The 103,002-nt window shown below is 57.8% G+C and carries 99 protein-coding genes and 13 pseudogenes; 43 read left to right on the top strand and 69 right to left on the bottom strand.

Annotation, left to right across the window (positions count from 1 at the left end):
• Window positions 1-338: 338 nt before the first annotated feature.
• The 4 genes and pseudogenes from GA0061101_RS28460 to GA0061101_RS38895 all read right to left on the bottom strand — a co-directional run.
• Window positions 339-1,127, bottom strand: a pseudogene (locus tag GA0061101_RS28460) (transposase); the annotation flags it as partial.
• A gap of 47 nt (window positions 1,128-1,174) precedes the next feature.
• Window positions 1,175-1,525, bottom strand: a complete 351-nt coding sequence (gene tnpB / locus GA0061101_RS28455; RefSeq protein WP_037201726.1) for an IS66 family insertion sequence element accessory protein TnpB — start codon at window positions 1,523-1,525, stop codon at window positions 1,175-1,177.
• Window positions 1,522-1,920 carry an IS66-like element accessory protein TnpA gene (gene tnpA / locus GA0061101_RS28450; protein ID WP_092576221.1) on the bottom strand — a complete coding sequence of 133 codons (399 nt, stop codon included), beginning with the start codon at window positions 1,918-1,920 and terminating at the stop codon, window positions 1,522-1,524. The genes tnpB and tnpA overlap by 4 nt, the downstream gene beginning before the upstream one ends.
• Window positions 1,921-2,313: 393 nt before the next feature.
• Window positions 2,314-2,486 (bottom strand): annotated as a pseudogene (locus GA0061101_RS38895) (Lrp/AsnC ligand binding domain-containing protein); the annotation flags it as partial.
• Between the two features lie 82 nt (window positions 2,487-2,568).
• Here GA0061101_RS38895 and GA0061101_RS28440 point away from each other — a divergent pair.
• Window positions 2,569-2,864 (top strand): annotated as a pseudogene (locus GA0061101_RS28440) (type II toxin-antitoxin system HigB family toxin).
• Window positions 2,864-3,250: a helix-turn-helix domain-containing protein gene (locus GA0061101_RS28435; protein WP_092576218.1), complete on the top strand. Its 387-nt coding sequence runs from the start codon at window positions 2,864-2,866 to the stop codon at window positions 3,248-3,250. The pseudogene GA0061101_RS28440 and the gene GA0061101_RS28435 overlap by 1 nt, the downstream one beginning before the upstream one ends.
• Window positions 3,251-3,635: 385 nt before the next feature.
• On the opposite strand, the gene GA0061101_RS28430 is transcribed toward GA0061101_RS28435, so the two are convergent.
• Window positions 3,636-4,463 (bottom strand): transglutaminase-like domain-containing protein, encoded by an 828-nt coding sequence (locus GA0061101_RS28430; RefSeq protein WP_092576216.1) that lies wholly within the window; start codon window positions 4,461-4,463, stop codon window positions 3,636-3,638.
• A 447-nt stretch (window positions 4,464-4,910) separates the two neighbouring features.
• Between GA0061101_RS28430 and GA0061101_RS28425 the strand changes: the two genes are divergently transcribed.
• From GA0061101_RS28425 to GA0061101_RS28405, 6 genes are all read left to right on the top strand, one after another.
• Window positions 4,911-5,216 (top strand): hypothetical protein, encoded by a 306-nt coding sequence (locus GA0061101_RS28425; protein WP_037190746.1) that lies wholly within the window; start codon window positions 4,911-4,913, stop codon window positions 5,214-5,216.
• 588 nt (window positions 5,217-5,804) lie between these two features.
• Window positions 5,805-7,532 (top strand): protease modulator HflK, encoded by a 1,728-nt coding sequence (hflK, locus tag GA0061101_RS28420; protein WP_245297594.1) that lies wholly within the window; start codon window positions 5,805-5,807, stop codon window positions 7,530-7,532.
• The gene (gene hflC, locus GA0061101_RS28415; RefSeq protein WP_092576211.1) at window positions 7,529-8,539 is read left to right on the top strand and encodes a protease modulator HflC; all 1,011 of its coding nucleotides are present in this window, start codon (window positions 7,529-7,531) and stop codon (window positions 8,537-8,539) included. The genes hflK and hflC overlap by 4 nt, the downstream gene beginning before the upstream one ends.
• Window positions 8,540-8,541: 2 nt before the next feature.
• Window positions 8,542-9,138, top strand: coding sequence for an SPFH domain-containing protein (locus GA0061101_RS40360; protein WP_245297593.1), 597 nt, complete (start codon window positions 8,542-8,544; stop codon window positions 9,136-9,138).
• Window positions 9,135-9,581 (top strand): SPFH domain-containing protein, encoded by a 447-nt coding sequence (locus GA0061101_RS40355; protein WP_245297592.1) that lies wholly within the window; start codon window positions 9,135-9,137, stop codon window positions 9,579-9,581. The genes GA0061101_RS40360 and GA0061101_RS40355 overlap by 4 nt, the downstream gene beginning before the upstream one ends.
• Window positions 9,578-11,521, top strand: a complete 1,944-nt coding sequence (locus GA0061101_RS28405; protein WP_092576209.1) for a heavy metal translocating P-type ATPase — start codon at window positions 9,578-9,580, stop codon at window positions 11,519-11,521. Before GA0061101_RS40355 ends, GA0061101_RS28405 begins: the two co-directional genes overlap by 4 nt.
• A gap of 56 nt (window positions 11,522-11,577) precedes the next feature.
• Here the strand turns inward: GA0061101_RS28405 and GA0061101_RS28400 are convergent, their stop codons facing one another.
• On the bottom strand, window positions 11,578-12,489 hold the full coding sequence (locus GA0061101_RS28400) for a LysR family transcriptional regulator (RefSeq protein ID WP_092576206.1): 912 nt from the start codon (window positions 12,487-12,489) through the stop codon (window positions 11,578-11,580).
• Window positions 12,490-12,581: 92 nt separating this feature from the next.
• Between GA0061101_RS28400 and GA0061101_RS28395 the strand changes: the two genes are divergently transcribed.
• Entirely contained in the window at window positions 12,582-13,562 is a 981-nt protein-coding gene (locus tag GA0061101_RS28395; RefSeq protein WP_092576203.1) for a zinc-binding dehydrogenase, read from the top strand.
• Between the two features lie 240 nt (window positions 13,563-13,802).
• Here GA0061101_RS28395 and GA0061101_RS28390 read toward each other — a convergent pair whose 3' ends face one another.
• The gene (locus GA0061101_RS28390; RefSeq protein WP_092576200.1) at window positions 13,803-14,156 is read right to left on the bottom strand and encodes a type II toxin-antitoxin system PemK/MazF family toxin; all 354 of its coding nucleotides are present in this window, start codon (window positions 14,154-14,156) and stop codon (window positions 13,803-13,805) included.
• The gene (locus GA0061101_RS28385; RefSeq protein WP_245297591.1) at window positions 14,153-14,377 is read right to left on the bottom strand and encodes an antitoxin MazE family protein; all 225 of its coding nucleotides are present in this window, start codon (window positions 14,375-14,377) and stop codon (window positions 14,153-14,155) included. The genes GA0061101_RS28390 and GA0061101_RS28385 overlap by 4 nt, the downstream gene beginning before the upstream one ends.
• A gap of 297 nt (window positions 14,378-14,674) precedes the next feature.
• Between GA0061101_RS28385 and GA0061101_RS28380 the strand changes: the two are divergent.
• The 7 genes and pseudogenes from GA0061101_RS28380 to GA0061101_RS28345 all read left to right on the top strand — a co-directional run bounded on the left by GA0061101_RS28380 (window position 14,675) and on the right by GA0061101_RS28345 (window position 19,537).
• A pseudogene (locus GA0061101_RS28380) lies at window positions 14,675-15,915 on the top strand (ISAzo13 family transposase).
• A complete protein-coding gene (locus tag GA0061101_RS28375) occupies window positions 15,905-16,246 on the top strand; it encodes a hypothetical protein (protein ID WP_092576196.1) in 342 nt (113 codons plus the stop codon). Before GA0061101_RS28380 ends, GA0061101_RS28375 begins: the two are co-directional and overlap by 11 nt.
• A 588-nt stretch (window positions 16,247-16,834) precedes the next feature.
• A complete protein-coding gene (locus GA0061101_RS28370; RefSeq protein WP_092576194.1) occupies window positions 16,835-17,725 on the top strand; it encodes a transglutaminase family protein in 891 nt (296 codons plus the stop codon).
• A 362-nt stretch (window positions 17,726-18,087) separates the two neighbouring features.
• Complete coding sequence (locus GA0061101_RS28360; RefSeq protein WP_092576188.1) at window positions 18,088-18,303, top strand: hypothetical protein; 216 nt, start codon at window positions 18,088-18,090, stop codon at window positions 18,301-18,303.
• A gap of 72 nt (window positions 18,304-18,375) precedes the next feature.
• Entirely contained in the window at window positions 18,376-18,570 is a 195-nt protein-coding gene (locus GA0061101_RS28355) for a hypothetical protein (protein ID WP_092576185.1), read from the top strand.
• A gap of 120 nt (window positions 18,571-18,690) precedes the next feature.
• Complete coding sequence (locus tag GA0061101_RS28350) at window positions 18,691-18,954, top strand: hypothetical protein (protein ID WP_092576182.1); 264 nt, start codon at window positions 18,691-18,693, stop codon at window positions 18,952-18,954.
• A 202-nt stretch (window positions 18,955-19,156) separates the two neighbouring features.
• The gene (locus tag GA0061101_RS28345; protein ID WP_208865039.1) at window positions 19,157-19,537 is read left to right on the top strand and encodes a hypothetical protein; all 381 of its coding nucleotides are present in this window, start codon (window positions 19,157-19,159) and stop codon (window positions 19,535-19,537) included.
• 579 nt (window positions 19,538-20,116) lie between these two features.
• On the opposite strand, the gene GA0061101_RS28340 is transcribed toward GA0061101_RS28345, so the two are convergent.
• From GA0061101_RS28340 to GA0061101_RS28320, 5 genes are all read right to left on the bottom strand, one after another.
• Window positions 20,117-21,037 carry an SMP-30/gluconolactonase/LRE family protein gene (locus GA0061101_RS28340; RefSeq protein WP_092576179.1) on the bottom strand — a complete coding sequence of 307 codons (921 nt, stop codon included), beginning with the start codon at window positions 21,035-21,037 and terminating at the stop codon, window positions 20,117-20,119.
• Between the two features lie 34 nt (window positions 21,038-21,071).
• The gene (locus GA0061101_RS28335) at window positions 21,072-22,022 is read right to left on the bottom strand and encodes an ABC transporter permease (protein WP_037190793.1); all 951 of its coding nucleotides are present in this window, start codon (window positions 22,020-22,022) and stop codon (window positions 21,072-21,074) included.
• Window positions 22,019-22,963 carry an ABC transporter permease gene (locus GA0061101_RS28330; protein ID WP_092576175.1) on the bottom strand — a complete coding sequence of 315 codons (945 nt, stop codon included), beginning with the start codon at window positions 22,961-22,963 and terminating at the stop codon, window positions 22,019-22,021. The genes GA0061101_RS28335 and GA0061101_RS28330 overlap by 4 nt, the downstream gene beginning before the upstream one ends.
• Window positions 22,960-24,423 carry an ATP-binding cassette domain-containing protein gene (locus GA0061101_RS28325; RefSeq protein WP_425350031.1) on the bottom strand — a complete coding sequence of 488 codons (1,464 nt, stop codon included), beginning with the start codon at window positions 24,421-24,423 and terminating at the stop codon, window positions 22,960-22,962. Before GA0061101_RS28325 ends, GA0061101_RS28330 begins: the two co-directional genes overlap by 4 nt.
• Window positions 24,424-24,533: 110 nt before the next feature.
• Window positions 24,534-25,550, bottom strand: coding sequence for an ABC transporter substrate-binding protein (locus tag GA0061101_RS28320; protein WP_037190798.1), 1,017 nt, complete (start codon window positions 25,548-25,550; stop codon window positions 24,534-24,536).
• A gap of 299 nt (window positions 25,551-25,849) precedes the next feature.
• On the opposite strand from GA0061101_RS28320, the gene GA0061101_RS28315 reads away from it, so the two are divergent.
• From GA0061101_RS28315 to GA0061101_RS28305, 3 genes are all read left to right on the top strand, one after another.
• On the top strand, window positions 25,850-27,088 hold the full coding sequence (locus tag GA0061101_RS28315; RefSeq protein WP_092576169.1) for a GAF domain-containing sensor histidine kinase: 1,239 nt from the start codon (window positions 25,850-25,852) through the stop codon (window positions 27,086-27,088).
• On the top strand, window positions 27,085-27,816 hold the full coding sequence (locus tag GA0061101_RS28310) for a response regulator transcription factor (protein ID WP_092576166.1): 732 nt from the start codon (window positions 27,085-27,087) through the stop codon (window positions 27,814-27,816). Before GA0061101_RS28315 ends, GA0061101_RS28310 begins: the two co-directional genes overlap by 4 nt.
• A 103-nt stretch (window positions 27,817-27,919) precedes the next feature.
• The gene (locus GA0061101_RS28305) at window positions 27,920-29,449 is read left to right on the top strand and encodes a UxaA family hydrolase (RefSeq protein WP_092576163.1); all 1,530 of its coding nucleotides are present in this window, start codon (window positions 27,920-27,922) and stop codon (window positions 29,447-29,449) included.
• 15 nt (window positions 29,450-29,464) lie between these two features.
• Here GA0061101_RS28305 and GA0061101_RS28300 read toward each other — a convergent pair whose 3' ends face one another.
• The 3 genes from GA0061101_RS28300 to GA0061101_RS28290 form a co-directional block, all read right to left on the bottom strand.
• A complete protein-coding gene (locus GA0061101_RS28300) occupies window positions 29,465-30,460 on the bottom strand; it encodes a GntR family transcriptional regulator (RefSeq protein WP_092576240.1) in 996 nt (331 codons plus the stop codon).
• 336 nt (window positions 30,461-30,796) lie between these two features.
• Complete coding sequence (locus tag GA0061101_RS28295) at window positions 30,797-32,479, bottom strand: FAD-dependent oxidoreductase (protein ID WP_092576160.1); 1,683 nt, start codon at window positions 32,477-32,479, stop codon at window positions 30,797-30,799.
• Window positions 32,480-33,106: 627 nt separating this feature from the next.
• The gene (locus GA0061101_RS28290; protein ID WP_092576158.1) at window positions 33,107-34,063 is read right to left on the bottom strand and encodes a GlxA family transcriptional regulator; all 957 of its coding nucleotides are present in this window, start codon (window positions 34,061-34,063) and stop codon (window positions 33,107-33,109) included.
• Window positions 34,064-34,460: 397 nt separating this feature from the next.
• Between GA0061101_RS28290 and GA0061101_RS28285 the strand changes: the two genes are divergently transcribed.
• The 4 genes from GA0061101_RS28285 to GA0061101_RS28270 are packed head-to-tail and all read left to right on the top strand — an operon-like array spanning window position 34,461 to window position 36,497.
• Window positions 34,461-35,333: an alpha/beta fold hydrolase gene (locus GA0061101_RS28285; protein WP_092576155.1), complete on the top strand. Its 873-nt coding sequence runs from the start codon at window positions 34,461-34,463 to the stop codon at window positions 35,331-35,333.
• A complete protein-coding gene (locus GA0061101_RS28280; protein WP_245297590.1) occupies window positions 35,330-35,782 on the top strand; it encodes a hypothetical protein in 453 nt (150 codons plus the stop codon). The genes GA0061101_RS28285 and GA0061101_RS28280 overlap by 4 nt, the downstream gene beginning before the upstream one ends.
• A gap of 42 nt (window positions 35,783-35,824) precedes the next feature.
• Window positions 35,825-36,196, top strand: a complete 372-nt coding sequence (locus tag GA0061101_RS28275; RefSeq protein ID WP_092576152.1) for a hypothetical protein — start codon at window positions 35,825-35,827, stop codon at window positions 36,194-36,196.
• A complete protein-coding gene (locus GA0061101_RS28270; RefSeq protein ID WP_141694127.1) occupies window positions 36,177-36,497 on the top strand; it encodes a hypothetical protein in 321 nt (106 codons plus the stop codon). Before GA0061101_RS28275 ends, GA0061101_RS28270 begins: the two co-directional genes overlap by 20 nt.
• 709 nt (window positions 36,498-37,206) lie before the next feature.
• Here the strand turns inward: GA0061101_RS28270 and GA0061101_RS28265 are convergent.
• The gene (locus tag GA0061101_RS28265; RefSeq protein WP_092576146.1) at window positions 37,207-38,124 is read right to left on the bottom strand and encodes a nucleotidyl transferase AbiEii/AbiGii toxin family protein; all 918 of its coding nucleotides are present in this window, start codon (window positions 38,122-38,124) and stop codon (window positions 37,207-37,209) included.
• Window positions 38,111-38,965: a type IV toxin-antitoxin system AbiEi family antitoxin domain-containing protein gene (locus GA0061101_RS28260; protein WP_092576143.1), complete on the bottom strand. Its 855-nt coding sequence runs from the start codon at window positions 38,963-38,965 to the stop codon at window positions 38,111-38,113. Before GA0061101_RS28260 ends, GA0061101_RS28265 begins: the two co-directional genes overlap by 14 nt.
• 412 nt (window positions 38,966-39,377) lie before the next feature.
• Here GA0061101_RS28260 and GA0061101_RS28250 point away from each other — a divergent pair.
• From GA0061101_RS28250 to traG, 4 genes and pseudogenes are all read left to right on the top strand, one after another.
• A pseudogene (locus GA0061101_RS28250) lies at window positions 39,378-39,734 on the top strand (site-specific integrase); the annotation flags it as partial.
• Between the two features lie 266 nt (window positions 39,735-40,000).
• Window positions 40,001-40,285 (top strand): TraC family protein, encoded by a 285-nt coding sequence (locus GA0061101_RS28245; RefSeq protein WP_092576137.1) that lies wholly within the window; start codon window positions 40,001-40,003, stop codon window positions 40,283-40,285.
• Window positions 40,278-40,496: a conjugal transfer protein TraD gene (locus GA0061101_RS28240; RefSeq protein WP_051963176.1), complete on the top strand. Its 219-nt coding sequence runs from the start codon at window positions 40,278-40,280 to the stop codon at window positions 40,494-40,496. Before GA0061101_RS28245 ends, GA0061101_RS28240 begins: the two co-directional genes overlap by 8 nt.
• Complete coding sequence (gene traG, locus GA0061101_RS28235) at window positions 40,496-42,409, top strand: Ti-type conjugative transfer system protein TraG (protein ID WP_092576135.1); 1,914 nt, start codon at window positions 40,496-40,498, stop codon at window positions 42,407-42,409. The genes GA0061101_RS28240 and traG overlap by 1 nt, the downstream gene beginning before the upstream one ends.
• A gap of 144 nt (window positions 42,410-42,553) precedes the next feature.
• On the opposite strand, the gene virB11 is transcribed toward traG, so the two are convergent.
• The 13 genes from virB11 to GA0061101_RS28170 are packed head-to-tail and all read right to left on the bottom strand — an operon-like array spanning window position 42,554 to window position 52,655.
• The gene (gene virB11, locus GA0061101_RS28230) at window positions 42,554-43,567 is read right to left on the bottom strand and encodes a P-type DNA transfer ATPase VirB11 (protein WP_092576132.1); all 1,014 of its coding nucleotides are present in this window, start codon (window positions 43,565-43,567) and stop codon (window positions 42,554-42,556) included.
• A 7-nt stretch (window positions 43,568-43,574) separates the two neighbouring features.
• A complete protein-coding gene (gene virB10 / locus GA0061101_RS28225) occupies window positions 43,575-44,747 on the bottom strand; it encodes a type IV secretion system protein VirB10 (protein ID WP_092576129.1) in 1,173 nt (390 codons plus the stop codon).
• Window positions 44,748-44,757: 10 nt separating this feature from the next.
• Window positions 44,758-45,618, bottom strand: a complete 861-nt coding sequence (gene virB9 / locus GA0061101_RS28220; RefSeq protein WP_092576126.1) for a P-type conjugative transfer protein VirB9 — start codon at window positions 45,616-45,618, stop codon at window positions 44,758-44,760.
• A complete protein-coding gene (locus tag GA0061101_RS28215) occupies window positions 45,615-46,286 on the bottom strand; it encodes a VirB8 family type IV secretion system protein (protein WP_092576236.1) in 672 nt (223 codons plus the stop codon). Before GA0061101_RS28215 ends, virB9 begins: the two co-directional genes overlap by 4 nt.
• A 5-nt stretch (window positions 46,287-46,291) precedes the next feature.
• A complete protein-coding gene (locus GA0061101_RS40350) occupies window positions 46,292-46,573 on the bottom strand; it encodes a hypothetical protein (RefSeq protein ID WP_092576234.1) in 282 nt (93 codons plus the stop codon).
• A 32-nt stretch (window positions 46,574-46,605) separates the two neighbouring features.
• Window positions 46,606-47,511 carry a TrbL/VirB6 family protein gene (locus GA0061101_RS28205; RefSeq protein WP_092576124.1) on the bottom strand — a complete coding sequence of 302 codons (906 nt, stop codon included), beginning with the start codon at window positions 47,509-47,511 and terminating at the stop codon, window positions 46,606-46,608.
• 3 nt (window positions 47,512-47,514) lie between these two features.
• Window positions 47,515-47,748 carry an EexN family lipoprotein gene (locus tag GA0061101_RS28200; protein WP_092576121.1) on the bottom strand — a complete coding sequence of 78 codons (234 nt, stop codon included), beginning with the start codon at window positions 47,746-47,748 and terminating at the stop codon, window positions 47,515-47,517.
• Complete coding sequence (gene virB5, locus GA0061101_RS28195) at window positions 47,745-48,443, bottom strand: P-type DNA transfer protein VirB5 (protein ID WP_092576119.1); 699 nt, start codon at window positions 48,441-48,443, stop codon at window positions 47,745-47,747. The genes GA0061101_RS28200 and virB5 overlap by 4 nt, the downstream gene beginning before the upstream one ends.
• Entirely contained in the window at window positions 48,443-50,809 is a 2,367-nt protein-coding gene (locus tag GA0061101_RS28190; protein ID WP_092576116.1) for a VirB4 family type IV secretion/conjugal transfer ATPase, read from the bottom strand. The genes virB5 and GA0061101_RS28190 overlap by 1 nt, the downstream gene beginning before the upstream one ends.
• Complete coding sequence (locus GA0061101_RS28185) at window positions 50,802-51,140, bottom strand: VirB3 family type IV secretion system protein (protein ID WP_092576114.1); 339 nt, start codon at window positions 51,138-51,140, stop codon at window positions 50,802-50,804. Before GA0061101_RS28185 ends, GA0061101_RS28190 begins: the two co-directional genes overlap by 8 nt.
• Window positions 51,141-51,144: 4 nt before the next feature.
• On the bottom strand, window positions 51,145-51,447 hold the full coding sequence (locus GA0061101_RS28180) for a TrbC/VirB2 family type IV secretion system protein (RefSeq protein WP_037190870.1): 303 nt from the start codon (window positions 51,445-51,447) through the stop codon (window positions 51,145-51,147).
• Window positions 51,444-52,112, bottom strand: a complete 669-nt coding sequence (locus GA0061101_RS28175; RefSeq protein ID WP_092576110.1) for a lytic transglycosylase domain-containing protein — start codon at window positions 52,110-52,112, stop codon at window positions 51,444-51,446. The genes GA0061101_RS28180 and GA0061101_RS28175 overlap by 4 nt, the downstream gene beginning before the upstream one ends.
• A gap of 3 nt (window positions 52,113-52,115) precedes the next feature.
• Window positions 52,116-52,655: a hypothetical protein gene (locus GA0061101_RS28170; protein ID WP_092576107.1), complete on the bottom strand. Its 540-nt coding sequence runs from the start codon at window positions 52,653-52,655 to the stop codon at window positions 52,116-52,118.
• A gap of 99 nt (window positions 52,656-52,754) precedes the next feature.
• On the opposite strand from GA0061101_RS28170, the gene GA0061101_RS28165 reads away from it, so the two are divergent.
• On the top strand, window positions 52,755-53,111 hold the full coding sequence (locus tag GA0061101_RS28165; protein WP_037190881.1) for a transcriptional regulator: 357 nt from the start codon (window positions 52,755-52,757) through the stop codon (window positions 53,109-53,111).
• Between the two features lie 365 nt (window positions 53,112-53,476).
• On the opposite strand, the gene GA0061101_RS28160 is transcribed toward GA0061101_RS28165, so the two are convergent.
• On the bottom strand, window positions 53,477-54,730 hold the full coding sequence (locus GA0061101_RS28160) for an 8-amino-7-oxononanoate synthase family protein (RefSeq protein ID WP_037190884.1): 1,254 nt from the start codon (window positions 54,728-54,730) through the stop codon (window positions 53,477-53,479).
• A 147-nt stretch (window positions 54,731-54,877) separates the two neighbouring features.
• Complete coding sequence (locus tag GA0061101_RS28155) at window positions 54,878-55,576, bottom strand: winged helix-turn-helix transcriptional regulator (RefSeq protein ID WP_037190887.1); 699 nt, start codon at window positions 55,574-55,576, stop codon at window positions 54,878-54,880.
• A gap of 272 nt (window positions 55,577-55,848) precedes the next feature.
• Here GA0061101_RS28155 and GA0061101_RS28150 point away from each other — a divergent pair, with 272 nt between their 5' ends.
• Window positions 55,849-56,787, top strand: coding sequence for a nucleotidyltransferase and HEPN domain-containing protein (locus GA0061101_RS28150; RefSeq protein WP_092576232.1), 939 nt, complete (start codon window positions 55,849-55,851; stop codon window positions 56,785-56,787).
• 947 nt (window positions 56,788-57,734) lie between these two features.
• Window positions 57,735-58,085 (top strand): DUF2934 domain-containing protein, encoded by a 351-nt coding sequence (locus GA0061101_RS28145; RefSeq protein ID WP_092576105.1) that lies wholly within the window; start codon window positions 57,735-57,737, stop codon window positions 58,083-58,085.
• Between the two features lie 340 nt (window positions 58,086-58,425).
• On the opposite strand, the pseudogene GA0061101_RS28140 reads toward GA0061101_RS28145, so the two are convergent.
• From GA0061101_RS28140 to GA0061101_RS28120, 5 genes and pseudogenes are all read right to left on the bottom strand, one after another.
• Window positions 58,426-58,855, bottom strand: a pseudogene (locus tag GA0061101_RS28140) (L,D-transpeptidase); the annotation flags it as partial.
• A gap of 11 nt (window positions 58,856-58,866) precedes the next feature.
• A pseudogene (locus tag GA0061101_RS28135) lies at window positions 58,867-59,392 on the bottom strand (VOC family protein).
• Between the two features lie 103 nt (window positions 59,393-59,495).
• Window positions 59,496-60,344 carry an alpha/beta fold hydrolase gene (locus GA0061101_RS28130; RefSeq protein ID WP_092576102.1) on the bottom strand — a complete coding sequence of 283 codons (849 nt, stop codon included), beginning with the start codon at window positions 60,342-60,344 and terminating at the stop codon, window positions 59,496-59,498.
• Window positions 60,345-60,395: 51 nt separating this feature from the next.
• A pseudogene (locus tag GA0061101_RS28125) lies at window positions 60,396-60,941 on the bottom strand (SDR family NAD(P)-dependent oxidoreductase); the annotation flags it as partial.
• Between the two features lie 653 nt (window positions 60,942-61,594).
• A complete protein-coding gene (locus GA0061101_RS28120) occupies window positions 61,595-61,915 on the bottom strand; it encodes a nuclear transport factor 2 family protein (protein ID WP_162732593.1) in 321 nt (106 codons plus the stop codon).
• Window positions 61,916-62,165: 250 nt separating this feature from the next.
• Here GA0061101_RS28120 and GA0061101_RS28115 point away from each other — a divergent pair.
• Window positions 62,166-62,874: pseudogene (locus tag GA0061101_RS28115) on the top strand (IS6 family transposase).
• Window positions 62,875-63,050: 176 nt separating this feature from the next.
• Here GA0061101_RS28115 and GA0061101_RS40345 read toward each other — a convergent pair.
• The 10 genes and pseudogenes from GA0061101_RS40345 to melA all read right to left on the bottom strand — a co-directional run.
• Window positions 63,051-63,191, bottom strand: a pseudogene (locus GA0061101_RS40345) (sugar kinase); the annotation flags it as partial.
• A gap of 32 nt (window positions 63,192-63,223) precedes the next feature.
• Entirely contained in the window at window positions 63,224-64,282 is a 1,059-nt protein-coding gene (locus GA0061101_RS28105; RefSeq protein ID WP_092576090.1) for an ABC transporter ATP-binding protein, read from the bottom strand.
• Window positions 64,283-64,323: 41 nt separating this feature from the next.
• Complete coding sequence (locus GA0061101_RS28100) at window positions 64,324-65,637, bottom strand: D-tagatose-bisphosphate aldolase, class II, non-catalytic subunit (protein ID WP_092576087.1); 1,314 nt, start codon at window positions 65,635-65,637, stop codon at window positions 64,324-64,326.
• A complete protein-coding gene (locus GA0061101_RS28095) occupies window positions 65,634-66,587 on the bottom strand; it encodes an SIS domain-containing protein (RefSeq protein ID WP_092576084.1) in 954 nt (317 codons plus the stop codon). Before GA0061101_RS28095 ends, GA0061101_RS28100 begins: the two co-directional genes overlap by 4 nt.
• Before the next feature lie 11 nt (window positions 66,588-66,598).
• A complete protein-coding gene (locus GA0061101_RS28090) occupies window positions 66,599-67,456 on the bottom strand; it encodes a carbohydrate ABC transporter permease (protein WP_092576081.1) in 858 nt (285 codons plus the stop codon).
• The gene (locus GA0061101_RS28085; RefSeq protein ID WP_037190900.1) at window positions 67,456-68,373 is read right to left on the bottom strand and encodes a carbohydrate ABC transporter permease; all 918 of its coding nucleotides are present in this window, start codon (window positions 68,371-68,373) and stop codon (window positions 67,456-67,458) included. Before GA0061101_RS28085 ends, GA0061101_RS28090 begins: the two co-directional genes overlap by 1 nt.
• Entirely contained in the window at window positions 68,370-69,623 is a 1,254-nt protein-coding gene (locus GA0061101_RS28080) for an ABC transporter substrate-binding protein (protein WP_092576079.1), read from the bottom strand. Before GA0061101_RS28080 ends, GA0061101_RS28085 begins: the two co-directional genes overlap by 4 nt.
• A 36-nt stretch (window positions 69,624-69,659) precedes the next feature.
• Complete coding sequence (locus GA0061101_RS28075; RefSeq protein ID WP_092576076.1) at window positions 69,660-70,610, bottom strand: N-acetylglucosamine kinase; 951 nt, start codon at window positions 70,608-70,610, stop codon at window positions 69,660-69,662.
• Window positions 70,607-71,401: a DeoR/GlpR family DNA-binding transcription regulator gene (locus GA0061101_RS28070; RefSeq protein WP_037190907.1), complete on the bottom strand. Its 795-nt coding sequence runs from the start codon at window positions 71,399-71,401 to the stop codon at window positions 70,607-70,609. Before GA0061101_RS28070 ends, GA0061101_RS28075 begins: the two co-directional genes overlap by 4 nt.
• A 147-nt stretch (window positions 71,402-71,548) precedes the next feature.
• Window positions 71,549-72,865 (bottom strand): alpha-glucosidase/alpha-galactosidase, encoded by a 1,317-nt coding sequence (gene melA / locus GA0061101_RS28065; RefSeq protein ID WP_092576074.1) that lies wholly within the window; start codon window positions 72,863-72,865, stop codon window positions 71,549-71,551.
• 97 nt (window positions 72,866-72,962) lie between these two features.
• Between melA and GA0061101_RS28060 the strand changes: the two genes are divergently transcribed.
• Complete coding sequence (locus GA0061101_RS28060) at window positions 72,963-73,814, top strand: helix-turn-helix domain-containing protein (protein ID WP_245297589.1); 852 nt, start codon at window positions 72,963-72,965, stop codon at window positions 73,812-73,814.
• A gap of 1,068 nt (window positions 73,815-74,882) precedes the next feature.
• A complete protein-coding gene (locus GA0061101_RS28055) occupies window positions 74,883-75,152 on the top strand; it encodes a hypothetical protein (protein WP_092576071.1) in 270 nt (89 codons plus the stop codon).
• A 327-nt stretch (window positions 75,153-75,479) separates the two neighbouring features.
• On the opposite strand, the pseudogene GA0061101_RS28050 reads toward GA0061101_RS28055, so the two are convergent.
• The 8 genes and pseudogenes from GA0061101_RS28050 to GA0061101_RS28015 form a co-directional block, all read right to left on the bottom strand.
• Window positions 75,480-75,836, bottom strand: a pseudogene (locus tag GA0061101_RS28050) (elongation factor G); the annotation flags it as partial.
• A 36-nt stretch (window positions 75,837-75,872) separates the two neighbouring features.
• A complete protein-coding gene (locus GA0061101_RS28045) occupies window positions 75,873-76,601 on the bottom strand; it encodes a creatininase family protein (protein WP_047555775.1) in 729 nt (242 codons plus the stop codon).
• 6 nt (window positions 76,602-76,607) lie between these two features.
• Entirely contained in the window at window positions 76,608-77,564 is a 957-nt protein-coding gene (locus GA0061101_RS28040; RefSeq protein WP_092576069.1) for an ABC transporter permease, read from the bottom strand.
• Window positions 77,561-78,643, bottom strand: a complete 1,083-nt coding sequence (locus GA0061101_RS28035; protein WP_092576066.1) for an ABC transporter permease — start codon at window positions 78,641-78,643, stop codon at window positions 77,561-77,563. Before GA0061101_RS28035 ends, GA0061101_RS28040 begins: the two co-directional genes overlap by 4 nt.
• Window positions 78,640-80,244, bottom strand: coding sequence for an ABC transporter ATP-binding protein (locus tag GA0061101_RS28030; RefSeq protein WP_167669608.1), 1,605 nt, complete (start codon window positions 80,242-80,244; stop codon window positions 78,640-78,642). Before GA0061101_RS28030 ends, GA0061101_RS28035 begins: the two co-directional genes overlap by 4 nt.
• Window positions 80,234-81,223, bottom strand: a complete 990-nt coding sequence (locus tag GA0061101_RS28025; RefSeq protein ID WP_092576063.1) for a BMP family protein — start codon at window positions 81,221-81,223, stop codon at window positions 80,234-80,236. Before GA0061101_RS28025 ends, GA0061101_RS28030 begins: the two co-directional genes overlap by 11 nt.
• Before the next feature lie 580 nt (window positions 81,224-81,803).
• Window positions 81,804-81,998 carry a hypothetical protein gene (locus tag GA0061101_RS40930; protein WP_342587929.1) on the bottom strand — a complete coding sequence of 65 codons (195 nt, stop codon included), beginning with the start codon at window positions 81,996-81,998 and terminating at the stop codon, window positions 81,804-81,806.
• Between the two features lie 618 nt (window positions 81,999-82,616).
• Window positions 82,617-83,636 carry an IclR family transcriptional regulator gene (locus GA0061101_RS28015; protein ID WP_245297588.1) on the bottom strand — a complete coding sequence of 340 codons (1,020 nt, stop codon included), beginning with the start codon at window positions 83,634-83,636 and terminating at the stop codon, window positions 82,617-82,619.
• Between the two features lie 89 nt (window positions 83,637-83,725).
• On the opposite strand from GA0061101_RS28015, the gene GA0061101_RS28010 reads away from it, so the two are divergent.
• Window positions 83,726-84,160: a VOC family protein gene (locus GA0061101_RS28010; RefSeq protein ID WP_037190926.1), complete on the top strand. Its 435-nt coding sequence runs from the start codon at window positions 83,726-83,728 to the stop codon at window positions 84,158-84,160.
• Between the two features lie 3 nt (window positions 84,161-84,163).
• Window positions 84,164-84,619, top strand: a complete 456-nt coding sequence (locus GA0061101_RS28005) for a VOC family protein (protein WP_092576059.1) — start codon at window positions 84,164-84,166, stop codon at window positions 84,617-84,619.
• A gap of 58 nt (window positions 84,620-84,677) precedes the next feature.
• On the opposite strand, the gene GA0061101_RS28000 is transcribed toward GA0061101_RS28005, so the two are convergent.
• From GA0061101_RS28000 to GA0061101_RS27980, 5 genes and pseudogenes are all read right to left on the bottom strand, one after another.
• A complete protein-coding gene (locus GA0061101_RS28000) occupies window positions 84,678-85,925 on the bottom strand; it encodes an ABC transporter substrate-binding protein (protein ID WP_047555771.1) in 1,248 nt (415 codons plus the stop codon).
• A gap of 42 nt (window positions 85,926-85,967) precedes the next feature.
• Entirely contained in the window at window positions 85,968-87,071 is a 1,104-nt protein-coding gene (locus GA0061101_RS27995; protein WP_047555769.1) for an ABC transporter ATP-binding protein, read from the bottom strand.
• 4 nt (window positions 87,072-87,075) lie between these two features.
• Window positions 87,076-87,984, bottom strand: a complete 909-nt coding sequence (locus tag GA0061101_RS27990; RefSeq protein ID WP_092576056.1) for a carbohydrate ABC transporter permease — start codon at window positions 87,982-87,984, stop codon at window positions 87,076-87,078.
• Entirely contained in the window at window positions 87,981-88,856 is an 876-nt protein-coding gene (locus GA0061101_RS27985; protein WP_037190935.1) for a carbohydrate ABC transporter permease, read from the bottom strand. Before GA0061101_RS27985 ends, GA0061101_RS27990 begins: the two co-directional genes overlap by 4 nt.
• A 184-nt stretch (window positions 88,857-89,040) precedes the next feature.
• Window positions 89,041-89,289 (bottom strand): annotated as a pseudogene (locus tag GA0061101_RS27980) (mandelate racemase/muconate lactonizing enzyme family protein); the annotation flags it as partial.
• A gap of 40 nt (window positions 89,290-89,329) precedes the next feature.
• Here GA0061101_RS27980 and GA0061101_RS40340 point away from each other — a divergent pair.
• A complete protein-coding gene (locus GA0061101_RS40340; RefSeq protein WP_245297587.1) occupies window positions 89,330-89,530 on the top strand; it encodes a hypothetical protein in 201 nt (66 codons plus the stop codon).
• Between the two features lie 182 nt (window positions 89,531-89,712).
• Here GA0061101_RS40340 and GA0061101_RS27975 read toward each other — a convergent pair.
• The 3 genes and pseudogenes from GA0061101_RS27975 to GA0061101_RS27965 form a co-directional block, all read right to left on the bottom strand.
• Window positions 89,713-90,111, bottom strand: a pseudogene (locus GA0061101_RS27975) (hypothetical protein); the annotation flags it as partial.
• A gap of 56 nt (window positions 90,112-90,167) precedes the next feature.
• Entirely contained in the window at window positions 90,168-92,816 is a 2,649-nt protein-coding gene (gene ligD / locus GA0061101_RS27970) for a DNA ligase D (RefSeq protein ID WP_092576054.1), read from the bottom strand.
• 68 nt (window positions 92,817-92,884) lie between these two features.
• The gene (locus tag GA0061101_RS27965) at window positions 92,885-93,193 is read right to left on the bottom strand and encodes a hypothetical protein (protein WP_092576051.1); all 309 of its coding nucleotides are present in this window, start codon (window positions 93,191-93,193) and stop codon (window positions 92,885-92,887) included.
• 385 nt (window positions 93,194-93,578) lie between these two features.
• Between GA0061101_RS27965 and GA0061101_RS27960 the strand changes: the two genes are divergently transcribed.
• Window positions 93,579-94,394, top strand: a complete 816-nt coding sequence (locus GA0061101_RS27960; protein ID WP_092576226.1) for a transglutaminase-like domain-containing protein — start codon at window positions 93,579-93,581, stop codon at window positions 94,392-94,394.
• A 475-nt stretch (window positions 94,395-94,869) separates the two neighbouring features.
• Window positions 94,870-95,577: a DUF72 domain-containing protein gene (locus GA0061101_RS27950; protein ID WP_092576045.1), complete on the top strand. Its 708-nt coding sequence runs from the start codon at window positions 94,870-94,872 to the stop codon at window positions 95,575-95,577.
• A gap of 257 nt (window positions 95,578-95,834) precedes the next feature.
• On the opposite strand, the gene GA0061101_RS27945 is transcribed toward GA0061101_RS27950, so the two are convergent.
• Together GA0061101_RS27945 and GA0061101_RS27940 are read right to left on the bottom strand one after the other, a co-directional pair.
• Window positions 95,835-96,098 (bottom strand): hypothetical protein, encoded by a 264-nt coding sequence (locus tag GA0061101_RS27945; protein ID WP_092576042.1) that lies wholly within the window; start codon window positions 96,096-96,098, stop codon window positions 95,835-95,837.
• 108 nt (window positions 96,099-96,206) lie between these two features.
• Window positions 96,207-96,503 carry a PRC-barrel domain-containing protein gene (locus GA0061101_RS27940; protein ID WP_092576039.1) on the bottom strand — a complete coding sequence of 99 codons (297 nt, stop codon included), beginning with the start codon at window positions 96,501-96,503 and terminating at the stop codon, window positions 96,207-96,209.
• Between the two features lie 302 nt (window positions 96,504-96,805).
• Between GA0061101_RS27940 and GA0061101_RS27935 the strand changes: the two genes are divergently transcribed.
• Window positions 96,806-97,981 (top strand): DUF2252 family protein, encoded by a 1,176-nt coding sequence (locus GA0061101_RS27935; RefSeq protein WP_092576036.1) that lies wholly within the window; start codon window positions 96,806-96,808, stop codon window positions 97,979-97,981.
• A gap of 642 nt (window positions 97,982-98,623) precedes the next feature.
• Here the strand turns inward: GA0061101_RS27935 and GA0061101_RS27930 are convergent.
• The 3 genes from GA0061101_RS27930 to GA0061101_RS27920 form a co-directional block, all read right to left on the bottom strand.
• The gene (locus GA0061101_RS27930) at window positions 98,624-98,923 is read right to left on the bottom strand and encodes a DUF982 domain-containing protein (RefSeq protein ID WP_092576224.1); all 300 of its coding nucleotides are present in this window, start codon (window positions 98,921-98,923) and stop codon (window positions 98,624-98,626) included.
• Window positions 98,924-98,994: 71 nt separating this feature from the next.
• Window positions 98,995-99,468, bottom strand: coding sequence for an Hsp20 family protein (locus tag GA0061101_RS27925; protein WP_092576033.1), 474 nt, complete (start codon window positions 99,466-99,468; stop codon window positions 98,995-98,997).
• Window positions 99,469-99,688: 220 nt separating this feature from the next.
• On the bottom strand, window positions 99,689-99,961 hold the full coding sequence (locus tag GA0061101_RS27920) for an usg protein (RefSeq protein WP_092576030.1): 273 nt from the start codon (window positions 99,959-99,961) through the stop codon (window positions 99,689-99,691).
• A gap of 280 nt (window positions 99,962-100,241) precedes the next feature.
• Between GA0061101_RS27920 and GA0061101_RS27915 the strand changes: the two genes are divergently transcribed.
• The 4 genes from GA0061101_RS27915 to GA0061101_RS27900 all read left to right on the top strand — a co-directional run.
• Window positions 100,242-100,556 (top strand): co-chaperone GroES, encoded by a 315-nt coding sequence (locus GA0061101_RS27915; protein ID WP_092576027.1) that lies wholly within the window; start codon window positions 100,242-100,244, stop codon window positions 100,554-100,556.
• Between the two features lie 51 nt (window positions 100,557-100,607).
• The gene (gene groL, locus GA0061101_RS27910) at window positions 100,608-102,236 is read left to right on the top strand and encodes a chaperonin GroEL (RefSeq protein WP_092576024.1); all 1,629 of its coding nucleotides are present in this window, start codon (window positions 100,608-100,610) and stop codon (window positions 102,234-102,236) included.
• 54 nt (window positions 102,237-102,290) lie between these two features.
• Window positions 102,291-102,551 carry a hypothetical protein gene (locus GA0061101_RS27905; protein WP_092576020.1) on the top strand — a complete coding sequence of 87 codons (261 nt, stop codon included), beginning with the start codon at window positions 102,291-102,293 and terminating at the stop codon, window positions 102,549-102,551.
• Window positions 102,552-102,756: 205 nt separating this feature from the next.
• Window positions 102,757-103,002, top strand: a 246-nt coding sequence (locus tag GA0061101_RS27900; protein ID WP_141694126.1) for a transposase, incomplete at its 3' end; no start/stop codon positions are given.

The raw sequence follows: 103,002 nt of genomic DNA, 5'->3' as shown, positions 1-103,002 counted from the left end.
TTCACGCCCCCTCAACGCCGGTCGCCGCTTGCCCGGTCACCAGGCATCTGACAAGCTGATCCCAGAGAGACGACACACCTCTGGTTTTGACGACAGGTTCCACGTTACGACGCTTCATCGGAAGGTTCATTTTCATTCGTCTCTCGGATGCGTACCGGCCCAGGGTTTGCCCTGGACTTGCCTCCAACGCTCACGACCACGTCTCTTAAACGCAGCCGCTTGGAGTGGTTTGAGCCCAGCTCCTGAAAGCCGAGCCCGAGGGGCCAACCCTCATCATTATCGCAGCTTCAAGCACACAGATTGTCAGGCCATATAGACCATCCTTTCCGAGTGCTCTGCAGCACACTATCGTCGCCATGAAGGCGCTCAGCCGTAAAAACATGATCTTCAATCAGGTCGAAGAGCGGCTTCAGCGCGGAGGTCCCAAACCCGACCTGATCAGCCAACGTCGAAGTCGACAAATCAATCCCTTCGCATTTGAACCGCGTGCTCTGCCGGTTGAGCGGGCTGTGCATGCCGAACTTGTCGAACAGGATCGTCGCCATAAGTTGCGGGCCGATAAAGCCGCGCGGCGTCACATGGAACGGTGCGGGTGCCTGGCTGATCGCCTCGCAATCTCGGCAGGTAAACTTCTCCCGCACCGTCTCGATCAACTTGGAGCGACGCGGGATCTCCTCAAGCGTTTTGGTGACATCCTCTCCCAGCTTTGACAGGCGCGAGCCACCGCAGCAACCACACGTCGTTGGAGGATCAATGACCACCCGCTCGCAGGCAATATCGTCCGGCCACGGCTTTCGCACCGGCCGCTTGCGCACGAATGGCCGAACCGACGAGGTTCTGGCTGCCGACGCCTGCGCTGCAATCTCGTCTTCCGTCGCAGCCGCAACGAGTTCCTCAAGCTGCAATTCCATCTGGTCGATCAGGCGCGCCGTGCGCTCGCTGCTCTGCCCGTGCAATTCGCGCTTCAGCTTCTCGATCCTGAGCTCGAGACTGATAATCAGCGCATCGCGGTCGGACAGAAGCGCCTGAGCCCTGGCGGCTTGCGCAACCGCAATGTCGCGTTCAGCAAGCAGCGCCATATAGGCGCCGGCAAGATCCGCAGGCAGATGTTCAGGCTTCAAAGACATGAAGCCATTTAACGAATTTCTCCTGTATTTTCAATCGAATATTGCTATCACACCCGCGTCGGACGCCAGGTTTCCTGAGGGGCTCGCCAGTCAATTCCGGAAAGCAGATAACTCAATTGAGCTGCCGAGATCGCAACCGCCCCACCTTCGGCAGAAGGCCAGATAAACTTTCCACGTTCCAATTTTTTCGTAAAAAGGCAGGCCCCCTGGCCATCGTGCCAAATCAATTTTATCAGGTCTCCGCGGCGACCCCTGAAGCAAAACAGATGACCGCCGAGCGGCTCGTGCTTCAACACTTCCTGCACCCGAAGCGCCAGAGAGGGGAAGCCACAGCGCATATCCGTATACCCCGTCGCCAGCCAGACCTTAACGCCTGACCCCATCGGCAGCACATTCATCGAAGCGTCTCCAGGCCCCGGATTATCCGCACGAGTGCCTCGATATCGACCTCCCGGTCCACAATCACCCGTCGTCCATTCGCGCTCACAACCTCCATGCGACCATCTGACGGCGGCCCGCTCACAGGCCCTGTCGTGATGATCGCCGGGATAAACCCTTCGAAGCTATCGCTCGCCTCTGCCTCGCCAAGCTTGCCCGCGCGTGCCAGCCGGCGCCATTCATAAAGTTGCGAACGAGATATGCCATGACGCCGCGCCGTCACCGAACAAAGTCCCGGCTCCAGAAGGCTTTCAGCGACAATACGACGTTTAACCTCGTTGCTGAACCGACGACGTCGGCCACTGTCAACGATTTCTAGCCGACCGGCAGACTGACGGTGAGTATAGATGTCCATACCAACAGTCAGCTACTTTTCCGCACACTTCTCAAGGCGGCCCTGGCCGGATGCGTACCCTTCGTCGATGGCTGATACATGCTGTCATCAGAAAAATGCAGAAGATGTATCGATAAATGATGTCCGTGAAGTGTCGGGCGAACAAGAACGACGGCGGGCCAGTGATCTCTAGGCCCAGCCGACATGCTCCCGCTTTATCAGTTTGAGAAACAGATCAAACTAAAAATGGTATTCGCGGTTACCATGATCACCCCACGTCTCAAGCGTACAATAGGCGACAGATGTGATTCCATCTTCGCCATGCCGGTCGATTGCCATCTCGATCGCTTCGGCTTCGGTCACGGTGAACCAATCTTCGTTGGTGAAGTAATCCATATGGGGTTCACAACATAGTTTCAACGTTCCCATCGAAACTTCTGCCTTGAGGTTCGACACGTTCGGGATCCATGTCGGTGGTCGGCCCGAAATCGCCGATAGCTATCAAGATCGGCTGTGACGATGCGAAGGACAGCATCGCGTTCTCCCGTCGTCAGATAGCATTCCATGACTTTAGGGAACCGTCTGACATCGCGACTGCCGACACGGCCAGCGTTCCCAATTTGGGAAATCTTTCTTGTTCCCAAGATGGGAATATGTTACACAATGCCTATGCAGATCATCGCCAAGTCGACATTGAGGAAGTTCTGGAAAATCCATCCCCAGCCAAAACCCCATTGAAGACTTGGTATGCGATTGTCGGTAAAGCGGCCCGGAGCAGCCCTGCCGATGTCAAAAAGATGTTTGGAGCGAACGTCGATTTCGTCAGCGATAATCGCATCATCTTCGATTTCTCAGGCAACAAGTATCGCCTGATCGTCCACATCGCCTATCCATATCAACGGGTGCTGGTCAAATTCGTCTGTACCCATAAGGAATATAACGATATCAACCCGGAGACAGTGTAATGGACAACATCCGCGCCATCAGGAACGATGAAGACCTTGCTTGGGCTACTGGCGAGGTTGAGCGGTATTTCGATAACCCTCCCGCCTTCGGTACGCCGGATGCAGATCGCTTCGATATCCTTTCCGCTCTTATCGAGGCCTACGAGAATCGTCACTATTCGATCGAAGCCCCGGAGCCCGTCGAGCTGATCAAGGCCCACATGGAGATGAGCGGGCGAAAGCAATCCGATCTAGCTAAACTCTTCGGCTCCAAGTCGCGCGCTTCCGAGATTTTGAACCGGAAGCGTGCCCTCACTGTGGATATGATCCACAAGCTGAACAAGGAATGGGGCATCCCTTCCGATTACCTCGTCCAGCCTTACCATCTTATATCTGAGGCGGCGTAGTCAGCACAAATCCGAACAGCCCACTGCCAGATTCAACGTTTCGAACATCCTCTGCTCGCACCCGACGCGATTTCAGAGTTGCCGGCAAAACGTGCGCCGTTAAAGTCTGAAACTCGCTCTTGCATTTAGACTCCATCAGCATGCCTGCCTTGTTTGACGTCGCCGACGATAGAACCGCTTTCACCCGCTGGGTAACCAGCGGATCCGAATAGCCGGCGCGGAAAGCTCCCTGCTGCTCCGGCGTCAGGATAGAAGCCGCCGATGCTGTCAGCGGTGCGTGCCCGACCCGGCGGCGCAGCAGTATTCGCTATAACGGGACCAAACTTTACACAATGCACAAAACGGCGAGCTCTCGGAACCGGGCTGCCGTCGCGCCCAGCCATTGCTACTGGGTGGCCGGAGGTTGTGCATCGGTGACGTCATAGGTCCAGACCCGGAAAGACTTCAAGACGTGCGGACCGAAGGAAACTATAAGCGGGACGTCAGCTGCGTCCCGACCGCGGGCGACCACGATGCGGCCGATGCGCGGAACTTTATTGCGCGGATCGAACGTCATCCATCGACCGCCAAGAAAAACTTCGATCCAGGCGCTAAAATCCATTGGGTCGAGGATCGGCACGCCGATATCGCCCAAGTGACCGTTGATATAGCGTGCCGGAATATTCATGCAGCGGCAGAAAGCAATGGCCAGATGGGCATAATCGCGGCAGACGCCGATCCGCTCTTCATAGGCTTCGAGCGCCGTCCGCGTCGAGCGAGCGTTCTGATAGCCGAAGATGATGTGTTGGTGAACGAAATCGCATATCGCCTGCACCCTGCCCCATCCCGGCGCGACGTTGCCGAACCTGTCCCATGCGATCTGGCTCAAACGGTCGGTCTCGCAATAACGGCTTCCCATCAGGTAGATGAGGCAATCGTCCGGCAGCTCACCAACTGCGATCTCCTGCGCATCCCAAAAGGCCGGATCATGGGTACCGCTGTCTTCAAGGGTTCCGTCCCCCCATATCTGCAGGTCACCCATCGGCGCGATAAAGCGGCGGCAGACATTGCCGAACAAATCCAGGTAGGTGGTGGTTGCTGTCTCAGGGCTTGTCACAACAACATCCGGCGATCGAACATCAGCCGAGCGCTCGGGTCGCGGCGTCAGCATGGTCAGTATCGGTATCGGTTGTGCGCAAGTTACGGTAATATCGTACCCATAGCGGATGAGCATGAGATCATATCCCTGACGCTCGCTATGGCGGATTGAACGGGGCGTCGCCGTCAACCGTGGCGGAATGTCCGCATTTCTATCATCATACTAGAACACGGTGGTCGGAACGACAAACGCCAAATAGCTGAAAGGCGAAACGATGTCTGGCGGGTCGCAACGATGTGAGAAGGAACCTCCGCGCGAGGGGCGACACGGTCTATGTGACGGTCGGAGCGCCGCGGACGGCGGTTGCCTTTTGGCGGCACCGTGTTCGAAACGCCCGCCCCGGCTAGCCCTGTTGGAGGCCGGCGGACGAAGCAATGCGTCCGGGTTCGGCATGCTTCTTGCGTTCCTGCAACTGTTCTAAACGAAGTACGACCAATAGAGGATGGGTTGTGGAAAGTTTGGGTTGACCGCTTTCGATGGTGAGGCGACACTTCAACCCGCAGCAAGGCAGGAGGAAAAATGATGGACGAGCCAGACCGCTGGCGCCACATGGCAAGCGCGCCGAAAGACGGCAGTCGGATCCTCGTCACGGTCCGCCCGTCCGAACAGGGGCCGGCAGAAGTCGACCTCGCCTACTGGTCGAATGGCGATCAGTTCGGCGTAGAAGGCTGGCGCGCCTCTGATTCCTCGCCCGGCCGCGTCATCGAATATGCCGAGCCGGAGCTGAAGTGCTGGATGCCGATGCCCTCGGCTAATCTCAATCGCACCTCGATGCCCTCACCCTGGGAAGGCGACGACACCCAGCAGCTCGACGGGTCAGGGATTTAAGAACCCGCGCCGCCGCGTTGCGAAGATCCGATACCCGGCGCGTGGCATAAGGTCAGCTCTGTCCAGACAACGGGCGCCGTCGGCCAAGCCCGTCGTAGGCGAAACTATGTTTGTTTCCGGGGGGCTACACGGCGCAAGTGATGCCGATCAGCCGACTTTCCTTTTTCAAGGCGAAGCCTTGCAGATAAGGGTACGATACGTAATAACGTATCCCTACACCCAAATGACTGCGGTGCTGGCGAAATAGATAGAAAACCTTTCTTCGATGCGGCGTGGAAGAGCGCATAAAGTATGGGAATGCCGAAAACTAGTTCCGACGACGCGCAGCAGCTTCCTGAGATCAAAAACCGAGCAGACTTCCAACTTGCCGCGGTTCAAGCGCATGATATTGCAAACCATGGTTTCAGCGTTTCAATCTTTGCGGCCCTGCTTTTGCTCTGTGCTCTGATTGCAAATACGTTCAGCCTTAACCCAATTTGGGTGGCTTTCTTTTGCAATAACGCCGCTGCACTTATCCTGTTTGGCACCGGGCTTCGATCTGCCTACGACGTTGCAGAGTGGCGTCGAAAGAAAGCCGGTCTCGCCGGTATGCGGCTCGGGAAACCCGCGCAATGGCTCATTGCTTTCGTGACGTCGCCGTGGTCGCAGCGGGAGACGGAAGGGCCCGATCTGATCGAGCGATGGACGGGAAGCGCTTTCTTCGCGGGGCGATCACTCCTGTTGCGGATCGGAGCCAACCCGCTCCGGGTCGCCGGTCTATCCATGTTCGCATGCTTGATCGTCTACACCGGCTGGACATTGAAGGCGGATAGCGCTGCGATCGGAACGCCGTTCCTCGTCGTCATTGCGGCCTGTCTGGCTTTCGCCTTTCTTCTGCTTGTGACGGAAAGACGACTCGCCGCGACCGATGCAGCGGAGTGGCCCGAGGCAAGAGCAATTTCGCAATTGGCGCGCGTGCCCATTTTCGTGCTCGTCCTGTCTTGCTTCTGCCTGTTCCTGAGCGCGCGCGGATCTGGACTGCCCATCAAACTCCTGGCGGCGTTGGGAGGCTTTGTCGCACTCGTCGGGCTTGAGTTCCTGTTCCGCGCGATCGCCTCCATGTTCCGCCCGCAAAACGACAGCCGCGAGCCGACATTGATCGCCACCAGCCTTGTCGCCGGCACGCTTCAGTGGCCACCTCAGCTTTTGGTCGGCATCCAATCTGAATTGCGGACCAAACACGGCATCGACCTTCGGCAGATTTGGGCTTTCTCGTTCATTCGAAAGACCGCTCCGGCCATCATTCTTGGAACACTCCTTCTGGGTTGGCTGTTGAGCGGCGTGCGCGAAATTCCGATGACCGGCCGTGGCGTTTATGAGCGGTTCGGCAAGGCTGAGGGCATTCTGCATTCCGGCCTTCACATCGGTCTTCCGTGGCCGTTCGGCCGTGTCATTGCCATCGAGAACGGCAGCGTGCACGAGCTGGCAACCTCCATCAGCACGAACGGCAATGGCGAGCCGCTGGCCGATGCCGAAGGACTGGCGCCGGAAAGTGCGAACCGGCTATGGGATGCCTCGCACATCAGCGAGAAATCGCAGGTCATCGCCAGCGGCACCGGTGGCGAGCAAAGCTTTCAGATCGTCAACATGGACGTCCGCTTCGTCTACCGTATCGGTCTTTCGGACCAGGCGGCAATGAAGGCCGCCTATCGGGTCGCCGATCTGCCGGCCTTGATCGAAAGCACAGCGAACCGGGTATTGGTGCATGATTTTGCCAGAAGAACGCTCAACGATGTCTTGAGCGAGGGCCGGTTGTCACTGGCAGGCGATATTGCCTCAACAGTTCAGAAGAGCATGGATGAGTTGAACAGCGGTGTCGAAATCCTGGCGGTGGTCATCGAGGCCATCCACCCACCCGCCGGCGCAGCCAATGCATTTCACGGTGTCCAGGCGGCAGAGATCAGCGCCGAGACACTGGTTGCGCGCGAGCGGGGAGCCGCAGCCGAACAGACGAACGAGGCGCAATTGAATGCCAGCCTCCGACAGGACGATGCGATCGCGAAGGCAAGGGAAGGCATCGCGGCTTCGGAGGTCGCAAAGCTGCGCTTCCAGGCCGAGCAATCGGCCTTCCACGAGGCGGGACAGGCGTTTCTCACAGAGGAATACTTCAATCAACTAGCGATGGGATTATCCCATTCAAAGGCTCTTGTCATCGATCACCGCATCGGCGGGAGCATCACTCCGACCCTCGATCTCCGGAGCATGATGCTACCGGTCGATCCCAACACAAATGCCGAGCCTAACACTCCATACCAAAGCGAAGAAACCGGCCGATGACTGACGCGCACGCCCATCCGGACTCGGACCATCACGGTCACGATCATCATCATTCTCACGGCGATGATCACAACGAGACGATGCCCTTTCGGTGGTCCCGCCTGATCGTCGCGATGATCGTCGTCGCCATCATTCTGGTTGCCGCCTGCCTCGTCCAGGTGAGATCGGGAGCCGCGACCGTCATCACCAGGTTTGGCAATCCCGCTCGCGTTCTGATCGATCCGGGTCTCGCCTTCCGGCTTCCCATTCCCCTGGAAAAGACCATCGACGTCGATCTGCGCTCCAAATCAACGTCCAGCGGCCTGCAGGATGTCGGGACCAAGGATGGGCTGCGGATCATCGCGCAGGCCTATGCGATCTGGCAGGTTCCCTCCGATCCGGATGCCATCAAGCGCTTCGTGCGGTCGGTTCAGAACCAGCCGGATCAGGCGGCAGTGCAAATCCGCACTTTCCTCGGGTCATCGCTTGAAACCGCAGCCAGCAATTTCGACCTGTCGTCGCTGATCAATCCCGATCCGAACAAGCTTCGGATCGATGCGTTGGAAGCACAGCTCAAGGCCCAGATCGTGCAGCAATTGTTCGACACTTATGGCTTGCGGGTTGTCGATGTCGGTATCGAGCGCCTGACGTTACCGTCGGTCACGCTAAACGCCACCGTCGACCGCATGCGGGCCGAGCGTGAGACCATCGCCACCGAGCGAGCGGCGGTCGGCAAGCGTCAGGCCGCGGAAATTCGCTCCGCAGCCGAACGCGACGCGAGAGTCCTGCGGGCGGACGCGACCGTGAAGGCTGCCGATATAGAAGCCAAATCCCGCGTCGAAGCGGCGCAGATTTATGGAACTGCCTATAAGAGCGCGCCGGAGCTTTACGAACTGCTTCGCTCGCTCGACACGCTCGGCACGATCGTCAATTCCAACACGCGCCTTGTCCTACGCACCGATGCTGCGCCGTTCCGGGCTTTGATCGATGGTCCAGCCAGCGCCGCGTTGGCAGGCGGAGCACGTTAGAGATGAATGCGGTCGGGGATAGGAATTCGGCGGCGCAACATCAGGCTGTTCGTCTGGTTTCCGTGCTGCTGTCCACCATCGTGGTGCTGGCGGCCGTTGGCTGGGCGACATCCAATATCAGGGAGATCGCACCGCAAAGCCGGGCCGTTGTCCTGCGCCTGGGCGCCTTGGATAGGGTACAGGAATCTGGCCTGCTATGGGCCTTGCCCGCGCCTTTCGAAAAGGTTTTGCTTCTGCCCAACGCCGCAGCGGTCTTGGAACGCCGGATCAACGGATTGCTTCGCTCGCCTCCGGCTCAGAGCGGCGAGGCCGACGCTTCAATGGAAAGCGATACCCTGGCGGGATCGGGATACTTGCTGACCGCCGACGCGAGTGTCGTTCAGCTCGACATCCGCGTCTTCTATCGGGTGACCGACCCCTTCACCTACGTCCTGCAAGAGGAGCACGTCCTTCCGGCACTGGACCGCCTCGTGACCCGAAGCGCCGTTGTGATCTGCGCCTCACGCGATCTGGACAGCGTTCTGGTCGCACGCCCGGGCTGGTCTCCGCCGACAGCGATATCGCCGAGCGTCGCGAGCGTTTGCGCGCCGACCTGGTGAACAGCATCAATAGCAGTCTAAACTCCCTGAAAGCGAAGGGCACAGGTCTCGGGATCGAGATCGACCGCGCCGATGTTCAATCCGCGCTCCCGACGCCGGCCGTTAGCGCATTCGACGGGGTGCTGACGGCAAGCCAGCAGGCGGAGCAGGCCATTGCGTCAGCGCAAAACGACGCGGAAAAGGACAAGCAGGCCGCCGATCAGGAAGCCGACCGGATCGTGCAGGTGGCGGAAGCGCAATCCAGCGAACGGCTGTCAAAGGCGCGTGCCGACACGGCCACCGTCACCGGCTTTGCTAACGCGCAAGGGTCCGATAGCGACCCCGGTCTTCTCTGGCGCCTCTATCGGGATCGCGTTGGCAAAATCCTGTCGCAGGCAGGCTCGGTGGTCACGGTCGATCCCCGGGACGACGCACGGCTCATTCTGCAGGGAGCCGACAAATGAGTGTCGCGACCGATCATTCGCACGGCTCCCACGGCCACGCGCACCATCATGGCCATATGCTCAGCGCCGGCCTGCTGACCGCCAACGAAAAGCAGGCGGCGGCCGTTCAGCTCACACTCGCCATGATCGCCTTGAGCTTGCTCGCGCTCGGCATCGGCTGGCTTTGGCTTGCGCCTGACGAAGAGGGCGTCAGCCAGCTTCTGCTGGCGGCTGCCTCGCTGATCGTCGCAGTTCCGGTCGTACGGTCCGGTTGGCATGGTCTGCGCCATCCAAGCCTGCACGGCATCACCGATCAGTTGATCGCCCTGGCGATGCTGGCTGCCTGGGCGACGGGCGATCTGCTGACCGCCGCACTTCTGCCGATCATCATGATATTCGGCCATGTGCTGGAGGAGCGCAGCGTCATCGGATCAAAAGAAGCGATGGAGGCGCTGGCACGTCTGACCCGCAGCCACGCGCGGCTGATCACACCGGACGGCCGGACGCGTGAAGTCGACAATGTATCTCTAAAGCCCGGCGATTTGGTGGAGGTAAGAGCGGGAGACCGCATTCCCGCCGATGGTCGCGTCAGGGAGGGACAGGCAAGCCTCGACACCGCGCCAATCACCGGCGAATCCGTGCCTCTCGAAGTCTCCGCCGGGATGGACGTCTTCGGTGGCGCGATCAACCTGGACGGTCGTCTTGAGATCGAGGTGACCCGAGCAGGTGAGGATTCGACGCTTGGAAAAGTCATCGCGCTGATGCAGCGCGCGGAAAGTTCAAAGCCGCCTATTACCCGGCTCTTGGAGCGTTACGCCCAGCAATATCTGGCATTCGTGTTGACGATAGCGGCCATCGCCTGGTTCCTCACCTACAATGACCAGATCATGCTTGCGATCCTGGTTGCTGCCTGCCCTTGCGCCCTGGTCCTGTCCGCGCCGGCAACGGCGATTGCCGGTATCGCAGTCGCCGCGCGCCACGGCATCCTCATCCGTAGCTCGGCATTTCTCGTAGAGTTGGCAGACCTGACCTCCTTGGTCATCGACAAGACCGGCACCCTCACCTTCGGCCGGCTTCGGCTGAAGGACATCAGGCTTACCGCCAATACGGATCGAGAGATCGTTCGGGCCTTGGCCGCCTCTCTGGGCGCTGCCAGCAGTCATCCGGTGAGCCGAGCGCTGGCCTCGCTCGTCGCCCATGATGCTTATCACCCCCTGACGAGCGTTCGGGAATTTCAAGGTTTGGGCGTCGTTGCGAGCACGGCAATGGGTGAAGTGGCCCTCGGACGTCCCCAATTGTTTGAACGCCTGTCCGTCGTCGTTCCCCCGGTTCCCGTGCATGACGGTCCGCTCGCGGGCATGTCGATCGGCGGAAATTTTGTCGCCTGGCTTCTCCTGTCGGACACGATCAAGCCCGAAGCAGCGGCTGCGATGACGGAGTTGCGGGCGCTCGGGCTCCATCGACAGCTTCTACTCACCGGCGACCGCCAATCGGTCGCACATACCCTCGCGCGCGAGATCGGCATAACCGACATCGCGGCTGAGGCCTTGCCCGCAGACAAGCTGAAGCGCGTGCTAAGCGAGACGAAAAGCGGCTTCAAACCTCTTGTCGTCGGCGACGGGATCAACGACTCGCTCGCCCTCAAGGCCGGTGCCGTCGGGATTGCCTTAGGCGCGGGCGGCGCCGATATTGCGCTTGCCTCCTCGGACATCATCCTGATCGGCAGCGATCTGCGACGGCTCGGCACATGCATCCGGCTCAGCAGGCTCTGTCGCCGGACGCTGAAAACCAACGTTATCACTGGCCTCGGCTGGACAGTTGCGATCGTCGTATTGGCGGGCTTCGGTTTTCTCGGAGCGGCGGGGGCCGTTGTCGCCGCCCTCCTGCATAATTTCAGCACACTGTTGGTGCTGGCGAACGCCGGGCGGCTGATGCGATATGACGAACCACTGGCGGCATGAGGCAAGATCTGCTGACATCATCTGCTATGCTATACACCAGCTAATGTCGATCAGTACTATCGTCTCGGTTTGCCACTTAACGTCGACGCAGCGCTCGCTTGCAGCAGACGCCAGAGCGCCGACGCTGCTGGCCCATGTGCCCGACCGGACCGCCGGGCGGCGACCAGCTCAATCACGCCGCCGCCGAAATAGCCGTTGGCCAGAGAAATCAAACGGCCTTCCCGCAATTCGGCATCGACAAGAAAATCCGGCATGTGGCCCCAGCCAAGGCTTTGCAGGATCACTTCCTTCTTCATCAGCTGATCACTGACCGTGCAGGTCCGCGCACCTTCGATGACATAGTAGCTTCTCTCGGGCAAATTTTGCGCGCTGTCCCGAATGACACATTGAACCAGGTCCCGCATTCGTTCCGGCGACGCCTCCTCTGTCGAAAAGGGCAGAAAGTTCGGGGCAGCGACTGGAATCAGGCGAACAGGACGAAGGCTGATCGTTTCAAAGCGCGGATCACTCTGATCGACGTGATGCAGAATGAGGTCTGTACGATCCTCCAACAGCAATTCCCATGGCCCGGAAATCGCCGCGAACTGAAGATGCAATCGAGTGGCCGGCCGACCATCGAAGAAACCACGCAGGAGCTGGAGCATTTCGGGAAGCGGCGATAGATCACCGATCACGACTCGCAACTCGCTTTCCTCGCCGGCGGCGAGCTGCGCCGCATAGACCTGAAGGTCCGCCATTTCGGTGAGCACGCGTCTGGCACGCGCCAGGAACGCCTCTCCGGCGGGCGTAAGGACCATGCGATACCCAGTTCGATCGAACAGGGGGAAGCCGATCTGGCGTTCGACGTTGATGATGGCCGTATGCAGAGTTGGGTGCGTGCGGCCGAGCCGCAGCGCGGCAGCTTGCAGCGATCCCTCGGTGACGACGGCATCGATCGAGCGGAGTTGGGCGAGCGTGAGACCATTCATGGCGATAAGTCTACAATGTTTGGAGAAACTTTGTAAAATACATCTTTGCCGGGCGCTTGTATGTCTTCTGAGAGGAAAAAAGGAGCAAACACATGCGCGCCATTATCATAAGCCGCCCCGGCGGCGCCGAAGTTCTTAGTCTCTCCGAACGCCCGAGACCCGATCCACGATCAGGCGAAATTCTGATCGCGGTCAAGGCCTTTGGCTTGAACCGAGCGGAGCTTCACTTTCGAAGCGGTGCCTGGGGTAAGGTGGCGGAGATCAGCGGCATCGAGTGTGCCGGCAGCGTCGAGGCCGATCTCGAGGGAGGCTTTGCGCCGGGGCAGAAGGTCATTGCGCTTATGGGCGGGATGGGCCGCACCCGCAACGGCTCCTACGCGGAGTTCGTGAGTGTGCCTCGGGAAAACGTTGTCGCCATCGACACCGACCTGCCTTGGGAAGAGCTTGCGGCTCTTCCTGAATCCTACGCTACTGCTTGGACGTGCCTGGTTGGAAATCTCCAACTGGCTCCCGGCCAGACGCTGGTGATCCGAGGGGCGACTTCTGCGCTTGGACAGGCGGCCTTGAACATCGCAAGAGGTTTGGGAGTGAGAACGGTCGCCACCACGCGCCGAAGGGATCGCGCTGATATGCTGTACCGGCTCGGCTCGGCGCATGTCATAATTGGCGGCAACGAATTGGCGGCGAAGTTGCATGATATCGCGCCGACTGGCGTCGATGCGGTGCTGGACTTGATCGGCACCACGACCGTACTCGATTCTCTGGCGGCGGTTCGGCGGGGCGGTCGTGTTTGCCTGGCAGGGTTTCTTGGCGGCGGCGCGCCGTTGCCCCAGTTTGATCCTGTCTTCCAAATGCCGAGCGGCGCCCACCTCAGCGCATTCGCCAGCGCGCTCGTCTTCGGCACCCAGGATTATCCATTCAGCGAGATTCCGTTCCAGCAAATCGCCGACAACGCGGCCCGAGGGTCCTATCAGGCAAAGCCTACCCGCGTGTTTCGTTTCGAAGATATCCAGGCAGCGCACAGGCTGATGGAGACGGACGAGGCCGGTGGAAAGGTGGTCGTGCATATATGAAGACAGAGGATAGTTCGTTCGACGATGCCCCCAGCTCACCCTTTGCCCAGTGACGCGTTCGTTCTGAGGACACGCATTCGCATAACGAAGAATGGGAAGACAGTTTTTGCCCTTGTTGGGGAAAAAGGCAGAGCCATCTTTCCTCACTGGAGGAAGTGCACTTCCAGATCCTTAGCAAATGCCTCTGTATATGGGCTCTCTCGACGGGGTCATCTTTGCACTTTTTTCACACTCTGACGCTCAAACTTCTCCTTTTGTTCTTGGCGACACTGCCATCCCGAGAAAGACCAGCATCGCCTGATTGAGGCGCACGACGTCCTCATCGTCAAGCCGTCCGACCTGCCCGCCGATCTTCGATTTCGGAACGGTTGTGATCTTATCCACCATCAGCCGGGATGCCGAGCGCAGACCGTTGCGGTCATTCGGCTTGACAACAAGCCGGAACAACGGCGCCTCCGTCTCGTCTGATGTGAAGGCGCAAATAGTGATCGAATCCGTGGCGTCGAAACTGTCGTCCTGCACGATCACGACGGGGCGCGGCTTGCCCGCATAATCTTTGCCACCCGCGACCGTCCAGATATCGCCGCGCCTCACCCATCACCCCAATCAGACACAGCATCGACAAATGCCTGATCCTCGTCGGCATGCACGCTTGCCACAACGGCAAGCGACTGGCGGTGGGCCTCGGCCTTGAACGATGGTGCACGCACGTCCGGAACCCAGATCTGGATCGGACGCAAACCTTGGGCACGCAAGCGGGCGCGATGCTCTCCGACCTTCACGCGCGAGGGAATGCGCTTTGATATAAGGGCCACGTATTTCTCCATCACTTTTGGTTACATGTAACTTATCAGAAGCCTACAAGCTTGCCAACATCCTTTCTAGAAGCGACCCTCCCCGGCATCGGCGCTGCGCCGAGCCGGTGTCCGCCATTTCAAATTCCATCGCCTACGAGAACCTGATGGTCCAAGCTAAGGGCCTGAGACGGAACAAACGATTCGTGACGAGCTTTGTAGGATACTCGGGAGGTGTGAGCCGGCGAGATCTGACCGAAATGCTGGACGGGTCGGGATCTTTCTGATTCAGTGGCCGGATGGATTTGAGCGACCTGGATGATTGATATCGTCGCGATCAAGGCGCGCTTCGAGACGCTTGCGCCCTATCTCGATGAGCGGGCACGGCGTCTGTTGGCCGCAACCGAGGCTCGCGCGGCAGGCCGAGGTGGAGTGGCGGCGGTTTCGGCGGCGACAGGCGTTGCGCGCAGTACGATCGGGCGCGGTCTTACGGAGTTGCGGACCGCTGATGCGCACCTGGAACGTCGGATTCGGCGGCCGGGCGGCGGCCGCAGGCCAAAGACCGAGACTGAGCCGGGCCTCCTGGCCGCGTTGGAAGAGCTGGTGCAATCGGCGACCCGTGGCGATCCCGAAGCGGCATTGCTGTGGGTGAGGAGAAGCCAGCGCCACCTTGCCTGCGCATTGGCACAACGCGGTTTTACGGCCAGTCAGAGATTGGTTGGTCGGCTGCTGCGCAAGCTTGGCTTCAGCCTCCAAGCCAACAGGAAGACCTTGGAAGGGGCGTCGCATCCTGACCGCGACGCCCAATTCGAGCACATCAACCAGAAGATCAAACAGTTCCAGGCTGCCGGCCAGCCCGCCATCTCGGTCGATACCAAGAAGAAGGAGCTGGTTGGCGACTTCAAGAATGGCGGGCGTGAGCTGCGGCCCAAAGGCGACCCCGAACCCGTGCGCGTTCACGACTTCAAGATACCCGAATTCGGCAAAGTTGCGCCTTAAGGCGTCTACGACATCACCGACAACTCGGGTTGGGTGAATGTTGGCATCGATCATGACACCGCCGCCTTTGCCGTGGAGAGCATTCGACGCTGGTGGAATGCTTTGGGAAAGAGCCGCTATCCTGGTTCTACCAGCCTGCTCATCACCGCCGATTGCGGTGGCAGCAATGGGGCTCGTGTGCGACTGTGGAAGCGCGAGCTTCAGCCAATGAAACCGGTTTAGTTATCACGGTCGCCCACCACCCGCCGGGGACCAGCAAATGGAACCGCATCGAGCACCGCCTATTTGCGTTCATCACACAGAATTGGCGCGGCAAGCCCCCCGTCAGTCATGAGGTCATCGTTCAACTGATCGGCGCCACCACGACGGCCAACGGGCTCGACGTTCAATGTTGCCTCGACGAAAACGACTATCCCAAGGCCATCAAGATCTCCGACGCTGAAATGAATGCAATCAATATCGACCGTGATCCCTTCCACGGTGTGTGGAACTACCCGATCTTGCCCACGTCCGCTGAGTCCGATAACGCCATCGCCAAGAGTATCGCCGATGATCGATGATCCTGAGAAAACCGATCGCCTTGTTCGTGAACTAGAGGCGTCACTTCCCCTCGAAACGACACTGTCTCAGACGCTCAAACAGACTCTGACCAAGCAATCTCCGGATCTCGAGATCCCCGATAGCTGCCACATGACACGCATTTTCTACATGGGAGAGGAAGGCGGCATCGTGTGCGGGCTGGACATCGGCGGACCGGAAGCCAAAACCCCCTACATCGTCTCCATCACGCATCTCACCTTTAACAAACGGATGCCGCTGTTCCGACAAATCGACGCCTATCAACGCCACCGTATCAAGAAGCTCAAACAACAAAACCGTCGCAACTACTGACCTTCAACACGGACGAAAGCCAAACACCCGCTTATGACGAATTGGTCGCAACAATGATTGCCTCCCTGACCCATCGCGACAGCCCGGCAATTCTCCAACGTATCGTGCCGTTTGAGACGATAACTCCAGAGAGCGTGTGAGCCTGCAATGCGAGATATCGGGCAGCAGTCTCAGTATCGAAGAACTGATTTGACCGGCGTCGACGACAATTGAGCCTGGTGGCGGCGGTGGGGATAATGATAAGCAAGGCGACGTGCTTCGACTACCCATCCCAATTTACATGTCGAGGCGAATACGCTTAGACTCCGCTGTTGCCTGCCCGGCGGCGATGTCAGTGGTTCGCATATGGACCCGCGCGGAGCGCGATGGTGCACTCTTTCCTTGAGAAACCCAATATAAAATTGCCAAACTTCCGATCGAAGCTCCGAAAGCCCGACGAAGCAGATGCATATCGGCGGCTGCCGGCGTTTATGCCTGTGATCGCCAAGCGGCGTCTGCTATGGCATTGGCTCTCGCATCGCCTCCAAGCAAAAAAGAGATGCAGGATTTATAGGTAACACTGCCCTCGCAACTATCATCGGTGATTGGATGACCACATTCTCCGTCCGGCATATCACCTCCTATCGCTACACAAGACCTGTGGAGTTTGGCGAGCACCGCCTGATGTTCAGGCCAAGGGACAGTTTCGACCAGAGGCTGTTGAGCTCCCACCTGCAGGTCGATCCGCAGCCGGAATACGTCCGATGGATCCATGACGTGTTCGGCAATTGTGTCGCCCTGGTTGGTTTTGCGGAAGCCTCGCGTGAACTTCGCTTCGAAACAACCATTCGCCTCGACCATACGCCGCACATTGCCATCGACCTTCAGATCGACGAGGCGGCCCTGACCTATCCTTTTGCATACGATCCGGAGGAAGCGCTTGATCTGGAGCGGACCATTCATCGCCATTACCCAGATCCGGGGGATGCGGTCGGCAAATGGGCGCGGCAATTCGTGCGGATCGGCCAGCCTACCGAAACCGGGCGCTTGCTGATGACCTTATGTTACGCGATCCACGAGAGCTTCATCTACGCCCGGCGGTTGGCGCATGGCACGCAGACTCCACTGGAAACCCTGCAGCTTCGGCGTGGAACCTGTCGCGATTTTGCATTGCTAATGATGGAGGCGGCGAGATCGCTTGGGCTCGCTGCCCGCTTCATCACCGGCTATATCTATGTTCCCGACCGTGACGGCTCGTTGACGCTCGGGGGCGGATCGACCCATGCCTGGTGCCAGATCTACCTTCCGGGCGCCGGCTGGGTTGAGTTCGATCCCACCAACGGTATCGTCGGCAACCGCGACCTGATCCGCGTCGGCGTCGCCCGCGACCCGAAACAGGCGATACCCCTGTGGGGCAGCTATGATGGCAGCGCATCCGATTTCGACGACATGTCCGTGCAGGTGAATGTCACGACCGATGATCGCAGTGTCAGGCTTTGAGGTCCACGTCCCCGGACAAGGCTGGTGCCCACTCGCCCTTCAGGTTCGTTTAAGCGAGCTCCGATAAAGCACGGATCGTGCGAACACTCGCGCCCCCCAGCCGGAGGTTCGCACAGGGAGGTCTTTTCAATAGGCCTTTTTAAGCTCTGCCTCAATGCCACGAGGCAGAGCTCTTCGCGTTTGTCATCGGCATGTACCGCTTCACAATGCCGTAGCTGAAGTCGGATACCTTCTTCATCCAGGGAAGCCAATTGCGTTGCGGCAACTCGGCAATGATCTGTGGGACCAGTGGAACTTTCATCGTACTTGACTTCACGTGTCCCTCTGGCACGGTAAATGTTACGTCAAAAATAGGAAGATCCATGACCCCAGAACGTTTTTCCGAATGCCTTTTGCATATCCGCTGGACGCCCATCAATCTGGCGAGTGCCCTGCAATGCGACTTATCGTGGGTGGAGGCGCTGGAAGCAGGGAATGCCGATGTGCCGACTGGATTGGCGGCGTGGCTTGAAACTCTCGCACAATGCCATGAGGTTGCCGGCGTTCCAACGACCTATCGCGGACGTGGGCACGAGTGAGATTAACAGTCGCGGGACGCGCGACTAACGCGAGTTATCGATGAGCAACCACCCCCGGCGGAGGAATTTGAGATGAATGATGATTTTCGCTTAAAGCTTGTCAAAATTAGAGACGAAAAACTCGCCCATCGCAATGAGCTTCTGGCGATGAAGTTGCAAGGCGCAGGTGCGAAATGGGTCAACGAAGATATCGATATTGAGGGCATGATCGCCCGCGAACAACTCGCGATCGACAACCTCGACGATACGATTGCCCGCCTCAGCTAAAAGCGCCCGATCGTAACCTAAAGGCGAATCCTTGCCATCGACATTCGCGCGGCTTCTGATATTTCTTATATTTTACAGCGACGACCGTTCTGGGAGGAACTTCACCGTCGGGAGGAACACATGGCCGGCAAACCGAACAACCGTGATGCTGCCGCCCTGTCAGCCGGCGCGGTGGCGCTTTCGAATTCCGCCATGCTTGCAGCGCTGATCGGTCATCTTCGGCGGATCGGCGCGATTAGCGCTGAAGCAGAGCGCGATATGTATGAGAACGCCCTTCAAATGCTTGAGGAAAGTCAGGGCGATGACCAAAGCGGCGTATTCGCAGCGGCTCGGGAACTCATTGCAGAGCATTTGAAACCGCATAGTTCCAAGCTGGCAACTTAGGATAGGTCACGGACAACCGGATCGTGCGAACGCTCGCGCCGCACCTCCTGGGCAAATGCGATGTCGTGCAAACGATTACGTTTTTCGGCTCGCATGTCCCGCAATTTGGGGTTTGCAGGAGACAATTGGGTTTCAAGTTACGCCATTGATTGTCATTTCACGGGAGGCTGAAAGAGAGTATCTTATACGATGGAGGAAGGTCATGCGTCGCTACCTCATCGAATGCGTTCTTCAACCAGAGGAGATCGACAATCTTCAAAAGATTTTCGACGTTATCATTGCTCAGCCCTGGTTCGTTTTGAACGATGTCAACCGAGAGATGTTTGCGGTGGATCTGATCAAGCTCTACCAAAGTGGAATTGTTGATTGCAATGTACTACGCGATCTCGCCACATCGAGAGCCATTAGGCGCTTCGGCCGAGAAATGCCGAGGACCCCATCGGAAAATGAAAGAAAAGCCTATGAACAAGGTATTGCAGCAGGAAGACGACACCTGAACGATAGGCCGAATCCATATCCGGAAAACAGCACACTTGCGGCTGCCTATGAGAATGGTCTTCTTGACGGTCAAAAACTGCAGTAAATGCCAGCCGGCTCGATTCTCGCGGGCTCGACCATATCCGGCCTGAGTTTACCGACAATTTGATGAAGAGGGCCGCCGTCGATCGACGTAACCTCGTCACACCACTGCCAAGAATTTCGCGTCATCCCTGTAATTTTCCTCGTTTCACTAAGGAGCTAGGGCCCACACGCCCGGAGGCGCCGAGTCACGAAAGGATAATTTATTATCTAGGAACTCACCCTTGAGTAGTGTAATATTAGCGGACGGACAAGTTCACACCCCTGACACTTGGTCGCACTAAGTGAGCCGTTATCGGTCTCCCGGCTCTGCCTTGCCCCACAAGGCAGAGCCGCTTCTCTATTCCCAAGAGAAGGAATGCCAATGGTGTGGCCCCTGGAGCAGCCGTGTCCGGCCCGGCGAAAGCGTTCAGAGAAGTCGTCTCAGCCGTAATCCGTCGACCTGCGCCAAGCAAGCAAAAAATATCAATACGAAATCAAGGGTTGGCTATCTGCAATTGCCGGCGATGAATTGTCGGTTGCTTTAATGATAACGGAGGACCGCTACCATCAACTTCAACGCGCCTGAATGGGCCAACCACATCTAGGGCAGTTGGACGCCTGTGGCCGTGGTGTAGACGCGGTATAACGATTGCGTCGCAGCGATAAACAGCTGATTGCGGCGAGGCCCGCCAAAAGTCAGGTTGGCGACCGTCTGCGGTATCTTGATCTTGCCGAGCAAGGTGCCATCGGGCGCGAAGCAATGCACGCCGTCGCCGGCACTCGTCCAGATATTACCCGCAATATCCGCGCGGAATCCATCCGGAATGCCCGCGTCGATGTCGCAAAACACCCGGCCGTTGGCGAGCTTGTTTCCATCGATCACGTCGAACACGCGAATGTGCCGCGGAGCATTGATGTCATGGCTTGCGGCAGAGTCGGCGACATAGAGCTTGGTCTCGTCCGGTGAAAAGGCCAAGCCGTTCGGCTGACGGAAATCATCGACCACGATCTCTAGTTCGCCGGTCGCCGGGTCCAGCCTGTAGACATTGCGTGTCGCCTGTTCCGGCTCTGCTTTGTAACCCTCGTAGTCCGACAGGATGCCGTAGGTCGGATCAGTGAACCAGACGGATCCATCGGAGTGGACGACCACATCGTTGGGCGAATTCAATCGCTTGCCCTTGTAGCTATCGGCAAGAATGGTGATCGAACCGTCGATCTCGGTGCGCGTCACCCGGCGGGTGCCATGCTCGCAGGATACCAATCGCCCCTGCCGGTCGCGCGTGTTGCCGTTGGCGAAATTCGAGGGAGCGCGGAAGATCGACACGCTCCCACCCGGCACCCAGCGCAGCATGCGTTCGTTCGGGATATCGCTCCAGATCAGGCATCCGGTATCTGCGAACCAGACCGGCCCCTCCGCCCAGCGGCAATCGGAATAGAGTTCCTCAAGACCAGCACTGAGAACCACGAGATCGCGGAACCGCGCGTCGTACATTTCGTAGATGGACGGTGCGTCGTTTGGCATTGCTATTTTCCTGTAAAGACCGCTGGGAACAGTGTCAGCGCCCGCCGATGGGACGGCCGCCGGCAACGAGAATGACGGCAATGATGATTAAGCCGGTGAGAATGAGCCTTGGGCCTGCGCCGAAACCATAGGTGTTCAGCATGGAAACGACCAGGAACATGAACAGGGACGCACCCCATATGCCCGGCACATTTGAATCGCCGCCGGCGACCGCCGTTCCGCCGATGATGACGACGGCGATCGACATCAGCAGGTATTCGGCCCCCATATTGAGAGCTGCTCCCCCGGAGAAGCTGGCGAGAAGATAGCCGCAGATCGAGGCGAGAATGGCGCAGAGTACATAGGTCGCAAGCCGCGTGCCGTCGACGGGAATGCCGGCCATGCGCGCGGCAAACATGCTCTGTCCGATCGCCGAGATCCAACGACCGTAGATCGTCCTCTCCAGCAAGACCCAGGCAAGCGCCGAGAGCAGAAGCGCGACGATGGCGACATTTGGAATGCCGAGCACACCGGACGTGGTGAAATCTGCCAGTTGCTCGGGCGGCTTGATACGCAGCCCGCGATTGCTCCAGATGGCCGCCGACTGGATGATGAAGCTCATCGAGAGGGTCGCGATAATAGGTGGAATGCGCAACAGCTTGATCAGCGCATAGTTGCCGATCCCGATGCCGAGACCGATCACGATCGACACCAGCAGACCCGGCACGACCATGCCGTCCTCGACATTCATCAGCTTCAGCGCAATCGTACCGGCAAGCGTCATGGTGGCCGGCACCGAGAGATCGATATTGCCGGGCCCGAGCGTGATGACGAACATCTGCCCGATGCCGACGATGACGGAGAAGGCGGCAAAGGTGAGTGCGGCCTGCGACAGGCCGATCGAACTGGCGCCGCCGGTGAAAAGCACCGTGATGATCCACACGAGGATGGCAGCGACAAAGGACCAGATCCAGGGCTTCCGGCCGAGCGCACGAAGAGCGATCATGATTGTTTCTCCCGCTTTTCGACACGGTTGAGCAAGAGCCTCAGGGCAAGCACGATGACCAGAATCGCACCCTGCGCACCGATCTGCCAGTCCGGCGAGATCCGCAGGAAAGACAGAAAGGAGCCCGCCAACGTCAGCGTCAGCGCGCCGATCACGGCACCCACCGGTGAGACGCGCCCGCCCGTGAATTCGCCCCCGCCAAGGATGACCCCGGCAATCGACAGCAAAGTATAGCGCAGCGCGATATTCGCATCCGCTGAGGTCGTAAGGCCGACAAGCGCAACACCGGCCAGCACGGCGAAGAGGCCGGCCAGAGCGTAAGCCGCTGCACGCAGGCTGACGACGGACCAGCCCGCACGCTGGAGCGATCGCTGATTGCCACCGACACCGCGGATAAGAACACCGAAGGAAGAGCGCATGACAATCAGGTGGGAAATCAACGCGATGACGACGCTCGCGACGATTGCTATGGGGACAAGTGGCGGCTTAGAGGTCATCAGCCAGCGCGCCCAATCCGGCGCGGTACCGCCTGGTGCCGGCAGCAAAAGGACCGCCAGACCGCCCCAGACGAAGCTCATGCCGAGCGTCACGACGATCGACGGCAGATCCCTGATATAGATGATGATGCCGATTACGGCATAGACGGCAATCGCTGCAGCCAGGATGAGGATGCCAATGAGCGGGGACGACTGCAGATAGGTCGCCGCCACGCAAGCGGTGAAACTGACGAAGGTTCCCATCGACAGATCGAGATCGTTGACCGACATGATCAACATTTGGGCGATCGTCGCAAGCGCAATGGGCACGGCAAGATTGAAGAGCAGATTGAGGCCGATATAGCTCATGGCTCGCGGCTGCAGATAGAAGACCGCGACGAGCAGGACGGCAAGCGAGAGCGCCGGGATCAGCAGGCGCAGGGTGGCGGAAGATGGACGGTTCATGCGTCTTCTCCGGCAAATGAAGCGGCCAGCACATTTTCCTCGGTGATTTGGTCCCCAACCAGTTCCGCGATGATGGCGCCATTGCGGAAGACATAGGCGCGATCGCAGAGGCGGATCTCATCCATCTCGGTCGAGTACCAGATGAAGGTGCGCCCGGCCGCTGCTTCGTGGTTCAGGATCCTGTAGACCTCCTGTTTGGTGCCGATATCGACGCCGCGCATCGGATCGTCCATCAGCACAATCGGCGACGTGGTCGCTAGCGCACGAGCAAACAGAACTTTCTGCTGGTTGCCGCCCGATAGCGACAGGATTCCGTTTTCCATGGCTGGCGTGCGGATTTCGATGCGGCCCTTCCAGTCGGCTCCCAGGCCTTCTTCCCGCTGTCTGTTGACGAGGTACTTCTGCGAGAGCTCGCCCAGCGATGCGATGCTGAGGTTCTTCAAAATGCTCCACAGGGGAAAAGTGCCATTCAGGCTTCTGTCGCCGGCAACGAAGGTGATCTTGTCCTGCCTGCCCGGCAGCCAGTTGCTCGAGAGCGACCGATGGAGATCGAGGAGCATTTCGGTCTGGCCGTGGCCAGCAAGACCGGCAAGGCCGATCACCTCGCCCTTGCGGACCGCGAAGGCAAGACCCTTGCCGCCGCGCGCAGGCAACGCAAGAATGGGAGATGCCGCGACACGCTCTTCGTTCCTCACTTTGCGATCCTGTTCCTTGACGACACTACCCATCGCCTGAACAAGGCTATGCACGGTAAAATCCTGAGCCACGCGATCGGCAACGACGCGGCCGTCTTTCATGACCAGAATGCGGCTCGCGGTCGACAGGATCTCGCCAAGGATATGCGAGATCAGCATCACAGCGCCGCCTGTCTGAACGAAAGCCCGGACATAGGCCATCAGTTGCGCCGCCAATCCGGCATCGAGCGAAGAGGTGGGCTCGTCGAGAATGACGAGCTTCGGCTCTTCCCCCACGGCACAAAAGGTAATCGCGATCTCCACCATCTGCCGCTCAGCGATGGAAAGTTCGCCGACAGTGCGCATGACATCGATCTTGTGGCCGGTGAAAATCTCGTCGAGCTTGGCGCGGATGATCGCCGCAGCCTGCCGCCGCCAGTTCCAGCCGGCGAGGCTGCGGTGAACGACCCGCATGTTCTCGACGACGGTCAGGTTGGGCGCGAGCGATAGCTCCTGGAAAACACAACGAATGCCAAGCGCACGCGCAGCGTTGATGCCATGCACTTTATCGTCGCCCTCATAGGCGATGATGCCTTCGTGCGGGCTCAGACCGCCATTGATCACGTTGACGATCGTCGACTTGCCGGCGCCATTGTGACCGACAAGACCGATACATTCGCCGGCAAGAATTGTAACATCGGCGCCATCAAGCGCCTTGACGGCACCGAAATGTACCTTAACGCCGCGGGCCGAGACGACCGCTTGCGGCTCGGCATCCTGTCTCATCGAAGCATTGTCTTTGACTGCAATCATGGATCGTCCGGTCGGGCGTTGCGTCTGCCCAGCGCCACCTTCTCATCGGGCGGCGCTGGTTTTAAATAGCAGGTTGATATCGACTACTTCGCCGTGGCGATGGCTTTCTTGGCATCGTCGAGCGTGTATTCAACATTGGCGACGCCGCCAGCCTGGGTCGAGGCAAGGTTGGTTTCGAGATTGTTCTGATCGATGCGCAGGAACGGCACGACCAGATCCTTCTTCACCTGCTGGCCGTCGAGGATCTGCTGGGCGACCCAGAAGGCGAGTGTCGAGACGCCGGGCGCGATGGAAACCGACATGGTCTCGTAGCCGCTGGCGTCCTTCTCCTTCTTCCACCAGGCAAGCTCGTCCTGGCGGTTGCCCATAACGATCGTCGGCATGGGGCGCTTTGCGGCTGCGAATGCTTGCGCGGCGCCATAGCCGTCACCGCCCTGGGTCACGACCGCGGCAATGTCAGGCAGGCTCGGCAGGATACCCGCGACGGCGCGTTGGGCAACATCCTGCGCCCAGTCACCATGCACCGAACCGACGATTTTGAACTGCGGATATTTAGAGGCCGCATCGTGGATGCCGGCCGAAATCTCGTCATCTACGGAAACGCCGGCAAGCCCGCGAATTTCCAGGATATTGCCGCCCTTCGGCATTTTCTTCGCGAGATACTCGATCTGGCTTGCGCCCATGCCCTTAAAGTCGACCGCAATGCGCCAGGCGCAGGGTTCGGTGACGATGCCGTCGAACGAAACGACGACGATCTTGGCATCGCAGGCTTCCTTGATCGCGCCGTTCAGCGCGGTCGGCGATGCGGCATCGATGACGATCGCATCATAACCCTGCAGGATCATGTTCTGGATCTGCGCGGCCTGCTCGGTCGCCTGGTTTTCTGCCGTCGTGAACGGGTCGGCGGCGGCAACGACACCCGCTTTCACGGCCTCGCCAGTCACCTTCTGCCAACTGGTGAGCATGGCCTGGCGCCAGGAGTTGCCCGCGTAGTTGTTCGACAGGGCAATTTTCTTGGATGACGTATCTGCAAAAGCAGCAGCCGGTACGGCAACGCTCGCGATGACGGCGGATGCCAGAAGCATCTTGGTAATATTCATTTTTTTCCTCCCAAAGAGCCTGTACTTCAACTTCCAGGCCAAGATTTTCGAACGCGCTCCTCAACGAACGATCGAAAATATTATTTGCACTGAAGGTTCCCCTTTCAGTAGAAACAGGATGTCCGAGATTGTGGCGCTTGTACAGGCGCTTAAAGGGCGGGACCTTGCGGGATCCCGCAGAAAAGATGCGCAAGTCCGCAGGACGAACGACTTTGTTCGGCGCTTAATAGCGTTGGAAATTTACATGCTGCGATCGGCCGGAGGAGTTGAGGTCGACGCGTTGCCTGGGAGGGCCTGTCTTGCGCGATCTGGCGCCGCAATCGGTCTTTGACCATTACCTCAACATTTCAAGGCTCATCGCCGGACGGCTCGATTTTCACTCCGTCATCCAGGCGGTCGCGGCCGAGATCAACCATGTCATCCCGCATGATCACCTCGATGTCTGCATCATCATGGTGGATGAAAAATTCCATACGGCCTACGAAAGCGGAATGGAGACCGATTGGGGCAAGCGCTTTCCCGCTCCAGTCAGCAATAGCCCCATCCGCACGCTTCTGTGGGGCGAGACCGACCATCTGCTGACAGATGACGCCTGGAGCGATCCGCAATTCCATTTCCAGGGGGCCTTTTCGCATCCGATCTTCCATCAATCGCTGCACAGCCGCCTGCATGTCCCCCTCAAAGTCCAAGGCCACGTCATCGGGGCACTCTCCTGCTCCAGCCATCAGATGGGCTTTTACGACATGCAGGATGTCGAAAGCGCACGTGTGATTGCCGATCTGTTGGCTCCGCACTTCTTCGCCATCCGCGCGGCCGATCAGGCGAAACGATCCGCTATCGTCGAGGCGGAGGCACGGGCTCGCGAGGAAGGCCTGCGGCTCGGCGCGCTGAAACTGACGGAGGCCCTTGAGGCGGAGCGCCAGCGCATCGGCATGGATCTGCACGACCAGATTCTCGCCGATCTCACTCGACTTTCGCGGCGGCTGGAACGGCTGGCGCGTCAGCCCGACGTAACAGGCGAGGCGCTCGAACCTCTCTTCCGGGGTCTGCAGCACAGCATGCACGATCTTCGCCAAATCATTGAGGAAGCAAAGCCCTCGGTCCTTCAGCTCTTTGGCTTTGCCCAGGCGGTGGAGAACCACCTCGAACGGTCGATCCAGGAAAGCGGGGCAACGCTGACATGGAGGCTGAACGATGAAACGAGCGGTGCCATCGACCGCCTCGAGCAATCAGTCAGCATCGCGCTTTTTCGCATTGCACAGGAAGCTATCAACAACGCGATCCGCCACGCCCAGGCAAGCAGTATTGCGGTTCATCTTATGGCCACCGAGGGAGCCGTCACCATCGATGTCATCGATGACGGCCTCGGGCTTGGAAACGCCCACAGATCCTCCGGCGGCGGTATCGAAAACATGAAGACGCGGGCGCGATTGATTTCGGCGCGCTTCGCGATCAAAGCCGCGGCAGCCTCCGGAGGCACGCTGGTCAGCGTCAGCCTGCCCGCCAAAGAGCTATCGGCCAAGGGAGCTGCGGCATGAAGGTGCTGATCATAGAGGACGACCCTCTCCATCGATCCTATTTGAGCGAGGCCATCCGCGCCGCCCTCCCCGAATGCGATGGCGTGCTGGAAGCAGAAAACGGCGGAGCCGGAGAGCGGCTGGCGCGCGATTGCAAATCGGCCCATATCGTCATGGACCTGCAGATGAGCGTGCGCAACGGCATCGAGGCTGCGCGCACCATCTGGAAGGAGCGCCCGGAAACGCGCATCCTGTTCTGGTCGAACTACTCGGACGAAGCCTATGTCCGCGGCGTCTCTCGCATCGTGCCGGTCGGTGCCGTCTACGGTTATGTGCTGAAATCGGCCTCCGACGACCGGCTGAAGCTCGCGCTGCGCAGCATTTTCATCGAAAGCCAGTGCGTGATCGACCGCGAAGTGCGCGGCATGCAGCAAAGAAGCCTCGGCACCATCAACGGCTTCACCGAGGCCGAGTATGAAATCCTTGTCGACATCGCGCTCGGCCTCACCGATCGGGCGATTGCGCACAGGCGCAATCTGTCGGTACGCAGCGTGCAGAACCGGCTGCAGCAGCTCTACATCAAGCTTGGCGTCTATCAGCCGCTCGGTGGCCAGAGCGACGAGGGCCGGTTCAATCTGCGGGCGCGAGCCATTGCCGTCGCGCTCCTTCGAAAGCTGCTCAATCACAGCGCGCTGGAGCGGGCCGAGGCGGATCTGAGCGCCTGGCTTGCACGCCAGCCGCACAACTGATGGAAAGAACTTTGCCGCCGGCGTCAATCACGCTTGACGCCCTCCCTGTCGAATGATTGTCTATTGCTAGCAATAGACATTAATCCAACCTCACGGAACCCTCATGTCCGCCGTTTCGCCTGTCATCCTCCTTAATCCCATAGACGACGTCGCGGTTGCCCGCGCGATGATCCGTGCCGGGAACCAGACCGGCATCGAAGGATTGATCGCTGCCGAGCAGATCCCGCGCGGACACAAGGTGGCGGTGCGCGATATCGCCGCCGGTCAAGAAATCCGTAAATTTGGCCAACCGATCGGCGTAGCGACGCAATTCATTCCGGCGGGAGGCCATGTGCACCTGCAAAATCTCGCCGTCATCGAATCCGAGCATCCCTACCAATTCAGTGTCGATATCGAAGAGACGGGAATGCTGCCGCGCGAGGACTGTCGCACCTTCATGGGCTTCGATCGCGGTGCCGGCGGCGTCGGCACCCGCAACTTCATCGGCATCATCACTACGGTCAACTGCTCGGCCACCGTCTCGAAATATATCGCCGAACACTTCAACCGCACTGGCGGCTTGGAAGGCTTCGGCAATGTCGATGGCGTCGTCGCGCTCACCCATGGCGGCGGCTGCGCGATCAATATGAATTCCGAGGGCTATCGCTACCTGGCACGAACCCTTCAAGGCTATGCGCGCCATCCGAATTTCGGCGGCATCCTGATGATCGGGCTTGGCTGCGAAACCAACCAAATTGCGCCCATTCTGGAGCACTACAAGCTCGAAGAGGGAAACCGGCTGCGCACCATGACCATTCAGGATCTCGGCGGCACGCGAAAGACCATCGCCGCCGCCTCCGAAATGATCCGGGATATGCTTCCCGAGGTCAACGCGGCCGAACGGACCGTTCAGCCGCTTTCGGGATTGAAATTGGCTTTGGAATGCGGTGGATCGGACGGCTATTCGGGAATCTCCGCCAACCCGGCGCTCGGATATGCCTCGGATCTTCTCGTTCGCAATGGCGGAACATCGGTTCTGGCGGAGACCCCGGAGATCTACGGCGCGGAACACCTGCTGACGCGGCGCGCTGCAACGCCTGACGTCGCTGAAAAACTGCTATCCAGGATCGACTGGTGGCGCGACTATACGCGGCGCAATGGAGCGGAACTCAACAACAACCCGTCCTACGGCAACAAGCTCGGCGGGCTCACGACCATTCTGGAAAAATCGCTCGGCGCGGTCGCCAAGGGTGGCACCATGCCGCTGAAGGCGGTCTACGAATATTCGGAGATCGTCGACAAGACCGGCTTCGTCTTCATGGATACGCCGGGCTACGATCCGGTTGCCGTCACCGGCCAGGTCGCCGGCGGCTGCAACGTGATCTGCTTTACGACAGGCCGGGGATCGGTTTCGGGCTTCAAGCCGGCTCCCTGCATCAAGATCGCCACCAACACCGAGATGTACAATCACATGCGTGAGGACATGGACATCAATTGCGGTGACATCGTCAGCGGCGAGGATACGATCGAGGCGGCCGGCGAGCGCATCTTCGAGGACATCATTGCAGTTGCCTCCGGCAAGAAGACGCTGAGCGAAACCTTCGACTACGGCGATAATGAATTCGTGCCCTGGCAGGTCGGCGCGATCACCTGATACCGCCTTTGTCCGCTAGGCGATGAAACTGTAGTCATCAGGCTGATAATGCTCGCGAATATAGGTAGCGCGCGCCTGGACATTCGGCTCGGAATTGCGGATGTGGTTGCGCATGGCCTTGCGTAACCCCTCCTCGTCGCGCCGCCGCATCATCTCGAAGACACCGATATGTTCAGCAAGAAACGGCTCGTATTCCGGCATTTTGATGCGAATGCCGACGACATGCTTGCTGAGCGTCAGGATGCAATGGGTCCGCCTGAGGATGCTCAGGAACTCCTTGTTCGGGCAAGCCTGAAGGCTGCGAAGGTGAAGATCGAGCTCCAGCTCGTACATGGTCGAGGCCGAAACGTCGGGATAATCAGCAAGCGCCGTCGACAGCCGCGCCAGCATCATGCCGATATGATCATCCGAAAGCCCGCCCAAGGCGCTTGAAAGCGCGATCGGCTCGATCTGCTCGCGCACCTCGTAGAGATCGCGGATGCGCTGGCTGTCGAGCGGCACGATCAACCAGCGGAAATTGTCGTCCTTTTCAATAATGCCGAGCGTTTCGAGCTTCAGGAGCACATCCCGCGCCACCGCACGGCCGACCCCGAAATGCCGCGCAAGCTCGTTTTCATTGATACGGTAGCGCCCGAAAAACGAGCGGTAAACAACGATGCGCTCGACATTTTCATAAAGCGCCTGCCAGGCAAACATCGGCCTAGCATCGGCCTCGATCAGCTTGCCGAGATAGTCGGCCAGCTTCTCCCGTCTGGGCGGCGTTCCCGACGAGCCGACGACAAAACCGCGGCCGTCGAAGCGATTGATCAAGCCATCCTCGACTAACATTTGCAGCGCCTGCCGAACGGGCGCGCGGCTGCTGCCGACAATGCCGGCAAGGGCAGCCTCGGTCAGCACGATGCCTTCCGGCACGGCACCCTCCAGGATTTCAGCCTTCAGCCGCCCATGAAGCTCCTCATAAAGGCTCCTCTTGCGCGGACCACCGCTGCCCTCCAAGTCCGATACGCTCATACCGCCCATTTCCCTTGTGCGCAGATCCTGCCGTTTCGCTGAGGAACATCGCACAATTGGGAGGAAGACAACAATCCTGGAAAGACCGTCGTGCAGGGCAGCAACGCGCTGCAGGACATTTTTACCGACCGAGGTGACGGCACCGATGATGGTGTCATACGTTCCTCGCGTTTCGTTGAGAGGAATGCCGCGCAATTTCTCGACCGTCTAGCGATCGTAGAGGACCGGGGCAAAAAAGCCGGACACACCCTGCTGCCCGATACTTTCTCGGCGAGCAACGCCGAGTTTCGCGTAATTCTCAGCCGGCCGATCAGACGCACGATACGCAGCACGACATCAGCAAATGCTTCGCGGGACACTCAGAGGCGTTCCCCTTTGAGGTTCCAAGCGGCTGCTCGTCGACAAACCTGCAGCCGTGCTTTGACGGCGGGCCAGAGTAGCCAGATGTTCGGCGAGTCTGACGGCCAAGGCGACGGCGGGAAGCGTGGGGTTAGCTTGTCCGGATGTAGCGAAAACGGAGCTACCGGCGATGTAGAGGTTAGCGATATCGATGACGCGACAGTTGTGGTCGACGACGGCGTGGTTGCGGTCCACGCCCATCTTGGTCAACCCGATCTGATGGTAGCCGTCTTTGGCTTGTGCGGCGATATGCTCTTCAAGATTCTCGGGGGCTGTATCGAATATCAGCTTGCCTATTTTGCGCTCCTTGAGCCAGCGATCAAGGGCAAGATGTGCTTGGAGCGTGCCGCGAAAATCCTGAGGTAAATATTGGAATGAGACCTCGAGCTTGAACTGGCCGTCCGCATCTTGCACGGGCTTGAGGAAGGCGCGGTTTGAACTGCTTGGAATTTGCTCCCCATGGTAACGAAGGCCGTATCTCAAGTCAGGCCTGCGCAGCAGAACATATGGTTCGGCCACGCGGTATTTTTGGTTAAACAGCGCCAGCGCGGCAGAGGTCGTGCCAAGAGGATTGCGCAGGACATTATGCAGCACACTATAGTAATGGGATCGGTCGGCTTCGCCCCATCTCGCCCTGTGAACGACGGTCTTCCGACTGTTCCAAAGATATAGCAGCGAGAGCGCCGGATCGACCTCATCGACAGCAGCCCTCCGGTTTGTGGGCCAAAAAGCGATATTCGGCAACTCGAGTGCCCGTTGCAATTGGGGGGCGGGTTGAAACCGGTTACACACGAAGGTTCCGGTGGATGTACGCTTAAAAAGATACCGTTCGGCATGTTCCTTGGTGGCGAATTCGATCTGCGCGATCTGTCCGGCGAGGTGTCCCATGTAGAAGCGGCCGAGCGGCCCATCGCTTCCGCCGAACAATTGCGGAAACGCAACCTGGAGGTTCAGCAGCAGCCGGGTATTGCCCCTGCCGCCACAGGCCAGCACATAGTGGTCGGCGCGCACCTTGTACGAACCACCGCGGCAGGCGATCGACATGGAATGGACCCGTTCTTCCACTGGGTCGAACACCAGAGCTTTGACCCTCGCGTCTAAAGCGACGACGAGGTTCTGCGAAGAAGCGATCTCAGCCCTGTTGGCTCTCGCTGTGTTGCGTATTCGTGTCCAGCTTTCCCGGGATGCTGGAAAATCAGTCTCCGGCTCCGGCTCCGGATCCGATCGCTGGTCGCCGATATTACTGCTCAAAAGAGACCGCGCCCGCTGATAGAAAGGCGAAATCTTTTCGTGAGCAATAGGCCAACCGGAGTGTGTGACATAATCTCTTGCTTCGAAGTCTATATCATCAAGCTCAACGCATTGCCCACCCCATCGTTCGGACGTGCCGCCAAGTCCGGTGGCCGAAGTAAGTCGGTCCGCAGCGTGATAGATATCGTCTCCTACGTCGAACCCTGTTTCGTTTTGGTGAGGTCGTTTCGATCGTTTCGGCCCGGCTTCGATAAGCAGCGTTCGCAGGCCTCGCCGGCTCAATTCCAGTGCAGCGGAAATACCGACCGGGCCTGCGCCCGTGACGCACACGTCAAACACCTGTTGAAAGACCTCTAAATCCGCAAACATCTGCCCCCCAAAATTTCGAGCTAGCGTCCTTTCAGCAGCAGCCGCAATCCCGTTACGTCCCCTTGCGGCACTGCGGATAGGTCTTGGCGCGATCGCCACCGGATGGAAGGTGGAGGCGCAGACCTGCGGGGGCACGCTAATGCTTCATCATCCGCAGAACAATTTCACCTTAAGTAGAATGAATTCGCTCGTCACTTCGAGCAAAAGCATTAGTAACTGCTTTGCACGCTATACAACCCCGGTCGTCGTCCAGCCGAAACAAAAGGCATCCGCAACGGCAAACCGAAGTGCGCTACGTCAGACGTTCGCCGATCGTGTTGGCGGATGGCGCTATCAAGTCGCTCAGGTTGCTTGGCGCCAAGGTGATGCATGGGGCAATCTGAAGACAGGCCCGACCAAGCCGACCCTGTTCCCTAGCCTTGCATTGAGCGGCCGCACACTGAGACCGAGGAAAGGCACACCGACAATAATTGTATCAAAAGGCGGATCGCCGAATGCTTCGGTTTTAACAGTCAAACCACAGGAAGATCGAATGGGGCCGCCGCGCGTGAGCCGGACGGCTGAGAACGCCGCACGGCGCCACATTGAGAGCCTGACTCAAAAGCCTGCATTCTTGACAGCTCAAAGTCAGGCAGCCGCCACCGCCTCCCGTCGCGCGGTCCTGCGCAATACCTCCGCGGGCACACCGAAGGTCCGGAGGAACGCTCGACGCATGCGTTCGCGGTCGGCAAAACCTGTCTCCTGCGCGACGACGTTCACCGTGTGCCGCCCCTCTTCAATCATGAATCTGGCCGCTTCCAGCCGAAGTTGCTCGACGGCTTTTGCCGGTGACTGCCCGGTCTCGGCCAAAAAGGCACGGCTGAACTGGCGGGGGCTGAGATTGGCAACCGCCGCAAGCTCCTCGATCGTGAGCGGGTTCCGGAGATTCTGGCGAATATGAGCCAGGACCAATTCGATGCGATCGGATTTCGGCGTCATGTCGAGGAGCGCGGAATGCTGCTTTTGTCCGCCCATCCGACGCTGGTTCATGACCAGAAGCCTGGCGACCATCTTCGCGGTTTCGGGACCGAGATCATTATCGATCAATGCTAGAACGAGGTCGATCCCTGCGGTCATTCCCGCCGAGGTCCAGATCGGGCCATCGTTGATGAATATCCGGTCCTCTTCCGTTTTGACGTCGGGAAACCGGATCCTGAAGCTCGCTGCATGGGCCCAGTGCATCGTCGCGCGCCGGCCATTCAGAAGGCCCGCCTCGGCAAGTACAAACGCGCCGCTGCAGATGGAGGCAGTCCGCCTGGAGGCTTTGGCGGCTTCTCGTACGAACGCGATCACGCTCGCATCTGAGGGCGGCATTTCCATCTCGGTGATCGACCCCACGATGACGGTGTCGAAGGTGGGATCTCCAAATGCCTCGGTTTCCAGCATCATTCCCGAGGAAGACCGAACTGGACCGCCATGTTCAGACAGCAAATGGATGTCGTAGCACTGGTCAGCCGGGGGCAGGTTCACGATCTCGAACGCCGTTAGCGCCGCAAGGCTCATCAACTGGAATCCGCGCGGCACGATGAAACCGACCCGATGCATATTCACTCCTAGTGTCCGGAATTCATATACTACCCTAAATTAGTGACATCCACGAGATACGTTCGGAAGCCTATTTTCGGTGCCCACGAGAGAACTTCGCAGGCTCACGCCTTCTATGTCACGAATGGTGGCAAGAACGACCTACGTCGAGTCAACAAAACGCGTTAAGACTCAAGCAACATACAGATCTCGTCCTGCCTAACCAAGGTATTGCTCACCACCTGGATAGTGAAGGGAGCGTCCAGTCGGTCGTCATCAATTCGAGTGCCATGGCCACGCTGCCGAGTGCTCGCCGGGCACGGCTATTCCTTGACCTCGCTGGAAGCGGATCGTGTTGCGGCACTAGCGGCCAACCAAACGCCTACCTCAACCTTCCGCGAGGAAGAAAGGATGATGCATGTCTTCTGATCACACCCCATTCACCGAGCACCGTATTCCGCGAGTCGAAGGAAGCGTGTACACTCGAGACTATGCCGGCACCGGGCCAACTTTCGTGCTCATGCACGGCTTCCCCGATAACCAGCACATCTGGGACGACCTGATTCCGCACTTGGTCGCCAGCGGGCGGCGCGTGGTGACGTTCGATTTTTTGGGCTTTGGCGCCTCCGACAAACCCGCCGGCGCCGCCTATAGCTTCAAGCAGCAACTGGGTGACCTTGAAGCAGTCGTTGAAGGTCTGGGCTTAGGGAAGATCGTGCCCGTCGCTCATGACTCCTCGGGGATGGCGACGCTCAACTACGTGCTCACGCATCCGGACGCCGTCGACTCCGCGATCATGCTCAACTCGGCCTATAGCGAGGACTCCACTTTTTTTTGGCCAGAGATGATCACGCTCTTTGCGACCCGGAACATCCAGCCCCTGGCCATGGCGATCGCCCAGAGCCCCGAACAGTTTGGATGGCTGCTGAGATGGCAGCAGAAGAAATTCCTGGACGCTTTGCCCGAGGCGCAAAAGCGCCATTTCAGCGCGTTCATCGGTTCGCTGATCAGCAACAACTTCATCGTCCAACCTGGCGCCGGGCCCGCCTTCGTACAGTTGGCCGCGGAATTCTTCGATGAACATGCCAGAAACGCCAAGCATCTGGCAGCGCTCAAGGCGTTGGATATTCCGGTCAAACTGATCTGGGGACAGTACGATCCTTACTTCCCCGCCGCCATGGCCGAGCGGCGCCAGTCTCAGCTCAAGAATGCGTCCCTAACCCTCATACCGGCAGGCCATTGGCTGCAGGCCGACGAGCCCGCGCAAGTGGCGAAGGCGATGCTGTCATGAGCCGCGTCCTCGACGAGCTCGCTGTGAAAGCGACTCGCTTGACTATGCTCACGTGCTTCGGTGTCGTCGTAGCGCTACTCCCAGCGATCGGGCCGGCCACTTCGTTCGCTCAGTCGGCGCCGCCATCCTCGGGCCTTGACGTGCCGACCACCAAGCTACTGGCGATCGGCACCTTCACCGCCAAAGGGTCGCCGGACCAGTGGAAGCCGCTCCTCCCCGCCGAAGTGCGCGACACGGTTCGGCTCTATCTCGCTGGGAAAATCGACCAGTGGTACCTCAAACAGGACCAGAGCGGCGTCGTGTTCATGATGAACGTCACCGATCCTAAGGAGGCGTTGGAGCTGCTGGGCAAGTTTCCTTTCGGCCAGGCGGGGATGATGGAATTTCAGATCATCCCGCTCGGCCCGATCGCGCCGCTTCGCGTGCTTTTGGCCGAGCCTGCAAAGTAGTTCGTGGTGTTCCAGACCAATATATCAAAAGGAATTAGCAAAATGCCCAACAAGAATCCGCGCGTTCATGCCGAGATACTGCCCGCGCTTGCCGCCGTCGTCGTTCCGACGACCAAGATCCTGGCGATCGGGTCGGTCACGGCCAAGGGCACGCCCAAGGCGATCGCGCCGGTCCTGCCCCACGAAGTCCGCGCGACAGTTCGTAACCATCTCGCCGGAAAGATCGAGCAGCGGTTCTTCCAGACCGAGGGCTACGGCGTCGTCTTCATCGTGAACGCGACCAGCACGGCCGAAGCGCACGAGCTCCTGGAGAAACTTCCTCTGGGCGTCGCCGGCATGATGGAATTCGAGCTGATCGCCCTCGGGCCGCTCGCCCCGCTCGCGATGCTCATCGGTGAGCCGCCTCATTCGTGATGTGATCTCGGGAACTCGGTGGGAGCTTGGTGGCTCTCCGAGCTCCATCGCGATCGCGATCGTCAACTTCACGCCGCCGCTGTTCGCCTATCTGAAATCGCAACTCGCCGCCGCGCGCGATTTCCTGGCAGCGCTGCGATCAATGAACGTCACGCCCACCACCGAAATCGATGGTCACAGCGTTGAAGAATGGATCGCATGGGCGGTGGAATGGCTCCAGCGGGCTAATCCAACCGGCGGCGGCGTTGGCAGCTTCTTCGAGCAGGTCGCTGAAATCACCGATTGGGCCTACCGCGATTGACCAAGTGGACGCTGAGTAAGCGTTGCCATCGTATTTGGACATCGTGGTCTCTGCGGCAGGTGCCAGAAGCCGCTACTCGAGCCATAGACCGTCACGGCAAACTCACTTACAGCCGAATTCTGAGGGGGCGTTGCGGGTCTCTCCGGTGCAGAGGGTGCGTCGGCAGCGAACCGCCGGCCGGAAGGTATCCTTCTCCCCAAATTGCGACCTTGCAAGTTCCAATTGGCGGAACATTGACTTCCAATCAGCCGTGGAACGCCGCCGAAGAAACGGAACATCCGGACGTGTGAACCGATCCAATCAGGGAGTGTTGTGTCCAGGTCGCCATCAGATTGCTTCCGCCGGTATTGCGTTCTGCGGCAACTCTGGGTCCAAAGTCTGTTGCCATCAGGCGGCGTTGCTTCACTAAACTAAGCAGTTTTCAAATTTATAATGGGTCAGTGGCGTGTAGCGAGTGACACTTACATCTAGCCGTTTGAACGGCTCGCCGGCCTTATCTGTACAGCGTAAATCCAAGTCAGGCCCTGCATTGCGTGCCTGTTCGAGCTGCGTCTGCAATGTTTTCCGGCTGGAAAACATTGCAGACAATCACTTACGAGCAAGGCGAGCGCGAACCCCGGTTCGCTTTATCTTGCCGTACTTCCCCTACCCAGTTGACGCTCCCAATATCGCTGCTTTCCGGTGTTCAGAGCTGGCGGGGCGGGTATTTCTATACGCGCCGTTCAAGGGAAGATCGCAGCAATTCGACCAGAACGGAACGCTGTTCGGGCTTGAGCTTGTCGAGATTGCGCTGCCGCCAGCGGATGGCGGGAAGCTCTGCGACATGACCTATCTTGAGCAAGGGCCAGTCCGGTTCGCCGCGCTCGAAGCCGATCAGAAATTCACGGTGATGATCCGGCATGCCGCCGATTAGCGCCTCGATCATTTCATGCTGCGTTTCTATCAACTCTTCGATGGCAACAACCTCCTCGGTCATGCCCTCGAAGCCGTTCTGGTATTCGTTCGCAAGGTCTTTGACGCGGCCTGATAGCACTTCGCCCATGGGGCGGTTGTGACTGAGCAGATAAACGATGAAGGTTTCACGCAGGTCATCGCTCAGCCCTTCGTTGGTGAGCAGGCCGCGCACGTCAAAGAGGTCGCGCGGGTGCTGACTGTCGAGGGCGGCAACCAGCTTGCCAGCGAAAAGGTCTTCGAAGGACAGGACGCTGGTTTCGGCAAAGCCGAAGACCTCTTCAACGGCCTCGGTGACGGGAATCGTGGAAGGTTCGTGAACCACACCGCGCAACACGGGCGAAACTTCGATCTTCACCTGTGTTCCCGCGGCCATCACAAGAAGGCGCAGGATCGCTCCATCATGGAGGTTTTCGGTAACGCGCGCGCCGGGCAGTTCCGCCAAAGCTGCCGCCTTGATGCGCTTCATGGCGGCGTCGATGTCCGCCAGAGCCTCCGGCCTTTCATTCACTGGCAGATACATCAGATCGATATCGACGGAGAGGCGCGGCAGGTTGCGCACAAAGAGATTGATCGCCGTTCCGCCCTTGAGCGCAAAACAGGCTTCTCGCGCCTCGATGGGAATAAGGCGCATGAGGAGCCTGACCTGGGCCTGATACTGATCACGAAACGGCATTGAGGTCCTCTGGCACGGTTATGAGATAGGCCGGATCGAGTTTGCCGCCGGGCACAAGCATGCGTTTGCCCTTGCCGAGATCGATGGCGGTTTTATCCAGACGCTTGAGCCATGCATGGCCATGCCGATCCGCGAAATAGAAGAACAGGCGCTTGACCTTCACACTGCCGCAATCCACCAGCAGTTTTTGCAGCCGTCTCGGGCTGAAATTTGCTGCGCTCTGCATGATCATGTCGGCTTGATGGAAACTCTCATGGCGCGGCAATTCATCAAGCATTTCGAGATAGGCGCGCTCGGGCTGCGAAAGCGTCAAAGGCCAATCCCACTGCCCCCAGGCAAGCGAGGTCAGACTGCCGCCCTGAAAGCGGGTGAGATCAAGGCCTGTTCCGTCCGCGATATCCCAGGCAAGACTGCCAAGCCCCTTTGTTACGGGATCATTCCGGAAGAGGGTCGCGCTGTTGTGATAGACAAAGCGCTGGGGAAGGTTCAGCTTGTTCAGCCATGCGGGCGGCTTGCCCGGCCCGTAGAGGTGAACGGTCTTGGTCTCATGCGAAAGATAATGCGCAAAGCCCTGTAGCTCCAATGCCGTGCGCCCACCGACATAGAACGGTGTTCGCAAGAGCAGGGTCTGAAGAGAGATAACAACTTGCTGCCAGCTCAGCCTGCCACGCGGCCTTTTATAGACGCTGCGCACCGGCTGTTCCAGCCAGCCGGCCTTGACGTAGTAAGCACGCAAATTACTGGCGATACCGCGCTCTTCCAGCCAAGCGGCATCCACGACCAGCCCCTCGGGGAGATCTTTCTCAAGTCGGTTTAACAATGATGCAGATTGCATAGCCATACTGAGTATATTACACGATTCTCAAACCATTTCAAGTTTGACAACATCTCAATATACTCAATAGAATTGATTATATCCGATAATATGCAAACCTTTTATATCCAGCGCCCGCCCCTGGCGGCGCGTTTTTCTCGCCAGAACAAGGGGAACCGCCGCTTACGCGGCGGCTCCTTCCTTGGATTTGGCAACGCTTTGCAGACCACGCGGGAAATCGGCGGCGCGCTGCACATGGGCGGGGGGGGGCTGAAGATTGCACGCTTGTCTTCCTTCACCACTTTGAGTTATCCGCATTGGACTAACCCGCTCCGCTACGCCGGAGCGGCAAGTAGGTCAGATATTCAGTAGGAGCCCCAACTGCGAGAGGATGGGACGGCTGCTTTCCAGCCCATTCCATCGCACAGAGGAGCTCATCATGACCCCACTTCGCCAGCGCATGAGCGAAGACGTGCAGGTGCGCAATCTTTCGCTCAATACCCAGCTCTCGTATCTGCAACAGGTGTCGCTGTTCGCCCGACACTTTGGCAAGTCGCCAGACTTGCTCGGCCGCGAGGATATTCGGACCTATCAGGTCTATCTCGCCAACGAGAAGAAGCTGATGCCCGGCTCGATCCACATCGCCATTTCGGCGTTGCGATTTTTCTTCAACGTCACGCTCGAGAGGGACTGGGGGCCTGGGGAAGCATTGCCACTTCCCAAGAAGCCCCAGAAGCTGCCCACGGCAAGCCCGGAAGATACGCTGTCTCAGAATGCGAACGCGCCGATTGACCTGCCACCAGTTGATGGCATTCCAGTCGGTCTGCCCCTTGGTTCCGTTTGCAGAAGATTTCCGCACCTAACTTCTCCCTCGGTTAACAATCGTCACATTGCCTTCGCGCGGTTCACCAAACCCACGTCAGCAGCCTTTCGGCTTGGGCATCGCCCTATCTGACGGGTTATGGATTTTTGAGGCTGAATCAACATAGCCATTTAACTATATTATTTATTATAGTATAACCGATGTCATTGGTGCCCGCGCAACACCGGAGAATGCTCACAATGCCAGCAAAAGCAGCTATTTCAGATATTGACGCACAGATCGAGAAACTCAGAAACCGCAAAAAACTTCTGATAGTAAAATCGGCGGAGCGCTTTGTCAGGGCTGCAACAAAGTCCGGTCTAGCCGAGTTGGATATCTCAGATGAAGAACTCGATGCGATCTTCGACGATATCTCCCGGCGATTTCAGCCAGAGGTCAAGAACCTCAACCAGCTATCCTCTCAAACACCTCGATTGCCAGCTCCTGCGTCTGAAGCCGTGGCCGAGACTGCCCAAAATGGCTAGGAGCGCGCATGGCGAAAGCACGAAGTTCAGACTTGGCGCAATCGTCGTCAGGGCCGGATTGGCGAACGCAGACCGCGCCGTTCTCTCTGGCGACTTCTTGCCGATGGCAAACATCCTTGTAAGCTCGACCGAGCAGCAGTGGCTGACGCGGATCGGCACTGAGGCTTTTGCAGCTCAACTGAGCTCGACGCCCAATAGAGAAATCGGGTAATGGCGCTCGGTAGCAGGCTGCATTCGAGCATGCTGTTGGCCCTTGTTCCGATTGTCGCCACGGCGCTCTCCGCTGCAATCGTCTCGTCGCAATGGCAATTGTGGGCCGGCGGCATGCCTATAAAGGGCGCTTACTGGTTCCTTCGTGCCGCACCCGTGCCCGTACTTCTCATTGGCCCAGCTACCGGATTGCTGATGGTTCTGTCCCTGCCGCAACATCGCCGCAAGCCGATAGCGATCGCGGGCCTGGGCTGCTTTTTGACTGTCGCCGGATACTATGGCGCCCGCGAATATTCCCGCCTCGTGCCGCTAATCGGTCGGCAAATCATCACATGGGATGGAGCGCTATCCTATCTCGATGCCTTCGCTGTGGTGGGCATCATCGTCGGCTTCGGCCTTGTCGCCATTTCGGCACGAGTATCGGTCGTCGTTTCCGATCCGATCAAGCGAGCAAGGCGTGGCGTCTTCGGCGATGCCGACTGGCTGCCCATGGCGGCGGCCGCGAAACTCTTTCCCGCGGATGGAGAGATCGTTGTCGGAGAGCGCTACCGCGTCGACCGTGAACTCGTTCGCGATCTTTCCTTCGATCCAAACAAACTCCCGACCTGGGGACGGGGCGGGAAAGCGCCGCTTCTGACCTACCGTCAGGATTTTGATTCAACCCACATGCTGTTCTTTGCCGGTTCAGGCGGCTTTAAGACAACGAGCAACGTCATACCGACCGCGCTGCGCTACCGGGGACCGCTCATCTGCCTCGATCCGTCGACAGAGGTTGCGCCGATGGTGCTTGACCACCGTATGCAGGCTCTTGGCCGCGAAGTCATGGTGCTCGACCCGACCAATCCGGTGATGGGCTTCAACGTACTTGACGGCATTGAGACGTCGCAGCGCAAGGAGGAGGATATTGTCGGTATCGCTCAGATGCTGCTGTCTGACAGTCTGCGCATCGAATCTTCCACCAACGCCTATTTCCAGAACCAGGCCCACAATCTTCTGACAGGTCTGCTCGCCCACGTCATGTTCTCTCCCGATTATGCCGGCCGCCGCACCCTGCGTAGCTTGCGGCTTATCGTCTCCGAGCCTGAGCCATCCGTCCTTTCGATGCTACGAGACATCCAGGAAAACTCTGGATCCGCCTTCATCCGCGAAACCCTTGGCGTGTTTACCAATATGACCGAGCAGACCTTTTCCGGCGTCTATTCGACCGCCTCCAAGGACACGCAGTGGCTTTCGCTGGACAATTACGCAAGCCTCGTCTGCGGCAATGCCTTCAAATCGCGTGACATCGCCAAAGGATCTAAGGATGTATTTCTCAACATCCCCGCCTCAATCCTGCGCTCCTATCCGGGGATTGGCCGGGTTATTATCGGGTCACTACTGAATGCCATGATCCAGGCCGACGGTGACTTCCAGCGCCGGGCCCTGTTCATGCTTGATGAGGTTGATCTGCTGGGATACATGCGCGCGCTCGAAGAGGCACGCGACCGTGGCCGTAAATACGGGATCACCTTGATGCTGATGTATCAATCGGTCGGCCAGCTTGAGCGTCATTTCGGGAAAGATGGCGCAACGTCCTGGATCGACGGATGTGCATTCGCGTCCTACGCGGCGATTAAGGCGCTGGAAACCGCTCGAAGCGTATCGGCTCAATGTGGAGAAATGACCGTCGAGGTGCGCAGTCGTTCACGCAATCTCGGTTGGGGTAATGCGAATGGCGGAACGCGCCAATCAGAAAACGTCAACCTCCATCGCCGGCCGCTGATCATGCCGCACGAAATCACCCAGTCCATGCGCAAGGATGAGCAGATTATCATCGTGCAAGGTCACAGCCCAATCCGTTGCGGTCGGGCGATTTATTTTCGGCGTAAAGAGATGAAGCTGGCTGTCAAAGCCAATCGTTTCTGGAGAAGCTGAGGCTCACGTCCCGCAACAGCTCCGATCTTCCGACAAACTAAAGCGGTTCCGCTCCCTCGTCGACGGTTTCCAACAGATGCGAGGAAGCCAATGCTCGTGACAGCACGTGCGGTTGTGATCCAGAACGAGGACCTGTCGCGTCGATCATCTCGCTGACTTCGATCTCGCGGACGGTTCAAAATATATCTCTGTGACGAGAAATCGGCCATCGGATCTCTTACACTGTATGATGACATCGATGGCGGCCCCTAGCAGCGCGCGAATATCATCGCGAGTAAGATCACGGCCACCTTCGGATTCCTTTACCAGCAGCGTCAATTGTTCGAACGCCAGCTGCGCGGAATCCGCGTGTACAGTTGTGATCGACCCAGGGTGCCCCGAATTCACGTTGCGTATATAGTAGAAGGCCGCGCCGTCGCGCAGTTCCTGCAGAAGAATACGATCAGGACGCATCCTGAGGCAGGATTCGAGAAGATCCTTCACGCCGATCTTCGCCAGCCCCTGCCCTCCTTTCGAATAGAAAAGCCTGACGTGATTGGGCTGCGAGATGACCAGTTCCGGCGTATCTTCAATCGAGATAATCCGCTCTTGCTCCGGAATGTGCCGGATCAATGCCTTTGACAGGGTGGTCTTGCCCGACCCGGTCGCGCCCGAGATAATGATATTCTTGCGCGCGAGCACGGCCTGGTGCAGAAATGTCGCGTAATTGGCCGCCTCATAGAGATCGATCAGTTTCTTATCCCACGATGCGACGCCGGTGCTCACGACGGTGGCTTTAGAAAACAACCCAGCACCTTCGAGATCGTCCAATGTCAGTGTCACCGCCGACGGCTTTCTGATCGTGATACTGACCGTGCCTTTGGTCGTTGCCGGTGGTACGACGATCTGGATCCGCTCTTCATCCGGCAAGGTAGCCGACAAGATCGGCCGGGACTCGTCGATCGCCTGGTTCGAATAGGTCGCGACGGCACGCGCTAGACGCATGAGCTTGTCGAAGCCAAGCTCCGGGAGCTCGTGAGACTGCCATCCCTCTGGCCCCTCCGTCAGCACCTCTTCTGGTCGGTTGATGACGATCTCATAAAGTGATGCGTCTTTTAGGAAGCGCGATAGTGGCGAAAGCAGCTCACGGACGACGCCTGCGTCGGAAGCTTCGGTCATCCTCGTCCTACTTCGTCACTAACGTCGTTCGAGATCTGAAATCCCCCGATGCCGCCGGATCAAGAACCTTGTTGCGCGGCTCGATGACGCGCAGGCTATAGACACCGGAGAAATCAAGGTCACGGGCAACAAAGATCGATACAAGCTCGCCCTGATGCTTCGTCAGCGTCGGCGGGATATTGATCGATTGTTCGACGGCGATCGCTGCAGCCTGCTGGCCCGCTGACGTGGTATTCTGCGCCTGGACATCGCTGTCCTGCAGCCGGGTGCTGGTATAAGTGGTGGCATCGCCGACGATCGAAAGCAGTATGGCACTTCCAAACCGCTCCCACCAATGCGTGTTGACATAACCGTCCATACCTGCTCGCCCGAGCGCATCGGTTGCGGGTGACGCAAGCGTGATGATGATGCCCTTCGGCGTCTTTGCCCTGTTCCAAAGCACGAACAAGCGCTTCTGGCCTCGGGTCAAGCCACGACGAAATTCTCCAACGACCTGTGTTCCCTTTTCCATGAGCACCACCCGGCTGTTGTCGGAGAGCACATCGCGACTAATCACGCAACTGGCGAACCCCGGCTGGTCGGATGCAAGGGCCGTCTCAAGCACGCAAGGTATAGAGGTGCCCATGGCGACGATGAAATCGCGGTTGCCCAGCATGCCGGCACGCGATCCTTCCAGGCGCGTCGGTGTTAACATCCTATTGAAGCGCTGATCTACGTTTTCAGCTTGTCCGTTGAGCGCCGCGGAATTTCCCGGGAGGGGAAGGTAATTGGAGCTAGTATCTGAGGAAACGGCGCCATCGCCGTGCTGTGGCGGCGAAGTCTGCTGCCCATTATAGGCCATCACGGGCGCACGACGGGCAGACTCCAACAACGGATCTTCTGTCACGACGGTTTGCTCTCTCGCCAAAGGCGTTGGCAACTGCGCTTCCGGAAGAGTGATTGTAGTCTTCGGTTCCTCCTTGGCCGGCTCGAAGTCCGTATTCTGGCGGATGACGACACGCTCGGGTTGACTGGCATCCGGCTTTTGCTGATCGCGCATCGACCAGAGCGAAAATCCTATGAAAGCAACCATCGCCAAGACCACGGCGCCGCGCTTCAGAACCGGATTACTATTGGCCCGCCCGCTGACAGCGGTCTCGGCACGTTCTCCGGGAATAGGTTCCTCCATCTCATCAGACATTCCCGTCTCCCTATTGCTGCGCGGCTGGTGCCTGCGATTTCACAACGCGTTCCACTGAAGGAGACGTGGTATTGGTATCGGGATTGATGCCTGCTGGATCGTAGGCTTCGTTGAAAACGCAAAGCACATCGCCTCCCCTTCTGAGGATGAACTTGCGGCTGATCGCGTGAACGACCACAAGCTCCCCATCGACCGACTTTGGTACCAGGCTTTCGGTGCCGTCTGAGTTTTCCATATAGATTGCCGGCATTTCCTGATTGGCCCTGAAGGCAAAGGTCGTGATCTTGCCGTTATCATAGACCGCCTGTGGTTCGAGGGCTGTCGATCCTTGCGCCGCATATCGCCAGTTGCGTGGTCCATATTGCTCGTGCAGTGCCAATACTTGGTCTGCTTGCCCTGCTTGAGCCGCCTGCGCGTGCGCGGCCGCGTCTTGTCGCCGACGCTCAGCCTCGTCGGCCGGATAGCGATATTTGACGTAGAAGTAAGTATCCTGACCGGCAGCAACCGGTCCATCTCGGACCGTCAGCTCCATCTGATAGCTGCGGGTCGAGCCATCCCGGCGCGTGGTTATCACCGAGATGTTGGTGACCGGCTGGTTTTCCCGTGGCTTTAGGAAGAGAATATTGCCGGCCGGTGCCACTTCCCAGGCAACGGTATTTCCAAGCGCCACATGAGCGATCTCTTCATCGGCCGCAAACTCGATCTGGACCGACGAACGCAGCGAACCTACGACCCTTGTGATATTGTAGGGTTGATAGTCAACAAAGCGGATACGACCGTCTTGCGGAGCGCCGCGCGGCGTCTCCAGCGCAAGGACGGGCGAAGACCAACCTGCTACCGCGAGCAGAACAATCAAATAGCGACGTTTCAATTGATGGCCTCCGGGTCGGACCGATAATCGCTGACGACAAAGCCGAGCGGGTTCACCAACCGATCGGTCGAGGACATCGGCGCATTTACATAGGAAAAGGTGAGCGTCGCCACCCAATGGGTCGTACGCGCCTCATCACCGCGAGTGATCGTACGCATGTAGCGAACCGACGCGACGTTGCCGCTGATCAGCGAGATCGAGGCGATATTGACCCGTGACGAGGCACTGCGGCTGTAAATGTTCTGGGGCGAATCCGGATTGCTGCCACGATAGAGAGCAGTGAAGCGGGTCTGCTCCGATGCCGTCGACAGTAGTGAGACCGTGCGAAAATTCTCTTCCGCCTCGCTCCAGACGTAGCCTTCGCGAGCACGCACATAGCGCGCCGCGAAATATTTCGTCACCGCTTCATCGTAAGTGCCGGCGGTTGAGGTAAGCGCGGAAGCGACATCCACAATACCGGTCGAATTATCGACCCTGACCACGAAAGGCTCGACGGTCTTCAGCGGTGTGAGGCCGGCAAGCGCAACTATCGATACTGCGGCAAGAGCGCCGGCCGCGATCGCTATGAACCAGGCGATACGGGCCGAGCGTTCCAACTGAATCATGCGATCCTGATCGAAACGCCGCGCCTTTTCGAAATAGCTCTTGAGATTATCCGTCGTGACCATCGCCATTACTCCACGCACGGTCGATAGGAGTTCGCGACATCGAAATGCGCAAAGGCAGTGGGAACGCCGTCCGGTTTTTCCTCGACATATCCATGCGGCGTGCCGGCGGATTGCGTTGACGGACGGTCCAGGGATTGCGATGTAGGTCGACGATCACCGTCCCACTGCCACATGGCTCGATTGAGCGGTCGACGCGAGTATCCATCGCATTTGGGCAGGGGATAGGAGAGTGACGCGCAACTGCCAAGTGCCGACGCGACGCATAACACCACAAATATTCGCATCATCCTGAAGAAGCCATTTTGTCGTTGCTTGAAATTCACCACCAGCCAGCCCCTTTTGATCGCAGACCACGGGCGACGGCACGCGCCCCGCGGGCAAGCGTGCCTTCATGCGCATCGCGCGCCGCGCCATAGCCGTAGGTGAGCGAGGCGCCGCCTGCGGCAAGGGCCGAGGCTATTCCTGGCAACTGATAAAAGACGTAGACGGCAGCGAGGCAAATCGCGCCGAGCGCGACGGGCCTCATGAGTACGTCGCTGTAACCTTCGATCATTGTGAAGGTGGAATCGATACAGGTAATCAGCAACGATCCAACCGCAACAACCAGTACCTGCAGAACCACGAAATTGGTCAGCTGTCCGATCCATGCCTCGGTAAAGCGCCGCGTCGAGGGGAACATAGCGAGCGCCACAAAAATCGGTCCGATGGCGAGCACGATCGCCAACGCGAGCCGTGCATAGAGCGAGACGATATAACCGATCGCGGCGACCACGAAGCTTGCCAAAATGACCAGCATACCGCCGATACCAGTGACGATGTCGATGCCCCATGAGGCGTGCGACCAGATTTCCCTCGCGCACTTCTGACCCTTGTCCAGAAGGCTATCGAAGGTCGAGGCACTTGGAACGGTTCCGGAGTTCAACGCCTGCGAGATCTCCTTTGGCAAGCTATCGAAGAAGATCTTGCTAACATACGTTTGATACTCGCTGGCGTTTCTGACCAGCATCAGGATGATGGCGAGCTTCATCGCCCGAAAGGCAAAATCCATAATCGGCTCGTGCACGGACCCACGCAGGATCAGAAAGCCGTAGAGAATGACATAAAGTGTCAATGCCGCCGTTAGTGGGCCGGCGACCCAGCTGGCAATATTTGATGTGCCCGAGGAAATGAAGCTCTCCAGCGGCGCCTTGAACTGCCCATCGACAAAAGCAAAGACCTTATACATGGCTTAGCCCCCGAGTGCTTTTCCCATGCGCTCTAGGCGAGCTTTCCAATCGGCTGCTGCGGCATTCATGCAGTTTGGCGTACCTTGGAGTTCACCCGGATTGTTGCGGCACTTTGCGATCGTGTTGGCAAGCAGCTGCTCATCCGCAAGAAATTCCTCGACGCAATGGACACGCTCGGATTCCTTTGAACAGCCGAACAATGAGACGACCAGTGTGAAGAGAACAAGAAACTTCATGGCAGCGCCGCTCCCATGGCATCCATGCGCTTGCGCCAATCTTCGGCCTTGCGCTGTTCATCGATCTGCCTCTCGGCCTGCTGCACCATCTGCAGGCCTTGCATTCTCAGCACATCGGTCTGGAGAAAGGCCGTCTCTGCCTGCAACCTCGCCTGTAGGTCGGCAATGTCTTTAGCGTCGCTTGCTGACGAGATTTGTTGGCGCAGCTGGTCGATGCCGTCGATCCGCTTGGTTGCGGCGTCGTAGATCTGCTGACCGAGGCTCATCTGTCCGGCATTCCTGTTCTGAACGCGCGACAGTTCCTGGGCGTAAAAATCATTGGCACTCGTCTTATAGGTCGAATTGTCGCTTAAGAATTTTGAGGCGGCGTCGCCGAGCGCACCTGAACCTGAACCTTTGAGAAGGCGCTCAATAGTGGAGAAATCCTCAGGCAACGCCTTTCGGATCGCGGGATCGTTTAAGACGCCGGCAATATCGGCCATATTTGTCAGCTTATTCAGAGAGCCATAAAGCTGCTCGGCCTGTTGGATCTGCCGGCTCAGCGCATCAAGCTGCGATTTGAGCTGAATGATACTTTCGATCTGCTTGGCAATCGCTGCCTGGTCGATCACAGGTATGCCCTGTGCGTCCGCGGGACTGGTTGAAAGAATTAGGGCGACCGCCATCGTCAGGGTAGCCAGTTTGGGTCGAAACATCAGCCTGCACTCCTTCTTTGCTGAAAAGGCTGCAACCAGTCATCCTCGCCACTTCCAAGTTCGGCGCGGATTGCATCGGCGAGTTCAATATTTGCTGTCCGCCCGGAGAGGATTGCGAGTTCGTCATCGAAGCCGCCGAGATCGAGCTCGGCGACAACACTGTTGTGCCCCTGCTTGACGATGAAACGGCGGCTCTCGATGGAGAGCTCGCGCGAAAGCAACTCGAACTCCCGTTCGGTAAGCTTGAAGCCATCGACATAGTCGGCACGATCGCCACGTGAGTTCGGCAGGAAGACCTGCGTCGGGCATTGTTCGATGATGGTATGCGCAATCGCTGAGTTGATGGCATCGCGAGGGCTTTGCGTGGCAAAAAGCATCAAGCCGTTCTGCTTGCGGATGGTCTTAAGCTTGTTCTGGGCGAGATCGATAAAGTTCTCGTCCTGTAGCGCCTTCCAGAACTCGTCGATGACGATGATGATGCGCCGGCCATCGATCAATTGTTCGACGCGGTAGAAGAGATAGGCCATGAGCGGCGTGCGGATCTCCTCGTTGTCGAGAAAGTCCGTCATGTCGTAGCCGAGGAATTTGGAACCGATGCCGATGTCATCGGCCTCGTTATCGAAGACCCAGCCTAGTGGCCCTCCGCTCTCCCAGCGGCGCAGTCTGGCGGCAATCCCTTCCGGATCGGCATTGTTGAGGAACGCGCGCAGCGCCCCGATCGTGCGCTGTCCTCTTGGCAAATCGGCGAGGCCTTCGATCGCGAGAGCAATCTCGTCGGCTTCGCGAGCGGAGAGATCGCGTGCCGTCGAGCTGACTAGCTTGCCGATAAAGCGGGCTAGGAACACCTTGTTTGCCGGCGTCAACTCCAGCGCCTTCAGCGGCGCACATCGCGTCGGCTCCCCGTTCCTGAGCGGCAGATAAATGCCGCCGGCGGCGCGCACGAAGAGATCGGAGCCACGGTCCTTATCGAAAAAGACCATGTGCGGATCGTGCTTTTCGAGCTGTGAGAGCATGAAATTGACCAGCACGGTCTTACCGGCGCCCGATGGGCCACAGACGAAAGTATTGCCGAGATCGCCGCAATGGAAATTGAAATAGAACGGCGCACCTGACGCGGTCTTGAGCATGGCGACGGCCGGCCCCCATTCATTGCCGTCCTTCTTGCCCGACGGATAGGCATGAAACGGCGAGAGTGCTGCAAAATTCCGCGATGTGATTGCACCTGAGCGTGCTCGATAACGAAAATTACCCGGCAATTGTGCCCACCAGGCCGCCTCAAGCCCAAGATCCTCACGTGCAACGACGGCGCCACCACTGGTCAGATGGGAGCGAGCCTTGGCGAGATTGTCGGTTAGTTCCTTGACCGTGGAGGCGAATACCCCAAGCGTCAGATGATGCTCGCCAAGCACGAAACGGTTCGATTCGAGCTCGTCCATCGCCGCATCGAGTTCCTCGATCTGTGACGCCGCCTTGTCGCCAGCACTCACCATCTGGTTCTGCTTGCGTCCCATGATGGAGCGCGCATCCGTTTTTGAGGTGAAAGCGAAGGACTGCGTCAGGATCAACTCGAAAGGGACCGATAGAATGCCGTCGAGCATGCCGCTGCGGGTCCTCGCCGGATATTCCTTGAAGCCGAACATGCCGGCAAAGCGGCTGGCGCCCTCGTGGCGGATCTCAATCGTCTCTCGTCCAAAGATCACGCGATCAGAATAAATGGCGGCGGAAATCCTTCCCTGTGTCAGCGGAATACGCTCACGGCGACCGCCGATGATCTGATGCAACACTTCGCTGGGCTCGGAAAACAGAATGCCCTTCTCATCGCAAATCGACAACACGCGGGGCGCGAAACGCTGCAGCCCCGCCATTAGATCAGCGAGCTTGTCACGCAGATGCTTCACCCCATCCGCGTCGAGCTCGGAAGCTGTGTTGCGCGCTTTGCGCAGCCGCACTAATAAGCTCGCAAACCTCTCAGCGGGATCGCGGTTCGGATACCATAGCAAGCTGAGATAGAGGTCGTTGCGGAACAAGTCCTCCCGCACCATTCGCTCGCGATATTTGCCGTTGAGCGATGCCGAGAAAGGATTGGAGAATTCGCCATCGGGATAGGTGTCGTCGCGGCGCCGGATGATATGGGTCCAGATTGCCAAACGCTCGTCGGAGATATTGCGGTAGAGCGTATTGAGGTCGCGATAAAGGCCATTCAGATCTAGACTATCGGCTGTCTCGAACGATACGCCCTCAATTGAGATCATCACCATTAGAGCTCTTGAATCGAGCGCAATCACCGTCTCATCTACATGACGGATGTAGGGGATGAAGGTCTCTGGATCGAGTTCGCGGGATTTGAGGAGAGAAGCGCTATGCAAGGCCCAAGTCCCTCTCATCGTAGCGCCGCACGAGCCTCAATGGCGTCAGCGAAGCACCGCCCCAGTAGGCGCCATTGCGCGAACGGCCGCGCGTCTCGATCCAGGCGAGCAGAATGCGGAACATGTTGTGGTCATGCTTGACGAGCGCGCGAAAGATGAGATGGAAGACTACACCGACAAGCGCGTAGGCGATCGAGCCTGCGATGATGTAGAGGATTGTCGTCATCATGACGTTGGCGCCCATAGCTTCCATTGTGACACCGGCAATCATCGCCGGCCGCGTGCAAGCAAGAAAAAGCGTGTCTTCCTCAAGTTTGACTTGGTCTGGCATTCTCTCAGCCCCCTGAGATCGTACTGACAATCTGCGAGGCACCGAAGATGATGCCGATGCCAAGCACGACATAGGCTGCCTTTCGCAGATCGAGATAACCGAACATCCACGCAATTCCGACGATGATGACGGCGATCGTCGCGAGCAACTTGGCGACATTGCCCGTGAGCAATGTAACGATGTTCTGCAGAACCGTCTCGATGCCGCCGGTGCTCTGGGCGAAGGCGGGTTCGATCGTGACTGCCGAAAACACAGCAGCCATAGAGACAATGGCCGCAAGTGCACGGATGTTAATCCTTGATATCATTCAGGCTGCTCCGGTTGATCGTTTTGGAAAACGAGCGCGGACGAGCGTCGCGCCGCATTGAACACATCCCAGAATGGCGCTCTCGCTACCGGCTGTTGCGATGCCTCGGCCTTAGCGACGGAGGGTGTCGCGATTGCCTTGGCGTCGACACCATCCGGCCTGTGAGGTCCCTGCCCGATCGCCAACGAGGCCAATCTCGCCGAAAGCCGCTTTGCCTCATGCCGGATCTGCTCGTCATATCGAACCATTTTCCCGACGGAAGGATCGGAGCGCCCATAATAGGATTGCAGCATCACGCGCTCGGCCTGTCCCGAAGCAGCACCTGCGCGGACCGCCAGACGATAGTAACCGTCGAGCAAGGTCGCGGTCGCCTTAAGATTGAGACAGGGATCGAAAGCATCGGAGATTGTTAGATTGAGCTTACGCAGTTCCTCGATCCCCACACCGCCAAGCCCGAGCTGGATGTCCTGGTGCTCAGCAACCAGCGTGGCTGCGGTTTCGATCGCCTCCGCCTTGCTTTTTGGCTGCCGCTCAAGCGGAAGGCCGCTATTGATGCGGATATTGAAGGGCTGAAAATTGCTTTCCAGGCTGACGACGGCAGCCAGCGTTTCCATCGCAACCGCTGGCGCGCAGGTTTCAGCAAGATCTGTGAAGGCGATGGTCATCGATCAATACCACACACGTTGGCTACCGACACCGTCGATGGTCACGTCGACGTAATGCGGCTGCAAGCGCCTGCTCGGTCGCTCAGTCGGATAACCCATGCATTGCAGGTGCCTTTCCCTCCGCTGCCATCGAGCCAAGGCGACCAAATCGGTGTTTTCGGCAGCGCTATCGCGGCCGGAGCGGCAATATCGGGCATCGACCTTTTGAAGCGTTGCGGAAATACAGATGGCCTCCTGGCCGCGGTCACCATAGCGTGCGGTCAGGCTATAGCCGTCATTGCATGAATAGGGTTCATAGCCGGGTTGGGAGGCCCGGAAGCCGACGCCGCTGCAAGTTGGAAAGGAAGCTCCCTTGGCGAGCGCCTGCCAGAGCTTGCTGATCGGTGGGCGGCATTGGGCAAATTGCGTTGGGCCACCCGGATTGGAAAGACACAGGATAACCTGGCATCCCCAGTCATCGGCGCGCGCATCACCCCCTAAAATAAGGTATATGGGAACACAGCCGGCAACGGCGGAGACTATACCAACCAGAAGGTTTTTCATGGCTAGGACCCTTCGATGTGACAGCATCAAGCGATCGTTGCGACTTCCCTTGGGAAGTCCTTCGTCGCTAATACTAACTTATATAATGCAGTTAAAAAGATGACAAGCACCTTCAACACACAATTGCACAGTCTTTCGTTCGCAGCCTTCATTCTGCGCGAAATCATGGACCATCCGCAGGAAGACGAGACGCCGCAATCCAGACTGAAGCAGGTCGGCATGATGAGCATTCTCTACATCATGAATCAGGGGCATCAGGCCCTAACTATCTCAAATCTCGTTGAAATTACGAAGCTGACGCGTATGGGCGTTTCGGAAGTCATAGAACCGTTACTCAAACGTGGCATGCTCACGGAGACCTTCGTGAAGAATTCCATGGGACGCGGCAAGGCACGTCAATTCGAGATCGCACCTGAGATTTTTGAGAAGCTTCGAGCCTTTGGGCAGAGTAGCTAGCACGGGCAAAGGGTGCGATTATACTATATATCCTAATGCACTATAATTCGATGCGCGATTGCAGATGGTCGCATCTGCAATATCGGTTTTGCGCAGAAAAGATGTTGAACAAGCGCTTTCTAACTGCGGACGAACGATTGGCTCGCGCCCCTCGTCAAAAAGGCTCGCCAAACCTCGCGAGAACCTGCGTTTCTATAGAGCGTTTGCAAGCGATTTGGACTAAATCCACTTATACGCCTCGGATCTTCGTTTCTTGCAGCTACTGCTAGGTCGGCGCTCCAAATGGTCGCCGATCACAGAATGACGTTTGCAGGATGCGAGGTCACATGTGCCGTTTGAACTCGTCGCCGAGATCTGCTCGCCGATTATTCCGAATTTGCCTGGATTTCATCCTGGATCGCAACTACTGCTGCGCAGAGAGACCGGATTTCCTCATCTGCGTGGCCTGCAGTGACGCATATCCTCAGGCCGGCGTTGCCCCTTGATACGGTGGGAAAGAAGATCGCCGAGGTGTAAAAGCCTTGCCTGAAGAGACTTGTCGCGGCGCCAATCGCGAGTAATTCATCACCAAAATGGACAGTGCGGATCGGAAGCCGGGCTCCATGCTGTTCCGTCGGCATCAGACCGTCAAGCAAGGCTATTTTTTGCTGTAGCGTTCGCTGCAGATGGGGTAATTCTTCGGTTCGATGCAATTGTGCGGATGCCAGGCCGGCACCAATAGCGGCCGTGTTGAGCGATGCCGAAAAGGCATGAGCCACTGCAAATCTGCGGAACAGGACCTCCTGATGCGCCGTAGCCAGCATGAGCATGCCGCCAGATGCACCAAAGCCCTTGCCGAGAGAGGCTGCGATAATGGTCCTGTCGCCCAATTCACCAATTAGGGACTTCGCAAAGCCTTCACCACGCCTGCCGAAGAGCGAGATTCCGTGCGCATCGTCAATATAGAGAAACAGGCCATATTGTTCTTGGAGACGGCGCAGCGCGGATATCGGAGCACTGCCACCCATGGAGTAGACGCCGTCGCAGATGTATGCGACGGCTTTATTCTGGCGGCATAGCCGCTCGAGAGCATCGAGGTCGTTGTGGGCTATTGTCTCGACACGTGTCTCCTGGGCAATGGTTCCTTTGTGGTGGGCAAGGGTTGCGTGCGCTAGGCGATCGAACACCATGACGGGCTTAAGACCACCAGTAAGATGGCCAGATGCGACCAACGGCAGGGCGCTCATATTGGCTGCGAGCACTGTGGTGTAAGTGATCACCCGCGCGGCGAAGAGATCGGAGAGGGATTCTTCCAATTCACCGAGACTTGCAAAGTTCAACCGGGTGCGGGCGCACGACCAATGCAGTGTGCCCGAACTCCGTACGGCTTCAGCGGCACCCTCGACAATGTCGGGATGATTGTCCAGACCCAAATAGGAGCATCGGACAAAGTCGACAACCACGCGATCCTCGAAGTTCGGCCTGACGGCCCTACCTTCCGACGGATGGGCGTAAATCGACATGATACCTTGGTAATGGGCAGCTTCGAAATGGCGCCCAGCCGTATCGATCAAGCTGCCCGTATTACGATGAGTTGCCTTCCCGTTTCGATTAGAACGTGCGGAAATCTTCTTTTCCATATTTCAAACTCCGGTCGGTCAGTGTGCAGACCGGAGGTTGAAATCATCGCCCCAGCAACTTCAATAAACGGGGCCGGAATTCTTCTGCAATATACAATATGCATGATGTGACATAGTCGATCATATGTGAAGCTGTTTGTGTAGGAACTAGCCAAATTCAACCGCGTAACCGCTGGACCGGATCGTGCGGATAATGTTGCGACCGATCATCTGCTCCAGCATGCGGCGCAACCGGCCGACATGAACATCGACCGTTCTTGGCTGGACATAGTAATTAGGAGGCCAGGCCGCTTCGATGAGTTCCGATCGGCTGAAGACGCGGCCCGGTGCTTGAAGCAAGCGGCATAGAAGCTTGAATTCGATCGGGCCTAGCTGAATTTCTTTCGAACCGTGCCTGACCAGCCTCTTGCTTACCTCGATACTGAGTTTCCAAACGTTGAACGTACTGCCGTCCCGCCGAATGCCTCCCATTCCCAGAGGCAATCCCGACAGGAGAGATTGCAGATAGCCCAATATCCTTGCCGGCGAAATCGGGCGAACAAAACTTTCGGTCACACCGGCCTTGAGGAGATCCAGATAGTGCCGCTCATCGCCGCCGGGAATCAGCGCGAGCAAAGGAATATGCGCCGTTGTCCGATCGGCTTTGATCAGGCTGCAAACGCGCAGCGCATGCTCAGCATTGTTTTCGGTGTCGAGGACAATCGCTAAAACAGACGTGCGTCCTGCAAGCTCTCCCACCTCTTCCTCGTCCAAGAGCACGCAACTCAGCCCCTCCACTGCGAGAATGTGGCTGAACACGAGATAAAAGTCGGGATTTTGCGACCAGAAAAGCACCTCTGGGTTCATACGACAGCCCTTCTCTTGTAGCTACCAGATCAGTGATTTGGAATTATGCTGCATCAAAAATAGCGGAAAAATCGCCGTATTTCACAGATTTCTGTCGATTTCGGCGCTATATCGCTCAATATTCACATTTCCTACATAAAAGTCTAGTGTAATTCTCCAATTTTTGATGCAACATTTTTGTTGCTTTTCTCACAGCCTTCGCGCACCCTGTGGATTTGGAGCGCAAGCTCCTTTATGCCTATCCAATGTCCGTGAAAGAGCCGCCGTTGTTCATGAAGTCCAGCATCGACCATCTACCGCCGCTCAAGCAGCGCGAGCTCGCTCGGGTCCTCGAGGTGTTACATGAGGAGTTTGAAGACGCGCTGAAGGGCGGCTCAGCGGATTTCAAGAAGCGTGGCCGCATCCTGAAAATCATCCTGTTCGGATCCTATGCGCGGGGTAGCTGGGTCGACGAGCCGTATACCAAAAAAGGATACCGCTCGGACTTCGATCTGCTGATTGTCGTCAACAATCGCAAGCTTACCGATTTCTCCGGCTATTGGCAGAAGGCCGCGGATCGGTTCATACATTTGCCGGAAATCAAGACGCCGGTGAATTTCATCGTACATTCACTTCGCGAGGTGAACACCCTACTCAAGCAAGGCCGATATTTCTTCGTCGACCTCCGCCGAGATGGCATTGTGCTATATGAGCTTGATGACACGCCGTTGGCCGATCCCAATCTCCTTCACCCTGCGGATGCCTATAAATTCGCAACAGAGTATTTCGAAGACCGGCTTCCCCATGCTCGGAAATTCGCAAAAGGCTCGTTGTTTTACATGAATGAAGGTGATCTCAAAGAATCCGCGTTCCTCCTACATCAGTCGATCGAACAGGCTTACGCCACGCTGCTACTCGTGCTGACCAATTACAGCCCAGCCTCCCACAATCTCAAGCACCTGCGTGGCCTCGCTGAAAGTCAGGCGCAGCAGTTGGCGAACGCTTGGCCCCGCGATCAGCAGCGCTTTGTCGCCTGGTTCAACATTCTCAATGAAGCATATGTCAAGGCGCGCTATTCAAAGCACTATGAGATAAGCCGTGAGGCGCTCGCCTGGCTCTTGAACCGCACGACGGATTTGATCGATCAGGTAGAAGCAGTCTGTCAGGATCATCTTGAAGTACTGAGGATAGAGGTGGAAGAAGCCGATCGCCGCTCACGGAAACGATCATAGTCGCAGAATTACGACGTCGTCGGATTTCTTCCACGAAGCCCCTTTCGGCGTGACATGTTTGTCACGAGCAAAATGCCCAGGACGATAGGATGGTCGGCTGGATCGACCTTCGCAGCTCCTAAATGAGCTTCCAACGTCCGGCTCCAAAATCAACTCCCTGCGCCGGACGCAGGAGGTATTGACTTGTCTCGAAATTCAACGACGCGTTCTGGCGGCTGCTTTGACGGCAAATCCGATACTGCTCGTAATAATCATCAAATAGTCCATGACACGATCGCGCTTTGCGGAGACAGCGCGCCAACGACCGTGGCATGGTGCGCATTTGAGGCTTGGTGCGAGGGTGACGATGAAGAATATCAATTCTGGCTGGGCATCTTCCACCGCCTGCGCAACTAGAAAGGCGCCGTTCTCATTGATGGATCAAGCTAGAAAGTGCCTTGCTTAGGAAGCGCTTTGCGGCCTTGGTATTGTAGCTCGGGGACAGAAAGGGATCGATCGAATCACGGTGTTGCCGACGGTTCGGTAAAGACGCCCTACTTGCCCTTGACCTTCACATACGTCTCATCGACCCATGAACGGCGCGATGGCGAGGAACGATGTCGCCACCAGAATGCGCATACCGCAAAAGAAGGCTGTCACTGTCATATCCTGATCTTTCTCGAAGTGTTCATGAGGGTAGACATCCCGCTCCTCGCATTATTCCGAGCGAGCTAACTTCTTTGGTGGTGGGTTTGGTGCGGCTGGTCCGGCAGGACGCGAGCAGCGCAACGTTCGCGGGTGGAACTGCGTTCCCGTCGCGTCGGAAGCTAGGGCACTTAACGGCGCCTCCTCCCAGCGATCGGTCCTCGATCCCGTATCGAAGCGGTCGCGCCCGGCGTGCGCATAGCGCAACCATGTTTGGAACATTCGCTCCTCACATTTGTTGATAACCCAAAGAGGAGATCATCATGGCACGCGACAGGATAACCAAATCATCAATCGACCCTACAGCTAGTGGGAATGTTGAAACTTCGCAGCCGTCCAACGTCCGCGATCGCGAAAACGAGATCCGAGAGCGGGCGTATGCCATATGGGAGCATGAAGGAAAGCCCGAGGGCAAACACCTTGAACATTGGGAACGGGCGGAGAAGCAGATTGACGGTGAGTTCGCGCCTGGTGGTGTAGCGATTGGGAACGACGAAGTATCCAAGCTCGCCGCACGAAAGGAATTCGTCCGAGAGCATCGGGATACCCTGCCTGTCGCGAGCGACGTTGAAGACGCAAGTGAGCGCGAGACTATCGCGGGCACCCAAGAATAGCGGTGGAAATTACGACGCATTAGACGCTGACTGCCAACTTATTCTAACCAGGAGACCCCGGTGGCAGGCGAAATGAGAAGCCGCGGGGTCAAATCTTCACTTCGCTTGACACCCGGAGGAGTGTCAGACTGCCGCGACGGCGAAGGCCAGCTTCGTATTATGCCCAGTTCGTCCCCTTGAACTTCATCTTGCCGATACGATGGCGGCGGGCGGCATTGTGTTTGAAGGGCATAGCGGTGGCACGAGGTTGAGGCGATCGCAGCCAACTATCCCATCATCGTTAGGCGATCCGTGCACCAACGCCATTCGGCGGCTTCCAGCGCGGCCACTTCTGACGTTACTGGATGAGGCCATCGCCCCGCCAAGCAAGCCCTCGCGGCCGATACCGACGCCGTGGCGCATCGCAGTCCCGCCCGGCTGGACGATATAGAGAAAGCACGAGGAGGTGTCCACGACGATGGTGCCGAGTGCCTCGCCAGTCAGATCGATGACCTGATGGCAATAGTGGCGCGGATCGATCTGCTGGTAAGGAACCGGCGGAATGAGGAAGCCACCATTCTCAATTGGGCCGTACATGGTGTGGCCAGCTCTGCATCCGTCGGCGCCGGGGCGGTCTGAATGGGGCGGATCGGATCTGGGAGAGGCGTCGGCTGCTGCCCCACCATCCGGCCGGCGCCGGAGGTAGAGGCGCAACCTGCCAGCGCCGGGGCCGCAGCCATCGCAGAGAAGGACAGAAAGCTGCGGCGAGACGTTGTGTTTTCAAAACTCATACCGCTCTGTCCTAGTCCTGCCACCGGCGCAGATCCGTCTGGTCATGGTAGGCCATGCGGTTGGGAGTGGTGATGAACTCAATCGTCCGTGCCCCAAGGCACGCGGCAGTAGCACACCTTGTTTCCAGCACCTTTTTCCGTTGCGTAGGGAATAGCGCGCGGTGCGGTAAGAGACGTGCCTCCAGCCTTTTCGAAGCGCTCCACCGATGCGTCGATGTCGTCGGTGTAGACCCCGAAGTGCGTAATGCCGAAGTCGCTCGGCCGGACGGGCTGGGCTTGTTCGGGGCCGTGCATTTCGAAGAGCTCGATGTCCGGTCCGGTTCCGATCTTAACCATCGCCTGTGCACGCACGACCGTTCCAGGGAAAGCGCCAGTGGCCCGCTCGAACTCGGGTCCCTACCGCGGCGGATCCTGCGGTCCGAAGGACTGGTAGATCACCTGGCCGCCAAACGCTTCCACCAGAAACGATTTTGCTGCTTCGATGTCGGGCACCGTGATGCCGATATGATTAACGGCGCGAACGACAGGTGTGGTCATAGTAGTTTTCCTTTCTTGTTGAATCGACGAACGCAATAGTTGCGGGCGAAAATCGCCTGCAATGTCGTGCTCCGCGCGCCCGCGACGGGGCGGCCGAAAAATTTCAACTGGCCTTGAGGAAATCGATCAGAGCGGCCGCTACTTCATCCGGCCGCTCGTCCGCGACATAGTGGCTGCACCGCGCAATTGAGCCGCCTGTCACATTGCTGGCAAACTCCTGAAGCATCGGGACCATATGCGCACCGAAGCGCTGTTCCCCGCCGAGCCCGAGAACCGGTATCTCGAGCGGTTTCTTCTTGTACTCGAGCGCGGCCGCATGGTCTGCGGCGAGGGTACGATACCATTCCATGCCGCCGCGCGTGCGGCCAGGAAGGGCCATGGCTTTCGCGTAGATCTCGATGGCCGCCGGACCGAACGTGCTGTGATCGTAGAACCGCTCCGCCATGAAGCTCGAAACATAGTCATATTCACGGCCATAAATCAGGCGTTCGGGTAGATCCCGGTTCATATGAAAACCGAGGTGCCAAATCCTTGCAGTCATCGCCTCCCATTGTGTCCAGCCGGGGAGCGGAACGTCCAAGACGGCCAGGTGGGTAACAGCTTCCCGATAAATGGCGGCCTGGGGCAACGCCACCATTCCACCAATGTCATGACCGCACACGGCGTAGCGTTCATGCCCAAGGGCGATCATGACCTTGTGCGCGTCGCGCGCCATCGTCGCCTTGTGATAGCCGTCAAGCGGGCAATCGGAAAAACCCGCGCCGCGCAGATCCATGGCCACCACGCTGAAATGCTCGGCCAGCAACGGCATCACATGGTGCCATTCCCACCATGTTTCCGGCCAGCCGTGAAGCAGAAGGATCGGCGGACCGGAGCCCCCCGTGACGGCATTAATCTTGATGCCATTCACCGGCACCAGCTGCTGGGTAAACCCCTTCAAAGCTGCGATCATGATAATTTTCCAGTCGATGTTGAAGTTCAAAACAGAGGTTGCGACTAGCGCTCAAGGCTCGTCGAAATCGGTGGCGATCGTGATCTCGCGCCAGGCGTCGATATCACTGCGGAAGGAAGCCAGCTTTCGCTCAGCAATCGAATGTGCGACGGGGCCGAGGGGCAGATGAAGCGGGGCGTTATCGGCATCAACCGCTTGCACGATCACCGCGATCGCCTTTTCGGGATCGCCTGCCTGATTACCGTTGTTGGTTTCGCGATAATGCTTGCGCGAGCTCGCGGCGTATTCCGGCATCTCATTGGCCACCATCGTGATCGAACGTCCAAGGAAATCGGTGCGAAACGGCCCAGGCTCAACGATCAGTACGCGGACGCCGAACTGCTTCAGCTCGCCGGCGAGCGCTTCGGAAATCCCTTCCACGGCAAACTTTGCGGCATTGTAATATCCGCCGCCGCCGCTGCCCGCGATCCCTGCGCCGGACGACATGTTGACGATCGTTCCCCTCGAACGTCGCAGGATGGACAAGGCTGCTTTTGTAGTTTCGACAAGACCAAAAACGTTCACTTCGAACATCGGTCGATATTCTTCGGGCGTGCCGGTCTTTGATCGGAATGCCGGCCGGCTTCACGTCGGAATCCGCATACTTACAAAAGACGGCATTTCAAATGGCGTCGGTTCCAGAGTAAGTTATTTGTACGCGGCTCACTAGTATTGCAACGAGGCCGGTATGCGTGCCTCAGCGTCCGTACCGAATAAAGCTTGCATCAGATACTCCTAAGATCTGAATTTACTCGCAGCAACATCGGCGTCATTAATTCTGACAGTCCAATGATTGCAAAGGAGCTTGTTATGGCGCCCGTTAAGACCGAGGATTACGAAACCTCAGCGATCGAAAATACAGTCTCCCTCTCCCTCGGCACGCGGGTGGCACGTGATTCGTCAGCTTTCGCCATGAGACACAAATCCGACGACGTATTGCGGCTGAAGGCCGAAGGTAAGTCAACGGATTGTATCGTCCGAGAGGCAGGTGTTAGTCGGTCAACCGTCACCAGAATTTTGCGTTACGTCGAACGAGCATCAGCAGGGTAGAAGTCGGTGATGCTCCAGCTGGATAGCTTTGAACCTATCACCAATGGAGCTCAAACATCAAACGCAGCGGCGTAGGAGCATAAGTCGCGGCGGCGATGGACAGGCGCATTATTTACATCTGCATTTCGAACTTAAGGGACAGATCCCAGACAAGATAATCGTCAAGCTCTGCTAGCTGCAGCATATGTTGCACAGATTGAGGTAGCTGTCGCGGTATCGCCCATAATCTCCACATCCTGGTTTGTGAACGTGTGTTGGGTCTTCACGCCCTTATAGGACTCCTTGTTCCATTTCATCGGATTATCGGAGCTAATGATCTGCGACGGTTTGACACCTCCGAAATCAATGACCACCTCATCCGAAAAAAGTTGGCGGTGATCTTCCCATCGCTTTTGATCGGCATACGATCCAACCCGGCTCAAAACCCTTTGGATGGACAGGATATCCACCACGTCCGCAGTCGATATGAAGCTTCTACGCATACATATTCCCTCTTCAATTGGGGTTTGACATGAGCGCCCAGTCATCGAGCGCTCGACTTTCCACTGATCAGAGCGGCCGCAAAGCCAGAGCTGCAAACCAGTTTGCGGGCCTCCACAGATCAAGCCCGGCGGAAAGCCGCGCTATTCTCACGAGCCGATCTGAGGGGAATTCCGGCGGAAGCCGGCTCATCACCTGCCGGATCGGTACTGCCAAGTTGTTTGAGGCTGGCGTGTCAGGTATCGAGGCGCAATGAAATTGCCGCGCCTTTTTCCCCGGTTGAAGGGGTTTCGCTTTCCGCGTGAGATTGTTGCTTATGCGATGTGGGCCTATTACCGGTTTTCGCTGAGCACGGCGGATGTGGAAGACCTGCTTGCTGAATGCGGCGTGATCGTCAGCCGGGAAACTGTTCGATTATGGATTAATCGCTTTGACCGCCATTTTGCCACCTGCATTCGCAGGGACCGCCCCAAGCCAAATGACAAGTGGCATATGGATGAGGCCGTCATTGCAATCGGCGGACAGAAGTCTGGCTCTGGCGGGCGATCGATGCTGATGGCGATGTGCTCGACATCTTGGTTCAGCGGCGCCGCAACACCAAGGCGGCCAAGCGTTTCTTCTCCGGACTGGTCAGGCAATTTCGCGAGGCGCGCGTCGTCGTGACGGACAAGCTTGGCAGCTACGTCAAGCTTATACAGACCCTGGCGCCGGATGCCGATCATCGGGCGCATGAGGGCTTGAACAACAGAATTGAAAACTCGCACCGGTTGACCCGAAAACGCGAGAAGATCATGGGGCGGTTCAAATCGCCTCGTCAGGCGCAACGCTTCCTGTCAGCTCATGACCAAATCAATACGATCTTCCCCCCTCGCCGCTATAGTCTTACCGCCATTTCATACCGCCATGCACGGATTACGCATTCGGCCTGTGGGCCGGGTACACCGCTGAAATGGCGGCGTAAAATAGCCGCCCCGTGATGGCACGCGACCAGCCTCAAACAACTTGGCAATACCGTTTTCGGACCCGAAGAGTTGGATACCCTTCGCCTCACCAAGACACGGTTTGCAGGGAAACAGGGCAGAAAATCACGGATCCCAATGCCGGCGGTCGGTTCGCTACCTGTTTGCGACAGAACCGTTTTGCGGCTGGGTCGATGAAAATCGGTGGCGCACCGGACGGGAACGGGCCGACTAGGTTCATGGGAGATCGGAAGCCATAGCCTTTTTCGAGCGCGACGATCTCGACGAGGACTTCTCCGATAACTAGGATCTTATTCAATATGATCTCCCATAGCCGGCAAGCGGATACATTTACGACGTAAGCCGCGTTCCACTCACCGAGTCGAACAAATGCACCTTCGCGAGATTGGGCGACAATTTGATATGATCGCCGGCTCTAAGGTCAAGGCGCTCCCTAACACTTGCAATCATCTGGTCAGGCCCGACTTTCACGGTCACTTGCGTCTCGGCACCGGTCGGTTCGACAAGCACGACCTCGCCGTTCAAGCCGTCGCCCTCCACGCCAAGGTGCTCGGGTCGTATGCCATAAGTGATCTCGTGGCTATCATGAACCGAAATCCCCGGAGGCAACGGAAGTGTGACATCATCGTTTGAAACAAAGCTGCCCCCCATGCTCTTGCCCTTGATGAAGTTCATTCCGGGTGAGCCGATGAACCCAGCGACGAAAAGGTTCTCCGGGCGGTCGTAGAGGTCGAGGGGCGAACCGATCTGCTCCACGTAGCCATCACGCATCACAACGATCTTATCGGCCATGGTCATCGCCTCGATCTGATCGTGCGTCACGTAGATCGTGGTCGTCCTCAACCGCTGGTGCAGCTGTTTTATTTCCGAGCGCATCTGCACGCGTAGCTTCGCATCGAGATTGGAAAGCGGCTCGTCGAAAAGGAACACTTGCGGATTGCGAACGATAGCTCGACCCATCGCGACGCGCTGGCGCTGTCCTCCTGACAGGTTGCGGGGATGGCGTTCGAGAAGATGTTCGAGGCTCAATATCTCGGCTGCTTCTCGAACGCGCGCCTTGATCTGGTCTTTAGGAGCTTTTGCCAGTCTGAGCGAGAACCCCATGTTCTCCTCGACGGTCATATGAGGATAAAGAGCATATGACTGGAACACCATCGCAATGTCCCTTTCCTTTGGCGCCACGTCGTTGACGACGCGACCTCCGATGGAGATTCGCCCATCGGAAATCTCTTCGAGCCCAGCAATCATCCGCAGAAGCGTGGATTTCCCGCACCCCGACGGGCCGACGAGGATGACAAATTCGCCGTCCTGGATATCAATGTCGACCCCGTGAAGGATCTCGTGGTGGCCATAACTCTTGCGAGCATTCGCGACGCTGACTGACGCCATGGGTATCTCCGGTTTGAACGCTTTTGCGGCGAGGGCTGCGCTTATCGCAACTGACGAGTAGTGGCCGTTGCCACCGAATAGGGCGCTAACGCGCTGTCGATCGCTGCGAGGCAGAGATCCCTCGCTCGCGGCGGTACCCGTCCCGCTACAACGTCTGGGTAAACACGAGCCAGGTGCTGGCTTATGAGGGTTTCAGGGATTGTATCGGGAAGCTCTGCAAACAAGCTTTCCACCGCGCGCAGTGCCTCGCTCTCTGGCCAGTAATAGCGAATGCGGTCGCTGTAGCTGAAGTGCCGTTGCAATCGCATCTCATCGCTGGAACCATGATAATGGCGCGACCAATGCTGCGGCTGGCCTACCATGATCGCTTCCATCTCTGCTGGCAAATTGCCTGCGGTACGCTCCGGCAAGAGAATGGCTCGGATCGCATCAAGAGCGTAAAACGCTTCCCGCAGTGCGAAGGTCAGACCGGGTCCGACTTTCAGGATCGCAAATCCGTCATCGACGAGGGAGGAAAGTCCCTCAGCGGTCTGATAATCCGTAGAATGGGCCTCGAATAGCAAACCCGGCATACGATTGAGTCTGGATGCAAGTTCGCGGGCCTTTTCAGGTTTATACAAGACCACGTTCGCATTTCCGAATTCGACACCGGGCTGAACGACGATCCCTATGACCCGGTCCATCGCCTCCGGGACGGCCGCCTCGTCGAATGCGGCCGCGTGCACAGCCAGCGTCTTCGCCGCTGCTTCTGACCTCGTCACTTCGAGTTCCTCGATCGCATGTGTCGCGCCGCCGGGAGGCGGAACTTCGGTTCCGATGATATAGACAGGCGGTCGGCGACCGGCGCGTCGCGCTGCGTCCTCTGCTGCTTTCGCAAGCCGTGCCGCCCGCTCGGCGGTCAGTTCATCAGGCAAAGCCGCTGCTTCCCCGGCGCATCCCATTGAGGTGTCGAGGTGCAACTTTTCGAAGCCCGCCTCGACATAGGCTTCCACCATCTTCTCAGCCCGCGACATCGCTTCTTCGGCGGTGAGCTTCCCCCACGGGTTGGGTCCGAGATGATCGCCGCCGAAAATTATGTTTTCTGGACGGAAGCCGATCTTTTCGGCTATCCTGTCGATGAACCTGCGGAAAGCCGCCGGTGTCATCCCCGTGTAGCCGCCTTCCTGGTTGACCTGATTGCAGGTGGCCTCGATCAAGGCAACGCTGCCCTCGTCAGAGGCGCGCCGTAGCGCGGCCTCGACGACGAGCGGGTGTGCGGAGCAAACGGAAACGATGCCGCGTGGCAACTCTCGCTTCCGTTCGCCGAAAAGCTTGGAGAACGCAATTTTCCGGTTCTGGTCGACGATCTTGCTCATGCCAGCTTCACAACCTTCGTGAGGTGCCTTGGCTGGACGGTGTCGATGCCGCGGGACTGCGCGACCCGCTCTCCGAGGATCTGAAGCGCAGGCAGGAGAGCCAGGCCCGCAAGCGACAGATCGAAGTCGACCGCGAGTTCGATATCGCCCGGACCGCCGATCCCGATCACGAAGGCACCCTTTTCGCGCAGCTCCTCGACAAGCTTCATTTCCGCATCCTTCTGATCGGTGCTGTAGAGCATGACGGCTGCCGTCTTGGCGTCGACGAGGCTGATCGGGCCATGTCTGTACTCGAGGGGATGAAACGGTTGCGTCATAACCTGGCTCATTTCCAAAAGCTTCAGCGCGCCCTCCGAAGCGATACCGAACAAGGGACCGCCACCGAGGAAGACAAAATGGCCGCGGTCCAGAACTTCATAGTCGAGGACTTCATCCAGCTTCTCTGCAAGAGTTTGGGCAGAAGCGACGATCGATGCGGGGATTTCGGAGCCTACCATCTGCAGACCGAGCAAGAGCATCAAGCTCGCGGAGGCGGTCATGACGATACCTTCCTCTGCATGCGTCGGCGATGTGACAACCGAATCGCTGTTCTTGGCAAGCGTACTGTCCGCCTCGACGGTGAGTGCCGTCACGAAGGCGCCGTTTTCCCGGCTGTTTTTCGCGGCGGCAACGGTTTCGGTCGTTTCACCGCTGCGAGAGATCGCAACGACATGGGTGTTCTTCCAGTCGGACCAAAAGTAGGAGGGTCGGTTGAGCCATTCGGCACCGGGAACCGCGATAGCTCGGCGGCCGGCGCGGTTCGCGTAGGCGGCAAGCGACATGGCGAGGTAGTAGGATGTTCCGCATCCCACGTAAACGAGGACGTCCTGTCTGGCAGTCGCACTGTTCGCACCCCGCGCCTTTTCCCAAAATGGAAACTGCTCGCGGATGACTTTTTCGGTGGTGTTCATTTTAGCTCCGATTACTTGACCGAGCCTGCCAGCAATCCGCTGACCAGATATCGGTTGAGAAAGATGACGACCAAGGCCGGGATAACGATCGCGATGGAACCGCTGGCCGTGATCAGCCCGTAGTCGATGAAGTTCTTGGTGACGAACTCAGGGATCAATACCGTCAACGGCTTGGTCGCCTGAGGCGAGAAAATGAGCGGCACGAGGTACTGCCCCCAAGCCCCTAGAAACGTCAGGATCGCTGCTGCCGTCAGACCGGGGCCTGCAAGGGGGAGTACGATCTTGAAAAGGATGTACAAGCGCCCTGCCCCATCCAGCTGCGCCGCCTCTTCGAGTGCCAGCGGCAACGCCTCGAACACGCTGCGCAACAGCCAGAGCGACAGCGGCAGGTAGGCAGACACGTAAATAAGGGCAACTCCGACATAGGTGTCGACGAGATGCATCTTGATCATGATCTGGTAGAGCGGGATCAGAACGGCGTAAGCCGGAACGGCAAGAGTCGCCACAACCAGTCCGAAGAGAACGTCACGCCCGGGAAAGCGCATGCGAGTGAACGCATAGGCACCGAGCGCGGACACCGCGACGCAGAGAAGCGTGGCGGCCGCCGAAGTAATCACGCTGTTTAGAAGCGCCAGTCGAAACTGCCGCCATACCTCGACCCCTCCGATACGGTCGACATTGATGCCGAGAAGTCGAGAATAGTGGGCGAACGTGAAATGCTGCGGGAAGAAATGGATCGGCCTGACCGAGAAGTCGTCCGTTGGCGTTACCGAACTGGCGACCGTCCAGTAGATCGGGCCGAGAGACCAGACCAGCAGAACGGCGATGCCCGTCCATATCATCACACGATGATGGAGCGATGTTTTCATCAATCGAACCTCGTGTTGCGATAGACCCGGAGAACGTAGACGAGCGAGATGAGCAATGAGACGAAGGTGATGACAACCGACAAGGCCATGCCATATGAGAAACGCAAGTTCTGGAATGTCTCGAGATAGATCTGAACAAGGATCGGCCGAGTTTCCAGGCTTGATCCGCCTAAGACCCACGCCTCGTCGAAGAGGTTGAATGCATTCACCGTAGCGTTGGTCATCGACACAGCGATCGCGCTTCGTACCAGCGGCAACGTGACGAGAGCGAACATCTGTGGTCGTGTCGCTCCGTCGATACGGGCTGCTTCGTAAAGGTGCGCCGGGATACTTTGCATCGCCGCCAGTACGATCACGATCGTTAAAGGCATCATCCGCCACACGTGGACGACGGTGACGGCAATGATCGCACTCGTGCGGTCATTGAACCAGACATGGTTCTCGAAAGGCAGTCCCAAAAATGTCAGGATACCATTCAGGAGGCCTGCGCCCGGCTGGTATATCCAGAGCCAGATGACCGAATTTACGACGCCCGGGAGAGCCCACGGTAGTATGACCGCCGCGAGCACCCACTGCCGACCTACCCTGATTTGGTTGATTAACGATGCGGCCAGGACGCCAAATACCGTTTCGGCGACAACCGCCAGCACAACATAGATAAGCGTATTCATCCAAGTGCTGCCGAGCTGGGCGTCGGACAGCATTCGAGTGTAATTATCAAGTCCGACGAATGGCGTCCCGGCTTGCATCGGGTTGATCCGATGGAGGCTGTCCCACATCGTCCGGGTCATCGGATAGAAGACGAGGGCCGCCATCGTTATGAATATCGGGGACACCAACAGCACGCCCAGCGCGGTGTCGGCATTCCGGCCGACACCCTTCTTCGCCGCGGTCCCGCTATAGGAGACAGCGCTCATTGCGCCATTGCCTGCTTCGTTGCGTAAGCGATACTTTCCACTGCCTGATCAACGGTCATCTGGCCCTTGGCAACGCTGTTGATCGCGGTGTTCACGCCGCTCGAGAACTGGGGATACCACGGAGGTGTTCCCTGCGGGAAAAGCGCTTCGACGGTCTTCGATTGCGCGATCAACGCGTCACCGCTGTTCAACTTGCCTTCGGAGTTCAGCTCGCTCAATGCAGACGTCCTGGTCGGAAGGAAGCCGTTCGCCATGTTTTTCTTTTGAAACTCGCGGCTTGTGAACCACTTGACGAAGGCCACTGCCGCGTCCTTGTTCGGGGAAACGTTCGGAATGGCAAGCGCCTCCGGCAGACCGAAGCTGCGTGTTTCTCCGCTTTCCGTCGGAACGAGGATTGCCTCGACCTGTCCGGCAACCTTCGACTGCTTCGGATCGTTCATCGAGCCAAGGCGACCGGGTTCACCCGAGATCATGATGCTTGTGAGCCCTTGTGAGAAGATACCTTCGTTGATCTGGCTATCTTTCAGTCCGGTAGACGCAGGATCGACCAGACCCTCCTTCAGAAGCATGAGCTCAAATGCGAGCGCCCTGTAACCTGCCGAGTCAGGCTTGGTGAAGAGCGGATTGAAATCTTTGTCGAACAACTCGCCGCCGAAGGCCTTCGTCAGAAGATACCAGCTCGTCGATGCGCCTTCGGTAGCTGAAAGCGGTAGGCCGATCGGATAAGTGGCGATGCCCTTTTCCTTGATTTTCTTTGCCGCTGCGACCAGCTGATCGAGAGTCTTGGGCATCTCTGTGACCCCCGCGTCGGCGAAATGCTTTTTGTTGACCAGCATCACGCGGAAATCGTTGGTGTATGGGATCCCGAGAAGCTTGCCATCGACGGTAAAGATCTTGGCAACACCGATGTCTTTGATCGTGTCAGCGTCGACCACATCGTTCAGGGGCATATACCAGTCGGCAGCTGCGAACTGGCCCGTCCAGGACCAGTCGAATTCCGTCACGTCGGCGGGGGCAGTGCCTGCGACGAGGGCCGTCACCAGTTTCGGTCGGATGTCATCCCACGAGAGTGTCTGCAAATCGACATGGATGCCCGTCTCCGCTTCGAATGCCGATGCAATGTCAGGCCCTTGTGGCGATGGCATCAGCACGGTGATGGACTTACCCGCTAGGGGCTTGTCCTGTGCGGCAGCAGGGAGAGCGATGGCCAGCGCGGCCGAAGTGAGCAGTAACAAGAATTTCTTACGCATGTTCCCATCCTTCTTATGTTTAGACCCGGCATCGGTTCAATGCTCAAACGCCGCCTTCGCCGATTTTGCGACGCGTTCGATCCAGCCTTCATCTGTGGGCCAGTCGAGAAGTTGGGCGGCAGCGAAAAGAGCTCCGCCGATTGGGGGCAAGCTCGGACAAACCGGGGGACGGCCAATCCGCTTTGCCAGTGCCTCGAGAAGCAGCCTGCTTCGGAACGTTCCGCCCGCGTAGGTCCAGTTTGCTCCCGGCTCGCACTGCGCGGCTATCGCAAGGTGGTGGCTCGCAAGCTGGTCCGCAGCCAATTCGAGAACAGCAATTGCGGTATCATCGCCTGCTGCCGCTGTGCGATCGACGACCGCCGCCAGAGCGGCAATGCTTGAACGTCTAGCGTGCGCTGTTGCCCAGGAGCCCAGCGACTCCATAGGATTGTTCCGGTCCAGCCCGAGGTGAGAGAAGATCGCTTCGGTCAAGGCAGTCGGAGCAGAACGCCGATCGATGCTTTGACTCACCGCGTTGAGTGCCAATCGACCGATCCAGTGGCTGCTGCCCTCATCCCCGACAATGTCGCCCCATCCGCCGACCCGAAAAGATTCACCCGCCCGATCTCGCGCCCAAGCCATCGACCCCGTGCCCGAGAGCAGGAGTATCCCGGACCTGCCTGCAAAGGCTCCAAGATGTGCCGCATCTACATCGTTCAGGACGCGAGTGCGGGCGTTCGGAAACGCTCGGTTGACGACCTCGTCCAGTTGCCGCGAAATCGTCGCCACTTCACCGAAGACCGGGAGGGCTGCCGCGACCGAGACCAACCCTTCTTGGTGACGGAAGGGCTCCAGGCATCGACTGAGTTCGTCACGCCAACCGGGATTGTCCATGGCGTTCACACCACCCCCGAAGCCAGTTCGAAGGAAGGTGCCGTTTCGGTCGGCAAGAGCGAGCATCATTTTCGTGCCGCCACCGTCAACGCCGAGAATCAGGTCAGGCCTCAAGACTTCGCCCCCTGATCAGCAAACAAAGTCTCGACACCGGCCTTTTCGAGCTGCGTGCGCCATTCGTTGGACAGACCGTCGTCGGTGATCAACTTTGCCTCGCTGAGTGGGGCAACCTTGTAGGTCGCAGTCGTACCGAACTTCGTCGAGTCCGTGAGGACGAACTTGCTGTTTGACCGAGCCAGCATCTTTCGATTGACGCTGGCTTCTGCACTGTCGACGCTGTAGATCGCGCCATCGTTGCTGATCGCGCTGGCACCAAGGAAAAGCTGGTCGAACCAGATGGATTCCAGCATGGCTTCGGCTTGCGGACCCACGAGGGACGCGTTTTCGCTGCGAAGCTGTCCTCCAACCAGAACGACTTCGAGGTTTGGAACGTTTATGAACTCCTGAGCCACGATCAAACCGTTCGTGAATATCCGCAGAGGAATCGGATTGATGCGGATCAGCTTGGCTAACTGCAGAACAGTCGTCCCGGCATCGAGGAAGATCGCCGTTCGGGGGGACAGGAGCTCATACGCGTGCGCGGCGATCGCGCGCTTGGCGGCCAGCTGCCGCTTTTCGCGCTCCTGGAATGCCAGTTCCACAGAAGTACCTTCCGCGATCCGGGCACCCCCGTGCACGCGATCGATGGCGCCTGCTTCCTGCAGCACCTGAAGATCGCGTCGAACCGTAGCGAGCGACGCGCCCACGGCGTCGGCAATATCCTGGATACTAGAGAACCCATTCGCATAGAGATGACTACGTATGAGATCGAGCCGATCGGTCTTCAAACCATTGGTCAGACTCATGAGCACCTCCTCTCGTCATTCAATGATGATCACATAACGGGTCATTTCGCTCATTGTCAATCATAATATTGACGTTTTATGATCGATTTAACGAACAAAAAACGGCGCTGGATGAGCGCCGTTGTGTGTCTTCCGATGTTGAGCTTTTCAGCGATAGGCGGGTAGCAGATCGCCGTGTCGCTCGATCAGGTCATCGACCATGCGCCAGATCTCGTCCGGCGACAGTTCAGCGGAAGTGTGCGGATCAAGGAGCGCTGCCTGGTAAATCCTGTCCCGCTTCCCAGTAAGAGCGGCCTCCACCGTGAGTTCCTGGACGGAAATGCTCAACTTCATGACAGCGGCAAGCTGAGAAGGAATCCGGCCGATCCGGACAGGTTGAATTCCGTTGCGATCCACGTGGCACGGCACCTCGACGATGCATTCGGGGGGAAGGTTCTCAATCAGCCCTGCGTTGGGCACATTGCCGTAGATGAGAGCGGGCTTCCCGGTCGTCGCAGCATGGATGATGCCAGCAGCATATTCGTTGCTCCGGCAGACGTCTATTGGCTTGCCGCCCTCCAGATCCTGTCGTAGAGCGTGCCACTCGGATATCTGGACCTCGCATCGGCGGATATACTCGTCGAGCGGTATGTTGAGCTCATTGATGAGTTCCGGGCGTCGATCTTTGATGTACCAGGACGTATATTCCGAAAAGTGCTCGCTGGACTCCGTAACGAAAAAGCCGAGCCTCTTGAGCGCATCGAACCGCACTCGGTCGTCCTCGGGCACGTTGCCCTCTGCGGCAAGCGCCTTGAGCCGGGGATACAGATCCTCGCGCCGGCCGTCGGCATGAAGTTTCTCGTACTTCAGGAAGAACGCAATGTGATTGATCCCTGCGGAAAGGTAGTTGATCTCGCCGATGTCTTCTCCCAGGCATTCCGCAAGGTGGCCCGCTGTGTGCTGAACGCTGTGGCAGAGACCTACATTGCGGATCTCCGGCGCGATCTCCTTGATTGCCCAGCAATTGATCGCCATCGGGTTCACGTATTGCATAAGCAAGGCGTCGGGGCAGACTTCCTGCATGTCGCGGCAGATGGTGTGCAGGACTGGGATGGTGCGAAGGCCCCGGAAAATGCCTCCAATGCCCAGCGTGTCTGCAATGGTCTGACGCAGACCGTATTGCTTCGGGATATCGAAATCCGTCACGGTCGCAGGCTTGTAGCCGCCCACCTGCATCATCAGGATCACGAAATCCGCATCTTTTAGCGCTTCCCTCCGATTGAGCGTCGCTTCGATCCGCACACGGTTCAGATGCAAGGCCTCGCAGATGCGACGGGCCACGATCTCTGAAGTTTTCAGCCGCTCCGGATCGATATCGAAAAGACTGATGACATAGTCGTGGTCGGTCGGCGTCGATAAGACGTCACCGAGAATGTTTTGAGCGAAGACGGTGCTTCCGGCTCCAACGAGGCAAATTTTCGGCATGGGGTTGCTCCCGAGTTGATGACCGACAACTGATTGCCTCTTCCCACCGAGAATTTCTTCCTGCTAAATGGAAAATAATTCCAGGATCGGAGCATGTGTGGGCAACGAATCGACGGTAAGCGAAGGTAAGTGGATTGGATCCCCGCGAGACTTTACGGTTGAGCGCCACGTCGCGGACACGATGATCTCTGCCCATTGGCACGACCACATAGAGATCAATCTCCTCCTTGAGGGGTCGATGACCTACCTGTTCAACGGGAAACAGGAATATGTGGAAGCGGGTCGAATGGTGCTGTTCTGGGCAGCAATCCCGCACCAGACCATCTTCGTCACTCCGGAGTCTCCGCTGGTATGCGTCTATCTCCCTCTCGTGGACTTTCTCGCTTTGCCGATCGACGCGGCGTCGAGACAGGCAGTCCTTCAGGGTGCGTTCGTAAACGAAGCCGAAGCCTCCAGCGGGACCATCAACGTTCGCGAGCGCTGGGCCGATGAATGGCTGGTAGGCGGCTCGGCGCGCCAGCAACTCGTAAAGGATGAAGTGTCGATCGTGGTCCGGCGACTGATTCTCGATCACACGTTCGACAGGCCTGCATTGGCCTCCAATCCGAGATTGTCGGGTTCGGAGATACGATACACCCAACTCCTTACTGATTTGATCGGTCAGCGATATGGTGAAGCGCTGACACTGGCGGCGATAGCAAAGCACGCGAACGTCCACTCGACCACTGCCAGCAGAGCATTTCGCAGCGTATTGGGAATATCCGTGATGGAGTACTTGACCCGGTATCGGTTGGCTCGCGCCATGCAGAGGCTAGCCGAAACGGATGACTCGATTTTGGACATCGCGGACGATTGCGGGTTTGGGTCGGCTGCTCGTTTCTACGAAGTTTTCAAAAGGCAGACGGGTATGACGCCCAGGCACTTTCGCGTTTCCACCAGGCCGAGGTAGCAAGGTGTCGAAACTGGAATGGGGATTACTTAGCCCGAGCAACGGCCACCACCATAAAACGCACAACATTGGCGCCCGCGTTGATCGAACTTATCGGCCGACGTTTATTGGAGAGACAACCAAAGACCACCAATTGGTGGATATCGGGGTTCCGTCGCCGACGTGAAGCGGATCACCTCATTGGTAAGAACACTTAGTAGTGGTCAAAACCATCCGGTTGCGGAAATGATATCCGATTTTCCACGCTCCAAAGGGAGCAAGCCCCCGCCTTCAAGGGAATCGGTGTTTTGCCTGAGCAGGCGTCGGCCGACACATGTCGTCGCCGGACCGAGCAGTCAATGCGGAGAGGAAGGGAATCGAACTTCTCATCCGATGGAGGCGTTATATGACGCCTTAGTCCGGAGTTAAGTATTTAATACAAATAAGATAATTTTAGTCGACGCTGCTCCGTAAACAATGCTCCCATGCGTGTGAGGGCGGACGCCGACATGCTCGGTCTGCCGATCGTAACGGCCTATTCGCCTCAGCACATCAGCTTTTCCCGGACATGGCGCCATCACCTCGATGGCCTTGCTCAGACGACGATTCGAATTCATTGAACGCGTGCCGACACAATAGCATGAAAATCGCTTCGTTTATGTCACGTCCGTCGAGGAGGCTGGGATTGGCGCGCAACACATCAATCGTCCGCTGAGTAACGCGCGTTGCCCCCGTGTCGGATCTGACAAATTTGCGAGTCCAAAGCAATAACGCTTCACGAAAATTGAGATCATTTGGAATAGATGCATATTTTTGAAAGGGCATAACACCGCTCATCTTGCAGGCGGGAGTACCTATAAACCCTCAGTCGCCACCGCCCACTTATTCGGTTGGAGACGATATCTCATCTTACGATTTGAGTACGAGGAGGCCACGCAACGCTAGCGAACAGAGCTTTCACAAGCTCTAGGGCCTAAGTCCTTACTTGGTCGGGACTTTGGTCCGTATTCACGAGCGCCGCTCATGGCATACTACATTTAAGGCGCGGGATAGCGCGTCACAGCTGTATGTAAATGGGAATGGAAAGACATGAAAAGGATTGTAATCGCGGCGCTGGTGCTCGCAACGACCTTGGCCGCATCGCCGGCATTCTCTCAGGTCTACTTTGAATACGGAGTCGGATCTCGCTACGACTATGATGCGCCGCCGCCACGCTATTACAGCGATCCACCGACCTACGCAGATGATGGATACTATGACGCTCCGCGCTATAGGTATCATCGCCGGTGCTGGACAGAGAGGCGCTACGGCTACCGTCATCATCATCGGGTAGTAGTGCGCGAAACCGTTTGCGAATAGTTGGTGCGAACGGCGAGTTCTTCCCCTCTCGCCTGATGCGAATGCCACAATTCACAAAACTGTCACACAATGATAGATTGAGCTGCGCAAGTTACTAAACTCCAGTTCACATCCGACTCGCGCTCTCAACAGTACTCCTGTTGTTGCCCTGCCTGGCCCCACCTGGCAGGGCAATTTTCTTTGAGGCAATTGGAACCCTAAGTGGGCGACACATTGCGCAGAAGTTAGTAACTTTTCACTCGTGTCATCAAGCCTCCAACATACTTCAACGACTAACCATGCTATACCCATGCCGGATAACCATCCCCGAGTGTCAGCGAATGGTCACACAAGCCGCGATGAAATGGCATAGAGCGCGTTGCTGGGCGGCTCGCGATCTTCGATCAGTTCTTCGAGAAGCCGGTCATCGAATTCGGACAGGTGTTCCAGGAGCTCGCTGCGCGCTTCGTGCTCGCGCTCGGCCGCGCTTTCGGGGATTGCGATCAGCGCCGAAGTCTGGCCTTCCCGATAGCGCCACGCCCGTTCCGAAATCAGATCGCAACTGCCTATGATCCTGTCCCCCTCGCGGATCGGGATCTGGCGAAGCAAAAGCGTGTGGTTGGCGTAGTCTTGAAGCGCGGCGATCACGTCCCTCAGCCGCCCTCTCGGTTCGTCCATCCGGTTGACGAAGAGGATGCACGGCGTCTCCGGTAGGAAGCAACAGCGATCGGATCGCATTTGTCATCTATCCGAGAGGAATAAATCGACAAGTTTGACGCTCTCATCAACGATACGCGCAATCAGCGCCTCACCCTTGGCTGCCGTGGACGACGTTGGGTCGCCGAAGACGCCGGATTTGTTGAACGTGCTGAGACTGATCGCCTCCATGCCAAACGTCGCGGGGAATGTCGGATATTCCGCTGCGGCCTTGTCCATTCTCACCAGATGAGGGGCCAGCGCCAGCATCATCGAGGTCTCGACTTCGTCCGCATGGTAGAAGGTCGGCGCGGCGGGTTTGCTGTCGCAGATATCGTTTGCAGCCTGCTCCATACCTGGATAATCCAGATGAAAGACGGGAAAACCCGTCTCCTGCTTCAGCAGACGGGCAGCCAGCGCGATCGGCTCTCGATTTCCAAAATGGCCATTGACGATGACGAGCGCCCTGAAGCCGGATCGTGAAAGTCCCCGACCGATATCCATGAAGATCGCGCGCATGGTGTCTGGCGAAAGCGACAGTGTGCCCGGGAATCCTTCGTTGTTCCATGCGTCACCGTAGGCAATCGGCGGCAACAGAAGACCGCCGATTGCCTCGGCAATGCGCCGCGCCACGCCCTGTGCCATGACCGTATCCGTCGACAGCGGCAGGTGTGCACCGTGCTGTTCCTGTGCACCAACGGCCAGCACGGCAACCGCACCCTTGCTAATCGCCTGCCCAACTTCAGGCGAGGTAGCTTCATGAAGATCAAGCATCGTCAGTTATCCTTTTTGCAAACCACTGCGGAGAAAGGGCAACCCGAGGGCAGCGGGCGTGCCTTGACGGCCGGCAAATCCGGCAAGCACCACAATCGTCAAGACATACGGCAACATGAGTAGAAATTGCAGTGGTACATTGATGGGCAGAAGCTGGGCTCGCAGTTGCAGAGCATCCGCGGAGCCGAAGAGGAGAGCGGCAAACAGAATGCCAATGGCATGTCTGCGACCGAGAATGAGGATGGCAAGGGCGATATAGCCGCGACCCGCCGTCATGTTGTCGAGAAAGACGCCTGTTGCTGAAAGCGACAAAAAAGCACCGCCGAGTGCCGCCAGTCCACCGGAAAGAGCGATCGCGATATACCGCGTGTGGACGACATCGACGCCGAGTGTTTCGGCTGCCTCGGGATGCTCGCCGACAGCACGGATATTCAACCCGAATCGCGTCTTCTTCATCACAAACCAGGTAAGAACGATCAATGAGAGCCCGAGATAAGCCAGCATGTCCTGACGAAACAGCAGCGCGCCGACCAGCGGGACATCACCGAGCCCGCCGAAATCAACAGGCGCGAAGGGTTCGATCCGCGGTCGATCCGTGGCCGCCCCAAAGAACAGGCGATAGAAGAAGGAAGTAACGCCGACCGACAGCAGGTTCAGGGCAATCCCAACCACCACCTGATTGGCGCTGAGCGTTATCGTATATAGGCCGAGCAGAAGGCCGCCGGTGACGCCAGAGAGCACGGCGGCAACAATACCTATGGCCAATTGCCCAGTTGCAAATGTGACAACGAAACCTACGAAGGCTCCAATGAGCATCATGCCTTCCAGTCCGATGTTCAGGACACCCGACCGCTCCGCGAAGAGTCCGCCAAGGGCTGCGAGCATGATCGGTATAGCTAACCGCATTGAAGCCGCTAGAAAGCCAGCAAATACCGGATCGTTCAGAGCGGACAGCGTATTCATGTTACTGCCCCCGGCCGCAATCGGCGAGAAAGCCAGCCCGAGACGAGCGGCAACGCCGCTCTGCCGATGAGAAACAGAACGACAAGCCCCTGAATGACTGTCGTCAGCGTGCTCGGCACGCCCGCCGCCGACTCCATAGTCGTCGCTCCTATCTGCAACGCCGCAAACAAGAACGCTGACGCCAATACACCGACAGGATTGGTCTGACCGAGCAGCGCTACGATGATGGCACTGTAGCCAAAACCGGGTGAAAGGTTCTCGATCATGCGCCGCTGCACGCCGGATACCTCGGCAAACCCTGCAAGGCCGGCGAGCGCGCCACTGATCAGAAAGCCGAGCATGAGAGTGTAACGCACATCGATCCCCGCATTGAGCGCAGCGCGCGGATTAAAACCGACCACACGCAACCGGAAGCCACCCACCCGTTTCCAGAGAAACAGATGTGCCAGAATGACAGCGACTACGACGATAAGAACGCCGGCGTGCAGGCGCGTTCCAGACAAAAGAGTGGGAAGCCGCGCTTCTGTGGTCAGTCGCGCTGTCTGCGCCAACGGCGAATTGGGATCCTTAAGCGGCCCATGCAGAAGGAAGGAGACGAAATCGATCGCCACGTAATTCAGCATGATCGTGGTGATCAGCTCATCAGCGCGAAAGCGAAGTTTCAGCCAGGCGGCGAGCCCCGACCAGAGCGCACCAGTCAGTGCCGCCGCCAGCATCATTGCCGGCAGAAGGAGGACAGAGGGAAGAGCGGAACCTGCGACGCCAACGGCAGCCGCTGCGGTCCCACCAAGGTATAACTGCCCCTCGGCGCCAACATTGAAGACGCCAGCCCGGAAGGCAAGCGCAATGCCGAGACCGCAAAGCGCAAGCGGTACCGTGCGCACTAAGGTCTCCGACAGCCCATTGCGACTGCCGAGGGCCGCATCGAAAAGTGCACCATATGCCGTCAGCGGATTGACGCCGACTGCAGCGATCAACACTGCGCCCACCATGAAGGCGGCTAGTACCGAAGCCGTGCTACTGACCAGTGCGGGTGAAACGTACCGCCGTTTCAATTGAACATCTTCTGTTCCGCTCATGCCACCTGCCCCGCCATCATCAAACCCAACCGTTCGACGGTCACCTCTTCCCGTTTCAACTCGCCGATTGCCTTGCCCTTGAACATGACGACAATTCTGTCTGAAAGCGCGAGGATTTCATCGAGCTCAGTCGAGATCAGAAGCACTCCGGCCCCGGCAGCGCGGCGGGCGAGAAGCTCTCGATGAACGAATGCGGTTGCACCAATATCCAGACCACGAACGGGTTGAACGGCGACGATCAGGCTGGGATCACGCGAAAGTGCCCGCCCGAGGACGACCTTTTGCTGATTGCCGCCCGAGAGCGTTCCGATTTTCTGCTCCCGGCCCGTAGTGCGTACGTCGAAATCCTTGATGATCGTATCTGCAAGCGATGCTATCGCCGCCTTGTCGATCCAACCGCCTCTGGAGAATGGCGCATCTCCGACGCGCTCCAACACGGCGTTCTCGCTTATCGTCATCGACTCCACCAATGCCGTGCGGTGGCGATCCTCCGGTATGTGGGCAAGACCAAGGTTGATCCGCTCCGCGACAGAACCATGCGTGACCGCGTAGCCGTTTATGCTGATCGAGCCACCTTCGACTTTGCGCAGGCCGACGATCGCCTCGGCCAATTCCTGTTGACCGTTCCCATCAACGCCCGCGATGCCGACAATTTCGCCTGACCTTACGTTCAGGCTGGCACCGCTGACGCACCGAACGCCGCTTGTATCACGGCAGACGAGGCTCTCGACCGAAAGCACGGGGCCTTTGCCGTCTTCGGCAACAGCGCCCAAGGGGACTGCGTCTTCCAGCTTTGGCAAAGCGATATCTGCCCCAACCATCATGCGCGCTAGACTGCGTGCATCTGTATCCGCGGTGGCGGCGCTCGCCACGACGCGGCCGTGTCGGAGCACCGTGACATGCGAGGTCAACGCCATCACTTCGTCGAGCTTGTGGCTGATGAAAATAATTGCCACGCCCTCCGCTGCGAGCAGGCGCAGGATGCGAAATAATCCGCTGGCTTCCTGCGGCGCCAGCACGGCTGTTGGTTCATCAAGAATAAGGATGCGGGCGCCGCGATATAGCACCTTCAAGATTTCCACCCGCTGCTGGCTGGCAATCGAAAGATTGGCGATGCGGGCATTCGGGTCAACATCCAGATCATAGGCCTTTGCCAGCGCCCGAATATTGTTGGCGCATTGCTTGAGATTGGGAATGAGCCTCCCGGCAGAAGAAAGACCAAGACACACGTTTTCTGCAACAGTGAGCGGAGGCACCAGCATGAAATGCTGATGGACCATGCCGATACCAAGCCGCATGGCTTCAGCAGCACCTGCTATTGTCTCTCTCTTCCCGCCGATCCGTACCTCGCCCTTGGAGGGAACCAGGAGACCGGCCAAAACCTTCATCAGGGTCGACTTGCCAGCACCATTCTCCCCGAGCAGGGCATGAATGTCGCCTGCCCTGACGGTGAGATCAACAGCATCATTGGCTACAAAACTGCCAAAAATGACCCGAATGCCCCGCATGTCGAGCAGCGGCGCAGCTTTCGTCTCAGCCTCCCCGACAACCTCCGACGCGATGCCAGAAATCGCGGAAAAACCTTCATTCTCAGTCGGCATTTGACGTATCCAGCGGCACGGTGAAAGCGCCAGACTTGATCGCATCAAACTTTGCCTTGACGGCCGTCAGCACATCCGGGGAAACGCCGGCATCCAGCCCGTGGAAATCGGCGAGCCTGACGGCACCTTCCGGAATGCCGAAGGACCAGTTCTGGCTCGTCCAAGTCTTATCCTCGACAGCTTTGCCGACAGCTGTGATAAGAGGACCGAGATCCCACAGAACACTCGTCAGCACGGTTTTAGGTCCGAGATGGTTCTGATCGGTCATGGCGCCGAGCGCAAACACATTCCTGGCATTTGCGGCATCGATCACGCCGACGCCCTGCGCGGATAAAACGTCGGCCCCCTGCTCGACCTGAGCAATCGCGGCCTCCTTGGCCTTGGGCGGGTCAAACCAGGAGCCGATGAAGCTATGGAGAACCTTCACACTAGGAACCATCGCCTTGGCACCGGCTTCGTAGGCGTGGAAATTGGCGAGCATATTCGGCGCTGGCATGCCGCCGACCCAGCCGATGGTCTTGCTCTTGGATGCCCCGGCGCCCAGCATGCCGGCCAGATAGGCGCCCTGATAATCGGGGTTGGAATAACTGCCGACATTGGGGGCGAGTTCTTTGGCAGTTCCCGCCATGAACGTTGTGTCCGGGAAATCCTCGGCGACGTTCAGGGTGGCGTCGCCATAGGAAAACGAGTGAGCAAAAATCAACTTGTAGCCGCGCGATGCATAGTCGCGCAAAACACGCTCGGCATCCGCATCGCTGACATTTTCTGAATAGGCAACCTCTGCACCCAACGCCTTGGCAGCCGCCTGCAGCCCATTGTAGCCGACCGAATTCCAATCATTGTCGCTGATCGGACCAGGCATGACCATCGCGATTTTCAACCCGGCAGCATGAACCGCCTGCGAGCCGCCAAAAGCGATCAGCATGACTGCCGCCAGAAGCTGCACCCCTTCTCTCAGTGTTTTGAAAATACTTGTCATCAGTTCCCTCTCTTGTTTTTTGTGAATTCAGGGCCCCTCGATCACCAGACGATCGGATGAGTCTGCCCGGTCTATACGTTCACAGAGGCGACCCACACACAGCAGCTTGTCAGCCCCGTACCTAACGAGGGCCACTAGCGTTAAACCCCAGCGTACCAGCACCTCATTAAGAGCGTTGATAAGAAGGCCATCGGTAAGATTTGAGGATGAGGATGCCACGAAAATGCCTACTGAAATGGGGCAGTCTGAGCCTCAAGCGAAGCTTCCGGCAATACCCTATTGCTCAATTACTAGGCTTGTAAACGTGCCGTCTAAAAATTAACACCCTAAGAGAACACGGACATGTTTTCACATCACGGCAGTGTCGCTCTGGCATGCGAGGCGGGAATATGGAACGGGCGGGCGCCGGCGCTGTCTCCGTGGCGCCATCTGATCATGAATGTCCGCCTTGTCGGCCACGGCATTAATAGATCATTCTTATTGATTGTCGCCACAATAGACGCCGCGACAACCATCCAAGAGGGAGTACTCCGCTCATATGTTTCAACTTATATTTTATGAACGATGAAAATTGCACTGGTCACGCCATCATAGTTGTCAGCGTCGGCAACGATGTGGTCGTCCACGCCGCCTGCTGAAACGATGTCACCGACCTGAGGCGCGATGGCGAACCCGACTGATGAACTGTAGATGTGCCTCTCATGGCGAGGATCGTGGTGCCGTCGACACAGCGCTGCTCGCACGTCGTCGGCACGAGCTTGGCAGTGTATGCCATTTCGGGACCTTCGCCGCCCTCTACCGCTTTGGCCAGAAATCTCAATCTGGCGCTTTGCCGTGGCCTGCAGTCGCGTGTAGAGAGCGTTTGCCATCGCGTTTTCCCATAGGACCCTAGTCATTTGCCGTAATTAGCAGCAGTGTCATGCTACCTTCTCTACCGACGGACACATAACCATGAGCGAATTAGAACTCCGCCGTGAGGCTCGAAAGGCTGACTGCCGCAAGCCCGCCGAGGGGACGCGTTGCGCTTATGCGGCATGCTGGACCAATCAAGCTATTTTCGATCCGGGCCGCATAGATGCAAAATGTTGAAATTTGGTCCGTGCAGCAATGCTATTGGAGCGTGTTTGAATGTCTAATGGGAAGGCCGTGATCGGCACGCTGGCCTAATTTCACAAAACCACACCCTCTCTCGTCGTTGACGAGATAACGTGATATCGCATGCGCGACAGCTTGACGACCACCTCATGTCACTCCAGCGCGGCCGCTGATGCGCCTGGTCATAAAACGGATGGGCTACAGCCCTGTGGTTCGTAACCCGCTGAAGCGCTCCATCCACTCGCCAACGATATTCGCAGGCAGGTAGAGGAGAGGCTCGGATCTCGCCGAAGCGCTTTTAATTCCTCTTCGCCGTCTTGCGATGCAGGCTAGGGTTGACAGCGGCTGCCTCAACCGAAACGACCGCTGGTTTCGCCTGCGCGATCTCCCTCGTGATTGCGTCCGCTGTCGAAAGCACAACGCGCCTGATTTCCTCAATTCGCCGTTCATCGACGCCAGCAACGAAGGGTACGCTGACCGCCGCGACGACCTTCTCTTGATAATCGCGGATCGGGGCGGCGATGGCATGAACGCCGGACATTTGCTCGCCCATATCCCGCGCCCATCCGGCGGCACGAATGTTCTCTAGTTCTTTTAGCATCCGGTGAGGGTCGGAAATCGTGAAGCTGGTGAAACTCTCGAGCTTTGTCAGTTGGCGAGCAATATCCTCCTGCGCTGCGAAAGCAAGCAGGACCTTGCCGGCAGCCCCAGCATGGAAGGGAAGCCGCTGGCCTGCCGACGCAGTCAGCGCGTACTGACCGCGGCCCTGGGCAGCGGCGACCACCAGAACATTGTCACCTGAGGGAACTGTGAGCTTGCTGCCCTCTCCTGTCACCTCCGAAATTCTATTCAAATACGGCTGTGAAATCGCCAGCAAGTCGTAGCTTGCCACAGACGGAGCGACGTGGGCGGCAAGTGTCAGGAGCCGCCGGCCAAGTGTATAGCTGCCAGTGGGAGAACGATGGACGAAGTCGTGAGCGCTCAGTGTGTTTAACATTCGATAGACCGTCGTCCGCGAAAGCTTCACCGCCTTGACCACATCACGGATCGTCGCACCCTCGGGGGTGCGCTCCAATAGCGCGAAGACCTCTACCATCTGTTCGATGACCGGGATGCGATACTTCTGGGCGGCGTCTTCACTGATCTCGTGCATTCGGAACCCTGTTGGCCTGATGAGGGGATGCTCTGCGTTCAATAAGCAATGCATGCCTTTGGCGCAATTGTAGCTCGCTTCGGTTGACTCTGGAGCGAAAGTTTCGATAAATTCGCAAATGAACTTCATCCGGTTCAAATGTAAACAAGGCAACCGAATACTCAAGCTATTCTATCGTTGCCTGATGCTGCCCTGGAGCAAGGCGCTCTTTGAAAAGCCGCGCTTCCGGAGGATTTCAAGGAGGAGGAAGAAAAATGAAAAATGTGAAAGCGATCGGGCATGTTGCCGTGAGCGTGAAGGACATCGAACGTTCGATGGATTTCTACGTCAACAAACTCGGCTTCGATGAAATGTTCAGGCTGGAGCGTGATAACCGTCTCTGGATCGTCTATCTGCGCATTACCGATACGCAGTTCATCGAACTCTTTCCCGAGGGCGTCGGCGACAGCGCGCCGCCGTTTGCCAATGTTGGCTACAACCATCTCTGCCTTGAAGTCGATGATATCGATGCGGCTATCGCGGAAATTACCGGTCGCGGCGTTACCCTGACGGCCGAAAAGAAGCTTGGCGTCGATCATAACTACCAGGCCTGGATCGCCGACCCCGAAGGCAACCGGATCGAGCTGATGCAACTCGGCGCCGACGCCATGCAGACGGCCGCCATCCGCCGCATCAATGGACAGGCCTGAGCCATGGATCTGTTCAGACATCTCGGGCATATCGCCCTGCGCGTGAGCGATCTCGACAAGTCGCTTTCCTTCTACAAAAAGCTTGGTTTTCGCGAAATGACGCGCCTGCTGAATGATCAGGGAGAGGCGTGGATCGTCTATCTCAGGATCAATGACGACCAGTATCTCGAACTTTTCCCAAAGGGCGTAAAACGGCCGCAAACCGGACCGGATGTGATTGGCATCTTCCATATCTGCCTCACGGTCGACGATATCGACAAGACGTTCGCGGAGCTTGCAGAAGCTGGCATTCAACCGAGCCAGCCGCGCCAGACCAAACGCGGGATTGATGGCAATCGCGGCGGATGGATCGAAGATCCCGACGGCACGCAGATCGAGGTCATGGAAATGGCGCCCCATTGCATCCAGCTGAAGGCAATTGAAAAGCTGCGGGGCGGAAACCGTTTGACCGGCCTCTAACCGTTACTATGGGTCCCGAGGCCGCCTAGCCGGGCGGCCTTGGCTTTTTTACGCTAGCTCAGAAGATGTGGTCGTAGGCATCCTGCATGGCATGGATGAAGTCGTCGTCAGTGCGCTTCGGATCGCTCCAATACTTGTCGGCCTCTTCCCAGATCGTCCGATACCAATCCGCATCGGCCGTGTTGAAGGGGTTCGATACCTGCTTGTTCGGATCCTTAAGCGTATCGAGTACGAGCTTGTTGCAGGCATCGAGATTGGTCGTGTCGGCGTCGGTTCGAACCGGACTTGCGCCCTTCTTCAGGACGAATTCCGCGTTCAGTTTTGGATCGACATCAAGCTTGGCAAAGTCTTCCTGTGCCTTGGCAGTTTCCGCATTGCCGGTGTTGAGAAACCCCCAGGAATCGACGGTCACGACGACGGCCCTGGTACCGGGAATGTTCATGCAATCGAAATCAGTGCCGAGTTTCTTGTTCGCCGCTAGGAACTCGCCCTTCATCCAGTCGCCGTGGATCTGCAGCAGCGCCTTGCCGGTGATGACCAGATTGGTCGTATCGTTCCACTGACGGTTCGGCGATCCCGGATCTGTGTGATTGGCGATCTGTCGAAATCGCTTCAGCGCGGCGCGCATTTCGGGTGTGTCGAGCACGCTCTTGTCGGGCTTTTCGCCGTAGAAGCGGTTGTAGATATCAGGGCCTTCCTCAGCCGCGATAAGTGCCTGCAGCAGATATGCCTTCTGGAATTGATCGCCGCCTTGAGCGATTGGGATATAGCCCGCGGCCTTCACCTTGTCGAAGGCGGCGAACAGGTCATCGAGCGACTTCCAGGATTTCGGATCGATGCCGACCGCATCGGCGACATGCTTGTTGTAATAGATCATGCCGTCGATGTGTACCGTCGCCGGCGCTTTCATGATCTCACCGTCGACAGTAATGTTGTTCAGCACCGAAGGCGGAAAGTTTTTGGTGGCTCCAATGCTGTTGAAGAGCTTGGTCAGCGGCATGCCGAGATTCTGCTTATTCAAATCGCGATAGATACCTGGATCGGAATTCATGAAGATCGCTGGTGGATTGCCGCCCGTGATCATGTTCATCAGGCTGACATTGGCCCCGGAATCATGGGCGATCGAAAGATCCTTCCATTGGTGTCCGTCCTTGGCCCAGGCATCACGAAGCACGCCGAGTGCAGCGATTTCGGAAGGTTTCGACCATGTGTGATAAACAACGATATCGTCCGCCCGTGCATTGCCTGCAAGTGTGGTGGCTGCAAGCAGCAGCGCTACCCCCGCCAGAGATTTCCATTTCCTCATGCGTCATTCCTCCCTTTTGAAACCTGGCCTTTTGAATTCTGGCTAGAGCCGCCGGCCGGTCGGCGCATCGAAGACATTAAGCTTATCGAGCGGCAGATAGACGGGCAGACTCTGTCTGCCGCGATAGCGATTCGCATCGCGTCCATCGACGCGGACGGCGATGCTCTTTCCGGACATGGTCAGAAAAGCGAAGGCATCGGCGCCCGATTTTTCGAAATATTCGACCGGGCAATCGAAGCGAATGGTCGCGCCCGCATCACCTCGTTCTTCCGTCAAAAGTTCTTCTGCGCGGAATCCGACCTTGACCGCGCCGCCCTCCGCCGCCTGTCCCTTCCATTTATAGTGGCCGAGGTTGATCTCGGCGCTGCCTTTGTCCTCCACGGCCACCAGCCCGCTGCCGTTTCTCCGAACTGTGCAGTCGAGCACGTTCATTGCCGGAGAACCGACGAAGTCGGCGACGAACAGGTTGGCGGGCTCGTTGTAGATTTCATCGGGCGTGCCGAACTGCTGGATGACGCCCTTGTTCATGACCGCGATCTTCGTCGCCATGGTCATGGCCTCGATCTGGTCATGCGTCACGTAGACGACGGTGTTGTTCAGCTGGTTGTGCAGCTTTTTGATCTCGATCCGCATCTCGTTGCGCAGCTTCGCGTCGAGGTTGGAGAGCGGTTCGTCGAACAGGCAGACGCCGTATTGCTTGACCAGCGCCCGGCCGATGGCAACGCGCTGGCGCTGGCCGCCGGAGAGCTGGGAAGGCTTGCGGTCGAGCAGATGCTCGATCTGCAGCAGCTTTGCCGCCCAGGCGATGCGTTGCTCCGCTTCCGCCTTGGTGATGCCGCGGGACGAGAGCCCAAAGTTCATATTCCCGCGCACTGTCTTGGTCGGATAGAGCGCGTAGGACTGGAACACCATCGCGAGGCCGCGATCCTTGGGGTCGAGATAGCTGACGTCGCGCTCGCCGATCAGGATCTCGCCGCCATCGATTTCCAGTAGCCCGGCCAGCAGATTGAGGAGAGTGGTCTTTCCGCAGCCGGATGGGCCGAGGAGCACGAGGAAATCACCGTCGCCGATGCTCAGATTGAGGTTCTCGATAACGGTGAGCGCGCCGAATTTCTTGACGATATTGTTGAATGCGATGGATGGCATGCCTCTATCCCTTGATGGCGCCGGCCGTGATGCCCTGCACGAAGAATTTGCCGAGGACGAAATAGATGACGAGCGGCGGCAGCGCGGTCAGCAGCGCCGACGCCATGTCGACGGCATAATTCTTGGCGCCGGTGGTCGTGACCGTGATGTTGTTGAGCACGACCGTCATCGGCTGCGTATCCTGTGCGCCAAAGGTCAGGCCGACCAGGAAGTCGTTCCAGATGCCGGTGATCATCAGAATCAACACGACGATCATGATGTTTCCGGACATCGGCAGCACGATTTCGAAGAAGATCCGCCAGAACGAGCCTGAGTCGATCATCGCCGCCGCGATGATCTGCGGCGGCATTCCTCGGAAGTAGTTGCGGAAGATCAGGGTCAGGAAGGGCAGCGACAGGACGCTGTGAATGACCGCGATGCCGAAGGTCGTGCCGTATATATGCAGCGTCCCGGCAATCTTGATCAGCGGATACATGATGATCTGGAAGGGCACGAAGGCGCAGATGAAGAGCACAAACAGGAAGCCGTTCGCCCATTTGACGTTCCAGAGCGCGAGCCCGTAGCCGGTGATGATCGAGAGCGAAATCGTCAGCACGAGGCTCGGCGCAAGAATATAGAGCGAATTGACGAAACCCACCCGCACACCGTTGCAGTTCATGCCGGAGCAGGCTTGCGCCCAGGCGTAGGTCCAGGCATCGGTCGTCCAGGGTGAGGGTAGGGAGAAGATCTGCCCGAGCCGAATTTGGTCCATCGTCTTGAACGAGGTCACCACGATGACGTAGAGCGGCACCGCGAAGAAGGCGGCGGCCATCAGCAGGAAGACGAAGATCACCACGCGATGCGGCCGAATGAACGGGCGCCGACGGGCTTTCACTTGGTTAGCGGATTGCGATGTCAGGGGTATCGCCGTCATGTCGCATTCCTCTGCCTGATAGCCGTGACGATGACGAGCGGCAGGAAAAGAACAAGCGTGGTCAGCAGCATCACGGTCGCGCCCGCCGAGGCGAAACCGAGGTTCTGCTTCTGCCAGTAGGCGTCGATGACAAAATAGGCAGGCATGACGGACGCGCCGCCCGGGCCGGCGTTGGTCATGGCGACGATGATGTCATAGGCCTTCACCACGCCGATGCAGAGCAAGATGATGCAGGTCAGGAAGGTGAGCTTCATCATCGGAATGATCACCTCGATGTAGAGGCGCCAGAAGGGCACGCCGTCTAGACGCGCGGCCTGCCAGATCTCGGTGTTGATCGATTTCAGTCCGGACAGCATCAGCGCCATGAAGAAGCCGGTCGATTGCCAGACGGCGGCAAGGATGACGCCGAACATGACCGTGTCCTGGCTTGCGAGCCAGTTGAAGGATGCGCTTTGCCAGCCAAGCGAATGAAGAACGTTCTCGATACCGAGGCTGGGATTGAACAGCCATCGCCACACGAGGCCGGTCACGATCAGCGAAACCGCCAAGGGGTAAAGGAAGATGGTTCTGAATAAGCCCTCGCCGTGCACCTCCTTATCGATCAGCGCCGCAAGGATGAAGCCGACGACGATCGACAGCAGGCTGCCAAGGGCGAAGATCACCAGATTTTGCAGGGACAGCAGCCATGATGAATCATGAAACAGCCGCCAATATTGTTTCAAGCCGATCAGTTCATAGTCCGGAAAGCGGCGGCTGGCCGTGAATGATAGATAGACGGTCCAGCCGATTGCCCCAATGAAAAAGACAAGCGTCAGCAGGGCCGCAGGCGCAACGGCCAAATGCGGGGTGACGCGGCTCCATCGGATTCCCATGAGCCTCCTCCTTTGGCTGCAAGCGCTTCACTCCTCTGAAACGCCGCCAACCAGTTTTTATATGAACTTCCTCTAGTTCATAACGGACCAACTATAGGAATCGTAAAACAGCAATGTCAATCGGATTTCAGCCTCATTTCCCGATTGCGCAGTTTGACGAGCCACTGCCGCCAAGACATTCGCGTCAGTCGAAGAAATCGCGATCGTCTTCCGCAAGATAGCGTTTCGCCTTCTCCGGCACGAGATCGACGCCCATGCCCGGCCGCTCGATGATATCGACGAGGCCGCTCCTCACGATCGTCTGGGGCAGGCCCTCCACGATGTCGTACCACCAATCGGGATCGCCGGTCGTGTATTCGAAGGCGATGAAATTGTTCGGCAGGCTGGCGCAGACCTGGATCAGCGCGCCGAGTCCGAGGAGATCGTTCGCGGTATCAGTCTCCACCGAATTCAACACTGATTGGGGCGCGGTCATGGCAGCATCGGTTGTCATGACCGTCCCGATCGCCTTTCTCTTTTTCTACTTCCAGAAACTCTTCGTCTGGGGGCTTGACGGCCGGCGCGACCAAGGGATGACGAATTCCCAAACGATTGACCATTCTGCATGTAATCTTGGCACCTATAGCGCAGGCTGCCGGATTCGAGATGATGACCGCGGCGTCAAGATGGTCTAGCGCACTGCGAAGCGGTTTCTTCAGCTCCTAAGACAGGGTGCCGTGCAATGGCAATACAAGCATTGCACTGCTTGCTCTGGCTGCCGGCCCACTCGTCGGTGGGATTGTTCTTGTACTGATCGGCCACGACAAGCGCTTGGAGCGAGTTCCTATTTCGCGTTAAGAACGATCCTGCAAGCTCCGGACGGGTAAGGGACAGTCCGCAGCCGGCGATCCGCGTCCCAGCGCGCGAACGGGATTTCACGTTTTTCGTTCACGACAGTGCGCGAGTAGGGTGTCCTGATTTGAAAGGCCGAAGGCGTCGCTTCGAGATAGCGGCTTTCGATTGGATCGAATGCGAAAGCATCCCTGCCCTTTTCGTCGGCAAAAGCGTCCGCCTCCGCTTCCATCTCGGCGCGCCAGCGTCCAATTCGCCTCTCGGCGGTCCGGCCGGGCACAAACCAGGCATTTAAGGTGTCACTCCAGCGTGCACGCGGGAAAGACTCACGAAAGCGCTGCACGGTAATCCGATCGTGAGGCAAGTCTGTCGTTGCGCCAACGCGCGGCTCAGTTGAGGTGGCTTCGTTCTGTTCCTTTTCCATGGTGCCTTGCCGCACGAATTCGAAATCCTGTTCAGTAGCCAGGCCGCCACGAACGCTCAAGCTACCTGTCTGGACTTCCCGAGGCGCTTGATAGCCTGTTCAAGCGGCCGTTGACCGTCGCAATAATCCTGCCATGCCGAGCTTGTCGCAAGCAGCCCAGGAACTGTGCGAACCGTAAATCTCTTTGGATCAAGGTCCGCTTTGACCTGGGTCCATGTCAGCGGCATCGACACCGTGGCGCCCGGCCGCGCCCGTGGAGACAAAGGTGCGACAGCCGTCGCCATACGATCGTTGCGCAGGTAGTCGAGGAAGATGCGCCCTTCACGCTGGTTCTTGGCCATCTTGATCAGGTAGAGACCCGGATTGTCACGTGCCATCTGCTCGCAGACGTCATGGGCGAAGCCCTTCGCTATGTCCCAGCTGAGTTTCTTGCCTTTCGGCACGGCAAGCGGCGTCACCACGTGCAGTCCCTTGCCACCCGTCGTCTTGCAGAAGCTGACGAGCCCGAGGTTGTCCAGCCGGTCGCGAATTTCGCGGGCAGCTTCGACGATGGTGGAGAATTTGACATCGGGACCGGGATCGAGGTCGAACACCAGACGGCCGGGCACCTCCGGCTGACCAGGCTCACAGTTCCACGGGTGTAGCTCGACACCGCCGATCTGGGCGATCGCAGCAAGACCTTCGACCCGATCGATCTGTAGGTATGGTTTCTTGTCGCCAAGAACCGTAACCAGTTCCAGCAGGTTCGATGTTCCCGGCATGGCGTGTCGCTGAAAGAACTGTTCTCCCCCAGTGCCGTCGGGTATGCGGATAATGGAACAAGGTCGCCCCTTGATGTGGTCGATCAACCAGGAGCCGACGGCTTCATAATAGCGCGCCAGATCAACCTTGGTCACCGGCTCCCCATCACCGGCACCCGGCCATAGCGGCTTGTCCGGACTGGAAATCATCACGCCCATCACCTCCACCTTCCCGCCCTTGCGAAAGGGCTTTGGCGCAGGTTTCGACGTCTCGGGGTCGGGCACCTCGGTTTTGGCGGGTGAGGCCGGCTTCTCGGCCTCGACCTCTGCGGCCGGCTTATCTTCCCGCAAGCCCTTGAAGGCCGCCTGACGCACCTGGCCATCGGCCGTCCAGCCAGCAAACTCGATCTCGGCAACGAGTTCTGGTTTCAGCCAAACGATATCGGAAGTTTTCTTCGGCGCGCCTATCCCCGTGAACGGCGATTTAGATGTTTCCATCTCCCGCAGTTTGGGGAGCAACGTCTCGACGGTCTTGGCGCCATAGCCCGTGCCGACGCGCCCGACATAGACGAAGTGGTCGCCGCGATTGACGCCGACGAGCAACGATCGGAACTTGCCATTGGTTTTTGCGTAGGCGCCGATGACGACTTCGTGCCCTGCCCGGCATTTCGACTTCGCCCAGGTCTCCGTGCGGCCCGATTGGTACGGCACATCGCCCCGCTTGGAGACAATCCCTTCCAGCGACAAACGACAGGCAGATCTGAGAACGGCATCGCCACCGGTTTCGAAATGCTCGACGAAGCGCAGACGCGGATCTTCGCCGGCGCCCGACAAGAGCGCCGCAAGCCGTTCCTTTCGTTCGGTGAGCGGGAGCTCGCGCACGTCTTCGTCCCCGACGAAAAGGAGGTCGAACGCGAAGTAGACCAGAGCGTCGGTCTTTCCTTCCGACAGCGCGGCTTGCAGAGCGGCGAAATCCGGGGCGCCGTTTTCGTCGAGTGCGCAGATTTCTCCATCAATAATGGCATCTGGAAGAGCGGAAGCCGACCTGGCAATGGCCGGGTACTTGCCTGTCCAATCCAGGCCTTTGCGGGTTTTCAACGTCACCTCACCATCCTCAATTCGCATCTGAATGCGATAGCCGTCGAACTTGATCTCATGGATCCAACCGTCGGCTGATGGCGGGCGAGCCAGGGTTTCGCACAGTTGCGGCGGGATGAAATCCGGCATGGCGGATTTCATCCGCTCGGCGGCGGCCGGCTTTTTCGCGGTCTTGGTCCTTGTGTGGCGTCCCTCGGCGGCAAGACCGTGACTGCTGTCCCATACTGCATCCGCCTCGACCTCGCCATTCTGCAGCATGAATGGCTTCGGCTTCCTGCCTTTTCCAGATGCGATTGCCTCCATCGTCCTGGCGGACGCCACCGACGTAGCGTTTTCTTCAAGGACAGCGGCGCCGTTCTCCTCGACCGAAAAGTCGTCACGATGCTTGATCAACAGCCAGTTGGTCCGTTTGCCGCCGTCCCGGTCATGCCGCATGCGAACGAGGACAAAACTCCCATGGAGGCGCTTGCCTTCCAGGGTGAATTTGAAGTCGCCCTTCCTCAGAGCCTCTTCTGGCGACTTGCTGCCCTCCGGTTCCCAATAGCCGCGGTCCCACAACATGACCGTACCGCCGCCATATTGCCCTTTCGGGATCGTGCCTTCGAAGTCGCCGTAGTCCAGCGGATGATCTTCGACCTCCACGGCCAGCCGCTTGTCGTGCGGATCGAGCGAAGGCCCCTTCGTCACGGCCCAGGATTTGAAGACGCCGTCGAGTTCAAGCCGAAGGTCATAGTGGAGACTGGTAGCATCGTGCTTCTGGATCACGAATCGCCGGCGGTTCGACGGCTTGACTTGAGCTTCGCCACTCGGTTCGCCGGTCTTCTTGAAATCGCGCTTTGCACGGTACGTCGAAAGATTGTCGGTCATAAACTCCAAGCTCCTCCAATTCTGGCAAAAGAAGGGATCCGGCTTTCCTGCCGGCTTCCATTGGCGACCTAGCGACCCAATACACGGATCGCACCACCATCACCGTGATTGCGTTGAACGACGGCGATCTGATCGGCGGCGACGTCGGCGGAAACCACGATCTCACCTTCGAGCGCGGCGTCGGTGTGCGCTTCTCCATCGTGAGATGCGTCACTACCGGACGGTGCCGAGCCTGCGGTATTTTCGGTCGTGGCAGATTGGATGAAAAGGTCCGGCCTTGAGATGCCGCGCAGCTGAACCAGATGTTCGACAGCAAGCTCGGCCGCCTCGCGGGTGTCAAATGTCGCCCATATCGTCGTGCTGCTGTCGTCCGCCATTGCCTTTCTCCTGCTTATTAATCTTACAGAATCAAAACGCCCCGGCGGGCTAGTAGTTTCCCGGTGTGTAGGAGTCATATAGTTGGACTTGCTGATACCGCCGCGAAGTTTGACTATGTTCTCTCTTTGTTTCGGCGTATGCCCTCAACTGAGATCCGAGCCGGCTCCCGGATCCTTGAAGCTAGGACGAGCGACAAGACCTGTTTGGTGGGGAATTAAGCTGCGACGGAAGTCCATACGATTTTGCCGACATGTCTCTACAGGTGAAAGTCACGACCGATGATCGCAGCATTAGGACTCCACGAGTGGGCGGAACACCTTCGTTGCCCGCGCGTTGCCGCTGAATGATCGTTTCTGGCGGATATCTCTTACGAAGGACACAACGATGAAGATACGCGCGGGCTTTCACCTCGCTTATGAATGCCAGCAGGCCACCCCCATGTTGTTGGTCCTCAACATTCACCCCTCCCGCCGCATGGATCTTCTTACGGAACAGGTCGTGATTTTCGATCGGCCAATCGAGGCTTGGTCCTACATTGACGGCTTCGGTAATGCTTGCAGCCGAATCGTCGCACCGCCCGGAATAACCACGATCTCAACAGAGTTCGAGATCTATGACGGAGGTCTTCCAGATCCGGTGCCGCAACATGCATTTCAGCACGATATCAAGGATCTGCCGGACGAGGTGCTTGTCTATCTGCTGGGTAGCCGCTATTGCGATACCGACCAACTGACGGACTTCGCCTGGAAGCAGTTCTCGTCCACGCCCCTCGGGTGGCCACGAGTGAAGGCAATCCTTGATTTCGTACACAATCACATCACGTTCGACTATCAGAAGGCGAATCCCCTCCGGACGGCGTTTGGCGGATACAATGACCGCGTCGGCGTGTGCCGCGACTTCGCACATCTCGCCATCACGCTTTGCCGCTGTATGAACATCCCGGCGCGGTACTGCACAGGCTATCTAGGCGACATCGGCGTCCCCAGGGATCCTAACCCGATGGATTTCAGCGCCTGGTTCGAAGTCTATCTCGGAGGCCATTGGCATACCGTCGATGCCAGGCACAACAAGGCGCGCATTGGCCGCATTTTGGTGGCGACCGGCCGGGACGCCACCGATGTTGCGCTCACAACTGCCTTCGGCCCTGCAACCCTGTCGCGTTTCGAAGTTGTGACAGAGGAAATTCCCGGAGCCGCTTAAACGTGGCTATCTGGAAGCGTCACAAAAACGCGGCACTGAGCCAACACTTGGTCGGGGCGATGTTGCTCGAGCGACGTATTGTAATCACGGGAGTGCGGGGCCAATTTCCTTCTTGAAGTCATGGCGGGTCATCGATCTCGAGCCTCGTACGGTTTTGCCCAACTGCCGACGGTAAGGACCGGGGCGCTTCATCTGCTGAATGGTCGTTTGCCATAAACGGCGTCGGATTAGGGTCGGCCGCTTCAGGCCGGCGGCTCCGTAAATCTGCCCTCTCGAGAGGCTGGCGCTGTTGTCGGCCAGTCGCATTAGATCGATGCGAGTCCGCGGGCTGCCCAGGTCGCCCGAGCGGTGTATCGCCGTGTTCAGGCCCGCCTGCCGGCGATGGACAGTTGGAACAACGGCCCCGGCTTCTCGGTTACTGACAGGCATCACGCAATTTCTTCAAGCGCTTCCGCCCATCGATAGGAACTGGAACTTGTCGATCATTGCCACAGCCGCCTGGTCAATTCCAAAAGCAGTCGCCGACCGCTTTCCCGAAGAAGGAAGTGGACTTAGCCGATACGCGGCGGTGTTTAAGGGCGTCGAAATAAATTCGACGTTTTATAGGCAGCATAAAGCAGCCACCTTCAGTCGATGGGCTGATTCAGTTCCGAAAGATTTTCGGTTTGCGATCAAGATTCCGAAAGAGATCACCCATGTTCGCAAGCTGAAAGACATCGGCGGAGCATTCGAAATCTTTCTCCAGAAGATCTTGCCGCTGGGCGAGAAACTCGGGCCTTTGCTTTGCCAGCTGCCACCGACTTTAATGTTCGATCCGTATGATGCCGAGCGCGCCTTCGAGACGATGCGAAGTGCGCATCCCGGCCCAATCGTTCTTGAGGTTCGACACGAAAGTTGGGCGGCGGCCCAAGCAAGGGCTCTGATTGACCGATATTCGCTTGACCGGGTACTGGCAGATCCCGCTCCTGTCTGGCGGACTACGGATTTTCTGCATCCGCCTCGTTATGTTCGTCTGCACGGCAAACCAAAAATCTACTATTCGAGCTACAACGACCAGGAGATCCTTTCCTTTGCGAGGTTGCTTGCCGCCGACAGCTGGTGCGTTTTCGACAACACTGCGTCGGGAGCGGCCTGCGAAAATGCGCTAACGATGCGTGACATAATGCCGAGCTTCAACGTCTAAATCGATCCACGACACTTGGTGCCAACGTTGTTCCACACAGGAATATCCCTTCCTGTAACCCAGAGAGCCGCGGGGCGTCGTTCCATGAAATCGCCTGGTAGTAGTTTGAAGATGAAGATGGCCGCCATCTGGCCTAAGTGGTGGCTGCTGGGTCCTGCGATCTGTTATCGGACCGGAACTCTTCGGCGGTTCAGCGACGGCGTAGGTGATGTTGGCCGATCCTCTATCCAGCTATGTCTCTGTTGCCATGATCGCGGTTACCGGCGGTAGACCGATCCTTTGACGCCAAGGATCGCCATTCGGAGGGGACCGGAGGCCTGATCATTCATTGCGAACGATGAGCCTCCCCCGCGAGGAATTTCCAGGAAATCAATGAAGCAAACGGCCAAAAGACCGACGTCGTCGTGCTCGATGTTAACGAAGAAGCCTTCTCCGCTCACCGCGCTCGCCACGCAATACGGACTGATCGCGGCTTCGATCACCGCGATCAGCGGTAGTTGCGACTGGATGAGGTTGTTCAATTGTTTCGCCCAGGAGTTGCCTACGGATCGCGGAGCTCTACAAGGCCGCCGAGATATGGAAAAGCCCGGCGCGATGGCCGGGCTTTGGTGTTCGTGAGCTTAGAACCGCTAGTCTTTGTGCTCGGGCATTTCCTTGAGCTGATCCTTTGTCCAGTTTGTGACGGCATGGACATCGCCATCCTCGTCGCGCATGAATTCCAGATCGGTCAGCGCAACGCCTACGGGCTTTGCTCCGATGCCGAGGAAGCCGCCTACGTCGATGACGGCGGTGCCGCTTACGCCGGAGCCGTGGATGTGATCCAGCGTGCCTATTTTGTGGTCGTCCGCGCCGTAAACGGTCGCGCCTTCAAGCATGGCAGGCGTCAGTTCAGTCGTGGCGAGGCGAACATGATTTGTATGATCCATTGGTGATCCTCCTTGTTTCCTGAGGAGGGGTAACCGAAGCGAACGAAGTTTGTTCCGTGCCTACGCTCACAAGCGAGTTTCAATGTCCTACGGCGTCAGCGAAAGGCAACGCCCAGCCGGTCGATCCCTGAAGTGGGTTCAGAGGCAAAGCCGGTCGGCCTGCGGAACTGTTTCGACGAGGCGGCGTTGTGATAATTATTCCAAGCGTTCGCGAGGATGGCCATGCAGCGTACACTCATTTTGAATCACCGCCTATTAGGATGCCCGCCGCGCCTTACGATGTGGGACGCGAGGGCTAACGGATGAGCGCTAAGGACCGCGATTCTCTTCTGATCGCCCGACGAAACCTCAAGATGGCACGGTCCCCGGAAGCCTACATCAGGGGGACCACCAGACTGTTTTACAACTGGCTCGCCCGACACTCTCTCTCAGTCCCTGACGGACCCGCCGTGTGGATCTGTGGTGATTGTCACCTGGGCAATCTCGGGGCATTGGCGGATCGTAACGGCGACGTTGCCGTTCAGATCAGGGATTTTGATCAGGCTGTCATTGGCAATCCCGCTCACGATCTCATAAGGCTGGGGCTTTCCCTCGCCTCCGCCGCCCGGGATTCTGACCTTCCTGGTGTGACCACTGCGAGAATGCTGGATGCCCTGATTGGTGGATACGAATCCGCATCAGGGAAAAGTCAGGCGCACACACCGCACCTGCGCCAACCGAAGGACATCAGAAAGCTTGTCAGACATTCATTGCGTAGGCGCTGGCGAGATCTCGCAATGGAGAATTTTCAGACAAAACACCCCTTGCTTCCCCGTAACAAACGCCTTTGGCCGCTGCACAGATCCGAACGCGCCGCGGTTCTTGCGCTTTGCCGGCAGAGGAAACTGGGGGAAATCGTCCTTGAGCCGGAAAAACTGCAAAAATCGTGCAATCCGACCGTGCTTGACGCAGCTTACTGGGTCAAGGGCTGCAGTTCGCTCGGCCATCTGCGATGCGCTGTTTTGGTTGGTGATGGCAAGCACCGGCCGGTTTCGTTGCTTGATATTAAGGAGGCAGTGGCTGCCGCCGCCCCTTCGGCGGCCGGATCCGGAATGCCGCGCGACGATGCCGAAAGGGTCGTTGCGGGAGCAAAGGCTCTGTCGCCCAATCTCGGCAATCGCATGGTTGCGGCAAGGGTGATGGATAAGGCTGTGTTCGTTCGCGAGATCGCGCCCCAGGATATGAAAATCGACCTCGGACGTCTTGGCGCAAAGGAACTCTGCGAAATCGCCCACTATCTCGGCGGGGTCGTGGGCCTTGCTCACGGCCGGCAGATGGGCGAGCACGACTGGCGTTCGTGGATCGGCGAACTTACCAGCGGGCGCAAGAGGAAGCCGGACGCACCGTCGTGGCTCTGGACGTGCGTAACCGAGCTCTTGTCGATCCATGACAAAGCCTATCTCGAACATTGCCGGCAATTCGCGCTCGAACATCACTAGCAGCAACCATGCCGAAACAGGCGCCGATCAAGAACCGCGCGGGATCGCTCGCCCGATAGAGCTTGTCGCGTCGACGGAGCAAACCGCAATCCACCGGCCTAGCTTCGTTACTTCGGTCGATAGACCTTCTGAAAGCTTTCCGATTACCGGACTCGGCGGCGTTATTGAAGCTCGCTACAATTAATCTCGCGCGAAAGACAGCAACCGGCGCGAAATTAATCGGCGTTGAAAGTTTGCCCCAACTTCGCGGTTATCCGTTTCCCGGTGAGCGTTCACGACGTGGAAATTTTGCGCGTCGGTCGAGGTGCTATGGCAGTTGCCAAGTCGACGAAACAGGTCGCGGGATCGAGACTATCGTTCGTCACCTGCCAACGCGCTGACCGAGTTGCCTACGGGCAAACGCACCTCGTGGATCGAACCGGCTTAAGCGCTCCCAGTTGGGAAACCATCTTCAAATCGACCCATTGATATCCAACGCTCAGTCCGTCAAGTTCGTCCGATTGTCATCTCCGGAAGCGTGGACTGTCATCACCACATCAATTGGGCGCCGAAACTTGACGTTTCGCGACATCAGAACAGCCAGACCAATCGCCAGGCATCGCTGACGGCTTGTTTCAAGATATTCTCCGTCATCGACGCCTCTCAACGCACGTGCGGATCTCTGTCCCGCCGCAGCCGGGACGCGACGATGACACCACCGTCCGGCGCTAGGAGATCGTGTTTCTCGGCGAAAGCGGCAAATAGGCCCCGCACGGTCTCAGCTTCAATTTCACCTCGTAGTGCCGCGTCGCAGGCCTTGAGCGCGATTGAATGCGCGGGGTCCCTAGAAGACACCGGCCATTCCATGAGATGTCGATAAGCTTCCGTCACCGAACGAATCTCGGCCGGAAAGCCGAGGCCGACAAGAATAGAAACGGGCTCTTGGAACATATCGGGTTTCATCTTGCTCTCCTTCCCAACCCAGATGTTGATGGGCGCCGTCATCACGGCGCCCTTGCTCAACAGAGCGCGGATTAAGCTGCCTTCTGCGCATCGATCTGTGCGGGTGCAGTCGATGTCGAAGCGGGCGCGCCTTCAATGGAGATTCTCCGCGGCTTGAGTGCCTCCGGGATCTCGCGAACAAGGTTGATCGAAAGCAGACCGTTCTTCAGATCGGCTCCGCTCACGCTAACATGGTCGGCAAGCTCAAACCGGTGTTCAAACGGCCGGCCGTCAATGCCGCGATGCAGGTAGCCCTCACCAGGGGTCTCCTCCTTCTTGCCCGTCACCGTTAGAAGGTTGGACTGGAAGGTGATGTCCAGATCGTCTTGAGCAAAGCCCGCCACCGCGATCGTAATTCGGTAACTGTCGTCTCCGGTCTTGATGATGTCATAGGGTGGCCAATCGCTGATCGAACGACCGCGTTGGGCATTTTCCAGAAGATCGAAGACCCGATCGAAGCCGACGCTCGAGCGGAACAGGGGTGCATAGTTGTAAGTCGTTGCCATAGCCATATCCTCCTTGAAGCAACATGGATACGGAAGCGCCGAAAGACAGCGCTCCCAGCATGACCAACCCTTTTCTCAGCGGCTGGCGGCAATCGATTTGGTTTTTCGGATTTTTGAGTTCAAGAGCCTCGACTGAAAATTTTTCTTGCTTGTATATTCCTTGGCGACTGAGCTCTTTGGGCCTCCATAACGTCCGGATTTGGATGGAGACCCTCGAGCCTCAATGCAGCTTGAACTCGCCTTCAACGCGGCGCCATTCGCTGGGTCCGATCAGAAGCTGATGGGTGTAGCGCACTGAATGCAGCGGCCCGTCAAGGTTGGCCTGCCAGTAGTTGAGGAACTTCTGCATCTCAGGGAAATCGGGAGCCAGATCGTAGTCCTGCCAGACATAAGTCTGAAGGACGGATTCGAAATCGGGAATGCGGTAGAGGATATGCGCGGTGGTAAGGCCATAGCCGGTGAGCTGACGCTCCAGATCCGATGAAAATCGCATGCTTCATCTCCGTTTCGTAACAGTCTGAAGGTGGCGTAAATTTTTGCAGCCATCAACGATTTTTTGAATGCTCCAGGCCAGGTTGTTGTTCCTTTCCAGTGTGTTAGCAGCCATTCCTGAAGAGTGCTAATTTTTTTGTTTTGACCTCTTGAAATCGAAAATCCAACAAACCAGATCATTTCGCGCAAGACGCTCGATCGAGGTTTTGCGCCCGCCCGGACTGGTCATCCGGTCCGGCCGGGGAACAACGTCATCATTGTTTGTCCATTGGAGGAAAACCATGTCGTTCCGACCGCTTCATGATCGCATCCTTGTCCGCCGGGTTGAATCCGAAGAGAAAACCAAAGGCGGCATCATCATTCCCGATACCGTCAAGGAAAAACCGCAGGAAGGCGAGGTCATCGCTGTCGGCCCCGGTGCGCGCAATGATGCCGGCCAGCTGCAGGCACTCGACGTCAAGGCCGGCGATCGCATCTTGTTCGGCAAATGGTCGGGCACAGAGATCAAGATCAATGGCGAAGACCTTCTGATCATGAAAGAAAGCGATGTCATGGGCGTCATCGAGGCCCAGGCAACGCAGAAGCAGGCCGCTTGAGGCGCTTCCAATCACCAGTCGAACTTGCTGCCTATTAAAGGAGTGAACAGAATGGCTGCGAAAGACGTAAAATTCAACACCGATGCCCGTGACCGCATGCTGCGGGGGGTCGATGTACTCGCCAACGCCGTCAAGGTGACGCTCGGTCCCAAAGGCCGAAACGTGGTTATCGACAAGTCCTTCGGCGCACCGCGCATTACCAAGGACGGCGTCACTGTCGCCAAGGAAATCGAGCTCGAAGACAAGTTCGAGAACATGGGCGCACAGATGCTGCGCGAAGTCGCGTCAAAGACCAACGACATTGCCGGCGACGGCACCACGACGGCAACAGTTCTTGCCCAGGCCATCGTTCGCGAAGGTGCCAAGGCGGTGGCGTCGGGCATGAACCCGATGGACCTGAAACGCGGCATCGATTTGGCTGTCGACGCAGTCGTCAAGGAATTGAAGACCAACGCCCGCAAGATTTCCAACAATTCCGAGATTGCCCAGGTCGGCACCATCTCGGCCAATGGCGACGAGGAAATCGGCCGCTATCTCGCGGAAGCGATGGAAAAGGTCGGCAACGAGGGCGTCATCACCGTGGAGGAGGCCAAGACTGCCGAAACCGAACTCGAAGTCGTCGAAGGCATGCAGTTCGACCGTGGCTATCTGTCACCCTACTTCGTCACCAACCAGGACAGGATGCGGGTCGAGTTTGAGGATCCCTACATCCTGATCCATGAGAAGAAGCTCTCGAACCTCCAGTCCATGCTGCCGGTGCTCGAGGCCGTGGTCCAGTCCGGCAAGCCGCTCCTCATCATCGCTGAAGACGTCGAAGGCGAAGCTCTTGCAACGCTCGTCGTCAACAAGCTGCGTGGCGGCCTGAAGATCGCTGCCGTCAAGGCTCCTGGCTTCGGCGATCGCCGCAAGGCCATGCTTGAAGACATCGCCATCCTCACGGGCGGCACTGTCATCTCCGAAGATCTTGGTATCAAACTGGAGAACGTGACGCTGACCATGCTTGGCCGAGCCAAAAAGGTAGCGATCGAGAAGGAGAACACGACGATCATCGATGGCGTCGGCTCCAAGGCCGAGATCGACGGCCGCGTTGCGCAGATCCGCGCGCAGATCGAGGAAACCACCTCCGACTACGACCGCGAGAAACTGCAGGAACGCCTTGCCAAGCTCGCTGGCGGCGTCGCCGTCATCCGTGTCGGTGGCTCGACGGAAGTCGAGGTGAAGGAAAAGAAGGACCGCGTCGACGACGCGTTGCATGCCACCCGCGCGGCGGTTGAGGAAGGTATCCTACCCGGCGGCGGCGTGGCGCTGCTGCGGGCCGTCAAGGCGCTCGACAATCTTAGTGCGGCCAATCAGGACCAGCGTGTCGGCGTCGAGATCGTTCGCCGCGCAATCGAAGCCCCGGTGCGCCAGATTGCCGAAAACGCTGGCGCCGAAGGCTCAGTGATCGTCGGCAAGCTGCGCGAGAAGACGGAATTCTCCTACGGCTGGAACGCCCAGACGGGTCAATACGGCGATCTCTACGCCCAGGGCGTCATCGATCCTGCCAAGGTCGTGCGCACGGCGCTTCAGGACGCGGCATCTGTCGCCGGCCTCCTCGTAACAACGGAAGCTATGATCGCCGAAAAACCGAAGAAGGAAGCCGCTCCGGCGATCCCCGCCGGTGCCGGAATGGACTTCTAAGAGTGATACGCTTAGCCCGCCCCATCAAGGGGCGGGCCACTTTCGGAGGGGAAGATGAATTCAACGCAACTGTTGTCGCGGGAGGATGCTCGGCTTTGCGCAGGCGTCGTAAGGGAGGTTTCCAGTGCGAGGGGTATCTCGAAAGATCCAGTCGCTGTCGGCAAGCTGACGATGGCGGTTGCCAGGCTTTATAACAGTGGTCTCCGTGGTCGAGAGGAACTTCTGTCGGCTGCGATGCAGATGGCTGATCTGCAGTCCAGCGCAGCAACAACTGTTGGAAGCAAGGAGCAAGACGTTCAATATCCCGGCAAGTAGACCCAGTACGATCAAATATCTTTGGGGTCGGCTTTCTGCCAGTAGGCGAACCAGTAGCGATTGGCTTAAGATCCTGCTACGGCAATAAAGTATGATGTCGATCGAAAGCGGATGTGCTAGTGTGCCTTAGGTTCCAAACCCAATCATGCATTTGATTTTGCTTGAACTGTATGATTCAATCTGGATATTTGAAGGAGATTGGCTCATGGCAGGAGAATTCTGGCTTGATGATCAGCAATGGGCAGCGATTGAACCGCTGCTTCCAACCAATCAGCCTGGAGCACATCGTACCGACGACCGCCGCGTGATCAGTGGTATCATTCATGTGTTGAAATCCGGCTGCCGCTGGCAGGACTGCCCGCCCTGCTACGGCCCGGCGACGACGATCTACAACCGGTTTCATCGATGGTCAGCGCGGGGCGTCTGGCGTCACCTGTTCGAGGCTTTGGTC

Source organism: Martinezella lusitana, from assembly GCF_900094565.1.
Taxonomy (GTDB): domain Bacteria; phylum Pseudomonadota; class Alphaproteobacteria; order Rhizobiales; family Rhizobiaceae; genus Rhizobium; species Rhizobium lusitanum.
This window is presented reverse-complemented; position numbering and strand designations above follow the sequence as displayed.

Bases quoted from the DNA above. Each gene is read 5' to 3' on its own strand.
- GA0061101_RS28370 (WP_092576194.1), top strand. From the start codon at position 16,835: ATGACCACATTCTCCGTCCGGCATATCACCTCCTATCGCTACACAAGA.
- GA0061101_RS28095 (WP_092576084.1), bottom strand. From the start codon at position 66,587: ATGAACACCACCGAAAAAGTCATCCGCGAGCAGTTTCCATTTTGGGAA.
- GA0061101_RS28165 (WP_037190881.1), top strand. From the start codon at position 52,755: ATGACAAGCACCTTCAACACACAATTGCACAGTCTTTCGTTCGCAGCC.
- GA0061101_RS28185 (WP_092576114.1), bottom strand. From the start codon at position 51,140: ATGCCAGACCAAGTCAAACTTGAGGAAGACACGCTTTTTCTTGCTTGC.
- GA0061101_RS28055 (WP_092576071.1), top strand. From the start codon at position 74,883: ATGAAAAGGATTGTAATCGCGGCGCTGGTGCTCGCAACGACCTTGGCC.
- GA0061101_RS28295 (WP_092576160.1), bottom strand. From the start codon at position 32,479: ATGTTTGCGGATTTAGAGGTCTTTCAACAGGTGTTTGACGTGTGCGTC.
- GA0061101_RS27940 (WP_092576039.1), bottom strand. From the start codon at position 96,503: ATGGATCATACAAATCATGTTCGCCTCGCCACGACTGAACTGACGCCT.
- tnpB (WP_037201726.1), bottom strand. From the start codon at position 1,525: ATGAATGTGCTGCCGATGGGGTCAGGCGTTAAGGTCTGGCTGGCGACG.
- virB11 (WP_092576132.1), bottom strand. From the start codon at position 43,567: ATGACCGAAGCTTCCGACGCAGGCGTCGTCCGTGAGCTGCTTTCGCCA.
- GA0061101_RS28285 (WP_092576155.1), top strand. From the start codon at position 34,461: ATGTCTTCTGATCACACCCCATTCACCGAGCACCGTATTCCGCGAGTC.
- GA0061101_RS28070 (WP_037190907.1), bottom strand. From the start codon at position 71,401: ATGAGTCTGACCAATGGTTTGAAGACCGATCGGCTCGATCTCATACGT.
- GA0061101_RS28005 (WP_092576059.1), top strand. From the start codon at position 84,164: ATGGATCTGTTCAGACATCTCGGGCATATCGCCCTGCGCGTGAGCGAT.
- GA0061101_RS28090 (WP_092576081.1), bottom strand. From the start codon at position 67,456: ATGAAAACATCGCTCCATCATCGTGTGATGATATGGACGGGCATCGCC.
- GA0061101_RS28275 (WP_092576152.1), top strand. From the start codon at position 35,825: ATGCCCAACAAGAATCCGCGCGTTCATGCCGAGATACTGCCCGCGCTT.
- GA0061101_RS28245 (WP_092576137.1), top strand. From the start codon at position 40,001: ATGCCAGCAAAAGCAGCTATTTCAGATATTGACGCACAGATCGAGAAA.
- GA0061101_RS28040 (WP_092576069.1), bottom strand. From the start codon at position 77,564: ATGAATACGCTGTCCGCTCTGAACGATCCGGTATTTGCTGGCTTTCTA.
- tnpA (WP_092576221.1), bottom strand. From the start codon at position 1,920: ATGGACATCTATACTCACCGTCAGTCTGCCGGTCGGCTAGAAATCGTT.
- GA0061101_RS28425 (WP_037190746.1), top strand. From the start codon at position 4,911: ATGGACGAGCCAGACCGCTGGCGCCACATGGCAAGCGCGCCGAAAGAC.
- GA0061101_RS40340 (WP_245297587.1), top strand. From the start codon at position 89,330: ATGGCAGCATCGGTTGTCATGACCGTCCCGATCGCCTTTCTCTTTTTC.
- GA0061101_RS28280 (WP_245297590.1), top strand. From the start codon at position 35,330: ATGAGCCGCGTCCTCGACGAGCTCGCTGTGAAAGCGACTCGCTTGACT.
- GA0061101_RS28175 (WP_092576110.1), bottom strand. From the start codon at position 52,112: ATGACCATCGCCTTCACAGATCTTGCTGAAACCTGCGCGCCAGCGGTT.
- GA0061101_RS27960 (WP_092576226.1), top strand. From the start codon at position 93,579: ATGAAGATACGCGCGGGCTTTCACCTCGCTTATGAATGCCAGCAGGCC.
- GA0061101_RS28300 (WP_092576240.1), bottom strand. From the start codon at position 30,460: ATGAGCGTATCGGACTTGGAGGGCAGCGGTGGTCCGCGCAAGAGGAGC.
- GA0061101_RS28100 (WP_092576087.1), bottom strand. From the start codon at position 65,637: ATGAGCAAGATCGTCGACCAGAACCGGAAAATTGCGTTCTCCAAGCTT.
- GA0061101_RS28395 (WP_092576203.1), top strand. From the start codon at position 12,582: ATGCGCGCCATTATCATAAGCCGCCCCGGCGGCGCCGAAGTTCTTAGT.
- GA0061101_RS28155 (WP_037190887.1), bottom strand. From the start codon at position 55,576: ATGAACCCAGAGGTGCTTTTCTGGTCGCAAAATCCCGACTTTTATCTC.
- GA0061101_RS28310 (WP_092576166.1), top strand. From the start codon at position 27,085: ATGAAGGTGCTGATCATAGAGGACGACCCTCTCCATCGATCCTATTTG.
- GA0061101_RS27930 (WP_092576224.1), bottom strand. From the start codon at position 98,923: ATGAAACCCGATATGTTCCAAGAGCCCGTTTCTATTCTTGTCGGCCTC.
- GA0061101_RS28260 (WP_092576143.1), bottom strand. From the start codon at position 38,965: ATGGCTATGCAATCTGCATCATTGTTAAACCGACTTGAGAAAGATCTC.
- GA0061101_RS28430 (WP_092576216.1), bottom strand. From the start codon at position 4,463: ATGCTCATCCGCTATGGGTACGATATTACCGTAACTTGCGCACAACCG.
- GA0061101_RS28105 (WP_092576090.1), bottom strand. From the start codon at position 64,282: ATGGCGTCAGTCAGCGTCGCGAATGCTCGCAAGAGTTATGGCCACCAC.
- GA0061101_RS28000 (WP_047555771.1), bottom strand. From the start codon at position 85,925: ATGAGGAAATGGAAATCTCTGGCGGGGGTAGCGCTGCTGCTTGCAGCC.
- GA0061101_RS28150 (WP_092576232.1), top strand. From the start codon at position 55,849: ATGAAGTCCAGCATCGACCATCTACCGCCGCTCAAGCAGCGCGAGCTC.
- GA0061101_RS27915 (WP_092576027.1), top strand. From the start codon at position 100,242: ATGTCGTTCCGACCGCTTCATGATCGCATCCTTGTCCGCCGGGTTGAA.
- GA0061101_RS28205 (WP_092576124.1), bottom strand. From the start codon at position 47,511: ATGTATAAGGTCTTTGCTTTTGTCGATGGGCAGTTCAAGGCGCCGCTG.
- GA0061101_RS28360 (WP_092576188.1), top strand. From the start codon at position 18,088: ATGACCCCAGAACGTTTTTCCGAATGCCTTTTGCATATCCGCTGGACG.
- GA0061101_RS28240 (WP_051963176.1), top strand. From the start codon at position 40,278: ATGGCTAGGAGCGCGCATGGCGAAAGCACGAAGTTCAGACTTGGCGCA.
- GA0061101_RS27905 (WP_092576020.1), top strand. From the start codon at position 102,291: ATGAATTCAACGCAACTGTTGTCGCGGGAGGATGCTCGGCTTTGCGCA.
- GA0061101_RS27965 (WP_092576051.1), bottom strand. From the start codon at position 93,193: ATGGCGGACGACAGCAGCACGACGATATGGGCGACATTTGACACCCGC.
- GA0061101_RS28405 (WP_092576209.1), top strand. From the start codon at position 9,578: ATGAGTGTCGCGACCGATCATTCGCACGGCTCCCACGGCCACGCGCAC.
- GA0061101_RS28265 (WP_092576146.1), bottom strand. From the start codon at position 38,124: ATGCCGTTTCGTGATCAGTATCAGGCCCAGGTCAGGCTCCTCATGCGC.
- GA0061101_RS27990 (WP_092576056.1), bottom strand. From the start codon at position 87,984: ATGACGGCGATACCCCTGACATCGCAATCCGCTAACCAAGTGAAAGCC.
- GA0061101_RS40350 (WP_092576234.1), bottom strand. From the start codon at position 46,573: ATGATGCGAATATTTGTGGTGTTATGCGTCGCGTCGGCACTTGGCAGT.
- virB10 (WP_092576129.1), bottom strand. From the start codon at position 44,747: ATGTCTGATGAGATGGAGGAACCTATTCCCGGAGAACGTGCCGAGACC.
- GA0061101_RS28145 (WP_092576105.1), top strand. From the start codon at position 57,735: ATGGCACGCGACAGGATAACCAAATCATCAATCGACCCTACAGCTAGT.
- GA0061101_RS28400 (WP_092576206.1), bottom strand. From the start codon at position 12,489: ATGAATGGTCTCACGCTCGCCCAACTCCGCTCGATCGATGCCGTCGTC.
- GA0061101_RS28320 (WP_037190798.1), bottom strand. From the start codon at position 25,550: ATGAATATTACCAAGATGCTTCTGGCATCCGCCGTCATCGCGAGCGTT.
- GA0061101_RS27925 (WP_092576033.1), bottom strand. From the start codon at position 99,468: ATGGCAACGACTTACAACTATGCACCCCTGTTCCGCTCGAGCGTCGGC.
- GA0061101_RS28435 (WP_092576218.1), top strand. From the start codon at position 2,864: ATGGACAACATCCGCGCCATCAGGAACGATGAAGACCTTGCTTGGGCT.
- GA0061101_RS28035 (WP_092576066.1), bottom strand. From the start codon at position 78,643: ATGAGCGGAACAGAAGATGTTCAATTGAAACGGCGGTACGTTTCACCC.
- GA0061101_RS28375 (WP_092576196.1), top strand. From the start codon at position 15,905: ATGATCGATGATCCTGAGAAAACCGATCGCCTTGTTCGTGAACTAGAG.
- GA0061101_RS28045 (WP_047555775.1), bottom strand. From the start codon at position 76,601: ATGCTTGATCTTCATGAAGCTACCTCGCCTGAAGTTGGGCAGGCGATT.
- GA0061101_RS40930 (WP_342587929.1), bottom strand. From the start codon at position 81,998: ATGGCATACACTGCCAAGCTCGTGCCGACGACGTGCGAGCAGCGCTGT.
- GA0061101_RS28170 (WP_092576107.1), bottom strand. From the start codon at position 52,655: ATGAAAAACCTTCTGGTTGGTATAGTCTCCGCCGTTGCCGGCTGTGTT.
- GA0061101_RS28080 (WP_092576079.1), bottom strand. From the start codon at position 69,623: ATGCGTAAGAAATTCTTGTTACTGCTCACTTCGGCCGCGCTGGCCATC.
- GA0061101_RS28325 (WP_425350031.1), bottom strand. From the start codon at position 24,423: ATGAGACAGGATGCCGAGCCGCAAGCGGTCGTCTCGGCCCGCGGCGTT.
- GA0061101_RS28130 (WP_092576102.1), bottom strand. From the start codon at position 60,344: ATGATCGCAGCTTTGAAGGGGTTTACCCAGCAGCTGGTGCCGGTGAAT.
- ligD (WP_092576054.1), bottom strand. From the start codon at position 92,816: ATGACCGACAATCTTTCGACGTACCGTGCAAAGCGCGATTTCAAGAAG.
- GA0061101_RS28200 (WP_092576121.1), bottom strand. From the start codon at position 47,748: ATGAAGTTTCTTGTTCTCTTCACACTGGTCGTCTCATTGTTCGGCTGT.
- groL (WP_092576024.1), top strand. From the start codon at position 100,608: ATGGCTGCGAAAGACGTAAAATTCAACACCGATGCCCGTGACCGCATG.
- GA0061101_RS28350 (WP_092576182.1), top strand. From the start codon at position 18,691: ATGGCCGGCAAACCGAACAACCGTGATGCTGCCGCCCTGTCAGCCGGC.
- GA0061101_RS27995 (WP_047555769.1), bottom strand. From the start codon at position 87,071: ATGCCATCCATCGCATTCAACAATATCGTCAAGAAATTCGGCGCGCTC.
- GA0061101_RS28030 (WP_167669608.1), bottom strand. From the start codon at position 80,244: ATGCCGACTGAGAATGAAGGTTTTTCCGCGATTTCTGGCATCGCGTCG.
- GA0061101_RS28330 (WP_092576175.1), bottom strand. From the start codon at position 22,963: ATGAACCGTCCATCTTCCGCCACCCTGCGCCTGCTGATCCCGGCGCTC.
- GA0061101_RS27920 (WP_092576030.1), bottom strand. From the start codon at position 99,961: ATGCGATTTTCATCGGATCTGGAGCGTCAGCTCACCGGCTATGGCCTT.
- hflC (WP_092576211.1), top strand. From the start codon at position 7,529: ATGACTGACGCGCACGCCCATCCGGACTCGGACCATCACGGTCACGAT.
- GA0061101_RS28335 (WP_037190793.1), bottom strand. From the start codon at position 22,022: ATGATCGCTCTTCGTGCGCTCGGCCGGAAGCCCTGGATCTGGTCCTTT.
- GA0061101_RS28180 (WP_037190870.1), bottom strand. From the start codon at position 51,447: ATGATATCAAGGATTAACATCCGTGCACTTGCGGCCATTGTCTCTATG.
- hflK (WP_245297594.1), top strand. From the start codon at position 5,805: ATGCGGCTCGGGAAACCCGCGCAATGGCTCATTGCTTTCGTGACGTCG.
- GA0061101_RS28340 (WP_092576179.1), bottom strand. From the start codon at position 21,037: ATGCCAAACGACGCACCGTCCATCTACGAAATGTACGACGCGCGGTTC.
- GA0061101_RS28355 (WP_092576185.1), top strand. From the start codon at position 18,376: ATGAATGATGATTTTCGCTTAAAGCTTGTCAAAATTAGAGACGAAAAA.
- GA0061101_RS28345 (WP_208865039.1), top strand. From the start codon at position 19,157: ATGCGTCGCTACCTCATCGAATGCGTTCTTCAACCAGAGGAGATCGAC.
- GA0061101_RS27935 (WP_092576036.1), top strand. From the start codon at position 96,806: ATGAGCGCTAAGGACCGCGATTCTCTTCTGATCGCCCGACGAAACCTC.
- GA0061101_RS28120 (WP_162732593.1), bottom strand. From the start codon at position 61,915: ATGCGTAGAAGCTTCATATCGACTGCGGACGTGGTGGATATCCTGTCC.
- virB5 (WP_092576119.1), bottom strand. From the start codon at position 48,443: ATGTTTCGACCCAAACTGGCTACCCTGACGATGGCGGTCGCCCTAATT.
- GA0061101_RS28160 (WP_037190884.1), bottom strand. From the start codon at position 54,730: ATGGAAAAGAAGATTTCCGCACGTTCTAATCGAAACGGGAAGGCAACT.
- GA0061101_RS28290 (WP_092576158.1), bottom strand. From the start codon at position 34,063: ATGCATCGGGTCGGTTTCATCGTGCCGCGCGGATTCCAGTTGATGAGC.
- GA0061101_RS27985 (WP_037190935.1), bottom strand. From the start codon at position 88,856: ATGGGAATCCGATGGAGCCGCGTCACCCCGCATTTGGCCGTTGCGCCT.
- GA0061101_RS28025 (WP_092576063.1), bottom strand. From the start codon at position 81,223: ATGACAAGTATTTTCAAAACACTGAGAGAAGGGGTGCAGCTTCTGGCG.
- GA0061101_RS28215 (WP_092576236.1), bottom strand. From the start codon at position 46,286: ATGGTCACGACGGATAATCTCAAGAGCTATTTCGAAAAGGCGCGGCGT.
- GA0061101_RS28085 (WP_037190900.1), bottom strand. From the start codon at position 68,373: ATGAGCGCTGTCTCCTATAGCGGGACCGCGGCGAAGAAGGGTGTCGGC.
- GA0061101_RS40360 (WP_245297593.1), top strand. From the start codon at position 8,542: ATGAATGCGGTCGGGGATAGGAATTCGGCGGCGCAACATCAGGCTGTT.
- GA0061101_RS28305 (WP_092576163.1), top strand. From the start codon at position 27,920: ATGTCCGCCGTTTCGCCTGTCATCCTCCTTAATCCCATAGACGACGTC.
- melA (WP_092576074.1), bottom strand. From the start codon at position 72,865: ATGCCGAAAATTTGCCTCGTTGGAGCCGGAAGCACCGTCTTCGCTCAA.
- GA0061101_RS28010 (WP_037190926.1), top strand. From the start codon at position 83,726: ATGAAAAATGTGAAAGCGATCGGGCATGTTGCCGTGAGCGTGAAGGAC.
- traG (WP_092576135.1), top strand. From the start codon at position 40,496: ATGGCGCTCGGTAGCAGGCTGCATTCGAGCATGCTGTTGGCCCTTGTT.